The following is a 113,607-nucleotide window of genomic DNA, read 5'->3' on the forward strand; positions in this document are numbered from 1 at the left end:
TGCTCGGGCGAGATGAACCTCGCGCCGCGCATGTACCACTGCGGCGATGGCGCGGAGATCGCGTGGATTCTGGAACGCCTTTATCGGACGGTTTGCCAGCCGCAGGGCCGCAAGCTGCTGGTTGTCGGCATCTCGCTGGGCGGCAATGCGTTGCTGCGCTACCTGGGCGAACACGGCAGCGATGCCCGCTACGTGACCGCGGCTGCGACGGTCTCCGCACCGCTGGACATGCGCGCCGGCGGCGCAGCGCTGTCCAAAGGCTTCAACATGGTCTACACGCGCATGTTTCTGCGCACGCTCAAAGCCAAGGCCAACGCGAAGCTCGACCAGCACCCAGGGCTGTACGACCGCGACGCCATGATGGCCACGCGCACACTGGGCCAATTCGACAACCTCGTCACCGCGCCACTGCACGGTTTTCGCGACGTGCTCGACTACTGGACGCGCGCCTCGTCGAAGCCCGTGCTGCGTGACGTGCGTGTGCCGGCGCTGGTGCTGAACGCACGCAATGATCCGTTCCTGCCCGGACAGCATCTGCCCGGCGTGGCCGACGTGTCACCGGACATCACGCTGGACCAGCCGCTGCACGGCGGCCACGTCGGCTTCCTGCTGCGCCATGGCAAGGCAGGCCGGGTCGATTGGATGCCCGCACGCGTCCTGCGCTTTTTCGATGATGTGCTGGGCCGCCAATCCGACACGGACCACGCTCATGGATGACATCGTCCGCCAGGCCATGGCCAAGTGGCCGAACGTGCCGAATTGCTTTGGTTGGCTGGCGCTGGATCGGCGCGGCCAATGGCGCATGCGCAACGAATATGCGCAGGCCAACAAACTGTCCGGCGAGCCGATTCGCCACACGGCGCTCATCGACTTCATCGTGCGCAACTACGCGCATGACGATGCCGGACGCTGGTTCTTCCAGAACGGGCCACAGCGCGTGTTTGTCGAACTCGACTACACGCCCTGGGTGGCGCGGCTGTCGGCCGGTGGCACGCCGCCAGCCTTCACGACGACCACGGGCGCTGCGTTCTCGCCGACCGGCTGCTTTGTCGACGAACAAGGCAGCGTGCTGCTCTCGGGCCGCGTGGCAGGATTCGAAGCAGAGGAAACCATCGCCCTGCTGCACGATCATGACCTGGAGCCGTTTTCTTCGTTGGCCAACTGGCACGGAGAAGCGTGCGGAGCCGCGCTGGGAACGCTGACGTTGGGAGACCGGACATTCGACATTGAGCCGATTGCGCGCACGGAAGTCGCAAAGCGCTATGGCTTTGTGGCCCAGCCAGCGGAATAGGATCGACTGGGCGCCCTACTTCGGCAGCGCCTTGTCTTCCGCCTTCTCTTCGCGGTATTGCCGCTCCATCTGGTGCAAGCGCGCATCGACTTCGGATAGCGTGTAGAAATCCGCATCGCCTGCATCGCGGGCGAGCTTCAGCTGCTCCACGGCCGACCCCCACGCCCCATCCCGCGCGTATTTCTCTGCCAGCGCGCGATGCTGCTCAACGCGCTTACCCTTGTCGGCGTAGGCCCGCGCGAGCATGTCCCACCAGATCGGCTGGGCAGTATCTTCGCGAGTCTTGTCTTTCAGATACGGAATCGCGTCATCGGCCCGGCCGGCCGACAGCAGCGTTTGCGCATAGCTGATGCCCACCGCGCGCGACAGCGGATACGCAGCCAGCGCCGCACGTGCCAACGTCAGCGCCTCCGGCGCACGGTTACGCGCGCGTGCAAGTTCGATGGCCGTGACGTCAAGCTCGACGCTGCCCGACGTAATGCCGGGAATGTTGCCGTACAGGCGCCGCGCTTCCTGCAGCGCTTGTTCAGCGTCGTCCAGCCGCCCGGCCATCTGATTAGCAACCGCCACGCCGTACCACAAGGCCGCGCGCTTCTCGACCGGCGCATCCGGCGCTGACGACAGCTGCGAGCGCATCGCATTGCGCACGTCGATATAGGCACTCGTCGACGTTTCCTGCAGCACGCGCGCACGCACTTTCGCAAAACCAAATTCCGGGCGGCGCGGTTGGCGCGGATGCGGCAGGCCACGCGCGCGGTCTTCCATGTCGGCGATGCGCTCGCCGGTCAGCGGGTGGGTGCGCGCATAACCGGGAATCACGCCGGTATCTGCAATGTTCGTGACGCGCTGCAGGCGACGGAAGAAGTCCGGCATGCCGTCCGGGTTGTAGCCCGCGCCCGTGAGCAGCGTGAAACCGACGCGGTCGGCCTCGCGCTCCGCGCCACGCGAGAACGCGAGCTGGTTCGACACCGCCGCCGCCTGCCCGCCCATCGCCAGCGCCTGCGCGGCGTCCCCGCTCTTGGTGGCCGCCAGACCCGCCAGCAGGATCGACGCCAGCGCAATCCACATCGATTCGCCGGATTTATCGATGCCGCGCGCAATATGCCGCTGCAGCACGTGACCGATTTCGTGGCCGAGCACCGATGCCAGCTCCGATTCGCTCTCGGTCGCGACCAACGTGCCCGTGTTCACGCCGATGTAGCCACCCGGCAACGCAAACGCGTTGATGCCGGGATCCCGCACCGCAAACAGCTCGAAACTCGACGCCGACGTGCTGCCGGCCACGTGCTGACGGCGCGCCGCTTCGATCAGCTTGTAGCCGATGGTGTTGAGGTAGTCGGTGATCAGCGGGTCAGGCACGAAATCCGGATCACGGCGGATCTGGCGCATCACGCGGTCACCCAGGCGCCGCTCCATCTCGGGCGACAGCGAGGCCGTCGACGGATCGCCCATATCGGGCAACTCGTACGTCGGCGCGTCAATGACGGTCGGCTCCTTCGGCAAATACGGCGACTGCCGGCCGATCTGCACGCTGCGATTCAGGTTGCTCTGCACCTGATCGGCTGCCCCGGCAGAACCCAGGCCAGGGTTGACCGAAGCTGCCGGCGCGGACGCCGCCGCCTGCGCGAGCACGGGCAACGGCAACGGCGCCAGCCACGTCGACAACAACACAGCGGCCGTCAGCTTGCGGATGCGCGGCCGAAAAGGGGAAAACGTCATACGGAAAGCACGGGGAGCGGAATCAGCGCGGCAACATCGCCGCAAGCCGGGTGCTTGCTATCATAAAACGCTTCGTACCCTGCCCCGCAAAACGCTCTGTCACTCATGTCGCAACTCACCCACTTCGATTCCGCCGGACAAGCCCATATGGTCGACGTCGGCGACAAGGCCGTCACGCACCGCGTGGCCGTGGCCACCGGCACGATCCGCATGCTGCCCGAGACGTTTGCGCTGGTGCGCGATGGCAATGCTAAAAAGGGCGATGTGCTGGGGATTGCGCGCGTTGCTGCGATTCAAGGCTCCAAGCGGACGTCGGATTTGATTCCGTTGTGCCATCCGTTGGCGTTGACGAAGGTGGCGGTGGAGTTTGCGCTGGACGAGGCGGCGTGCACTGTCCGGTGTACGGTTCGTGCGGAGACGCGGGGGCAGACCGGCGTTGAAATGGAAGCGCTGACTGCGGTGCAAGTGGGGCTGCTGACGATCTACGACATGTGTAAGGCTGTGGATCGGGGGATGGTGATTGGGGATGTGCGGCTATTGGAAAAGCATGGGGGGAAGTCGGGGGATTGGGTGGCGGAATAATCCTGTCCCGACAAAAGAAAAGAGCGTCTTTCTGACGCTCTTTTTGCTTATGACGGGTGGAAATCAGCGGCACTCAGCTGGAGCATATTTAGCATCCAGCGTGGGAGTAGTACCCAGTTTCACGCCGTCCTCCGGCATGCTTTTTCCGCTTGCTGCGCAGACCCACTGAATTGCAGCCATAGGCACACTACCAGCTTGAAGATTGGCGCTATCTGAATACGGCATCAGAACCAATTTGCTCTTGTTGACCGGCACTATTTTCGAGTCGTACGTCACAACAATTTCACCGGTGTCTTTATCGACGGCCAGCTCTGAAACGTTCTTGGTCGCCGTAAATGTCGACATTCCTTTGGACAGGTCGCTCTGGCCCGCAATAGCGTTCTCAGCAACCAGAGTCTTGGTTTGTGCGGCGATTGTTAGACCTTCGGTAACCTTCGCGCGGATGGTGTAGTCCTGATAGGCTGGTACCGCAATCGCGGCCAGAATGCCGACGATCGCCACAACGATCATTAACTCGATGAGCGTGAAACCCTGCTGGCGTAGCATACTGATCTTTAGATTCAACCGCATTTTCTCCTCCAACTGGAATATGAATCCATTATCTCAATGAAGCCGGAGAAGACTAACCAACAAGCGGCTCGATACCATGAGTCGCAACTAATTTTTACATAGACATAGGAATATTCTTACTTAAATCCTGCAATAAAAAAGCGCCCCAACGAGGCGCTTAAATCGGAAGACTGAGTTTCCTATGAATCACTCTCCTCCAACGAGTAGATTCTCGGATTTCAAGCGACGGCAAAACACTTTGAGATCGTCTGCCTTCTTTGCGCAAGCTTGCGTGAGCACAGTGGATTGCGCCGCATAGCTCGTCCAGTATTGATTGCGAAGACGCCGTACTTGAATGAGCGCTTCGTCATTCTTTCCTTGCAATGCAAGCGTCAATGCATAGCGCTGAACCGTCGCAGGGCCAGGATAGAACTGTACGGCCTGCCGCTCCAGCGCCGCCATTACGGGGGCCATTTCCCGATCGACCGAAGCGTTCATCGCCATGACCAGCGTTGCATAGGGCACCAGCAACATTTGGCCGCTGGTTTGATATCTAGCCAACTCCTTGGCTACGCCGTCTTGGGTGAAATAAAGTCGTTCGACAATGCGGTAGTCAACCCACAAGCGCGCTACCAACGTTGCACCGCAGATCACAATCACTCCGGAGAGGACCCAGGCGACGCCTCCCGAAGGAAAGCGCAGCGTCTTGGTATCCAGATACCCCAACGCAAAGGCAAACGGAAACAGAAAATAGACGTAGTGCAGCGGGTATTCCAGCAAGGAATGCACAATCATGACTGCAACCGCGGCGCACAGAAACGTGGTATCTGGAGATCGCAACCGACCACGTAGGTGGAATGCCCACCATACGAGTGGGGCAAGTGCAGCCAACAACCCGAGTAGACCAACTTTCGCCAGCAGATCGAGCACGATGTTGTGTGCGTTCAACGACATCTCGACTGGGCCGAGCGTATCGGTTTGCACGTACTGATTCCAGGCGTAGTCGCCCCAGCCGCCGCCCAGCCACGGATGTGCCAGGAAGATATGCCAGGCATGATTCCACAGCAACGGACGCAGCCCTGCGCCTTCTTGGAGACGCTCACCCATGGACCCGGGCAAATCAAAGGTCCAGATTCCGTTGGCCAATGCAATCAACCAGTTCCAGCCCTGATACGCCACCATAAGCAGCACCAGCGGGGCTGCCAGAACGAACAACCTCGTTGTCCACGGACGCCCCCTACGTTCGGCCGCGAGCGGTATGCCTGCGAGCAGCCCGACAACCGCGACGTGTATCCACGTCATTCGAGAGAACGTGAGTGCCATGCCAAGCAACAGCAGCAGCGTCACGACAAGCAAGGGCAGAAGCCATTTCCGATATCGTTGTGCGAGAAAAAGGCACGCTGCCAACCCAAACGCCAAATAGCTTCCGACGTGATTGGGCTGATTCAAATTGCCCCACATGCGCCGAGCAATGCCCGTGGGCGCCATGGAGAAAAAGGCGCTAGGCAAATTCGAGACGCGGAATAGCTGCAGCAGCTCGATGACGACGGTCAACAAGCCTCCAACAATGATGGCGACCGCGATTGCAGTCAGCACGCCCGGCATTTCCCGGCACCGCAAGCCCAATCCGCAAATGACCGCAGCAGCCAGCAAGGTGACAATCGCCCCAAAGGAGAAGAAAGGATTCAGCGGTGGCGCAATCGTCAACTGTGCGATCAACACCACGACCAACGCTAATGGCGCCAAAGCAGCGCTTGGCAAACCGGCCGCTCGACTCCACGTAATACCCAGCACCACCGCGCCAAAAGCGATCCAGCAGACCGCAGCGGCCGATTCGGAATAAAACGTCGGAATAGGATAGGTATGCGGTGCAATCAGAAAAGGAATGAGCCAGCACACCCCTAAAGCAAGCCAGACCGGCACCAACAAGGCAGGAAATCGACGCATCTGTGAATACGGCCAAGAAATGCCGAAAATAAAAAGAGCGCCCGAAGGCGCTCTTGCTATGCAAGCCAGTTTAACTTAACGGCACTCTGCCGGAGCGTACTTAGCCAGCAACGTCCCGGGCGTAATGTTGACGCCCGACGGAGCCGAGGCGCCAGCGGCGGCACAACGCCATTGAATCGGGGCAGTAGGAACGACCCCCGTTGACAGATTCGACCCGGTCGCACCACTCGTGTAGTAAGGCGTAATCGTCAGGTCACCGCTACCAGCATTCGAATTATAGGTAACAGTAATCACACCGGTACTCGAAGCGACGTTGAGGCTCTGGACATTCTTGGTCGAGCCGGGAGGGGTAAAGCCCATCGCAGCGTCAATGCCATTAGCAGCATTCTCAGCCACCAGCACCTTGGTAGCAGCAGCCAACGACAGACCTTCCGTCACACGCGAACGGATCGTGTAATCCTGGTACGCCGGAATCGCGATAGCAGCCAGAATACCCACGATCGCAACCACGATCATCAGTTCGATCAGCGTGAAACCCTTCTGGACACGCTTGTTCAGACGACGCGTCGATTTCATTGAATTTTCCCCCGGAAAAATTTGGTTAAGGATGATGCACGGCTATTAGAGCAGGGACTGTGCCACCCCGATTCTGTGAACTTGTGTGTCAAAACTGTCGCTATTCGCTCTACTGCTTGGGCATGAAGTGACAGTTTTTGACATGCCATGACGGGGATCGTCAATTTCTGTGGGGCTAACGCTAAGTCATTAGCGGCCCCGGCTTACAGGAAAATGGCCCGTAGGCTCGTCGACCCACCGCAAGGCCCGCTATCTACACTCCGCCGGAGCATATCGAGCGTCCAGAGTTGGCATCCCGATGCGGTTGACGTTCGGTGGCATTTGTTTGCCATTCGCGGAACATGCCCACATCACGATTGCTGGGGGAGCCGATCCCGCACTGAGATTCGCGTAAGTAGACGACGCCGTGCCGGAGTAGGGCGTCAGGATCAGCGTGTTGTTGCCAGCGGCGGCCACGCTCGAGGTGAACCCGATCGAAATTTCGCCAGAGTTGCCATCAATATCCAACGAGGCCACATTGCGTGTGGCGGGCAGCGAAGCGGAGCCCAAAGACAGGCTGCTTTGTGCGTTTGCAGCGTTTTCGACTACCAACGCCTTCGCCTGCACAGCGATGATTAGCCCCTCCGTCACCCGAGACCGAATCGTATAGTCCTGATACGCCGGAATCGCCAACGCCGCCAGAATCCCAACAATCGCCACCACAATCATCAGCTCGATCAGCGTAAAACCGCCCGCCCGACGCCTTGTTCCCTTGCTGTGCTTGTAGCCCATGACCTCTCCCCAAAAGGCATTTTGTTGTTGAGAGGCCACCTTGCAGGGACTATGCCAAGGCACACATTGTCTATCCGCGCCAAAACTGGCGCACTTTGGCCGGAAGTCGAGGGCAAATCTGACCGTTCTTGACAGAATTCCGGACAGAACCCGTCATCACCTACTTTCGTGGGGAATCGTTTGAACTAGGCCTGGCGCAACGTCCGCCGGCTGAGCCACCAGCCTACGCAGACCACAAGCAACGCTCCAGCACACCCAACGACCACATCCGCATACGGCACGGCGCGCTCAAACCAAGCCGCATCAATCGGATCGGTGACGAGCATGTCACCGGCCAGATAGCCAAGCAGTGCCGCCCCGAGCGTGATGATGACCGGGAAGCGCGCCATGACCCCCACCAGCAGCGTGCTGCCGAATACGATCAGCGGTACCGACAATCCAAGCCCCAACACCAGCAGCAGGAACGTCGTGCCGGGCGGTCCTTTCTCCGCCGCGGCGGCCACAGCGACCACGTTATCGAGCGACATCACAAAGTCGGCGATCAGGATGGTCTGGATGGCGGGCCACAGGCCGGCACGCTGATGGCGATCGGCGGCCTCCTCGTCGGCTTCCGTCAGCAGCTTCACGCCGATGTAGACCAGCAGCAGTGCACCAATCGTTTTCAGGTACGGCAGCGCAAGCAGCTTGACGGCCAGCACGGTCAACACCACGCGCAGCACAATGGCGCCGGCGCTGCCCCAGAAAATGGCCCGCTTCTGCTGGCGCTTCGGCAGGTTGCGCGCGGCCAGCGCGATGACCACCGCGTTGTCGCCCGACAGCACGATGTTGGTCAGGATGATGGAGCCGAGTGCGAACCAGAATGCGCTTGAGGTGAGCGCCATAGTGTTCTCGAAGATGTCCTTGCGGGTTGGCGGGGAAATCGGTTTGCAGCGTCTTGGGTGCTTATACACATGTCGTGCCTGGATCGCATGCTGCATCGCGATCAAACAAAAACGGGAGCCGAAGCCCCCGTTCTCGCACAACCTCAAACCTTGCCGATTACAGCATCGCCTTGAGCAGACGTGCCATTTCCGACGGGTTCTTGGTGGTCTTGATGCCGCACTCTTCCATGATGTCGAGCTTGGCTTGTGCGGTGTCGGCACCGCCCGAGATCAGCGCGCCGGCGTGGCCCATGCGCTTGCCCGGAGGAGCCGTCACGCCAGCGATGAAGCCAACCACCGGCTTCTTCATGTTGTCCTTGATCCAGTAAGCCGCGTTGGCTTCGTCCGGACCGCCGATCTCACCGATCATGACCACGGCGTCCGTTTCCGGATCGTCGTTGAACATCTTCATCACGTCGATGTGCTTCAGGCCGTTGATCGGGTCGCCGCCGATACCGACTGCCGACGATTGGCCCAGGCCCAGCGCGGTGAGCTGGCCCACGGCTTCGTACGTCAGCGTGCCCGAACGCGAAACCACGCCGATGCGGCCCTTGCGGTGGATATGACCCGGCATGATGCCGATCTTGATTTCGTCCGGCGTGATCAGGCCCGGGCAGTTCGGACCCAGCAGCAGCGTCTTGCTGCCGGCCTTACGCATCTTGTCCTTGACCATCATCATGTCGCGCACGGGGATGCCTTCGGTGATGCAAACCACCAGATCCAGTTCAGCTTCAACAGCTTCCCAGATGGCATCAGCGGCGCCAGCGGGCGGCACATAGATCACCGACACGGTTGCGCCGGTCTGTGCCTTCGCGTCCTTGACGGTCGCGTAGATGGGAATGCCTTCGAAGTCTTCGCCGGCCTTCTTCGGGTTCACGCCGGCGACGAAGCAGTTCTTGCCGTTGGCGTAGTCGCGGCAGCCGCGGGTGTGGAACTGGCCGGTCTTGCCGGTGATCCCCTGGGTGATGACCTTGGTGTCTTTGTTGATCAGAATCGACATGCTGTAATCCTTTTATGCAGCGAGCCGCGCCGTCGTACGGTTGCGTACTTCGAGGCGCCGCCCGCGTTCGCGTATGGTTGGGTCAGCGGGCGGCTTACTTGCCGGCGGCTGCGGCCACGACCTTCTCGGCGGCCTCTGCCATCGTGTCTGCGGCGATGATGGGCAGGCCCGACTCGGCCAGCATCTTCTTGCCGAGGTCTTCGTTGGTACCCTTCATGCGCACAACCAGCGGCACCGACAGCGACACAGCCTTCGACGCAGCGATCACGCCTTCGGCGATCACGTCGCAACGCATGATGCCGCCGAAGATGTTGACCAGAATGGCCTGCACGTTCGGGTTCTTCAGCATCAGCTTGAAGGCTTCGGTCACCTTCTCGGTGGTGGCACCGCCGCCCACGTCGAGGAAGTTGGCCGGCTCGCCGCCGAACAGCTTGATGGTGTCCATCGTGGCCATGGCCAGACCGGCGCCGTTCACCAGGCAGCCGATGTTGCCGTCGAGCGAGATGTAGGCCAGGTCGAACTTCGAGGCTTCGATTTCGTTGGCGTCTTCTTCATCCAGATCGCGGTAGGCGACGATTTCCGGGTGACGGAACAGCGCGTTCGAGTCGAAGTTGAACTTGGCGTCCAGTGCGATGACCTTGCCGTCGCCGGTCAGGATCAGCGGGTTGATTTCAGCTTGCGAAGCGTCGGTTTCCCAGAACGCCTTGTACAGGCCTTGCAGGGCTTGGCGAGCTTGTGCGATCGAAGCATCCGGCACGCCGATCTTGCGGGCGATGTCGTCAGCCTGCGCGTCTTGCAGACCGGCTTGCGGATCGATCAGCAGCGTGTGGATCTTTTCCGGGTGCGATTCGGCGACTTCTTCGATGTCCATGCCGCCTTCGCTCGATGCCATCAGCGCCACTTGCTGCGACACACGGTCCACCACCAGCGACACGTACAGTTCCTTCTTGATGTCCGCGCCTTCTTCGATCAGCAGGCGGTTGACCTTCTTGCCTTCCGGACCGGTCTGGTGCGTCACCAGCGTCATGCCCAGGATGCTGCTGGCGTATTCCTTGACCTGCTCCATGCTCTTGGCAACCTTCACGCCGCCGCCCTTGCCACGGCCACCCGCATGAATCTGTGCCTTCACGACCCACACCGGGCCGCCCAGGGTTTCAGCAGCCTTGATGGCCTCGTCGACCGAGAAGGCCGGAATGCCGCGCGGAACCGGCACATTGTATTTGCGCAGGATTTCCTTGCCTTGGTACTCATGGATATTCATGCGTGTTTCCTTTGCTAGGCAGAGTGAGTGTGATGAGTATTGAAAACGCGAACAGCGCGGTGCCCTTCAGGACGAGGGCTCGGGCGCGAGTTCGGTCGGTGGCGGTTGGATCTTGGCTTCGGGCTGGTATGCAAACCAGCGCGGGTAATGCTTGCGGACCACCTCGCCTTCAAGATGCAGGGCGTGGCAGCCGTGGAGTTGGTAAGGCGGCTTTTCGCCGGGCTCGATTGGCCGCAGGTCGGTGGAGCTGTCGCGCACCGGGAAGACGTCGCCCGCGAAAGCCTGGATGGCGGCGGTCGGCAGCACGCCACACAGCTCAGTCAGATGCGTACAACCCGCCACGCCGCCGAGTCTCTCACGCGAGGCCTTTCGAAAACCCTTCATCAGGTTCAGGCCGATGAGTTTGCGGTAGGCCGGGCCAATCGTGTCGCAATGTGTGGGGTACGGCACCCAGTCGGAACACGCTTCGGCATCCACGACGTTCATGCGGGTATCGATGGTCACGCGCAGCCACAGGTCATGCAGCGGCTGGCCTTCGGGGCGCACGCCGCCGCTGGCCAGGGGGATATCGCGAGGCTTGGTGTCCGTCAGACGCGCTTCAATGTCCCACAGGCCGTCTTCCCGCAAATAGGCCTCCACCGTGATGGCACGGCGGTGGCGCATGACGCGCGGGACGGGGGCAGACAGAGGCATGGACCAGACAGACCGATAGGACCGATGGAGGCGGCGCACGCGGATCTCGCGCGCCGCCTACGGGACGTATGCAGCAGCGCATCAGCCGCCACACACGAACATACCGCCGTGCAACCGAAATTAAGGTTAGGGGCGGTATCAAAGACCGGCATTTTAACACGTCGTCACGACCAGACTGATCACGTGCTGCAATGCGGTGTGAAAGTGGTTGCAACAACAGCGTGAGGTGCAACCCACGGGATCTGCACACAAGAGATTGTCCGGACGAATTGTTGCGAGATGGCAGCATTCAGGCCGACTCGTCGCCATCTTCCAGCAGTTCATCGGCCCCCGCGATGATGCGGGACACGACGGAACGGGAGAATCCACGCGCCATCATGTACCGCACCTGCTTGGCACGTTCGGCCAAGTCGGCCGGTGGGCGGCCGAAGCGCTTTTCCCAGAGGGCTTTGGCCCGGGCGGCTTCCGTGCTTTGCAGTTGCGCCTTGACCTCGCCCAGCGTCTCTGCGCCAAGCTGATGTGTCTTCAACTCCTGCATCAGGCGCGCTGTACCGTAGCGACCCGCGCGGCGGTGGACCATGCTTTCAGCAAAACGCGTGTTGGAAAGCCAGTTTTCGCCTTCCAGCCAATCCAGCAGCGCGTCGACCTCTTCGACGGACTCGGCGTGCGGCACCAACTTACGGCGCAATTCGATACGGCTGTGCTCGCGCCGAGACAGATAGCCCAGCGCACGAGCCTTCAGCGATAAGGGTGGGCGCGGCAGCGGCATACAGTTTCAGGCTCAAAAAGAAAACGCCCGCCGTTGGGGGACGGCAGGCGTATGAAGCTCGATAGAGCCGTCGATCTGCGCCGACGGCCAACCCAATTACTCTTCTCCGATTTCCTCGGCCACTGCGACGGCGCCCATCGGCGTCACGCCCAGTGCTTCGCGGACCTTGTTCTCGATGTCACGGGCGAGGTCGGGGTTCTCGCGCAGGTATTCACGGCAGTTGTCGCGGCCTTGGCCGATGCGCTCGCCGCCGTAGCTGTACCAGGCGCCGGACTTTTCAACGATCTTGGCTTCCACACCGAGGTCGATGATTTCGCCCTCGCGCGACACACCTTGGCCGTAAAGGATGTCGAAAATGGCTTCGCGGAACGGCGGCGCCACCTTGTTCTTGACGACCTTGACCTTGGTTTCGTTGCCGACGACGTCGTCGCCCTTCTTGATCGAGCCGATACGGCGGATGTCCAGACGCACCGAAGCGTAGAACTTCAGTGCATTACCACCCGTGGTGGTTTCCGGCGAGCCGAACATCACACCGATCTTCATGCGGATCTGGTTGATGAAGATGACCATGCAATTGGTCTTCTTGATGGTGCCGGTCAGCTTGCGCAGCGCTTGGCTCATCAGACGGGCCTGCAGGCCGGGCAACGCATCGCCCATTTCGCCCTCAATTTCAGCCTTCGGCACCAGCGCGGCCACCGAGTCGATGACGATCAGGTCAACCGAGCCCGAGCGCACCAGCGCGTCGGCAATTTCCAGAGCCTGCTCACCCGTGTCCGGCTGAGAGATCAGCAGGTCCGGCACGCTGACGCCAATCTTGTCCGCATAAGTGACGTCAAGCGCATGTTCTGCGTCGATGAACGCGCAGGTGCCGCCCAGCTTCTGCATCTCGGCAACCACTTGCAGTGTCAGCGTGGTCTTACCCGACGACTCCGGACCGTAGATTTCAATGACACGGCCGCGCGGCAGGCCGCCAACGCCCAGCGCCACGTCCAACCCGAGCGACCCCGTGGACACGACCTGGACCGGCTCGACCTCGGCGTCGCCCATCTTCATGATGGAGCCCTTGCCGAACTGCTTTTCGATCTGCGCGAGCGCGGCAGCCAGCGCCTTCTGCTTTTCTGCGCTCATCGCAGCTGCCTTCTTACCGTCTTCCATGGTCGTCCTTCGTGCAAATTGGTGTATAAATGGGCCGCAAGGGCTTGCGATTCCAGCGGTTGCCTGCAACAACGGGCCGCTGGCTGATTGCCCCGACGCGACCCATTCCATGACTTTAGCGCCGCCAAGACTACAGCACCGCGAATTCGGAGTACTGTATAAAAAACCAGTGGTTTTGACAAGTCTCCAGAACAGATGTCGCGCGAAAACAATGTAGCGGGCGGGATGGGCAAGGTATCTTGCCCGGCATCGCGGGGAGACACGCATGCGCATCCTGATTGCCGAAGACGACGCCACGCTGGCTGACGGGCTTACACGCTCGCTGCGCCAGGCGGGTTATGCCGTCGACCAAGCCTCCGACGGGGCGACTGCCGACGCGGCGCTGTCCGCGCAGACGGCCCAGACCTATGACCTGCTGATTCTCGATGTGGGCCTGCCCCGTATGTCGGGGCTGGAGGTCCTCAAACGCCTGCGCTCGCGCGGGGCCATGCTGCCGGTGCTGATCCTGACCGCCGCCGACAGCGTGGAAGAACGCGTCAAGGGCCTGGACCTGGGCGCCGACGATTACATGGCCAAGCCTTTCGCGCTGTCCGAGCTGGAAGCACGCGTGCGTGCACTGGTGCGACGCGGCACGGGCGGCGGCGCCACACTCGTGCGCCACGGCCCGCTGGCATTCGACCAGGTCGGGCGCATTGCCTATATCCATGATCAGGTGGTGGAACTCTCGGCGCGCGAGATTGGGCTGCTGGAGATTCTGCTGGCGCGCGTCGGCCGCCTGGTGTCGAAAGAGCAGCTGGTCGACCACCTCTGCGGCTGGGGCGAAGAAGTCAGCAACAACGCCATCGAGGTCTACATCCACCGGCTGCGCAAGAAGATCGAAGTGGAAGGCATCCGCATCGCGACCGTGCGCGGGCTGGGCTATTGCCTGGAACGCATGGCCACCCCCACGACCACCACCGCGACTGCTGCCCATGGGTGATCGGCTGGCCTGGCCGTGGCGTCGGCATCGCGCATCGCTGCGCGAGCGCGGCGACACGGCGCCCGGGGCCAATGGCCGCGACGACGACAGCGACCTCGCCGATACCCTCCCCCACCTCGAAGACGACGCCACGCGGCCCGTCGCCCGGTCCCTCTTCGGCGAAATTCTCGACTGGATGCTCGCGCCGCTGCTGTTGCTGTGGCCAATGAGCATTGCGGTGACGTACCTGGTGGCCAAGTCGATTGCGAATGCGCCATACGACCGCGCGTTGGAATCGAGCGCGATCGTGCTCAGCCAGCAACTGCGCGAAGTCAACGGACGCGTGACGCTGCAGTTGCCGATCTCCGCGCGTGAGATTTTGCGTGCGGACGAAACCGACAACATTTACTACCAGGTGCTGGGCACCAACGGCGAGTTTGTCTCCGGGGACCGCGACCTGCCGCTGCCGCCCGAAGAAGACGCCAATGCGGGCGGCCTCGTGCAACTGCGCGACGACCACATCCACGGCACAGAGATCCGCGTTGCCTATACCTTTGTGCAGCGGCCGGGCTCGGACGGCAAACCCGCTCTGGTCCAGGTGGCGGAGACGCTCGACAAGCGCGCGCAACTGGCCAACGAAATCATCAAGGGCGTGATCCTGCCGCAGTTCGTGATCCTGCCGTTGGCGGTGATCCTGGTGTGGTTTGGGCTCACGCGCGGGCTGGCGCCGCTCAATGCGATCCAGGAGCGCATCCGCGCGCGCAACCCCGGCGACACCAGCCCCATCGACGAAGGTGCCGCGCCGCAGGAGCTGACGCCGCTGGTGGCATCGTTCAATGACTTGCTCGGGCGCCTTGAGCAATCGGTGCACACGCAGAAGCGCTTCATTGCGGATGCCGCGCATCAGATGAAGACGCCGCTGGCCGGTCTGCGCATGCAGGCTGAGTTGGCACAGCGCGAACAGTCGCCCGACGAACTGCGCCGCACGCTCGCACATATCGCCGACAGCTCGGATCGCACCGCGCACCTCGTCAAGCAGCTGCTTTCGCTCGCGCGCATGGAAAACATGGGGGCCACCGACGGCATGGTGCCGCTGGATATCTGCGCGCTGTCGCGCCAGGTGGTGGCCGACTGGCTGCCCAAGGCGTGGGCCAAGCAGATCGACCTCGGCTTCGAGGAGCCTGGGCCGCCCGTCACGATTTCGGGCAACGCGACGATGCTCGCCGAGATGCTCAACAACCTGCTCGACAACGCGATCCGCTACACGCCCGACGGCGGACATGTCACCGTGCGCGTGACCACCGCGCCGTTCGAGCCGTTCGTCTTCATCGACGTGGACGACACCGGCCCCGGCATCCCCGTGGCGGAGCGCGAACGCGTGATGCAGCGCTTCTACCGCATTCTCGGCACGCAGGCCGAGGGCAGCGGGCTGGGCCTGGCCATCGTGCGGGAAATCGTGCAGCAGCACGGCGGCGACATCGAGGTGCTCGACAACGTGTATCAGGCGTCGCCGCGGCTGGCGGGGGCGCGCTTTCGCATCACGTTGCATCGCGCCTCCCTCGGCGACGAGGCCACCGCATGAGCATCACGCCCGGAACCCCGGCGCGCCGCCGGTGGGTTGCCAACATGCGCTGGATCGCGGCGCTGCTCGCGATGTGGTTTGTGGTGACGTTCGTGGTCGCCTTCTTTGCGCGGGACCTGTCGATGCACGTCTTCAACTCGGACTGGACCTTCGCCTACTGGGTCGGCGCGCAGGGTGCGCCCATCGTCTATGTGCTGATTACCGTGCTGTATGCATGGCGCACCAACCGCGCTGCGGATGCAGCCACACAAGACGACGAAGCGGCGCAGGGCGACGGGTCGGAACCCACCCAGCCGCCGTCCATCTGACACCGCGCCGCGCGCGTTATGCCGCCCCCAAGTGGCGCAGCTTCACAAAGGCCAACGCGGCCATTACCGCGTCGTTGAGCGCCTCGTGCGCGTCCCACGTCGGCAAATCCAGTTCCTTCATGACGGTGGCGAAGCGCAGGTCCAGATCGGGATCGCCCTGCTGCCGATACGGCGGCAGCTGGCGAAACTGATGGTCGTAATACAAGGCGGAGACTTCAATCTTGGGCTGCGGCAGACCGATGCCAAGCATAGGCATCACCACCCGATTGAGCATCGCCACATCGAACTCAAGGTAGTAGCCCACCAAAGGCCTGCTGCCGATGAAATGCAGCAGTGTGTGGACGGCCTGCTCGATCGACACACCGCTGTCCAGGTCGCGATTGCGCAGACGATGCACGCAGATGCTTTCGGGGCGCATCTCGCCTTGCGGGCGGATCAGCAACTCCAGGCATTCGCTGGTCAGGATGCGATTGCCGACAATACGGACGGCGCCGATGGAGATGATTTCGTCGGTGCGCACGTTCAGGCCGGTGGTCTCGCAATCGAGCGCGATCCACTCGTCTAAGGGCGGAGCGTCGAACAGGAAGCGGAACGCCGGATCGCGCAACCTGCGCAGCAGGCGCCGCTTGCGCAGTGCCTGCAGCCAGGCAGAAAAACCGCCGCCGATGATCACATCCACTCCGTCCGCCAGCGTTGCCGCAGCAGCGCCTTGAACCGTTTGACCGCGCCCAGCGCGTCCTTGAGCAGGTCACGCTCCAGCGACGACAGGCGCGCCAGATGCACGTCGCACGACAGCGGTTGACGCGCCTCGAGCTCCGCGAGCCCGGCCTTGAGCCGCAGCGTCATCAGGAAGTGCAGGCTCTCGGCCAGCTCGCCAGCCATCTGCGCATCGAGGGCCTCGGCACGCACAAGCGCGTCCAGGCGCGGCACGGTGCCGGTCTCGTCGAGTATCTGGTGGGCGAGTGCAAGGCTGCGCACGCCGTGGACGATCGGGAAGATGCCCTCCTTCTTCACGTCGATGACCGGATCGGGATCGGCAAACCCCAGCAGGCGATCGCGCCAGCCCGGCGCGGAACTGAAGGCTTCAACAGCAGCGGCAAAGCGGCCCAGAACGGCGTCGTTGTCGATCGTCAGTTCCAGCAACGTCCGTCGCAGTTGTTTGAGCAACGCGGCATCGCCGCACACCGCATGGGCATCGAAGAAGATGGCCAGATGCATCAAGCCCTCGGGGCTTGGCAGGATCAGCCATTCGCGAATGCGCCGCGCAAAGTCGCTTGCGTTCATGCACCACTCAGGCCGGCTGAGCATGATGCCGCCGGGGCAAGGCGGGTAGCCGAACGCGGCCAGCGCGTCGGAGAAGCGCGTGACGATGTGCTGCAGATCACCCGGAGGCACATAGCCATCGCGCAGCACCAGCGCGTTGTCCTGATCGGTCTTGAGCAGTTGCTCGCCACGCCCCTCGCTGCCCATGACGAACAGGCAACTGTTTTCCACCAGTTCCGGTGGCGCGATCATCTGCCAGGCACGCTCAAACAGGCGCGCGTTGATTTCGCGTACGAGGCTGGCAACGTGGTCAATGCGTGAGCCGCCACGCGTGAGCAGCGCGACCATCCGCGTGATCTGCGCGGCCACCTGCGCGAGCGCGTCTAGATCCTGCGCCAGGTTGATCTGCACGGTCAGCAGATACGAATGATTGGCCAGGAAGCTGAACACATCCAGCGATTCAAGCAGACCCAGAATATCGTCCCCCTGCGTGACGACCAGGCGGTGAACGCGGTGGCGCAGCATCAGCGTCAGGGCGTCGCCGATCTGTGCGGAGGCGGGCACGGTGATGAGCGAGAACTGGCTCATCTGCCCCACCGGCAGACGATCCAGCGGTGTGCCCTGCAGGACGGCGCGCTGCAAGGAGCTGCGTGTGAAGATGCCCACGCGCGGTGGGCTGCTGGTGCCATCACGCACCAGCACGTTGGAAGTGTTATGTGCCTGGAACAGCTTGACCACGGACACCACGTCCGTGTCGGCGTCAACAAAATGGGTGGGCCGGATGAAGGCGTCGCTGACGTGCGAGACGGCCAGCGACTGCATCGTTTCCATGCTTTGCCGCTGCGCAATGGCGCTGAGCTTGCTGCCGAGGTCGGAAAAGAGCAGCGCACCAAAAGTGGCGTTGGCGGCAATGAGGTCACGCACCGCCTGCCGCGCAACCTGATAGACGACGACTTCTTCAGCAGCAACGAAGCGGCTGCTCGCCTTGCCGGCCACCAGCGCTCGGCCGTCAAAGCAATCGTCGGGACCATAGGTGGCGATGAGCTCGTCGCCGTCGTACTGGGCGACGTGGCCTTTGATGATCAGGAACAGGTGCAGCGGTGCAGCACCCGTATCGAGGATGTTCTGCCCTTCCGGGTAGTAGCCGATGTCGACGGCTTCGCGCACCAGGCGCTGCTCGTCCTGGTTGAGGCAGTCGAACGGCCAGACGTTGAAGTTGAAAGCGCTGGGCATGGTTGCCTTGGAGACGGGCGATGCATCGCGTCACCCGCCTCCGATCAGCGTGGCCAGTGGCCGATCAGTGGCCCGATGCGCCGGCCGCACCGAGGCCGGTTTCCGAACGAACCTGCTGCGCGGCAAACGACGCCTTCTCGTTCTTGGCGCGAACACTGCTGTCCAACACCGAGAACAGCCACACTCCCACGAAGCCGATCGTCATCGAGAACAGCGCCGGCGACGTGTACGGGAACCACGCCGAGCCCTTGGGATAACCCAGCGTGGCTTCCCACACCGAGGGCGACACGATCGTCAATGCCACCGACGAGATCAGGCCCAGGAACCCGCCAATGACGGCACCACGCGTGGTGCAGCCCTTCCACAGCATCGAGAGGAACAGCACCGGGAAGTTGGCCGACGCCGCCACCGCAAACGCCAGCGACACCATGAACGCGATGTTCTGCTTCTCGAACGCGATGCCCAGCAGCACGGCGATCACGCCCAGCACCAACGTGGTGATGCGCGACACCCTCAGCTCATCTGCGCTGTTGGCCTTGCCATGCTTGAAGACCGTGGCGTAGAGATCATGCGACACCGCCGACGCACCCGACAGCGTGAGCCCCGCCACCACCGCCAGAATCGTTGCAAAGGCCACGGCCGAGATGAAACCGTAGAACACATCGCCGCCCACCGTCTTGGCCACCAGCACCGCAGCCATGTTGGCCGTGCCCGCACCGCCCTTGATGACGCCCTTGGCCACGTCGGACAGTTCCGGGTTCGTCAGGACCAGCGTGATGGCGCCAAAGCCGATGATGAAGATCAGGATGTAGAAGTAGCCGATCCAGGTGGTCGCCCAGAAGACCGATTTGCGCGCTTCCTTGGCATCGGGCACCGTAAAGAAACGCATCAGGATGTGCGGCAGACCGGCGGTGCCGAACATCAGCGCCATGCCGAACGAGATGGCCGAGATCGGGTCCTTGATGAAGCCACCCGGGGCCATCACCGACAGACCAATCTTGGCGGCCTCGTCAGGCGATTTGCCGGCATTGGCTGCAATGGCAGTCTTGACTTGCACGGCCTTGGCGAACAGCGCCTCCAGGCTGAAACCGTACTGCGCCAGCACCATGATGGCCATGAACGTCACGCCGGCCAGCAGCAGGCACGCCTTGATGATCTGCACCCAGGTGGTTGCGGTCATGCCGCCGAAGAGCACGTAGACCATCATCAACGCGCCGACAATCACCACCGCAATCCAGTAATCCAACCCGAACAGCAATTTGATGAGCTGGCCTGCGCCCACCATCTGAGCGATCAGGTAGAACGCCACCACCACCAGCGTGCCCACGGCGGCAAAGCTGCGGATGGGCCCTTGCTCGAACCGGTAGCCGGCCACGTCTGCAAAGGTGAACTTGCCGAGGTTGCGCAGCCGCTCTGCCATCAGGAACGTGATGATCGGCCAGCCGACCAGGAAGCCGATGGAGTAGATCAGGCCGTCATACCCGGAAGTCATCACGGCGGCGGAAATGCCCAGGAAGGACGCTGCCGACATGTAATCGCCCGAGATGGCCAGGCCATTCTGGAAGCCGGTGATGCCGCCCCCGGCCGTGTAGAAATCTGCCGCAGAGCGCGTACGCTTGGCAGCCCACTTCGTGATCCAAAGCGTGCCGGCCACAAACAATGCGAACAGCACGATGGCAGTGGTGTTGGTTTCCTGCTTGGCGGTCTGTCCGACATCGCCGCCGGCAGCCAGAGCGGCTCCGCAGGCGCCAGCGGCCAGCAACGCCACCAGCAGGATCGAAAGCATCTTCTTCATTTGGCGACGTCCTTCAGGATGTCCTGCGTCAGTTGATCGTATTCGCTGTTGGCCCGGCGTACGTAGATGCCGGTAATGACGACGGTGAAGATGATCACCGCCATACCGACGGGCACGCCCACGCTCATCACGCCTGTGCCCACGGGCTTGGCGAGAAACGGCTTATCGAATGCGATCAGCGCGATGTAGCCGTAGTACACGGCCAGCATCAGCACTGTCAGAACGAGGCCTAGCTTGTTGCGCCGCTGTTTGAGCTGCGCATATTTCGGATGCGCCTCGATTTTTCCTACCAATCCATCCTGCATCGCCTGTCTCCTGGTTTGCTCTTGGAATGTGTGCGGCGATTCTGGATAGCGAAACTGACTGAACTCTTACTCACGCCGTCGGCGGCGGTTTACTGCGATAGTGGTTTTCCCTAGCGCTGCAAAACAACGTAAGAAACCGCAGACGACATCCAGTGGAAAACGGGCGGCGCGGCCGCTCGGATCGCCCGAAGCGAGGTTCGCGATCGCCCCCAATCTTGTGCGTTTGCACATTCGCAGTAGGTGCGCATGCCGTCTGGCGAAGCACCCGCCGGCCTGGTGTTCGATGATGCAGCGCACGCATTCCGGCAAGGGGGCAGATCGCAGCACCAGCAGTCCACGCCGCAAGCCCAAGTGCTTGATTTCTTTGAGATCGGAACCGCCCCTCGCGTGCATCGAAAGGCACATGCCTGTCAGAACGCCGTAAGTTTCGGCTCCCACAATCCTTGACACTTCCGCGGGCGAAAAGCGTTTGCGTTGTCATGTCAGTGCCCAGCGGGACGACCTACGACAAAAACAGGAGACAACATGGCAACCGTGCAAAGTGCACCGAACGCGCCCGCCGGGCGCGTGCAGCCCGCGCCCATGACGAAGGAGGAGAAGAAGGTCATCTTCGCCTCGTCGCTGGGGACGGTGTTCGAGTGGTACGACTTCTATCTCTACGGCTCGTTGGCGGCCATCATCGCCAAGCAGTTCTTCTCGGGCCTGGACCCCACGGCGGGCTTCATCTTTGCGTTGCTGGCGTTTGCCGCTGGCTTCCTGGTACGCCCGTTCGGCGCGCTGGTGTTCGGCCGTCTGGGCGACATGATCGGGCGCAAGTACACGTTCCTGGTCACCATCGTCATCATGGGTACGTCGACGTTCATCGTCGGCCTGCTTCCGTCATACGGCACGATTGGCGTCACCGCGCCGATCATCCTGATCGCGCTGCGCATGCTGCAAGGTCTGGCGCTGGGCGGCGAGTACGGCGGCGCTGCCACGTATGTCGCCGAGCATGCCCCGCACGGCCGCCGCGGCGCGTACACGTCATGGATCCAGACGACGGCCACGCTGGGCTTGTTCCTCTCGCTGGTCGTCATCCTGGCCGTGCGCGAACTGACCGGCAAGGCGTTCGACGACTGGGGCTGGCGCATCCCGTTCCTGGTGTCGATTCTGCTGCTCGCCACGTCGGTGTACATCCGCCTGTCGATGAGCGAATCGCCGGCATTCCAGAAGATGAAGGCCGAGGGCAAGACCTCCAAGGCCCCGCTGACGGAAGCGTTCGGCCAATGGCGCAACCTGAAGATCGTGATCCTGGCGCTGATCGGCCTGACCGCCGGCCAGGCTGTGGTCTGGTACACGGGCCAGTTCTACGCGCTGTTCTTCCTCACACAGGTGCTGAAGGTCGACGCCTTCACGGCCAACGTGCTGATTGCCGTGGCGCTCGCCATCGGCACGCCGTTCTTCGTGTTCTTCGGCTCGCTGTCGGACCGCATCGGCCGCAAGAAGATCATCATGGCCGGCTGCCTGCTGGCGGTGCTGACCTACTTCCCGCTGTTCAAGGCGCTCACGCACTACGCCAATCCGGCGCTGGAGCGTGCCCAGCAGACCGCGCAGATCACCATCACGGTCGATCCGAAGGAGTGCTCGTTCCAGGGCAGCCCGATCGCCCGCGAGGTGGACTTCCGCTCGTCGTGCGACATCGCCAAGCGTACGCTGGCGCAGGCATCGGCCAGCTACGAGACGGTGGAAGGCCCGGCCGGCACGGTGGCCTCGGTGTCGATCGCGGGTAAGCAGATCAGCTCGCTCAACGCCACCCGTACGCCGGACGGTCAGAGTTTCGACGCCGACAGCAAGACGAAGATCGCCGACTTCAAGAAGCAGGTGAGCGAGTCGCTCAAGGCGGCCAACTACCCCGCCAAGGCCGATCCCGCCCAGATGAACACGGTCATGGTGCTGGTGATCCTGGTGATCCTGGTGATCTACGTGACCATGGTCTACGGCCCGATCGCAGCGATGCTGGTGGAGATGTTCCCGACGCGCATCCGGTACTCGTCGATGTCGCTGCCGTATCACATCGGCAACGGCTGGTTCGGGGGCCTGCTGCCGACCATCTCGTTCGCCCTGGTGGCCCAGAACGGCAATATCTACCACGGTCTGTGGTACCCGATCTGGATCGCGGCCATCACCTTCGTGATCGGTGTGCTGTTCGTGCGCGAGACCAAGGATGTGGATATTTATCGCAACGACTGACGCAGGGGGTTGACATATTCGCCGAAGACGGTAGAATCCCGCTTCTTCGGCGAATTAGCTCAGTCGGTTAGAGCGACGGAATCATAATCCGCAGGTCCGGGGTTCGAGTCCCTGATTCGCCACCAAATACCAAAAAGCCCTGCTTCGGCAGGGCTTTTTGCTTTTCTGCTGCAGCCCTGGCCGCCGCCGGGGTCATCACATTACGCAAGCGCCCTGGCTTGCACAGGCGCCTCGGCGGCCACCGCCAACACCCAATCCGTCGTCAACGCCGGTTGCGTCACGGGCAGCATATGGCCGCCGTCGATGATGCGCAGGTTCACACGATCCAGCTTCTGCTTGAGCGCTTCGCCCTGGCGTTTGACGTTGAGGATGCGGTCTCCGCGGCCGTACAACACGTCGACAGGCACCGTCATCGAGGCATAACGGCGCTCCATGTCGGGCAGATCTTCCGGGGCAGCGACCAGATCCGACGATGCCGCATAGAACACGTGCGGACGCAGCCCCAGCAGACCGCCGCCCTTGAACGGGAAATCCTTCGGCATGGACTCGGGCGCGAACACTGCAGCGATGGCTTTGCGCGAGTTGATGATCGACAGCGGGATCGCCAGCGTCCATGACACCAGCCTGCGCACCAGCGGCGACGGCAACACGAGGCCGCCGAACGCACCGGGCGGCGCGCTCTCTGCATGCGTGAGCGGCGCGATCAACGCGAGCCGGCGAATGACTTGCGGATGGTTCAGCCCCACCGCCAGTGAAATGGCCCCGCCAAGCGAATGCCCCACCAGCACCGGCTTGTCGAGCCCAAGCTTCTCGATGCACTGCGCGACCATGCGCGCCTGCGCGTAGATATTGGCCGGCGAATCCGCACCGCGCACAGAGCGCCCTGCCCCCGGCCGGTCGATCACGATCACGCGGTGTGAGCGCGCCAGCCGTTCCATATCCAGGTAGGCAAAGTTGCGCAGATTCCCACACAGGCCGTGCACGAATACGATGGCCGGCCCTGCGCCCCGATCGGTGTAATGCACGCGATCCGCCCCTATGTCGAGGAACTTGCCTTCGGGCGGAAACCCCTTGGTGACGCGGCGGGCGATGAAAAACGTCAACGCAACAGGCGCAAGCACGGCAAGCGCGATGACGCCAAGAACGATGCTGGTCATAGTGTCCCCAAAGCGGGAGGCGGTTAAGCGGGCTGCGCCGCGCCGATCGGTTGCGCGCGGCGTTCAAACTGCATGGCGCTGTCGGCCAGTGTGCCGAACTTCAGCATCATCAGATCGCGCGCGTAGTTCTGATACGACTTCCACGGCTGCTTGTCACCCTGTTTGGGCAGGATGGCCGCCGCGCGCTGGATGTAGCCGGACGTCAGATCGACGGCGGGCTCGCGGCTCATGGCTTCGTCATCAAGACGGGGCACGCAGGTATCGAAACCGTTGGCCTGCATGTGGTTGTGCAGCCGGCAGACGTATTGCGCAATCAGCTCGGCCTTCAACGTCCACGAGGCATTCGTATAGCCGAACGACGACGCCAGGTTCGGCACGCCGCTGTACATCATGCCCTTGTACGACACCGTCTCGGCCAGATTCACGGCACGTCCGTCGACGGTGATGGCCGCCCCGCCCAGCACCTTCAGCTTGAGCCCCGTGGCCGTGACGATCACGTCGGCGTCGAGATGTTCACCGCTCTTGAGCTGCAGACCGGCCGGCGTGAAGCGTGCGATTTCGTCCGTCGCAATCGAGGCCTTGCCCGCGCGGATCGTCTTGAACAGATCGCCATCCGGCACGAGACACAGGCGCTGGTCCCAGGGGTTGTAGCGCGGGGTCAGATGTTTGCGCACGTCGAAGCCGGGGCCGATCTGCTTGCCGGCCATGCGGATGATGAAATCTTTGAATGCCTTCGGCTTGCGACGCGCGAGGCTGTAGAAGTACATCGTCAGCAGCACGTTCTTCGTGCGCACCAGCCGGTGAGCGAGGCCCGACGGCAACCAGCGGCGCAACGTGTTGGCCACGGCATCCTGCTCAGGCCGCGACACGATGTACGTGGGCGAGCGCTGCAGCATCGTCACGTGCTGCGCGGTGCCGGCCATCGCGGGCACCAGCGTGACGGCCGTGGCGCCGCTGCCGATCACCACCACGCGCTTGCCCGCGTACGACAGATCGTTCGGCCAGTGCTGCGGATGGACGATGCGGCCCTGGAACGTGTCCATCTCGGGCCACGTCGGCGCGTGGCCCTCTTCGTAGTCGTAGTAGCCGCTGCACATGTAGAGAAACTTGCAGGTGAACTGCACCGGCTCCTCGTGCGTGCCAGCGCTGCGCAGCGCCTGCACGGTCCAGCGCGCGGCGGTGGAATCCCAGCTCGCGGCCGTCACCTTGTGGCGGAAACGGATCGACTTGTCGATGCCGAACACGCGCGCGGTATCGCGGATGTAATCGAGAATCGTCTGGCCGTCAGAGATGGCCTTGCTGCTGTGCCACGGCCGGAAGCTGTAGCCGAGCGTGAACATGTCGGAGTCCGAGCGGATGCCCGGATAGCGGAACAAGTCCCACGTGCCGCCGATGGTTTCGCGCCCTTCGAGGATGGTGAAACGCGCCGACGGGCAGCGCTCGCGCAGGTGATACGCCGCGCCAATACCCGAAAGGCCCGCGCCGACGATGAGCACGTCAAGGTCGGTATCCGGCGCGGCTGCCCGGTTGCGGGGCGCGGCCCGGCTGGCGCTGTGCTCCATCGTCGTGTCCATGCGGTCTCCTGTTCGCGACCCGGCTGCGGGCGTGGCAAAGTTCGCCTTAAATGTGGTGTGATTCGTCACCACTTTAATTTTCGGGCGTCCTGACGTCAAATAGCGAAATGGAGAAAACACTTGAAACAGCCGACGCACCCGCCAGAAAAGGCCGCCCGTACGGCGGTGTGCCGCCGGAGGCACGCGCAGCAGAGCGCCGCGATGCGTTGATCCGCGCTGGCACCCGCGTGTTCGGCACGGTGGGCTTTCGCAAGGCCACCGTGCGCGCGATCTGCCAGGAAGCGAAGCTCAATGATCGGTATTTCTACGCCGCGTTCGACAGTACCGAAGCCCTGCTGCGTGCGACCTACCAGCAGCATGCCGAAGACTTGCGCGCACAGGTGTCGGACGCCACCGCCGCCGTCGGCAACACGCTGGAGGCACGTGTCGACGCCGGCCTGCACGCGTTTTTCGCGTTCTTGCGTGACCCCTGCGCGGCGCGCGTGCTGCTGCTCGAAGTGATGGGCGTGAGCCCCGAAACGGACGCGACCTACCAGCGCAACCTGCTGGAGTTTGGCAGGCAGATCATGGCGAATGCCCAACTGCCCGGCGCCCCGGATGACGACGACGCCGAGCTGCGCGCCGACCAACGCATCATCGGCCTGGCGCTGGTGGGCGCCTTGACCAACGTCGGTGCAGCGTGGCTTCTGACCGGCTATCGAGACCCCGAAGAGAAGATGGTGCGCAACTGCCGCCAGGTCGTGCTCGGCACGTTGCGCGCCATGCTCGGCGCTTAAGCCCCGCCTTCCGGTTTGCCGAGCCGGACCACGGTCACGCCGGGCGCCAGATGCCGCAGCGACGGCTGCAGCAGCACGCAGTTGTCGTATGGCGTGACGATGTTCGATTCGCCATCGGTGGCGATGACGGTGCCGGCGCGCGCGATGGTTTCCATGCCGCGATAGTCGTCCACAAAGCGGAACGCCGTGGAGTTGGCGACGACCGGATCCGTCACGCGAATGCAGCGCACGTCCAGCGCAGGCGCCATGCCCAGCCATTCCGATACCGTAGATGCATCGACGGTGCCCAGCGCCACCAGGAAGCGCGCGCACGCATCCAGCGCCACATCGCGGCTCACGCGCTCGAAGTGCTGACCGCATTCGATCAGCAGCGCGTTCTTCGTACTGGCGGCATCGCCAAAGCCGCCGTAGTCGCGCAGGCGGCGGCCGGCAGCATGGCCGGCATCGATCATCAGATGCGTAGGCGCACCGACCTGGCGGCCCAATGCGACGCCTTTGGCATGCGGACCGGTCAGCATCAGCGGCTCGGCCTTCTCATGCATCGAGTGGATATCGAGCAGGTAATCCACCGTGTCGATCACCGGGCGCAACTCGCGCGCGCGGCGCAGTTCCAGCGTGTTGCCCGGGCCATCCAGCTTGTCCGCAGACCACACGCGATTCAGGTCTTCGTCGATGAAGCGCGTGGCATCCGGGTCGTTGATATCGAAGCGCTCATACGCCTCGACGTTGGCGAATGACAGCGTAAGCCTGCCACGTGCCGGACGCACGCCGGCGCCCAGCAGCGCATCCACGGCAATCGCACCGCACAGCTCGTTGCCATGCGTGAGTGCATTGATCATGACGTGCGGGCCGGGCATTCCGCTGTCGAACGTATGAACGTAATCAATACCGTGCGTACCGGTTTTCCAACGGCGGATATCAGGTTTGTGCAACTCGATCGGGTAGACCGGGAGCGTGGCGCGCAGCGCCTCCAGGGTCATCATGCGAAATCCTTCGGTGTGACGATAAGTCTGTTCAGGTCCGGGCCGCACGAGCGCGCCCGCGCAGCATCCACAGCGAGGCCAGGCTGATCAGCGTGGTCGCAAACACATAAAAACTTGGCGACGTCTTGATGTGCGTGACACCGATCAGCCACGTGACGATCAGCGGCGAGAATCCGCCAAAGATCGTTACCGACAGGTTGTAGCTCAGCGCCAGGCCCGTGCCGCGTGTACGCGTCGGGAAAATGTCGGCGAGCAACGCTGGCAGCGGCGCCAGGATGGCTGCGAGCAATACACCAACGATGGCCTGCATGACCAGCAGCGTCCAGAACGTCGGCTGTGCGACCAGCGTGGCAAACATCGGATACGTCGACAGCGCAATCACCACCATCGCAATCGACACCACGCGGATGCTGCCGAAACGATCCGCCAGCAGGCCGAACGCCGGCGCCATGATCATCAGCATCGCGCCCGTGATCATCGTGCAGACCAGCGATGCACTGGTCGCGATGTGGAGTTGATTGATGGCATAGGTCGGCATGTAGACCTTCTGCACGTAGTTGAATGCGGTGACGGCCACGACCACCCCCGCGCCCAGCAGTAGCCCCGGCAAACCCTGCGTGAGCGTGTCGCGCAGCGGCGAGCGCTCCTGCAGCGCGGCCGGCGCTTCCGCCTGCATGGCCACGAACTCCGGCGTTTCCGGCGTATGGCGGCGGATGTAGACGCCAATCGGCCCGATCAGCAAGCCGAACAGGAACGCCACACGCCAGCCCCATGACTCCACCTGCGCGGGAGTCAGTGCGTAGGTGATCCACGCACTCAGTCCCGCTGCAAGCAATGTGGCGAGACCCTGCGTGGCGGCCTGCCAGCTCGCGTTGTAGCCCATGCGCTTGCCGTTGGCGTGCTCGATCATGAACGCCGTGGCAGATCCGAATTCTCCGCCGGCCGAAAAGCCCTGCAGCAGCCGCGCCACGATCACGATGGCCGGCGACCATAGACCGATCGATGCGTATGTCGGCGCGAACGCGATCATCGCCGTGCCCAGCATCATCAGCAGGATCGACCACGTCAGCGCGGCCTTGCGGCCCACGCGGTCTGCATAGCTGCCGAGCACCATCGAACCGAGCGGCCGCATGATGAACGACACGCCAAAGGTGCCGACGGAGAGCATCAGCGAACTCCACGCATCGCCCGTCGGGAAGAACAGCTTGCCGATGGTGATGGCGAAATAGCCGTAGATCAGCAGATCGTAGTATTCGAGCGCGTTGCCGACGCTGGCAGCCAGCACGGCGCGCCAGGGCGCGGGATGTCGATGGGTGTCGGCGGCGCGTGCTGCTGCGCCGCTCGCGTTGAGGGTGTGGGCTGGCATGGTTGTCTCCCCGTGGTCTGTGCCGATCCGCCTGTCTTGCCGAACAGCGCTGGCGGGCGAAGGTTGCGGAGGAGTCTAGGTGCCGCGCCGAGGCGGTTTGTGCCGTTTCGGCACAAGGTTGGGCTTTTTGCGATGCGCCTCAGGCGAGATCGGCGCGGACGTTGGCATTGGCGTTATCGACGGCCCGTTGCCACACCTCGTCGAGCAGCACGCTCTGGTTGCTGCGCACCCGCATCATGCGGATGTTGACGTGGATGTGCCAGGCGTCGTCGCCAGCGGGGCGCAGTTCACCCGCGTTCAGATGCGGCCTGGCCAGCCGATACGGCAGCCACGCCATGCCGAATCCACGCAAGGCCATCTCTTCCACCGCTTCGTAAAAATCCGCCTGGAACACAGGCTGCAGATGCGCCTTGCGATCAGCGGCGGCCAGATGGCTGTCCAGCATCTGCCGCAACGTCAGCCCCCGCGCAAAGGCCAGCCACGGCAGCGGCGCAGCGGCCGAACCGGGCAGCGTGAAGCGCGGGCGGCCGCGCTTGTCGGGGGCGCTCACCGGCACGAGCGTCTCGCTGCCCAGCAGGCAATGGTCGTACTTGCGCGGATCGAGCAACGCATCGGCCTGCGGGCTGGCGTAGGCGATCAGCAAATCGACGGTGCCATCGGCAAGTGCCAACACGCCTTCCTGCGTGCCGCCTGTCGTCACGCTGAGCGGAAACACGCCGCGCTGGCGTGCCAGCGTTTCATACCAGCCGGGCACGAACGTGCGCGCCAGCGTGCGCCCCGTGCCGATCTTGAGCGCCACGGGCAATTGCGCCTCTCGCAGCAGCAGGCGCGCATCGTTCAGGCCGTCGACGGCATTGGCCGCTGCATCCAGAAACAAGCGCCCCGCCGCCGTCAGCGTGACCGGATGCTCGCTGCGCTCGACCAGCGCGGTGCCCACCCATTCTTCCAGCGCCTTGATCCGGCGGCCGAATGCGGGGTGCGTGACGTTGCGGTTCTCGGCGGCGCGGCTGAAGCTGCGCGTCTTGGCCAGTTCCTTGAAGTCTTCCAGCCATTTGATCTGCATGGCGCGTCCGGTCTTGTGGGGTGGGCGGGAGGTCTGCGCATTATCTCCGCAGCCTGCACGAACAGCCTTAACGTGCGTGCCGTATCGTTATCATCTTGAGCAAACGATCCGCCACGCCTTCATGTCCGCACCCCGCCCGCTCTCCATCGGCATTGCCGGCGCCGGTAACGCCGGCCTCGCCGCCGCCCTCGCGTTTGCCCGCCAGGGGCACGACGTGCACGTCTTCGAAAAGCACCCGCAGCTGACCGCCATGGGCGCGGGCCTGCTGATCCAGCCGCAGGGCATCCGCGCGCTGGAGGCGCTCGGCGTGGGCCGTGAGCTCGAGGGCATCGGCGCGCCGATCGATCGACTGATCGGTCTGAGCCATCGCGGCTGGCGTCTGCTCGACATCGACTACGCCGAGACGCCCGGCCGCGCCGTCACGCGGCACGCGCTGTCGTCCATGCTGTACGACGCCGCCGTGCATGCCGGTGCAGCATTCCACTTTGGTTGCACGATCCAGCAATTGCTTGGTGATGGCCCGCGTGCGCGGGTCGGGCACACGCAGGGCGAATCCATCTTCGACCTGTTTGTGATTGCCGATGGCGCGGCCTCTGCGCTGCGTGAGCCCGCAGGCCTGGCCGGCCCGTCGAGCACCTACCGATGGGGCACGCTGTGGTTTCAAGGATGGGTGGATGGCTGGAACCCGCGCGTGCTGCAGCAGCGCTTTCGCGGCACGCGCGAGATGATGGGCCTGCTGCCCACCGAAGTGGATGGCAACCGCACACGTTTGTCGATGTTCTGGAGCCTCCCCGGCGATGCCGTCGACGCCTGGCGCCAGACCGACATCACACAGTGGAAGGCACACGTGCTGAGCCTGTGGCCGCAAGCCGCGCCCATGGTGGAGCAGATCGGCTCGCACGACGATATGCCTTTTGCCGTCTATCGCCACACGTGGCCGCGCGCGTTGGCCAAACCGCCCTACTGCGTCATCGGCGATGCCGCGCATGCCATGAGCCCGCAACTCGGCCTGGGGACCACGCTGGCCGCGCAGGATGCGCTCGCACTGGCGGCATGCGTGCAGGTCCATGGTGCCGCCGATGGCGCGCTCGCCTACCACGCCCGCCGTCTGCGGACCGTGCAGGCCTACCAGACGCTAAGCCGCGCGCTGACGCCATGCTTCCAGGCGCAATACGGCGGTTGGATCCGAGACGTGGTGTTTGCCACCGGCTTGCGCGTACCCGGTGTCGCATGGCTGATGAAACGCAGCCTGGCAGAACCGCCCGCACGCGATGCCGCATTTGCTCCGGCTGCGGCTTCCTCCGCTGCCAGCGAAAAGCCCCAGGCATAACACGACGCCATCCATCGCCATGAGCCTGTTGCAGACCTTCCTTCCCGAGCATCAATTCAGCGAGCAGCACCATATACGCGTCAACGCATGCCCGGCACGCGTGCTCGACATGGTCTCGCAACTCGATGTCACCGATTTCCCGGTGGCCAAGCTATTCCTGCATCTGCGCGCCATCCCGGCGCGCATCGCCGCCGCGCTGGGCAGGCCCAGTGCGCGCCGGATCGACGCCGGATTCGGCCTGCACGATTTCACGGTTCTCGGCCGCGATGGAAATCAGGAATTTGCCGTAGGCTTGGTGGGCCGTTTCTGGGAGGCCGCCGGCGGGCTCATTCGCGTGGAAGCCAGTGCATTTCGCGCGTTCTCCGACCCCGATGTCGCCAAGCTGGTCATGACGTTCGTCGCTCTGGCCGATGGCGCCGGCACGCTGCTGACCACGCGCACGTGCGTGCATTGCTGCAGCACCAAGGCGCGCCGCCGCTTCACGCCTTACTGGTTGCTGATCCGCATTCCGAGCGGGCTGATCCGCCGGATGATGCTGCAGCGAATCAAGCAGCTTGCGGAGGCAGACGACGCCCCGCTTACACGTCCAGAATGACCAGCGTGCCGGCGCTGCCGGCGTCCACGCTGTGCGGCACGCCGGCAGGCACCACGTACAGCTCACCGCGCGAGACCGTCACCGCTTGGTCGTGGATGCGCAGGCGCAACTCGCCATCGATCACCAGCAGGCCTTCGGCATAGTCGTGCACTTCGTCGGGATACGTCGTGCCATCCATGCGCAGCACCTTGAAGTTGGCACCGCCAAAACGCTCCAGCACGCGAGACGACCATGCGCGCGGCAGCGCTTCGGCCTCTGCATTGAGATTCACAAGCGGCACACCGGCCTCGCCCAAAGAATGAGAGGTGCCGAGCATACCAGCCAATGAACGAAAAAAAGGGCGCCCCGCATTCCTGCGGTGACGCCCCTCCCGCGCAGATCAATCCGCTCCCGCTCAGGCCCCGTACGATGCGACGTCCATGTCGGACAGCGCATTGATGTCGTCGGCCGGCTTCAAGTGATCCACCCGGTAACCGTGTTTGTACACCGCAACCAGTCGCACCTCGTTCTCGGGTTCGATATTCAGCTTCATGCGGATGCGGGAGACGTGGCTATCGATCGTGCGCGTGTACTCCGAGGAATTTCGGCCCCACACCTGCCCAAAGATGTGGTCGCGCGAAAGCGTGCGGCCCACGTTCGAGAACAGCAGCAATGCCAGTTGGAATTCGATCGCCGTCAGCGTCACCCGCTCGCCGTGCAACGTGACCTGCTGTCGCTGCGGGCTGAAATGGTACGGCCCCACCGCGAACGGCAGGCGGCCATATGGAATCGGATAGGAACGACGCAGCAGCGCATCGACACGCGCACGCAGTTCAGCGATGCGGAACGGTTTGGCGATGTAGTCATCGGCGCCTTGCGTGAGTGCGCGCACCAGGCTCTTCTCGCCTTCTTCAGCCGTGACGAACAGGATCGGCAGCACTTCCCGGTGGCGACTGCGCACCACGCTCAGCACGTCGATACCGAGCATCCCGGGCGTGTGCCAGTCGAGAATCAGCATGTCGTACGACGCGCGGCCGAGCATGCGCAGCAACGTTGCGCCATCGTTGTACGTCATCACGTCGTGCCCCGATTGGGACAGTATCTGGACGATGACTTCGCTTTGGAAGGGGTCGTCTTCGAGCAAGGCGATACGCATGTCGGGCTCCATGGAAATTGTGCACATGCGTGCCAGGAGGCTGGAGCTGGCGTTGATAGCGCCCAACCCATCGGCGATCCGTTGCATGTGTTACGTGCCGGCAATTTTCATGGCGGGGTTTGCTACGAACCATGAGAAGAGTCCTAATTTGTAAAGACCCTTGAGCCACCCGACGCCATATCCACGGAATCCGGACAAAAAAAAAGCCCGGACAACGAGGTCCGGGCGGCGGTGCTTCCCACAACGTGACGGGATCGGAAACACCCAAGGGTCGCATGTGCCGGACACATCGCAGTGCACCGGGGGGAAACACTGCGACGCTTACGGGGGATGACGTCAAGGAGGGTCCGACGTACTGGTCCGCACATGCGAAGCGCATGATGCCGTGGGATATGCGTGACCGGAGCACTCGTGACAACATTTGACGCGCCCGCGTTCCGGTCGCGACACTCAGGTGGGATCGGCGTTTTCGAGTTCTTGCCGAATCGACTCGGTCAGCATGTCGATCAGCAGGCGGACGCGTTTGGGAACGAACCGAGCGGACGGTGTGACGAGGTTGATCGGTTCTCCGCTGGTCGCATAGTCGGGCAGCACGCGCACCAAGCGCGGTAGCGGCGCGTTGGCGCGCGCCACGGCACTCGCGTACAGCGGTAGCGGACCGATCCCGGCGCCCGACGCGATCAACGTTTCCAGGTAGATCAGGCTGTCGGCATTCAGGCGGGCGCGCACGACCACGGTTTTCAGGCCATCGGGGCCGACGAGGCGCCATTGCGTTTCGCCGCGGCCGGTACCGCGAAAATCGAGGCAGCAATGGTCGGCCAGCGCTTGCACTGTGTCGGGCGCACCGCGGCGCTGCAGGTAATCGGGCGAGGCAAACAGGCCGATGCGCAACACGCCAAGCGACCGCGCCACCAGCGAACTGTCGGCCAAGCGCCCCACGCGGACAGCAAGGTCAAACCCTTCCTGCACGAGATCGACATTGCGCGGCGTCAGCACGACGTCCAGATCGATGTCCGGATACTGCTGCATGAAGCGCGCCGCCACGGGCGCCACCAGCAGGCGTCCGACGTCTTCGGAAGACGTAATCCGGACCTTGCCGCGCGGCAGGTCCTGCAACTCCCCAGCGCAGGTCGTGGCACGTTCGATGTCTTCCAGTGCGTGCGACGCTACCTGGTACAGGCTCTGGCCGGCGTCCGTCAGATGGAGCGTGCGCGTGGTGCGCTGTAACAGTCGCACGTTCAAATCCTGTTCAAGCGCGGCAATGCCGCGGCTGACGGACGATTTCGGCAAATCGAGCCGCGTTGCCGCTGCCGTGAAGCTCCCCGCTTCGACCACGCGCACGAACAGCGCCAATTGGTTCAGATCCATGGTTTCCTCCTCTTATCGTGATGCGCGCCGGCCGGAATGGTTATTGTCTCGTCTGGAGCAACATTTTTTCCCACAATAACCGACTAGTGCAGACGAGGCAACTACCCTACATTTGGCGTATGACAAATGCCGAATTTCAGGAGAACAACATGGAAACCCTCGTGCAACCGCAAGTGCAGCCCGTGCAACGTGGCCGCCGCGTGGAACGCATCATCACCGGCCGTCCCACCTCGGACGGTGCCGGCGTGAAGCTCACCCGCGTGCTGACGAACAACCTGCAACGCCGGCTCGATCCGTTCCTGATGCTGGACGCATTTCGCAGTGACGACCCGAACGACTATCTGGCCGGTTTTCCCGACCATCCGCACCGCGGCTTTGAAACGGTGACGTACATGATCGCGGGCCGCATGCGCCACCGCGACAGCGCCGGTCACGAAGGCCTCCTGCAACACGGCGGCGTGCAGTGGATGACGGCCGGCAGCGGCGTCGTCCACTCGGAAATGCCGGAACAGGAAGACGGCGTGATGGAAGGCTTCCAGCTGTGGCTGAACCTGCCTGCCCGCGACAAGATGACGACGCCGTGGTACCGCGACATCCCGTCGAACGAGATTCCCGAGTTCACGACGGAAGACGGCGTGGCCGTACGCGTGATCGCCGGTGAATCGCACGGTGTGCAAGGCGCGATGACGCGTGAAGCGACACAACCGCTGTACCTCGACGTCACGCTGCCGGCAGGGGCGTCGTTTGCGCAGGCGTTGCCGGCCGGACACAACGCATTCGTCTATGTGTTCCGTGGCAGTGCGCTGGTGGGCGACGCCGAAGCAGCCGGCAACGCCGGACTGCAGCGCGTGGAAGACAAGCAGATGGCCATCCTCGCCAACACGGAGGGCAGCGACGGTGTGGTCATCCGTGCAGGCGATGCCGAGGCGCGCGTGCTACTGGTGGCCGGCAAGCCGCTGAACGAGTCGATCGCGCAATACGGCCCGTTCGTGATGAACACGCAGGAAGAAATCTTCCAGGCCGTGCGTGACTTCCAGGCCGGCAAGTTCGCCTAAGCCCTAGCCTCAAAGAAAAACCGCCGCTCGGTGTCACCAGAGCGGCGGTTCATCCAACAGCGCGATCTGCTCGCGCAATTCCAATACCCGGTCCTGCCAATAGCGTTGCGTGTTGAACCACGGAAACGCAGCGGGAAACGCCGGATCATTCCACCGGCGCGCCAGCCACGCGCTGTAGTGCAGCAAGCGCAGCGTGCGTAGCGCTTCCACCAGATACAGCTCGCGCGTATCGAATTCGCAGAAGTCTTCGTAGCCGGCCAGCAGGCTGGCGAGCTGCGACTGCATCGATGCGCGATCGCCCGAGAGCAGCATCCACAAGTCCTGCACGGCGGGGCCGGTGCGGCTGTCGTCAAAATCGACGAAATGCGGGCCGGCGCTGCGCAGCGGATCACCCTGCTTGGCGTCGGCCTCTTCGATCCACAGCACGTTCGAGGCGTGGCAATCGCCGTGCAGGCGCAGCAGCGAAACGTCGCCTGCGCGGTCGTAGCAGCGGCGCACGCCGTCGAGGGCAGCGTCGGCGACGCTTCGCCACGCCGGCAACAAATCGGGCGGAATGAAATCGTGTTCGAGCAGCCAGTCGCGCGATTGCACGCCGAAGGTGTCGATGTCGAGCGCCGGACGGGCCATGAACGGCCGCTGCGCGCCGACGGCATGGATGCGGCCAAGGAAGCGGCCCATCCATTCGAGCGTGTCGTCCTGGTCAATGGCGGGCACGCGGCCCGCGCAGCGCGGGAAGACCGCGAAGTGCCAGCGTTCGAACGCGTGCAGCGTGCGGCCATCGATTTCCAGCGGCGCGATCACGGGGATTTCCGCCGCTGCCAGTTCCGCCGTAAAGGTGTGCTCTTCGACGATCTGCGTGTCGGTCCAGCGGCCGGGGCGGTAGAACTTGGCCACCACCGGCGCGCTGTCTTCCACGCCGACCTGGTACACGCGGTTTTCGTAGCTGTTGAGCGCGAACATGCGGCCGTCCGGCATCAGCCCGACCTCCGCCAGCGCATCCAGGATGCTGTCTGGCGTCAGGCCGTCGTAGGGCGCGTCAGCTGATGCGGGTGGGCCGTCGTCGTGCATGAACGTCAGGCTTTACGACCGCCGAGCAACGCAGCCGCCTTGGCGAACAAACCATTGAACGGCTGCTTGGCCGGCTGCCCCTTGTGGGCCGGCTGCGCGGCTTGCGTGTTCGATGCACGGCGTTGTTGACCGCCCTGCCCGCCTTGTCCATTGCCATTGCCTTGGCCCTGGCCTTGACCGTTGCCCTGACGCTGGCCGCGCGCTTGCGATTGGCCGTTGCCGGCACCGTGGCCATTGCGCGGCTTGGGCGCGGCTTGGCCGTCGCGTTGGCCTTGCGCCTGGCGCTGGCGGCTGCCGCCACCATTTCGACCCTGGCCTTGGCCTTGATTCTGTGCCTGCCCCTGGCCGTTGCCGCTCGACTCGCGACGCGGTTCGCGAGGCTCACGCGGAGCACGCGGCTCGCGCGGGGTAGCGTTGCCGCTGGCCTGGCGTGGCTGCTGGCTGCGGCCACCGCCCGGACGGCCACCGCGCGCGTTGCCGCCACGACCCGCCGAGTTGCGCCCGTTCGGAATCGGCTCCGCCGCGATGGTCGGGTCCGGCTCGAAACCTTCCAGCACGGTGCGCGGCAGTTCGCGCTTGATGAGGCGCTCAATGTCGCGCAGCAGGCCATGCTCGTCCACGCAGACGAGCGAAATCGCCTCGCCCTGCGCACCCGCGCGGCCCGTGCGGCCGATACGGTGCACGTAGTCTTCCGGCACGTTCGGCAGGTCGAAGTTGACGACGTGCGGCAGCTGGTCGATGTCGATGCCGCGCGCGGCGATGTCGGTCGCAACCAGCACGCGCAGCGTCCCGGCCTTGAACTCCGTCAGCGCGCGCGTGCGTGCCGATTGGCTCTTGTTACCGTGAATGGCCAGCGCGGGGATGCCGTCGCGCGTGAGCTGCTCGGCCAGGCGGTTCGCGCCGTGCTTGGTGCGCGTGAAGACCAGCACCTGATGCCAGTCGTTGTCGCGCACGAGCTTGGCGAGCAGTTCGCGCTTGCGCTCGCGGTCGACCGGATAGATGCGTTGCTCGACCGTCTCGGCCGTCGTGTTGCGGCGTGCGACTTCGATCAGCGCCGGCTTGTCGAGCAGACGGTCGGCCAGTTCGCGAATGTCGTCGGAGAACGTTGCCGAGAACAGCAGGTTCTGACGCTTCGGCGGCAGGATGTTGAGGATCTTGCGGATGTCGTGGATGAAGCCCATGTCGAGCATGCGATCGGCTTCGTCCAACACCAGCAGTTCAATGTGCGACAGATCGATGGTCCGCTGACCGACGTGGTCAAGCAGACGGCCCGGCGTGGCCACGACGATATCGACGCCGCGCTTGAGCGCATCGATCTGCGGGTTGATGCCGACGCCGCCAAACATCACCATCGACTTCAGCGGCAGGTATTTGCCATAGGCGCGCACGCTTTCTTCCACCTGCGCGGCCAGTTCCCGCGTGGGCGTCAGCACCAGCGCACGGATCGGAAAGCGCATGCCCTGCGGCGTTTGCACCTTGTTGGGCTGCGATGCAGACAGGCGATGCAGCAGCGGCAGCGTGAAACCGGCGGTCTTGCCGGTGCCGGTCTGTGCACCGGCGAGCAGGTCACCGCCCTTGAGGATGGCGGGGATGGCCTGGCGTTGAATCGGAGTGGGTTCTGCGTAGCCGAGTTCGGCCACGGCACGTACCAGCTTGTCTGACAAGCCTAGTTCGGAAAACGACATGGAAAAGCGATTGGACCGGCGTGTCCCGCGCATTCGTTCGTGCGCCAATCGTGGACAAAGCCTGGGTAGGTGACGGGGCGACTGGACCCCGGGGACTGCAAGAAGGGCGCTAGTTTAACAGGTGATGGTGTTTACCCCACCGGTGCCCGCAATGCCGCCAAGGGCGCATTCACCACATCGCCCAACCGTTCCGCCAGCGAATACCGCGCCATATACCGCCGGAAATGCGCCAGGAACGCTTCTTCGGCCGGCGCCAGACGGCGCTCCCTGTGCCACATCAGGTACAGGTCGATGTCGGCAACGCCCTCTTCTGGCGGCAGCCGCCACAAGCGCTGCTGCGCCAGATCGTCCGCCACGATGTGCTCCGGCAGGCAGCCGATCCCATAGCCCGCAAACACGAGCCGCTTGATCTCGTCCAGGCTCGGCGACGTGGCGACGATGCGGCCGGTGAATCCCTGCTGATCGCGGAACACCGCGAGCGGCGACAGCGCATCGCCCAATTGGTCGCTCATGAACGAGACAAAGTTTTCGCCGAGCAAGTCACTGATCGACAAGCCCGGCCGCCCGAACAACCGATGGTGCCGCCCGCAGAACACGGCGTAGCGCTGGCGCAGGAACAGTTGCCGCTCGAGCTTTTCGCTCGGCGTGCGGCACAGGCTGAGCCCAATGCCGGCGCGCTTTTGCGCGAGCGCATCGAGGATGTCCGTGCTGCGCATGACTTCCACCTGCAGATCCACGCGCGGGTGATGTCGGTGAAACGCCGCCAGGCATTCGTCGTACACGCCCGATTGGATGCGGCTGACGGTCAGCAGATGCAGCACGCCGCTCACATCGTCTTGCGGTTCGCCAAGCTCCGAGCCGAGCCGCGCGACATTGCCGTAGACGTCGGTGGCGATGCGCAATACGTCTTCGCCGACGCGCGTGAGGCGAAAGTGAGAGCCACGCCGCTCGATGAGCGTGTGGCCAAGCTGATCTTCGAGCCGCCGCAGCGCGAGGCTGACCGCCGGCTGCGTGATGTGCAGCCGCACCGCCGCACGGCTGATGCTGCGCTCGTGGACGATGGTGAGAAAGGTGCGCAGCAGGTTCCAGTCGAGCCGGTCGCTGACGAGGGCGGGATCAAGAGCGGACGGGTCCATGGCGGGGAATATGAGTCCAACTTATACAAACAATAAGTATTCAGAATTTGACTAATACCCGTCAACCGGCAATAAACACGCATCGTCGCCTTGAAGCGGCGGGCTAAAAAAACCAGTGAGGAGCTACACCATGCAACCGTCTCAACCCGGCGGGCGCCAGCCTGCGCGTGCGGCCACCGCCGCCTTTGTCGGCACCATGATCGAGTGGTACGACTTCTACATCTACGCCACCGCCGCTGCGCTCGTGTTCGGGCCGCTGTTCTTTCCGGGCGGCGATCCGTTCTTGAGCACGCTCGCTTCGTTCGGCACGTTTGCCGTCGGCTTCTTCGCGCGGCCGCTGGGCGGCATCGTGTTCGGCCACTGGGGCGACCGCATCGGCCGCAAGAAGGCGCTGATGATCACGCTCACGATGATGGGCCTGGCGACGATCGGCATCGGCCTGCTGCCGACGTATGCCACCGCCGGTGCGCTCGCGCCGGTGCTGCTGGTGCTGCTGCGTGTGGTGCAAGGCGTTGCCGTCGGCGGCGAATGGGGCGGCGCGGTGCTGATGGCAGGCGAACACGCGCCCAAGGGGCGTCGCACGTTCTTCGCGTCGTTCGCGCAGCTCGGCAGCCCGGCTGGGTTGATTCTCTCGCTACTGGCTTTCCGCCTCGTCACGTCGATGGAGAAAGACGTGTTCATGGACTGGGGCTGGCGTCTGCCGTTCCTTGCAAGCGCGGTGCTTCTGCTCGTGGGCGTGGCGATTCGCCTGGGTGTGAACGAGTCGCCCGAGTTTGCGCAAGTGCAGGCGCAGCGCAAGACGGCCAAGCTGCCGATCGCCGAAGTCTGGCGCACGGCGCGCGTGCCGGTGCTGCTGTGCATTGGCGCCAACACCATCGGCATTGCCGGCGTGTACTTCACCAACACGTTCATGATCGCGTACACGACGCAGTATCTGTCGCTGTCGAAAACGCTGATTCTCGATTGCCTCTTCGTGGTGGCGTTCATCCAGTTTCTCGCGCAGCCGCTGGCGGCATGGCTGGCGGAAAAGCTTGGCGGCGCACGCTTCCTCAAGCTGATGGCGTTGATGGCGATGGCATCGCCCTACCCGATGTTCCTGCTGGTGCAGACGCGCCAGGCTCCGCTGATGGTGCTGGGGATTGCGCTGGCCGTGGTGTGCATGGCGAGCTTCTATTCGGTGATCGCGGGCTTCGTGTCGGGTGTGTTCGAGACGCGCGTGCGGTACTCGGCGATCTCGCTGTCATACCAAGTCTGCGGCGCGGTGGCGGGCGGGCTGACGCCGCTGGTCGGCACCATCCTCGCGCAGCGCTTCCATGGCGAATGGTGGCCGCTGGCGGTGTTCTACACGCTGCTCGCCGGTATCTCGCTGCTGTGTATCGCGGCCATCGATGGGCGCCAACGCGGTCGCGCAACGGCCGGCGACACCGTCAGCGCATAACGGTTTTCCCCACCCTGTTTCACCCATGCTGACGTTCTTTCATCCTGAACAGCTTCTGCACCATCCGCAGAGCTACTACTCGCGCGGCAAGATGCGCACGCCGCAGGAAGTGCCCGAGCGCGCGCTGAATTTGCTGCAGACGGCGCGCGATCTCGGCTTCACCATTGCGCGGCCCGAAGACCACGGCATTGCGCCGCTCACCGCCGTGCACGGCGAGCCCTATCTGCGCTTTCTGCAGGACGCCCATGCCGAGTGGCAACGCCTGCCCGAAGACTGGGGCGATGAGGTCATGTCCAACATCTTCGTGCGCGAGCCGAATGCGCTGCGCGGCGTGCTGGCCCAGGCCGCGCGCTATCTGGCAGACGGCAGTTGCCCCGTCGGCGAGAACACGTGGCGATCGGCGTATTGGTCGGCGCAAAGCGCGGCGGCCGGCGCACAGGCCATCCTCAATGGCGAGCGCATGGCCTACGCACTCTGCCGCCCGCCGGGCCATCATGCGCGCCGCGAAGCAGCCGGCGGCTTCTGCTACCTGAACAACGCCGCCGTTGCCGCGCAGGCGCTGCGGCGCAAATTCAAGCGCGTCGCCATCCTCGACACCGACATGCATCACGGTCAGGGCATCCAGGAAATTTTCTACGACCGTGCCGACGTGCTGTACGTCTCCATTCATGGCGATCCAACCAACTTCTATCCGGTGGTTGCCGGCTTTGACGACGAGTGCGGCATGGGCGACGGCCTCGGGCTGAATGTGAACCTGCCGATGCCGCACCGCTCGCCCGAATCGGTGTTCTTCGACAAGCTCGGCGATGCGATTGCCGCACTGGAACGCTTTCAGCCCGACGCGCTGGTGCTGTCGCTCGGCTTCGACATCTATCGCGAAGATCCGCAATCGCAGGTGGACGTTTCGACACAGGGCTTCGGCCGACTTGGCCGGGCCGTCGGTGCGATCGGCCTGCCGACGCTGGTCGTCCAGGAAGGCGGCTATCACCTCTCCACCCTTGCACAAAACGCTGCCGCATTCTTCGGCGGCCTGAAGACGCCCCATCAGCCGGCAGGCTGATGCCGGTACCCGGCGCAAACCTCCCTTTAGGCTTTTGGATGTTTGCGCCCACTCACCTCTGAGCCCCGGCGTTTTATACGCTGCCGGGGCAACCTCCTCCTCTCTAGAGGCGTTGCTCGAATTGGGCACTTGGCGTTTTCAAACGTCTGTTCCTAACATGCCCGGGCAACCCCATACACACGTTTGAATCGTACGTTCGAGCGCTGCACCGCAGCAATCGAACCCGATATCAGGCCTAAAAAAACGAGGTAGGAGACATGGGACGTCCTGGAGCAGGAGACACCAAGGGCCGCATTCTGGAAGCCACCGAACTGCTGTTCATCGAGTTCGGCTACGAGGCGATGTCGTTGCGGCAGATCACGGCGCGCGCCAAGGTCAATCTGGCAGCGGTCAACTATCACTTCGGCAGCAAGGAAGCGTTGATGCAGTCGGTGCTGGGCCGGCGGCTCGACCCGCTCAACACGCGCCGGCTGGCGTTGCTGACCGCGTGCGAAGAACGCTGGACGAAGGAACAGCTCACTTGCGACCACGTGCTCGGCGCGCTGTTTGTGCCGGCGCTGCAGATGGCGCGCAACCCCGACACCGGAGGCCCCGCGTTCCTGCGGTTGATGGGGCGCGTGTATTCCGACACCTCGCCGTTCGTGCAGAACTATCTGCTCGGCCACTACGCGCTGGTGTTCGATCGCTTCTTCGAAGCCTTCTCGCGTGCGCTGCCGCACCTGCCGCGCGCTGAACTCGGCTGGCGCCTGCACTTTGCGCTCAAGGCGCTTGCCGGCGTGCTGGCCGGCGACGACCTCAACAACCTGCTGCCGCTGTTCACGCAGGGCAAGACGATGAACGATGCCTCGCTGCTGGCCCGCCTGACGGCGCTGGTGGTGGCCACGCTCAACGCCCCGCTGCCCGGCGAGGCCGGCGCGCTCGACCAGGTGGTCGAATTGGCCGAAGCGCAGGTACCCACGCCCGTAGCCCTGGCCGACGATGCGCCCAGCGGCAACGACAGCGGTAACGGCGGTTCCGGTCGCCACGCCGGGCACGGCAATGGCCGCAGCACCGAACGCAGCGCGACGCCCAGCGCCGCGTCGCCTTTTGCCGGCGACCTGTTCGGCCGCACACCCGCACGCGCCAGCGCCGACGATGCCGCAGACGAGCACGACGATCTGGGTGCCGACGAGCACGACGATTCTCATGGCGACGACGGCGACGGCCGAGCCCCCACCGCGCGCACCCGGGCATTGGCGATTCGCCGGAGCAACGCAGCACGCGCCATCTTCCCGGCCAACCCGATGCGCCCCTGGCGCAGCCCCAACGCCTGACAACGCAGGCGCCGCGCAGCGCTCCCGTGTGCAGGCACGGGAGTCGCTCCGGCATTCGGCAGGTGCCGCCGCATGTTCGAGACATCCGGCACATCAACGCATCGAATGGAGACCCTCATGACGACGATCTGGATCGTCCTGCTTTGCATCGGCGGGCTTGCCCTCGCCAGCACGGAAGCCTCGGCATTCGCCTGGCTGGTTGCAACGGCTGTTTGGCTCGTCGCGGGTGCCTGGCTGGGCCTCGTGGGGCCGGTAATGACCACGGTGCTCGCCATCGTCTTTGTGCTGCCCGCGCTGGTGCTGGCGCTCAAGCCGCTGCGCCGGGCGATCATCACGCGCCCCGTGCTGGCGATGTTCCGCAAGATCATGCCGGAGATGTCGCAAACGGAGCGCGACGCCATTGAAGCGGGCACGGTCTGGTGGGATGCGGAGCTGTTCTCGGGCCGGCCCAATTGGTCGCGGCTGCTGTCTTCGCCGCCGCCGCGGCTGTCGGCGGAAGAGCAATCCTTCCTCGACGTCGAAACCGAAAAACTCTGCGACCTTGCCAACGATTGGGAAAGCACGCAGATCTGGCAGGACCTGTCGCCCGAGGCTTGGGACTATGCGAAGCGCGCCGGCTTCCTGGGCATGATCATCCCGAAGGAATACGGCGGCAAAGGGTTCTCGGCATACGCGCATTCGCAGGTCATCATGAAGCTGTCGACGCGCTGCTCGGCTGCAGCCGTGTCGGTCATGGTGCCCAACTCGCTCGGGCCGGCCGAGCTGCTGCTGCACTACGGCACCGAAGCGCAGAAGAACCATTACCTGCCGCGCCTCGCACGCGGTGAAGAAATCCCCTGCTTTGCGCTGACCAACGCGTATGCCGGCTCCGACGCCGCCGCCATTCCCGATGTGGGCGTGGTCTGCCGCGGCATGCACGAAGGCCGCGAGACGCTCGGCTTTCGCGTGACATGGAGCAAGCGCTACATCACGCTCGGCCCCATCGCCACGGTGCTGGGGCTGGCGTTTCGCGCAGTCGATCCGGATGGCTTGCTCGGTGGCGACAAGGAGCCCGGCATTACCTGCGCGCTCATCCCGACGAAGCATCCGGGCGTGAACATCGGCCGCCGCCATTGGCCGCTCAATGCGGTGTTCCAGAACGGCCCGAACTCCGGCAAGGACGTGTTCATCCCCATCGACTGGGTGATCGGCGGCCAGGCGCAGGTCGGCCGCGGCTGGCGCATGCTGATGGAATGTCTGGCAGCGGGGCGGGCGATTTCGCTGCCCTCGTCCAACGTGGGCATGGCCAAGCTGGCCGTGCGCAGCACCGGCGCCTATGCCGCCGTGCGACGCCAGTTCCGTACGCCCATCGGCAAGTTCGAAGGGATCCAGGAAGCGCTGGGCCGCATGGGCGGCAACCTGTACATGATGGATGCGGCGCGGCGTTTGTCTGCGCTGGCCGTGGACCTGGGCGAGAAACCTTCGGTCATCTCCGCCATTGCCAAGTACCACGTCACCGAACGTGCGCGCGATGTGGTCACCGATGCGATGGACATCGTCGGCGGCAAGGGCATCTGCATGGGCCCGAACAACTTCCTGGCGCGCGCGTATCAGCAGGTGCCGATCGCCATCACGGTGGAAGGCGCGAACATCATGACGCGCTGCCTGATCATCTTCGGGCAGGGCGTGATCCGCTGCCATCCGTATGTGCTGCGCGAGATGACGGCCGCGCAAGGCACGGATTCACCCGAGACGCTGCGCGCGTTCGACACCGCGCTGTTCGGCCACGGCGCGTTCATCGCGGGCAACCTCGTGCGTGCCTTCCTGCATGCGGTCACCGGCGGGCGCATGGGAAGCGCGCCGGGCAACGCCGCACCCGAAATGCAGCGCTATTACCGCGCCGTGAACCGCTTCTCGACGGCGCTGGCACTGCTGTCGGATGTGTCGATGTTCACGCTGGGCGGCACGCTCAAGCGCCGCGAAAGCATCACCGGGCGGCTGGGCGACATCCTCTCGCAGATGTACCTGATTTCGTCCACGCTCAAACGCTTTGAAGATGAAGGCCGCCCTGCAGAGGACGCGCCGCTCGTGCATTGGTCCGTGCAGGACGCGCTGGTGAAGGCGCACGATGCGCTCGACGGCGTGCTGGCCAACTTCCCGAACGCGGGCATCGCGGCGCTGCTGCGCGCGCTGATCTTCCCGTTCGGTACGCCGTATCGCAAGCCGTCCGATGCGCTGGCCGCGCAGGTGGCCGAGCTGATGCAGACACCGGGCGCCGTGCGCGATCGCCTGCTGGCCGACTCGTACTGCCCGACGCCCGAGGTCGACCCGATCGCCTATGGCGAAGCGGCCTTCCGCCTGCAGCCGGCTGTGGATGCAATCGAGCAACGCTTGAAACCGGCCATCCGCGCAGGCAAGCTGCCGCCCGTGCCGCAAAGCTTGCCCGACTTCGAAGCCTGGACGGCGCAAGCGGTGGCACAACACCTCATCGACGAAACCGAACGCAAGCAGCTGTGCGACTACGCGCGCTACGGCGAACACGCGGTCGCCGTGGATGATTTCCCGCCCGACTTCAACCTGATGGCCGACCTGCAGCGCCGCAAGGATGCGCTCGATGCCCTGCAGGCCGCCGAGCGCCGCGCGGCCTGAAGGTCCGGGCCTGACCAACGACAACAACAACGATGCAAGACAAGTACCTCGATTTCGTCGGCTCCGGTTTCGGCAAGTGGCTGTCGGCCAACCTCGGCCTGCCGCAGCCCGTGCCGTTGCGCCGTTATGTGCCCGGCGAACCGGAATTTGTCGGGCCGTTCCTGGTGGGCGCGGCGCCGGGCGGCTCCATGCGCGAGACGCTCGCCGCGCTGTTTGCCGAGACGGGCGTCCCCACGCGCTTTCATGAAAGCGATCCGGAATGGCTTGGCGCCGCCAACCGGCACGGGCAGATCACGGGCCGGTTTGTCGCTCCCACCGGCAAAGAAGGCGAGGCGTTCGATCGCATTGGCGGCATCGTCTTCGATGCCACGGGCATTGCATCCGTCGACGGCCTCGACGCGCTGTATCACGTGTTCCACGATGGCGTCCGGGCCATCGGCCGTTGCGGGCGCGTGGTCGTGATCGGCCGTCCGCCGGAGGGCTGCAAGACGCCCGAGGCGGCGATCGCGCAGCGCGCGCTGGAAGGACTGACGCGGTCGCTCGGCAAGGAAGTCCGGCGCGGCTGCACGGCGCAACTCGTCTACGTGGCCGAGGGCGCGGAAAACGTCGCCGCATCGACGCTGCGCTTTCTGCTGTCGGCACGCTCGGCGTATGTCTCGGGGCAGGTGGTGCGCGTGCATCGGGCGCCAGCGGTTTCGGTGGACTGGCAGAAGCCGCTGGCCGGGCGCACCGCGCTGGTGACCGGCGCCTCGCGCGGCATCGGCGCGGCCATTGCGCATGTGCTGGCGCGTGACGGTGCCCGCGTGCTGTGCCTGGATGTGCCCGCCGCGCAGGAAGCACTGAACGCGGTCGCGCAGGAAATCGGCGGTGAGGCCATGGCCTACGACATTGCCGCGCCCGAGACGCCCGCTATGCTCGCGCAGCAACTTGCTGCCTTGGGCGGCATCGACATCCTCGTGCACAACGCCGGCATCACGCGCGACAAGACCATCGCCCGCATGACCGAACCCGCGTGGCGCAGCGTGCTCGATATCAACCTCGCCGCGCAGTTGCGCATCAACGACGCGCTGCTTGCCGCCCATGCGCTGCTTGCGGGGGGCGCCATCGTGTGCGTGTCGTCCATCAGTGGCATTGCGGGCAACCTCGGGCAGACCAACTACGCGACGTCCAAGGCCGGCGTGATCGGGCTCGTGCAAGCAGGCGCGCCGCTGCTGGCCGAGCGCGGCATCACCCTCAACGCCGTTGCGCCGGGCTTTATCGAGACGCAGATGACCGCGGCCGTGCCGTTTGCCATCCGCGAAGCCGGCCGCCGCATGAATGCGATGAGCCAGGGCGGCCAGCCCGTCGACGTGGCCGAGACGATCGCCTGGTTCGCCAACCCAGCATCGAATGGCGTGACGGGCAACATCGTTCGCGTGTGCGGGCAAAGCCTGCTCGGAGCCTGAGACGACCATGCGCACGTTGGCCCTGTCCTGTCCGATGACCGCGACCCAGACGCTGGTGACCGAGCCGCCCTCGCCAGGGGCGCTGGCTTGGCGCGCGCTGCTGTCGCAACGCAAAGGCAGGCGCGGCGGCCCGCTCCCGCGCCACACCCTGGTGCGGCAGGAAGTGCCGCTCGAAGCGGAACACATCGCCCAGTACGCGGCGGTGTGCGGGTTCTCGCCCGCGCATGGCGTACCGATGACGTATCCGCACCTGCTCGGCTTTCCGCTGCAGCTCATGCTGATGACGGAATCGGCGTTTCCCTATCCCGTGATCGGCCTGGTCCATCTGTGCAACACGATCCGCCAACATCAACGTTTGCAGGCCGGCGAGCGCGTGCGTGTGGAAGTGCGCCCGCGCCGGCTGTTCCAGCATGCGCGCGGGCAGGCGTTCGCCATCGAAACCGCGATCGTCAAGGCCGGCGCGGTGGTGTGGGAATCGCTGTCGACCTATCTGCGCGTGGGCGTGCCGTCTCCGCAGGGGGCGCCGTTGATCGCGCTGCCCGGTGCGCACAACCTGTCGCCCGATGGCCGCTGGGATGTGCCCGCCGATACCGGCCGACGCTACGCCGGCGTGTCGGGCGACTGGAACCCCATCCACGTGTCCGGCATCGGCGCGAAGCTGTTCGGCTTTGCGCATCCCATCGCCCACGGCATGTGGACGAAGGCGCGTGCGTTGGCCGCGCTGCTGCCCGCCGCACCGCTCACGCAAGGCGAAGTGGTGGCCGAATTCAAGACGCCGCTGTCGCTGCCCGGGGCGGCGACGCTGTGGCAGGCCCACGAGTCCTCACCCGGCCGCGCATTTGAAGTGCGCAACGCCGCGGGCGACAAACCCTATCTGCGCGGCATGCTGACGCTGCCGCAGGCACAACAAGAAAACACGGGAGACTGAATTCATGCTCGTCAACGCGCAGCTGCGCCGCGTCGCCATCCTCGGCGGTAACCGCATTCCGTTTGCCCGCTCGAACACGGCCTACGCCACGGCGTCGAACCAGCAGATGCTGACCGCCGCGCTGCAGGGCCTGATCGACCGCTTCAACCTGCACGGCCAGCGCCTGGACGAAGTCGTGGCCGGCGCCGTCATCAAGCATGCGCGCGATTTCAACCTGACGCGCGAAACGGTGCTCTCCACCACGCTCGCCAAGCAGACGCCCGCATACGACATCCAGCAGGCATGCGGCACGGGGCTGGAAGCCGCCATCCTCGTCGCCAACAAGATCGCGCTGGGGCAGATCGACGTGGGCATTGCCGGCGGCACGGATACCACCTCCGATGCGCCCGTCGGCCTGAACGAGAAGATGCGCAAGATCCTGCTGGAGGCCAACCGCGCCAAGTCCACCGGCGCGCGTGTCAAGGCGCTGGCCGGCCTGCGGCCGTCGATGTTCGTGCGCCCGCTGCTGCCGCGCAACAGCGAGCCGCGCACCGGCCTGTCGATGGGCGAACACTGCGAGCTGATGGCCAAGCGTTGGGGCATCCGTCGCGAAGATCAGGACGCGCTGGCCCTGCGCAGCCATCACAACCTCACGGCCGCCTACGAGCGCGGCTTCTTCACCGACCTGATGACCGCCCACCTGGGGCTCGATCGCGACAACAACCTGCGCAGCAACCTGACCCTCGAGCAACTGGCGAAGCTGCAGCCGGTCTTCGATCGCAGCGCAGCCGGCACCATGACGGCCGGCAACTCCACGCCGCTCACGGACGGCGCATCGTGCGTGCTGCTCGCCAGCGAAGACTGGGCCCGCGCGCACAACCTGCCCGTCCTCGCCTACATGACCTGCGCGGATACGGCTGCCGTCGATTTCTTCAGCGGCACGCCCGAGCAAAACGAAGGGCTGCTGATGGCGCCGGCCTATGCCGTCTCGCGCATGCTGCAACGCGCGGGGCTCACGCTGCAGGACTTCGACTACTACGAGATCCACGAAGCCTTTGCCGCACAAGTGCTGTGCACGCTGGCGGCGTGGGAATCGCCGGAATACTGCCGCGAGAAGCTCGGCCGCAGCGCCCCGATGGGCAGCATCGACCGCAGCAAGCTGAACGTGAATGGCAGCTCGCTTGGCACGGGCCATCCGTTTGCCGCCACCGGCGGACGCATTGTCGCGACGCTGGCCAAGATGCTGGCGCAGCGCGGCAGCGGGCGCGGTCTGGTGTCGATCTGCGCGGCAGGCGGCCAAGGTGTGGTCGCCATCCTGGAGCGCCCCGAAAACATGTCGCATTGAACCGACGGGCCTACGGGAACGGCCCGCTCATCCAACCCGCGCGGCACATAACAAAACCACGCCGCGTCTTTCATGGACGGAGACACCATGAACACCGTTGCCGACCGCAGCAATCTGACCGATCGCATCTGGCTGAAGTCATACCCCGAAGGCGTGCCCGCCGAAATCAACCCCGACCGCTATCACTCGCTGGTCGAGGTGTTTCGCGAATCGGTGGAGAAGTACCGCACCCGCGTCGCCTACGTGAGTGTCGGCACCGAAATGACGTACGGCGAGTGCGAGCGCCAAGCCAAGCAGTTTGCGGCGTGGCTGCAGTCGCGCGGCGTGAAGAAGGGCGACCGTGTGGCGATCATGCTGCCCAACAGCCTGCAGTACCCCGTGTGCCTGTTCGGCACGCTGCTGGCCGGTGCCATCGTCGTCAACGTCAACCCGCTGTATACGGTGCCGGAACTGGCGCACCAGCTGCGCGATTCCGGCGCACAAACGATCGTCGTGCTGGAAAACTTCGCGCGCACGCTGGAGCAGGCTTTGCCCGGCAGCCATGTGCGCAACATCGTCATCACCGGCATCGGCGACCTGATGGGCGGTGCGCTCAACCTCAAGGGCCGCGCGCTGAACTTCGTGATGCGCCACGTGCAGAAGCAGGTGCCGCCGTACAAGCTGCCCTCGCCGGTCTGGTTGCGCAATGCGCTGGCCGCGGGCGCCTCACGCGCGCTGCAGCCCGTGCAGCTGGCGCCGGAAGACATCGCCTTCCTCCAATACACCGGCGGCACCACGGGCGTGGCCAAGGGCGCGATGCTCACGCACCGCAACATCATCGCCAACCTGCTGCAGGCGGAGGAGTGGTCCAAGAGCATGCTCAACGGCGGCGTGGAAACCAACGTCACGCTGCTGCCGCTGTATCACATCTTCTCGCTTACAGTGAACCTGCTGATGTTCATGACGCTGGGCGGGCGCAATATCCTGATCGCCAATCCGCGCGACACCAAGCGCGTGATCTTCATCCTGCGCAACGAGCGTTTCTCGGGTATTGCCGGCGTCAACACGCTGTTCAATGCGCTGCTGGAAGATCCGGACTTCGCCAAGCGCGATTTCTCGGCCATGAAGATCACCATTGGTGGCGGCATGGCGGTGCAGCGGGCGATTGCGCAGCGCTGGAAAGACGTCACGGGCCACACCATCGTTGAAGGCTACGGGCTGACGGAATGCTCGCCTGTCGTGTCGATGAACCCGCCGCACGTGACCGAATTCAGCGGCACGATCGGGCTGCCCGCGCCTTCCACGGAAGTGCGCTTCAAGCGCGACGACGGCACCATCGCGCCGCTGGGCGAACCCGGCGAACTGCAGGTGCGTGGGCCGCAAGTCATGCGCGGCTACTGGCAGCGACCCGATGAAACCGCCAAATCCATCGACGCCGAAGGGTGGTTCTCCACCGGTGATATTGGCGTGATGGATGCCAACGGCTACATCCGCCTGATCGACCGCAAGAAAGACATGATCCTGGTCTCGGGTTTCAACGTGTACCCGAACGAGATCGAAGACGTGGTGGCGCTGCATCCTGAGGTGCTGGAGGTCGCAGCCATTGGCGTGCCCGATCCGGTGGCGGGCGAGCGCGTGAAGATCATCGTGGTGCCGCGCACCGGCGCGCTGACGGAGCCCGCGCTGCTCGAACACTGCCGCGCTCATCTGACCGGCTACAAGATGCCGCGCATCGTCGAGTTCCGCCACGAAGAACTGCCCAAGTCGACGGTGGGCAAGATCCTGCGCCGCGAGTTGCGCGACGCCGATCCGGACATCAAGCGCGCCCGCGCGCAAGCGCAGCAATAACGCCAACACCGGAGAACTGTATGCAGTTGCGTACCCTCGCCCTGGCCACGGTGCTGGCCGGCGCCGCACGCGCCTGGGCTCAGCCAGCCGCGCCGGATGCTTCTGCGTCTGCCGCGGCCGCACCGACCGCCGCATCGGCCACCGCATCGCAATCGGCAGCCATCGGCAGCTTTGCCGCCATGGACATCGCCAGGCAGACGGCTTGGCTCGCCAGCCAGGTCAACGCCAACGCGTTTGCGGCCTGGTCCGACGAAGACGTCCTGGCCATGGCGCAGGCCATGAAACCCGAAACGCTGGTGCGCTGGCTCAAGGCCGAAGTGGCCAAGCTGCCTGAGTATGAATACCGCATGCGCCGCCAGGAACGCGTGAAAGACCAGTGGCAAAGCCAGCCGGCGCTCATGCTGATCCGCTACCGCAACGCACCTCGCCAGGTCTACGCGCGCTGGCTCAAGGGCGGTGCGCACGCCGGCCAGGAGATCATCTACGACGAAACCGTACGCAAAGACGAGATGTACGGCCACCTTGGCGGGCTTGTCGGTTTCGTGGCGATCTGGAGTGCGCTGGATGGCTCGCTGGCCAAATCGCAGTCGAACCACACGGCGCGCGAGCTTGGGCTGCAGTTCATCGTCGACTCGGTCGAGCGCGACGGACGCGCCCACGTGGCAGCCGGCGGCAGCGGCAAGTTCAACGAAGCCAAGATGGTGACCGAAGACGGCGAGCGCATGCTGCGGCTAACCTGGGATGCGCCGAGCGGTCCGCCCACGTTCTACGCCAAGCGCGTACGCCTGTATTTCGACCTGAAAAACCCGTGGGTGCGCATTGAAGAAGCGTGGGACGAATCGGGCAATCAGCTCGAGAAAATCGTCATTGAAAGCGTGACGCGCAAGACCTGGAACGACCAGACTTTCAACCCTAAGAATCCGGAATACAAATTTTAGAGTGCCGCCCGTAGACCGTTGTGGGCCAAGGCTCCGCCGACCGGTGGAGAGTATGAAACGAGACTAGGGGAAACCCCTTGTTGCGTGCGTACACGCTAGAGGAAAACTTCGGTCATCGCAGCGCAACCGAACAAAAGCGCTGCGTTATGCTGCCGAAACACAAATCGCCACACCAAGGCGTGATAACAATCCAATCCAGAGAGACAACCACATGAACCGCACTGCCCGCCGCTTTGCTGCAGCCCTTGCCTGCGCTGCCGCCAGCACCCTTGCTGCCCCCCTCGCCCAAGCCCAATCCACCGCAGAGGCCAACGTGGCCGCAAGCGCCAGCAGCGGCAGTAGCACCGGCGGCGGTGGCGGCTTCAGCGGCTTCATGGACAACTACGTCTGGGGCCGCAACGTCATGGCAGTGGGCTGGTTCTACATCCGCCCGATGGATTCCGCCACGCCGCTGACGACCACCACCAGCGCGCTCGGCCTTGGCACCTATCAGTCGCCAGGAACTGACGTGAAAGTCAGTAACGCGAATACGCTGTCGCTCACGTTCACGCACTTCTTTAACGACAACATCGCCGGCACGTTCGTGGGTGGTGTTCCGCCCAAATTCAACCTGTATGGCAGCGGTAATGTGATCGCCCCAGTGCCGGTGGTCGGGCCGCTGACGCTCATCAACCTGGGCCTGCCGCAAAACAACCCGGTTGCCACCGTGCGTGAATGGAGCCCGGCGATCGTCGCGCAGTACTACTTCGGCACCAAGGAAAGCAAGCTGCGCCCGTTCCTCGGCGCTGGCGTCAGCTACAACTTCTTCACCAATCTGCGCCTAAACTCGAACTTCGTGAACGCGCTGCAAAACCTGGGGCAGGTGCTGCAGCTCGGCATGGGACAAGTGCCGACGGGCCCGGCCAAGGTGACGGCGGAGACCTCCAGCTCGTGGACGCCCGTCGCCAACGTGGGCGTGTCGTATGAGTTCGCCAAGAACTGGACCGCCATCGGCACGGTGTCGTACCTGCCGCTGAAGACGACCTCCACCATCACGATCCGCAGTCAGCAAGGCCAGGTGCTGGCAGTCAACAAGACCGACATCAAGGTCGACCCGATCGTGTTCGGGCTGGCTGTGGGTTACAAGTTCTAAGCCGCTGAATTGCTCCATCGCAAAACGCCACCTTCGGGTGGCGTTTTTCATTGGGGCGCGACCCGATATCATGGCGGACTGTTACGCGTCGATTTGCGCGCCGATTTCCCGACTCCTTGCCCCGCACCCACCTCACATCCATGAGCCAGCCTTCCATCGCCATCGTCGGAGCCGGCATTGCCGGCGTTGCCTGTGCCAACGCGCTTGCCGCTGAAGGCATTGCCACCACGGTCTACGAACGTGCCGGCGGTGTCGGGGGGCGGCTGGCCACCACGGTGCTGCCCGAGTCGGCGCCGGCATATGCGTTCGACCACGGTGCGCAGTCGTTCAACGTGCGCAGCGAGGCCTTCCGCCGCGCAGTGGATGCTGCTGGGCGCCAGGGCTCGGTGCTGCCCTGGCCGGCGCGCTGGGGCCATCGCACGGCCGACGCCCTGCAAGCTGATTCGCGTGACGAAGCCCGCTACGTCGGCCTGCCGGGTATGGGCGCGCTGGTGCGCAGCCTGGCGGCGCCGCTGGATGTGCGCTTCGGCCACGCCGTCACGCGTGTTGCGCACGATGGCCGGCGCTGGACGATCGAGCGCAACGGCACGGACACCGCGCACGCCGACATCATCGCCCTGGCCCTGCCCGCGCCCGAATTGCCGGCGCTGTTTCATGGCGCTACACCGATATCGCTGCAGGAGACCATCGCCCCGGTGCACTACGCCCCGTGCTGGGCGCTCATGATGGGCTTTGCGCAACCGCTCGGCTTGCCGTATGACGGCATCCGCATCGACGACGACATGCTGGCCTGGGCCGCCCGCGATAACACCAAGCCGGGCCGCGTCATGGTCGATGAATCCTGGGTGGTACATGCGTCACCGGGCTGGTCGGCTGCGCATGCCCACGACACGCCGGAACAGGTGCTGCATGCCATGCACGCCCGCTTTGCCGAAGCCTTCCCCGGTACGCCGGAGCCCGACCTGATGGCCGCGCACCTGTGGCCGCACGCGCTGGTCGAGCAGTCTGCCGGCATGCCCTGCCACTGGGACGCCGCCGCTCGCCTGGGCGCCTGCGGCGATTGGTGCGAAGGCCCCCGCGTGGAAGCCGCGTTCCTGAGCGGCGTCGCACTGGCCGCCAAGATTGCCGAAGCGCTATAAGAGTTCGGCCCGGAACGCTACAATATCGGGTTGTCTCGTGTTTCGTGTGCCGGGTCGCTCACCCGGCTGTGGCTTTCTCCTGACGACGCCATGCGCACCCGACGCCAAGTCCTCGCCCTCGCCTTTGCTGCCGTTGCTGCAGCGTCGGCGCCGTTGCTGTCTCATGCGCAGGTGCTGCGCAACATTCCGGCGACGGCCCCGGCGGCCCAATTGACCGTCAATTCGGCCAATACCGGCACGCTGAGTACCGGCAGCACCGGCATCGTCCGCATCCTGCTGCTGGGCTTCGGAAGCAGCAGCGCCGATATCCGCTTTGCTCCGGGCGTGCGGATCCTGTCACTGGATGGGCGGCTGCTGCCGCCGGGTTCGGTGGTCGGCCAGACGTTCAAGGTGCGCTATCAGCTCGACCTGTATCAGCAGTTGCTGACAGCCTGGGTTGTCAGCGATGACGACTACAAGGCTGCGGTGGCCGCACAAAGTCAGGCGCAAGCGCAGTCCCGGTAGTCAGAACGCCCCACGAAGCACGTGCCCCCAGGTCAACCACTGTGAACGGCACATGAAAAAAGTCTTCATCAAAACCTACGGCTGCCAGATGAACGAGTACGACTCGGACAAGATGTCCGACGTGCTCAACGCGGCCGAAGGTCTCGTCCCCACCGACACGCCCGAAGACGCGGACGTGATCCTCTTCAACACCTGCTCCGTGCGCGAGAAGGCGCAGGAGAAAGTGTTCTCCGAACTCGGCCGCGTGAAGGCACTCAAGGCGCTCAAGCCGGACCTCGTGGTCGGCGTGGGCGGCTGCGTGGCCAGTCAGGAAGGCGCGTCCATCGTGGCGCGCGCTCCTTACGTGGATGTGGTCTTCGGCCCGCAGACGCTGCACCGCCTGCCCGACCTCATCGCAGCGCGCCGCCGCACGGGCCGTTCGCAGGTCGACGTGTCGTTCCCCGAGATCGAGAAGTTCGACCACCTGCCGCCCGCGCGCGTGGACGGCGCCAGCGCCTTCGTATCGATCATGGAAGGCTGCTCGAAATACTGCAGCTACTGCGTGGTGCCCTACACCCGCGGCGAAGAAGTCTCGCGCCCGTTCGACGACGTGCTGGCCGAAGTGGCCGGCCTGGCCGAACAGGGCGTGCGCGAAGTCACGCTGCTGGGCCAGAACGTCAACGCGTACATCGGCAAGATGGGCGATACGAGCGAGCGTGCGGATTTCGCGCTCCTGCTCGAATACGTGGCCGAGATTCCGGGCATCGAGCGCATCCGCTACACGACCAGCCACCCGAAGGAATTCTCCTCGCGCCTGATCGAGGCCTATGCCACCAACCCGAAGCTCGTCGACCACCTGCACCTGCCCGTGCAGCACGGCTCCGACCGCATCCTGATGGCGATGAAGCGCGGCTACACGGTGCTCGAATACAAGAGCAGCATCCGCAAGCTGCGCGCGATCCGGCCGAACATCTCGATCGCCACCGACTTCATCGTCGGCTTTCCGGGCGAGACCGATGCCGACTTCGCCAAGACGATGGACCTGATCCACGAGATCGGCTACGACACCTCGTTCAGCTTCATCTACAGCCCGCGCCCCGGCACGCCGGCGGCCAACCTGCCCGACGATACGCCGCAGGCCGTCAAGCTCGAACGCCTGAAACATTTGCAGGCGACCATCGAAGAGAACGTGGCACGCATCAGCCAGGGCATGGTCGGCAGCGTGCAACGCATTCTGGTGGAAGGCCCGTCGCGCAAGGATCCGACCGAACTGCACGGCCGCACCGAGAACAACCGCGTCGTCAACTTCGCGCTGCCCGATCTGCCGCAGGCGCGCCGCGACCAGCTGATCGGCCAGATGCTGGACGTGCGCATCGTGCACGCCTTCCCGCATTCGCTGCGTGGCGAAGTGGCGGAACAGCGCACGGCCAGCACGACTCACTGATCATCGACACAACCCGATTTGATGAAACCAACCATCGCAGAATTCACGGCGCCCAAGAACGACAACACGCGCCTGCAGAACCTGTGCGGTCCGCTGGACGAAAACCTGCGCCAGATCGAACAGGCGCTGGACGTGACCATCAACCGGCGCGGCAGCAAGTTCACCGTGCGCGGCGCCAACGCGCAGGGCGCGGCCAACGCATTGGAAACGTTCTACAACGCCGCGCGTGAGTCGCTGTCGGTGGACGACATCCAGCTCGGCCTGGTGGAAACCCGCCAGGTGGCCGCACACGGGGCCTACCTGCCGGAATCGAGCGCCGACGAGCCGGACGGCAATGATCTGTCGCCCGTGCTGCATACGCGGCGCACCGATCTGCATGGCCGCACGCCGATGCAGCGCGCGTATCTGCGCAACATCCTCTCGCACGACCTGTCGTTCGGCATCGGCCCCGCCGGCACGGGCAAGACGTATCTGGCCGTGGCCTGCGCCGTGGACGCGCTGGAGCGCGACGCCATCAAGCGCATCGTGCTGACGCGCCCGGCCGTGGAAGCCGGCGAACGCCTGGGCTTCCTGCCCGGCGATCTTGCGCAAAAGGTCGACCCGTACCTGCGTCCGCTGTACGACGCGCTGTACGACCTGCTCGGCTTCGACAAGACGCAGAAGATGTTCGAGCGCCAGATGATCGAGATCGCGCCGCTGGCCTACATGCGCGGGCGCACGCTCAATCACGCCTTCATCATCCTGGACGAAGCCCAGAACACCACGCCGGAACAGATGAAGATGTTCCTCACGCGCATCGGCTTCGGCTCCAAGGCGGTGATCACCGGCGACACCACGCAGATCGATCTGCCGCGCGGCCAGAAGAGCGGCCTGATCGAAGCGCAGCACGTGCTGCGTGACGTGCGCGGCGTGGCGATGACGCGCTTCACCAGCGTCGACGTGGTGCGGCACCCGCTGGTGGCGCGCATCGTCGAGGCCTATGACGAATTCCATGCCCAGCATAAAGATGCATAAGGACGCCTGAACGTGGCTAAAGCAAAAACCGATACCAAAGCAAAAACCAAAAAAACCCAGGCCGCGGCCGCAGAGTCGTTCGGCCCGCGCGTCGACGTGTTCGACGCCCAAGGCAAACCCAAGACGGTGGATGCAAGCGCCGTGCGCATCGCCTTTGCCGATGGCCGCAGCCTGATCCTCGGTCTGCCGAATACCGTAGATGGGCCGATCACGCTGGTTGCCGAACACGCCGACGCCGACATGCACGCCATGCTCTCGCTGCGCCCCGAGCACCACGACAGCATCACGTTGCGCATCGAAACCCAGCCCGCCGAGTTCGCCGACTCCACGGAAGAAGCCTTCGATGACGACACCGCCGGCGCCGAGATGCTCACGCTCGACCTGACGGTGCAGTACGGCGATGAACTCAAGGCTGCCGCTCGCAAGGCGCTGCCCAAAGAACGCGACATCGAGGGGTGGATCGCTCCCGCGCTGTTTGCGGATGCGCAGCTCAATGTGCGCTTTGTCGGCGAAGAAGAAGGCCGCACGCTCAACCGCACCTATCGCGGCAAGGACTACGCCACCAACGTGCTGACCTTCTCTTACGCAGAGAATGCGGAAGACCCGGTCTCGGCCGACATCGTGCTGTGCTGCCCGGTGATCGAAAAAGAGGCGAAGGAACAGAAGAAGCCGCTGCTCGCGCATTACGCGCATCTGATCGTGCACGGCGCGCTGCATGCCCAGGGCTACGACCACGAAGACCCGGCCGATGCGAAGGAAATGGAAGGCATCGAAACGCAAATCCTCGGCGACCTCGGTTTTGCCGATCCGTACGCAGATCGTTGAAGCGCAACGCACTTGCTGCTCAAACGCCGGCCTCGCGCCGGCGTTTTGCTTTTGCATGTTCCATTCGTGCAGCATGCTGTTTCAACGATGAATCAACCCGCATTGACGCAAAACCAGTCCTGACAACGGTTTGCGGGTTTCCCTCCGCCATTTGGCGCAGGCTCGCGCCGTTCGAATCGCTCACACACATCGCACGGGCCGTCCGCCATCCGGCACCCTCGCCGCTCTCCGTATGGTGCATGGGTTTTGCCGTAGCGATTCCTATCCTCCACGCATAAGCCGCCGCTCGAGCGGGCTCCACGAATTCGGCGCAAACGAGCGCCATCGGCCAACCCGCGCACAGACGGGCAAGGCCACCGCGGGGAGGTCATCATGCGTCAACGCTTCATGGACAGCATTCCGTGGGCCACGCTGCTCTTTGGCGTGGGTGTCGGCACGGCGCTCGCGGTCACGCCGCGCATTGCGCACGCTGATCACAAGCAATCGTGCTATGCGGGCATCGTCGTCGTATTCGACGGTGCGTGGCATCCGGGCGCGGTGGTCGGCTGCCGGACCGTCAACATCTCTGACAGCAACAACGTGGTGGGCGCCGAGGTGAACCTGATGATCGCGCAAGGCACCATCCGGCCGCGCGTGCAGGCAGTCGTCGGCAGCACGAGCGTGCAGGCGCTCATTGGCGGCGGCTACGACTTTGCGAGCAGCAAGGCGCTGGTGGGCGTCGGGGCCACAGGCGACCACTGGCTCGCCGGTGTCGACATGGAAATCGCCGGACGTTGGACAGCCTACGGCGGCGCAAGCACGTTGGGCCGGTATCACAGCAATTCGCGTCCCGCAGACCCGGCACCGGCATCGGCGGCAACAACACCGACGAGCAACAACGAGGTGCCGCCACCGAGCGGGAACAACACGCAGCCGTCCAAGCCCAGCCCGACACCGGCACCCGCACCCGGCGCGTCGCCCAGCCCCAGCCCCACGCCAGCACCGACACCGAGCCCTGGGCCCAGCCCGTCGCCGGCTCCATCGCCCAGCCCGACTCCAAGTCCAACGCCGACCCCCGCCCCGACGCCAACGCCAACGCCGAGCCCATCGCCCGTTCCATCGCCGTGCGGAAGCTGCCACGGAGGCGGTCACCATCACGGGCACCACCATGATCACGACCACGATCATGACCACGGCGGACACCACGGCGGCGATCACGACCACGGCGGTGACGGACACCACGGCGGCGACCACGACCACGGCGGTGACCACGATCATGGCGGCAATCACGACCACCGCGGAAGCGGCAACCACCGAGGCGACCACGACCGCGGCGGTGAGGGCGACCACGGAGACAACCACGATCGCGGCGACGAGTCAGGCGGGCACAGCCGGCATCATCGTCACGACGACGGCGACTGGCGCCAGAACGGCAATCACCCAGGCAACGAAGGCAGCAACGCGCACGGCAACGGCCAGCAACGCGGCGGCGAAGGCGGACACGACTGACCGCCTCCCCCTCGGCAGATCGTCCTCCTCAACGCGCCCGAACCCGGCCTCCAGATGTGAAATAGAAGCCACTTCCGGAGGCCGGGCGGCCACCCCCCGTCATCGGGACGGCAGGGCTTTTGGTGTATGCTGGCCCGATGTTTAACGACGCGCGACCGCGCCATGAATGATCCGTATCCCAGTCCGAAGCCAGCCGACAAACCCCGCTCGCTGCTGGAACGCCTGACCGACCTCATCTCGCCCGAGCCCGAATCGCGGGCCGAGCTGCTCGAAATCCTCCAAGACGCCCATGCGCGCAGCCTGATCGATGCCGACTCCCTGTCGATGATCGAAGGCGTCTTCCAGGTCTCAGACCTGTGTGCGCGCGACATCATGATCCCGCGCGCGCAGATGGATGCGCTGAACATCGCCGACGCGCCGTCAGAATTCATCCCGTTTGTGCAGGAAGCCGCGCATTCGCGCTTCCCCGTCTACGAAGGCAGCCGCGACAACATCATCGGCATCCTGCTCGCCAAGGATCTGCTGCGCTTCTACACCGACGAAGGCTTCGACGTGCGCGACATGCTGCGCCCGGCCGTGTTCATCCCCGAATCCAAGCGACTGAACGTGCTGTTGCGCGACTTCCGCGTCAACCGCAACCACATCGCCATCGTCGTTGACGAATACGGCGGCGTGGCGGGCCTCATCACCATCGAAGACGTGCTGGAGCAGATCGTCGGTGACATCGAGGACGAATACGACTTCGACCAGGAAGAAGACAACATCCTGCCGACCGCCGATGGCCACATGCGCGTGCGCGGGCTGACCGAAATCAGCCAGTTCAACGAAGCCTTCGGCACGCATTTCTCCGACGAAGACGTCGATACCGTGGGCGGGCTGCTGTCCAACCACCTGGGCCGCGTGCCGCACCGCGGCGAGAAGATCGTCATGGGCACCCTGCAATTCGACGTGCTGCGCGCCGATGCGCGCCAGGTGCAGGTGCTGCTCGTGCGCCGCCTCACCGCGTCGGCTGGCGGCAATGCCACGGCCGACACCTCTGGTTCTCACCCCGCCTGATCCCTCCGTGCCCGCTCAGTTCTCTTCCCCTGCCGCACCGTCCCGTCGGCAGGATGCCCAAGCTGTGCCGCTCGCGCGGTTGCGTTTTGCGATGCCGCTGGCAGCGTTGCTCGGCGTCATGCATACGCTGTCGTTCGCGCCGAACCACTGGTGGTGGCTGCAGATCCTCTCGCTGACGGGGCTGGCTGCGCTCGGACAGCGGGCGCCGCGCCTGCGTGATGCGGCGTACGTTGGCTACGCCTTCGGGCTCGGCTGGTTCCTGTCGGGCGTCTGGTGGCTCTATATCAGCATGCACGTCTACGGCGACATGCCGGCATGGATGGCCGCGCTGGCGGTGCTGCTGTTTGCCGGGTACCTGGCGCTGCATCCGGCGCTGGCGGTGTGGGCATGGCAGTGGCTCACGAGACGCGGGCGGTGGTCCGGTACCGCATCCGCGCTGGTATTCGGCGCGGCATGGGCCGTCACGGAATGGCTGCGCGGCACGGTCTGGACGGGCTTCCCCTGGATCAACGGCGGCTACGCGCATACCGATGGCCCGCTGGCCGGCTACGCGCCGCTGGTGGGCGTCTACGGCATCGTGCTGATCGCCGCCGTGCTGGCCGGCCTGCTGTGCGTCGCAGCCGAGCGCCGACTGCATTGGCTGGCGGGCATCGCCGGTGCGCTTGTGCTGGTGGCCGGCTGGCCGCTGCACGGCATTGCGTGGACGCAGGCGGTGGGCAAGCCGATCTCCGTGCGCCTTCTGCAGGGCAATGTGCCGCAGGACGTGAAGTTTCAGCAGACCGGCATCGAGCGCTCGCTGGAGCTGTACACGAAGATGGTCACCGAGAAGCCCGCGCAACTCGTGGTCACGCCGGAGACGGCCTTCCCGATCATGATTCAGGAGATGCCGCAGGAGATCGCGCTGGCCATCCGCACCTATGTGGATACCACCGGCTCCAGCGTGCTGTTTGGCGCCGCCAGCGAGGACTCGCGCGTCGACTACACCAACAGCGTGTTCGGCGTGGGCCCGCAATTCCAGGGCGTATACCGCTACAACAAGCACCATCTCGTGCCCTTCGGCGAGTTCATCCCCTTCGGCTTCCACTGGTTCGTCAACATGATGAACATGCCGCTGGGCGACTTCCGGCGCGGCCTGCCCGTGCAGCCGCCCATGGCGGTGGCCGACCAGCGCGTCGCTCCCAACATCTGCTACGAGGATTTGTTTGGCGAGGAGATTGCCGCCTCGCTGCGGCATGCGGACCAGCCCGCCACGATGCTTGCCAACGTGACAAACCTGGCGTGGTTTGGCGACACGATCGCGCTGGACCAGCACCTGCAGATCTCACGCATGCGGGCGCTGGAAACGGGCCGGCCGATGCTGCGTGCCACCAACACCGGCGCGACCGCCGTGGTGCGGCCGGACGGCAGCGTTCAGGCGCGCTTGCCGGTCTTCACGCTCGGCACGCTGCAGGCTGACGTGCAAGGCACGCAAGGCCTGACGCCGTTCGTGCGGGCCGGCAACGCGCCCGCGCTGGGCCTGGGCGCGCTGGTTCTGCTGGTGGCATTTGTGCGCCGCCGCCGGGCTTCGGCGGATTGATCGCTCAGCGCCCGGAGGGCTTTCGAGCCACTTTCCGGAGTCGCTGACAAAAAACGCTAAAATTCAACGTTTTACGGCGGGCACGGAGCCAGGCGCTTCTCGTGCCCGCCGCTGCATTCCACCGTCGCGCGGTGCAACGCACGTTCCGTGCCGCCGCGGACCAACGGGTTCCACCATGCTCACCTTCCAGCAACTCATCCTCAAGCTGCAGTCGTACTGGGACGCCCAGGGCTGCGCCCTGCTGCAGCCGATCGACCTCGAAGTCGGCGCCGGTACGTCGCACGTGCACACCTTCCTGCGCGCGATCGGCCCGGAGCCTTGGCGTGCCGCCTACGTGCAACCGTCACGCCGCCCCAAGGACGGCCGCTACGGCGAGAACCCGAACCGCCTGCAGCATTACTACCAGTACCAGGTGGTGCTCAAGCCGGCGCCGGAAAACATCCTCGACCTGTACCTCGGTTCGCTGGAAGCGCTGGGCCTGGACCTGAAGCAGAACGACGTCCGCTTTGTGGAAGACGACTGGGAGAACCCCACGCTCGGCGCCTGGGGCCTGGGCTGGGAGGTCTGGCTCAACGGCATGGAAGTGACGCAATTCACGTACTTCCAGCAAGTCGGTGGCCTGGACTGCAAACCCGTGACCGGTGAGATCACCTACGGCATCGAGCGCCTGGCGATGTACCTGCAACAGGTCGAGAACATCTACGACCTGGTCTGGACGGAGTGGGAAGAGCCGGGCCCGAACGGCCCCGTGAAGCGCCGCCTGACCTATGGCGACGTCTATCACCAGAACGAAGTCGAGCAATCGACCTACAACTTCGAGCAGGCCGACACGACGGTGCTGTTCCGCCGCTTTGCCGAGCACGAAGCCGAAGCCAAGCGCCTGATGGGCGTGCGCGCAGAAGGCGAAGCCGCGGCTGAGGGCGACGCACCTGTCGTGCAACTGGCCCTGCCCGCCTACGAACAAGTGCTCAAGGCCGGCCACACCTTCAACCTGCTGGACGCGCGTGGTGCCATTTCGGTGACGGAGCGCGCAGCCTACATCGGCCGCATCCGCAACCTGTCCCGCCTCGTCGCGCAGGCTTACTACGATTCGCGCGAGCGCCTCGGTTTCCCAATGTGCGGCACAACCGCTACCGCAGCCAAGACCACGGAGGCCGCATGACGGCCAACCGGGCGCGACGTGGCCTGGCGCTGCTGACGGCAGCGTCCATCGCCGCGCTGGCGCTTCCGGCGAGCGTTGCGCAAGCGGCACGGCATCGCACGTCCAAGGCCGCATCGACGGAGAAGGTTTTTGTCGTGCCCAACACTTTGACGCAGCTTTGCGTGGCCGATTCCAAGCCGCTGCAGCAAGCGCTGAGCGCGGCGTGGACGCCGCCTCCGCCGTCGCTCGATCAATGGACGAGCCTGGTGCGCACGATGGCCTGCGACCTGTCCGGCGCGCGTGACCTCGGCTGGCATCGCGTGCCGCTGCGCACCTATGCGACGGCCCTGCGCTTCCCGCTCACGTGGGTGGAGTGGCAAGGCACGGGCGCCAAGGCACAGCGCCGTGCGCGCGTGTTCCGCTCCGCCGGGCAGTTGCCGAGCCGCTTGGAATTCAACGTGTCGGGCACGCTGCAAGAGGTGCGCTACGACGCGCGACGCGGCTTGTTGTCTGCGCGGTTCCTGCGCCGTGATGCCGCCGCGCCCGGAACCACGCCCGCCCCGATTGCACCGCCTCCGCCGCCGGGCCAGTGCGCCGGCACGCAATTGCAATTCCAGCAGCAGAACGGCGTGTGGCTGCTCTCGGGCGTGGAGCCCGTGCCCGGCTCGCCCTGCTGATCACTGAACCGAACCAAACAACGTATCGCCGCATCTGATCTGAACACCACGCGGCGCAGAACAACGACGTCACCGATTCAAACGCTATGTCCACCCTCCTGATCGAACTGCTGACCGAAGAACTGCCGCCCAAGGCGCTGGCCCGCCTGGGCGAGGCGTTTGCGCGCGGCCTGTTTGACGGTCTGTCGGCGCAAGGCCTGCTCGAAGAAGGCGCCGCCGTGGAAGGCTTCGCCACGCCGCGCCGCCTGGCTGCATCGATCACCGGCGTACGCCGCACCGCGCCCGACCGCGAATTGCGCGAGAAGGTCCTCCCCGTCACCATCGCCTTCGATGCTGAGGGCAAGCCCGCCGCGCCGCTCGTCAAGAAGCTGGCTGCGCTGGCCAAGACCGTGGGCGTGGAGGCCATCGCCCCCGAATCGCTCGAACGCGCGCCTGACGGCAAGGCTGAAGCGCTGTTCTATCGCTATACCGCGCGCGGCGCCGTGCTGGCCGACGGCCTGCAGACTGCACTGACGCAGACCATCGCCAATCTGCCGATTCCGAAGGTGATGACGTATCAGCGCCCGAACGGCGATAACGTGCAGTTCGTGCGCCCGGCGCACAAGCTGATCGCCCTGCTCGACAGCGAAGTCATCCCCGTCAGCGCATTCGGCCTGCAAGCCGGCAACGTGACGCTGGGCCACCGTTTCCTGTCGGCCGGCGAAATCGTCATCAAAGACGCTACCTCGTATGCCAGCACGCTGGAATCGCAGGGCAAGGTCATCGCCGGCTACGGCAAGCGCAAGGAAGCCATCCGCGCCGAGCTGCTCAAGACGGCCGGCGCCGATACGGTGGTCATGCCCGAAGCGCTGCTCGACGAGGTGAACGCGCTGGTGGAGTGGCCCGTGGTCTACCCCTGCCATTTCGAGGAAGCGTTCCTCGCAGTGCCGCAGGAGTGCCTGATCCTGACCATGCAGACCAATCAGAAGTACTTTGCGCTGACCGATGCACAGGGCCAACTGCGCAACCGCTTCCTGATCGTCTCGAACATCGCCACGAGCACACCCGAGGCCATCATTCAAGGCAATGAGCGCGTGGTGCGTCCGCGCCTGGCCGACGCCCGCTTCTTCTTCGAGCAGGATAAGAAAAAGCCGCTGGCCGACCGCGTGCCGCTGCTATCGCGTGTGGTCTATCACAACAAGATCGGCACGCAGCTTGAGCGTGTGTCGCGCCTGCAGGCCATCGCGGGGCAACTGGCGGAGAAGCTCGGTGCGGATGTTGCCCACGCCTCGCGCGGCGCGCTCCTGGCCAAGGCCGATCTGCTGACCGACATGGTGGGCGAGTTCCCCGAGCTGCAAGGCACGATGGGCACGTACTACGCCCGCCACGACGGCGAGCCCGACGACGTGGCGCTGGCCTGCTCCGAACACTACCAACCGCGCTTTGCCGGCGACGCGCTTCCCAGCACCGCCACCGGTACCGTGGTGGCGCTGGCCGACAAGCTGGAAACGCTGGTCGGTATCTGGGGCATCGGTCTGCAACCCACGGGCGAGAAAGATCCGTTCGCGCTGCGCCGCCACGCGCTGGGCATCCTGCGCATGCTGATCGAGAAGCCGCTCGCGCTCACGATTGACGATGCGCTGCAGATTGCCGCCGCCAGCTTCGATGGCATCGCCGCCGTCAAGCCGGACCTGGCTGCCATCACGGACTTCCTCTACGACCGCCTGCGCGGCTACCTGAAGGACAAGGGCTACAGCACCAACGAGGTGGAAGCCGTGGTCAGCCAGCGCCCGCAGCGCCTGGACGACATCGTCGCGCGCCTCGAAGCCGTGCGTGCCTTCGCGGCCCTGCCGCAAGCCGAAGCGTTGGCCGCCGCCAACAAGCGCATCACCAACATCCTGAAGAAGACGGACGTGGCCATTGGTGCCGTGCAGCCGCAACTGCTCAAGGAAGACGCCGAGCGCGCGCTGCATCAGGCCGTGGCGTCGTCCGAGCCGCAGGTGCACGATGCCTTCGCACGGGGCGATTTCACCACCGCGCTGAAGACGCTGGCCGGCCTGCGCGAAGCGGTCGACACCTTCTTCGACGGCGTGATGGTGATGGCCGACGACACCGCGCTGCGCGACAACCGCCTGGCACTGCTGGCTGAACTGCACGGACTGATGAACCGCGTGGCGGACATCTCCAAGCTGGCCGCCTGATCGGCACCCCAAGCACCGTCCGGAGCCCACCATGCCCCACGTTCCCAAACTGGTGATTCTCGACCGCGATGGCGTCATCAACCGCGACAGCGACCAGTTCATCAAGTCGCCTGACGAGTGGATCGCCCTGGACGGCAGCCTCGAAGCCATTGCCGAACTGAACCAGGCCGGCTACCAGGTGGTGGTGGCCACCAACCAGTCGGGCATCGGACGCGGCCTGTTCGAGGCTGCGGCGCTCAACGCCATGCACGAGAAGATGTACAAGGCGCTCGCCACCTACGGCGGCCGCGTCGATGCCGTCTTCTTCTGCCCGCACACCGCCGCCGATGCGTGCGACTGCCGCAAACCCAAGTCGGGCATGCTGCGCGAGATCGCCCGCCGCTTCGACATGGATCTGACGGGCGTGCCGGTGGTCGGTGACTCGCTGCGCGACCTGCAAGCCGGCGTGGAAGTCGGCGCTGTTCCTCACCTCGTATTGACCGGCAAGGGCGCCAAGACCCGCGATGCCGGCAACCTGCCCCCGGGCACCCAGATTCACGAGGACCTGCGCGCGTTTGCGCGTGCGCTGTTGTCCCCCGCGCCCCAGGGCATGCCCACGCGTGCTCCTTGAATTCGCCCCCAATGACTTTTATCCGTTCGCTGCTGTACCTGGTTTTCCTGATCGTCTGGACGCCGATCTACGCGGTGGCCTGCTTCATCGTGTTTCCGTTCATGAATCCGGCCCGCCGGTTCTGGATGGTGTCGGGCTGGACCAAATCCGCCATCTGGATGGCGCGCTGGCTGCTTGGCATTCGCTGGCAATACCAGGGCTGGGAACACATCGAAGAAGCCGTCGCGACCAACAAGCGCGTGGTGCTGCTCTCCAAGCATCAGTCGGCATGGGAAACCATGGCCTTTGTGGCGACCATGCCGAGGCCGCTGTGCTACGTATTCAAGCGTGAGCTGCTGTATGTGCCCTTCTTCGGCTGGGCGCTGGGCATGCTGAAAATGGTGCACATCAATCGCAAGGACGGCGCCAACGCGTTTGCCTCGGTCGCCCGCCAGGGCAAGGAACGCATGGCCGAGGGCGCATGGGTGATCATGTTCCCGGAAGGCACCCGCACGCGCTCGGGCGACCCGAAGCCGCGCTACAAGAGCGGCGGTGCGCGCTTCGCGGTGGACACCGGCGCATGGGTCATCCCCATCGCTCACAACTCCGGCCGCGTGTGGCCTCGCAACTCGTTCCTGAAGCATCCGGGCCTGATTACGCTGTCGGTCGGTCCGGCCATCTCCACGGACGGCAAGACCAGCGACGAACTCAATCGCGAAGTCGAAGCGTGGATCGAAGCAGAAATGCGTAGAATCGACGCCGATAGCTACCGCGAGCACGCATGAAACTGCTGCGCCCACCGACTTCGCCCACCACCGCCGACAGCGTCCAGCTCGAGCTGCCGCTGCTCGCGCCCGAAGCCCCGTCGCCATCGCAGCCGCCTGACGCGTCCCTCCTCGCTCCGCCCACAGTCGATTTTTCCACCGCACCGCTCGGCCCCAACCAGCGCCGCCTGACGCTGGGCGAGCGCGCGCTGATCTATAACCTCAAGCGTTCGTCGCGGCGCACCATCGGCTTTGTCATCGACGACCGCGGCCTGTCGATCACGGCACCGCGCTGGGTGACGCTTGCCGAGATCGAACACGCCATCGCCGAAAAGCAGAAGTGGATCTTCGCCAAGCTGGCCGAGTGGCGCACGAGCGCCGCACGCCGCATGCTGCCGCCGATGGAGTGGCAGGACGGCGCCGCGCTCCCCTTCCTCGGCAAGACGATCACGCTCAAGCTGGAATCGCCCATCGGCGCATTGATGTTCGATGCCGACACCAGCGTGCTGCACCTGGGCCTGCCGCCCACCACCACCGAGCAGCAGATCAAGGACCGCGTGCAAGGCTGGCTGCAGACGCAGGCTCGACGCCTCTTCGGCGAACGCCTTGAGGTGTATGCCGAGCGCCTGGGCGTGCGGCATAGCGCGTATGCGCTGTCCTCCGCCGCCACGCGCTGGGGAAGCTGCACCGCCGACGGCAAGATCCGTCTGAACTGGCGCCTCGTCCACTTCCCGCTGAGCTTGATCGACTACGTGGTCGCTCATGAACTGGCGCATCTCAAGGAGATGAACCACAGCCCGCGCTTCTGGGACACCGTGGAGTCGATCTTTCCCGAGTTTCGTGAGGCGCGGGAGCAACTGCGCTCGCATCCGCCGGAATACTTGCCGGCATTCTGATTCGCCCTGCCGACGCGGCGGCGGCGGCGGATGCGTCGGTGGCAGAAAACGCCTGTCCTGCACGCTCCGCCACACCCTCCTACAATATCGCCTTCCCCGCAGTTCTCCAGGAAGGAAACCCCATGCGAATGCTCCACACCATGCTGCGCGTTGGCGACTTGCAGCGCTCGATCGACTTCTACACCAAGGTGCTCGGCATGCAGCTGCTGCGCACCAGCGACAACCCCGAATACAAATATTCGCTGGCGTTCGTCGGCTACGGCCCGGAAGCCGGCAACACAGTCATCGAACTGACCTACAACTACGGCGTGAGCGAATACGAACTCGGCACGGCATTTGGGCACTTGGCCATCGAGGTCGACAATGCCGCGCAGGCCTGCGACCAGATCCGCAACGCCGGCGGCAAAGTCACGCGTGAGGCCGGCCCGGTCAAGGGCGGCAGCACCATCATCGCGTTTGTGGAAGATCCGGACGGCTACAAGATCGAGCTGATCCAGGCACGCTCGATGCCCGATGGCAACCGCCACTGACGCGATCCGCCGGCCGCTGGACGGCACCGCCATCGGCCTGATGGTTGTGCTGTGCATGTGCTGGGGCTTTCAGCAGGTCGCCATCAAGGTGGCCGCGCACGACGTGGGCCCCGTCATGCAGGCCGGTGTGCGCTCGGCCATCGCGTCGGTCCTGGTGTTCGCGTTTGCGCTCTGGCGCGGCACGTGTCTCTCCTTGCGCGACGGCACGCTGGCTGGCGGCCTCATGGCCGGCGTGCTGTTCGGCGTCGAGTTCCTGTGTATCTTCATCGGGCTGAGCTACACCACTGCGTCGCGCATGGCGGTGTTTCTCTACACCGCGCCGATCTTCACGGCACTCGGCCTGCACGTCTTCGTGCCCGGCGAGCACCTGCGCCCGCGCCAGTGGGCCGGAATCGGCATTGCGTTTGCGGGAATCGTGCTGGCGTTCGCCGACGGCGTCCTGCACCCGGCGGCCGGGCCGTCGACGTCACTGGGCGACGCGCTGGGCGTGGTGGCCGGCGCGCTGTGGGGCGCGACGACCATCGTCGTGCGGGCAAGCAAGCTTTCCGAAGCGCCCGCGGCCAAGACGCTGCTGTACCAACTGGCCGTTTCGGCCGTACTGCTGCTGTTGATGGCCGCCGGCACGGGTCAGGCCTTTACCGCGAACCTCACACCGACCGCGCTGGCCAGCCTCGCTTACCAATCCGTGCTGATTGCGTTCGCCAGTTACCTGACGTGGTTCTGGCTGCTGCGCCGTTACCTGGCGTCGCGGTTGTCGGTGTTCTCGTTCCTGACGCCGCTGTTTGGCGTGGCGTTTGGCGTGCTGCTGTTGCACGAGCCGGTGGGCCTGCGGTTTGCGCTGGCGGCGGCGCTCGTGCTGTCGGGCATCCTGCTCGTCAATCTTCGCTAAGGTCGGAAACGCTGCCGGCAATGCGGTTGGCCGGCAGCGCGTTCGCCACGGCCACGAAGTCTTCCACCGGCACTTCTTCTGCGCGGCGGCCAAGGTCAAAGCCAAGCGCTTCAAAATCGATCACATCGCGCAGTGCGCCCAGCGTGTTGCGCAGCACCTTGCGCCGCTGCGAAAACGCCATCGTCACCACCGTGCCCAGCGCGCGCATGTCGACCGGCGCATACGGCGACTTATCGGCCGGCCACGGAATCATCCGCACCACCGCCGAATCCACCTTGGGCGGCGGGTTGAACGAGCCCGGCGGCACGTCCAGCACCAGCTCCATGTAATAGCGCACCTGCAGCATCACCGAGAGCCGGCTGAACGCCTTGCTGCCCGGCGCGGCCACCATGCGGTCGACCACTTCTTTCTGCAGCATGAAATGCTGATCGCGCACGCGGTCGGCGAACGTGGCGAGGTGAAACAGCAGCGGGCTGGAGATGTTGTACGGCAGGTTGCCGACGATACGCAGCGGCCGGCCGGCCTCCAGCAGCGAACCGAAATCGAACGCCAGCGCATCGCCTGCATGCACGATGAGCCGATCGCCGAAACGCTTCTGCAAGCGTGCGACGAGGTCACGATCCAGCTCGACCACCTGTAGCGTGCGCACGCGCTCCATCAGCGGCACCGTGAGCGCGCCCAGGCCCGGGCCGATCTCGACGAGCACATCATCGGGCTTCGGATCGATGGCGGCGACGATGGCGTGGATCACGCCGTCATCGACCAGGAAGTTCTGGCCGAAGCGCTTGCGGGCCTGGTGCCCTTGGTGAACGCCGGTCGTGGATCGTGCCATTGCGAACTCGAAATCGAAAAGGTGAAGAAACTCAGGAACGCGCCGTGTGCCGCGCCATGGCGATGGCGGTATCGATCGCCTCGATCATGCTGCCGAACTCGGCGCGGCCCGTGCCCGCCAGGTCCAACGCCGTACCGTGATCCACCGACGTGCGCACGAACGGCAAGCCCAGCGTGATGTTGACGCCATGGCCGAACGTGCCGTACTTGAGCGGCGCCAAACCCTGATCGTGGTACATCGCCAGCACGCAATCGGCATCGGCCAACAGGCGCGGCTGGAACAGCGTATCGGCCGGATACGGACCGCGTGCATCGATCCCACGCGCACGCGCACGCGCGATGGCCGGCTCGATCACCTCGATCTCTTCGCGGCCCAGATGGCCGGATTCGCCCGCATGCGGATTCAACCCCGTCACGAGAATACGCGGTGCGGGCAAGCCAAACCGCATACGCAGATCGCGCTGCACGATGTCGAGCGTTTCGTCGAGCACCGTGGGCGTGATGGCGTCCGGCACCTCGCGCAGCGGCAAATGCGTCGTCGCCAGCGCAACGCGCAGCATGGCGTTGTCGTGCGCCGGCTGCGGACCAGCCAACATCATCACCACACGCGGCGTGTGGCTGCGCTCGGCCAGATACTCGGTGTGGCCGGTAAACGGCACACCGGCGTCGTTGATCGTGCTCTTCTGCACCGGCGCCGTGACCATCGCGTCGTAACGGATGCCGTTTGCCGCGCCGATCAGGCAGCCGTCGATGGCTGCATCGAGCAGGTCCAGCACATAGCGGCCGTTGGCGGCATCAAGCACGCCGGCGCGCACGGGCGCACCCAGCGGGCGCGCCACGACAGTCAGCGCCGTAGAGACAACGCGCCAGAAATCGCCCTGCCCGATCGCGTCTGCGCGCGCCTGCAGCAATGCCGCATCGCCCATCACATGCCACTGCACATCGGCGTAACGCGGCGACGCCTGCCGCGCCAGATGCAGCAGCGCAGCCACGGTGATGTCGGGGCCGATACCGGCAGGTTCGCCGGTGGTAATGGCAATGTTCAGCATGCAGCGCTTTCCTGCGATGATTTCCGGTCGGTCTAGAAATGCCACGGCCGCCCGCAGGCGGCCGTGAGCGATGCGGATGTCCCTAGCTTACTGCTGACGGTTCACGCGGTACTCCACGTGTGCCGAGTCGCGCAGCTCACGCAGCCAGTCTTCATAGGCGGCCTGCACCTTCTGCTCGCGAATCACCGAGCGTGCGTAATCGCGCTCGCGGTCTCCCGATACTTCTGCCTCGCGGCGGCCTTCCACCTGGATCAGATGCACGCCGAACTGGCTCTGCACCGGCTGCGACACATCGCCCGGCTTGAGCTGGTTCATCGCCTGCTCGAACTCCGGCACCAGTTGGCCCGGTGACACCCAGCCCAGCTCGCCGCCCGCACCGGCCGAACCGTCCTGCGAATACCGGCGTGCTGCATCGCCAAAGTCATAGCCGTGGACGATACGGTCACGCAGACCCGTCAACTGGCGGCGCGCGTCGTCCGCCGACATCGTCGGACCGGTCTTGATCAGGATGTGGCGCACTTGCGTCTGCTGCACCTTGGCGGCAATCGCGGTGCTCGGTGCGCGCTTTTCCAGCAGCTTGATCACGTGGAAACCCGCCGGGCTTTCGACCACTTGGCTCGCCACCTGGCCGGCCTTCAGGTCGACCACGGCGTTGGCGAATACAGCCGGCAGGCGACCGATCGGCCGCAGCCCAAGCTCACCGCCTTGCGATGCATCCTGCGCGCCGGAATTGTCGCGCGCGAGCTTGGCGAAATCGGCGCCGCCTTGCGCTTGCTTGAGCAGGCTTTCGGCCTTGCTGCGCGCGGCGGCCTTCTCGGCATCCGTGGCGCCTTCTGCAACCGGCACGAGAATCTGCGCGACGTTGTATTGCTGCTCGCCGGCCGGGGCCGTGCCGCCACCCTGCTGCGCCAGATAGTTGTCGATCTCACCGTCGTAGACCTGCACCTTCGAGTCGACCTCGCGCTCGCGCAGGCGCGCCAGCAGGATTTCCTGGCGCAGGTCGTCGCGGTACTTGTCGTACGTCATGCCGGCGTCCTTCAGCTTGCTCTTGAGCTGCGGCACGGACAGTTTGTTGCGCTGGGCCACGCTTTCCACGGCACGGTCCACATCGGCGTCGGACACGCGGATGCCGCTTTCCTTGGCGGTCTGCGCCTGCACACGCTCCAGGATCAGCTGCTCAAGCACTTCACCGAGCAGATCCGCACGCGGCGGCAGCGGACGGTTCTGCGCACGGAACGTGCGTTCGACCAGGTCGGCGCGGTTGAGCAGTTCGCGGCGCGTGATGACGTCGGTGTTGACCACAGCCACCACCTCGTCGACGAGTTGGCTGCGCGGCGCGCCCGGCGCCGTCGGCTCGGGCAGCGTGCCCTGCAGCAACGGCTGGCTCGGCGACGAACCTGGGTTGGCGAAGATGCCGCGCACCGGCGCGCTCTTCTTTGCCGATTGCGCCTGCTGCGCATGGACGGCTGTCGACAGCGTGCTCCCTGCCAACAGCGCAAACAGCACGCCGGTGGCAACACGCAAGCGGCCCAGAGGAGCCACACGCGTGGCGAAAGCGGTCGATTGGAAAGCCATGATGTCGTTATTCATATTGATCCAGCACGGACGGCGTAATCGGCTGTGCGGTCACCGGCTGGTAGCCGGGCACGTTCAGGCGAATCACGTCGATCGGATTGTTCCCCACCTTCGACAAACCCTTGAATTCGATCTGGGCAAAGATGTGCGTCGTATAGCCCGAAACTGCATTGCTGTAGCGCTGCACCGCCAGTCGACCGACCCAGCAGTCCGCCACATACTCGAGGCCAAGCAGCATATCCGACGGCTTGCGCGCATCCAGGTCGTAACCAATGCGACCCAGGCCGTAGAGGCGCCGGGTAATCGGCCACTGCGTTGAGATATCGGCCTGTTCCAGCGGCAGCTGACCGGTATTCGCGTCTTGCCGGTAATAGCGATAGCCGAGGTTGATCACCTTGTTGGCTTCCGGCTTCCAGCTGAACGCAACAGTCGAGCGCATGATGCGATCGATGTCCTGATTGTACTGAAGGTTCGTATCGAAAAAGATGCCGCGGAACATCTGGATCGTGGTCGCGCCCAGAAGGTCCGAATAGCGGCGCACCGACGTGGGGGCCGCGCCCGCCAGCGTCACGCGCTGGCCTTCGAGATCGATGCGCTGTGCGATCGTTGCGCGCAAGCGCTCGATGCCTGATTCGGCCTCGATAAAACGCGTCGTCACACCTGCCGTCACCTTGTTGTTGTCGGCAATGCGGTCGTAACCGGTGTACGGGTTCTCGGTAAAGATCTGGCCGAGGTTGTAGTCCGACTGGCCGGTATCGAACAGAGGAATCTGCGACTGGTCACGATACGGCGTGTACACGTAGAACACGCGCGGCTCCAGCGTCTGGATGTAGCTCACGCCAAACAGTTTGGAGACCAGCGGCGCATCGCGCTCGAACGTCATGCCCGAATCGAGCGAGAACGTGGGCAACGTGCGATTGATCTGCGTGTCCTGCGTATCGCCGGCCGGGCGGTCCAGACGGTATGCAGTGGTGTTGAGAATGAACTTTGGCGTGACGTACCAGCCGGGGCGGACGATCGGGTAGCTGATCGTCGGCTGCATGAACAGCCGCTCGCCCTGGACAGTATTGGCCGTCGGGATCGAGAACCGGGTGTAATCGGTCAGGAAATTGATGTCAAAGCCGCCAAGGTCGTACTTGTTATAGGTCAGGCTCAACTGCGGCAGGCGCTCATACGGTGCTGTCAGTGGCGTTGTGGCGGTCGACAACGTCTGGAATTTCTGCACACGCGCCAACGCCACCCAGTCGCCGAACGAGTAGGTGACACCGCCTTCCTGGGTGTACTGACGCTGCGTCGCCGTGACGATGCTGCGGCCCAGGTCATCGGGGTAGGTGTTGTCGGAAACCTTGTTGTAGTTAATGTAGCCGGTCAGGCCAGGTGCCAGGCGCTGCGTGTGTACCGCCGAAATCGACCAGCGGCTACGACCGGCGTCGCGGTCATCGGGCAGGAATTCGCCACGCAGGACGCCGCTGTATGACGTATCGAGATAGCGGTACTCGGCGCCGAGCTGCAGGCCACGCTGGGTCAGCAGACGGGGATACAACGTCAGATCGCGGTTCGGCGCGAGATTGAAGTAGTACGGCAGCGTGACGTCGGCCCCGCTGCGGCTGTTGTAGCCGAACACCGGAGCCAGGAAACCGCTGCGCCGATCGTCGTTGAGCGGAAAGTCCATGACCGGCGCAGCAAACACCGGCACGCCGAAGAAGTGCAGCACGCCGTTGCGGCCGGTGCCGACCTGGCGGTCGCTGTCGATATCGATGCGGCTCGCGCTGAAGTACCAGTCGACGTTGTCGGGCGAGCAGGTGGTGTAGGTGCCGCGCGTGATGCGGCTGTTGTCCTTGTCGATGAAATCGATCCGGTCTGCGGTGCCGCGGCCGCCGGTCGTGTGGAACTCGTACGTGGGCGTGCTAATGGTGCCTTCGTTGGCGGTGACCTTGAGCTTGGCGTCCGGGCCGGTGACGAGCGTACCGCCCTTGAACAGCCGCACGTTGCCGGTGGCCGTGGCCAGGTCGGTGTCCTGGTTGTAATCGAGCGTGTCGCCCTTCAGCACTGAACCGTTGCGGCGCAGTTCGCCATTTCCGCGCAGGTGGATGTCTTCGTTGGTGCGGCCGTCCATCTTGTCGGCCGCCGTGAAGGTGGGGACAGTGTTGTCGGGACGCTGGACGGGCTCGGCCATCTTGGGCACCAGCGGGCTGCCGCCGGGCGTGGTCGGGCCGGACGTCGCCAGCGCCGTCACCGAGGAGGCCGGCGTGGCAGCAGGCGCCGTCGCTTGCGTGGTGTCCGCGCTCTGCGCCGCGGACGTCGCCGTCCAGACACCGGCCACTGCGAACACCAGCGGGCGCAATGCCAGCGCGCCGCGCCGGTTGGCGGGCCGCTGATCGGGCGCGGCAACAGGGGCGCGCTGCCGGTTTTTCCTGGCTCGGTTCGGTTCGGTCATGCAGATCGGGAACGGGGCCGCGCGCGCAACGGCACGCACAGGCACAAAATCAGTCAGTAGTGCGGTCAATCCCGCCGCCGGACGCGGCCTGGACAGGGCCGGCGCTCGCTCGCGGCGAAACTCGGTCGGGTATTATACGGGGCTTCCTTCCAGCCTCATTCCAGCATTCTCTCAGCATGGCTTCGACCCCTGGCGCCGCAGCAGGCGCAACCGACGCACGCCTCAGCCAACTGCGCGACTGGCTCGGCACATTGCCCGCCGCCCACGGCCTGCGCATCGACACGCTGCAACCCGCCTCGGCCGATGCCAGCTTCCGCCGCTATTTCCGTCTGGACAGCTCCAACGGCACGCTGATCGTCATGGACGCCCCGCCGCCGCAGGAAGACTGCCGCCCGTTCGTCCATGTGGCCGGTCTGCTCAACGGTGCGGGCGTGCGTGCGCCGCAGGTGCTGGAGCAGGATCTCGCGCAGGGCTTCCTGCTGCTGACCGATCTGGGCCCGCAAACGTATCTGCAATCGCTGCGCGAGCGCAATTTCGACCTCGCCTACGCCAATACGCTGTTCCGCCCGGCCATCCATACCCTGGTGCGCTGGCAGTCGGCATCGCGCGAAGGTGAACTGCCGCCGTACGACGAAGCGCTGCTGCGCCGCGAGCTGTCGCTGTTTCCCGACTGGTATGTCGACCGCCACCTGCAACGCCCGTTGGACGCCACGCAGCGCGAATCGCTCGACAAGGTGTTCAAGCTGCTGGTCGACAGCGCCTTGGCCCAGCCGCGCGTGTATGTCCACCGTGACTACATGCCGCGCAACCTGATGGTGAACGCGGCCGACCCTTCGCAGCCGGGTGTGCTGGACTTCCAGGACGCCGTCTACGGGCCGATCACCTACGACGCGGCCTCACTGCTGCGCGACGCCTTCCTGTCGTGGGACGAAGAGCAGGAGCTGGATTGGGCCGTGCGCTACTGGGAAGCCGCCCGCGCCGCCAAGCTGCCGGTGGATGAAGACTTCGGCGAGTTCTACCGCGCGCTCGAATGGATGGGCGCGCAACGCCATCTGAAGGTGGCCGGCATCTTTGCGCGCCTGTGCTACCGCGACGGCAAGACCGGCTACGTGGAAGACACCCCCCGCTTCATCGCCTACCTGCGCCGTGTGTGCAGCCGCTACAACGCGCTGGCACCGCTGGCCCGCCTGCTCGATCAACTCGAAGATCGCGCGCAGCAGATCGGCTACACGTTCTGATGTCATCCCCGCGCGCCGTCGAGTTTCGCGCCGGCATGCTGGCGCTCGCGCCCATGCTGCTGGGCGTGGTGCCGTTCGGCATGATCTACGGCGTGCTGGCCACGTCCGCCGGCATGCCCGCGTGGCTTGCCGTGGCGATGAGCGCCATCGTTTTCGGTGGCGCCTCGCAGATGATCCTGGTGCAGCTGTGGGCCGGTGGCGCGCCAGCGCTGGTCATTGCGGCGACGGTATCGATGGTGAATCTGCGGCACGCGCTGTATTCGGCCAGCATTGCGCCCGCGCTGGCGCACCTGCCGCGCCGCTGGAAATGGCTGATCGCCTATCTGCTGACCGACGAAGCCTTCGCCGCCATGAACCGCCGCGTTGTCACCGCGCAGCCTGGCAGCGAGGAGGCAGCCTACCGCCATTGGTATTTCCTCGGCGCCGGCGTGGCGCTGTGGTCGAGCTGGCAGGCGTCGACGATCGTCGGCGTGGTGCTGGGCGCGCAGGTGCCGACCTCGTGGCCGCTCGATTTCTTCCTGCCGCTGACGTTCATCGCCATCGTGGTGCCGGCGCTGCGCACGCGCGCTCAACTGGCCGCAGCCCTGACGGGCGCCGCGCTGGCCGTGGCGTGGACGGGCTGGCCGCACAAGCTCGGGCTGATGAGCGCGGCGTGCGTGGGCATCGCCGTCGGTGCGCTGGTTGAGCGCTTGCTTGCCCGGCCGTCCGACAAGGGGGCTGCCGCATGAAAGCGCTCATCCTTTTCGGCGTGCTGCTGATTGCCGGCGCGGCGACCTACTTGATCCGCCTATCGTTCATCGCGCTCGAAGGGCGCATGAACCTGCCGATGTGGTTCCGCAACGCCCTGCCCTACGTGCCGGCCGCGATGCTGACCGCGCTCATCGCGCCCGACCTGCTGATGCGCGACGGTGCGCTCGCAGTGTCGGTCGACAACCCTCGCCTGCTTGCCGGCATCGTCGCCATCGTCATCGCACGGGTGACGAAGAGCGCGATGTGGACCATCGTCGGCGGCATGGCTGTGCTGCTGATTCTCATGAAGGTGATGGCTTGAATTCGACGACGCGCGCCATGATTTTTGCGGCGGGCCGCGGCGACCGCATGCGCCCGCTGACCGACCACACGCCCAAGCCCCTGCTCACCGTGGGCGGCAAACCGCTGATCGTCTGGCAAATCGAGCGCCTGGCTGCGGCTGGCGTGCGCGACATCGTCATCAACCATGCATGGCTCGGTGCGCAAATCGAAACCGCGCTGGGAGATGGCAGTGCGTGGGGCGTGCGCCTCGCGTATTCGCCGGAGGGGCAGGCGCTGGAAACGGCGGGCGGGGTCGCGCAGGCCATGTCGCTGCTGCATGCCGGCGAGGGCCACAGCGTATTCATCGCCGTCAGCGGCGATGTGTTCTGCGATTACGACTACGCCTTGCTGCGCGACCGGGCGCCCGCCATGGCCGCGCAAGCGGCACCCAGCATGCACTTGGTGATGGTGCCGAACCCGCCGTACCACGTGCGTGGTGATTTCGCGCTGGACGGCAAAGGAATGCTCCACGCCGACGGCACCGAGCGCCTCACGTTCGGCAACATCGGCTTGTACGACACGCGCCTGTTTGCCGGCATCACGCCCGGCACGCGGTTGGCGATGACGCCGCTGTACCACCAGGCCATCGCCGAAGGCCGGGCTACGGGCGAGCGCTTCGACGGTCGCTGGGAAAACGTCGGTACGCCAGCCCAGCTGGCCGCACTCGACGCAGAACTCGCGGCGCGCTAGGCGCTTACGCCATCGCGGCGCTCAATGATTCGGCCGTCATCGGGCGGCCCAGCAGGTAGCCCTGCAGCGAATGACAGCCAAGCCGCGTAAGAAACGCCTGCTGCTCGGCCGTCTCCACACCTTCTGCGACGATGCGCAGGTTCAGCGTCTGACCCAGCGCCACGATGGCCGAGACGATGGCTGCGTCTTCCGTGTCGTGCGCCAGGTCGCGCACAAAACCGCGGTCGATCTTCAGCTCGCTGGCTGGCAGTCGCTTGAGATACAGCAGACTCGAATAGCCGGTCCCGAAATCGTCGATGGAAATCCGCACGCCCATCGCGTCGAGTTGCTGCAGGATCTGCAGGCTCGCGTCGACGTCGCGCATGGCGGTCGATTCTGTGATCTCCAGCGTCAGGCTGCGCGGGTCCAGCGCGTGGCGCGCAAGCGTATCGCGCACGGTGTCGATGAGCGCGGCATGACTGAACTGCAGCGCCGAAAGATTCACGGCGACGGTCCAGCCGGTGCGCCCCTCGCGGTGCCATTGCGCCATCTGGCGGCAGGCTTCGTCCAGCACCCACGCGCCGAGCGGCACGATGAGGCCGGTCTTTTCGGCCAGCGGGATGAATTCATCGGCGGGCACCAAGCCGCGTTGCGGATGCTGCCAGCGCACCAGCGCCTCGACGCCCATGATCGGCCCGTTGGGCGCGTTGAATTTCGGCTGGTAATGCAGCACGAGTTCGTGCCGCTCGACCGCGCGGCGCAAGTCCTGCACGAGCTGCAACTGCTGATGCACATCGGCGTTCATCGAGGGCTCGAAGAAGCTGTAGGCATTCCGGCCCAGGCCCTTCGCATGGTACATCGCCGCATCGGCATTGGTCAGCAGATCGTGCTGGTTGCCGCCGTCGCCGGGGTAGATCGCAATGCCGATGCTCGTTGACACGCGCAGCTCGTGACCGCCTGCCATGAAAGGCTCACGTACCACTTGCAGCAACGCGTCGGCCAGGGTGCCGGCGTCTTCCGGATCGTCCACATAGGCGAGCACGACGAATTCATCGCCGCCGACACGCGCCACGGTGTCCTGCTGACGCACGCGCGCGCCGATGCGCTGCGCGACGTCGATCAGCAGCAGATCGCCCACGTGGTGGCCATAGACATCATTGACGGCCTTGAAGCCGTCGAGGTCCATGAACATGAGGGCGAAGCGGCGCTTCTCGCGGTCAGCGGTGCGGATCGCCTGCGTCAGGCGGTCTTCCAGCAGCACGCGGTTGGACAGCTTGGTCAGGTTGTCGTGCAGCGCCAGGTAAGCCAGTTCTTTGTTGGCCGCGGCCAGGGAGTTCGCCAGCAAGGCGGTGCGCGCTTCCATGCGCAGGTCCAGCACCGAGATGATGAGCGCGATGGCCAGCACCGCCAGCGTGACGATGATGATGACCAGCGCCAGCCAATCGGCACTCGCCCCGGTATGCGCAGCGCCGCACACGCTGCCGAATGGAAACGACGCGGCCGACATGCCCGTGTAGTGCATGCCGACAATGGCCACGCCCATCACCACCGCCGAACCGGCACGCAGCGCACGAACGCGTCGCGACTGCCGCCGCAGGCGGAATGCGATCCCCAGCGCCACGCCCGATGCCAGCACGGCAATCACGATCGACAACCCAAATCTTGCAGGGTCGTATTGAATGCCGGGGTTCATGCGCAGCGCGGCCATGCCGGTGTAATGCATGCCCGCCACGCCCGCGCCCATGAGAAGCGCGCCGCCCGCCAGGCGCGGCCACGGCAGTTCGCGCCGACTGACCAGCCACAATGCAAATGCCGAGGCGCCAATGCCGATGGAGAGTGACGCAAGCGTGATCCCAACGTCATATCCAACCGGGATCGGCAGATTCAGCGCCAGCATGCCGACAAAGTGCATCGACCAGATACCCAGCCCCATGGCCGATGCGCCGCCGACGAGCCACCACAACGCCGCGCGGCCTTGCGCCGTGACGACACGTCCTGCCATGTCCAGCGCCGTATACGACGCCAGGATGGCCACGAACAGGGACAGCAGGACGAGAAGCGGGTTGTAACTGGTGGCGAGCATCGGTTCTCCTGGGCAGGCCGATCCAATGCGGCCAGGCCGCTGCAGGCGGAGGTCGCAACCGGGATGCAAAACAGGTGAGTATTAACGGCGGTGGCCGCCCGAGACTTTAGGAGAGGCCGTGCGCAGCGCACAAGTCTCCTTTCGGGTGTGGCAAAGCCCCTCCTCCGAATGCCCGCCGGGCGCGGCGTTACAATCGACGCATCCTTTCTGCTGCTGGAAAACACGCCATGTCCGCCACCGAACTCGCTTTCCTCCAGACCTATCGCCAGCGCCGCGAGCGCGTCGCGCAGTGGCTGCGCGCGGCATCGGGTGGCAATGGCGGCGTCGCCATCGTGCCGACCGCGCCCGAAGCGATGCGCAACCGCGACAGCGACTACCCCTATCGGCACGACAGCTACTTCTATTACCTGACCGGTTTTACCGAGCCCGAAGCGGTGCTCGCCATCGTCGTACCCGCGGGCAACGCGCCCGCGCGCAGTGTGCTGTTCTGCCGCCCGAAGCATGAAGAGCGCGAAATCTGGGACGGCTTCCGCTTCGGCCCGGAAGCCGCGAAGGACGCCTTCGGGCTGGACGAGGGGCACTCCGTGGAAGACATCGACGCGACGCTGCCCAAGCTGCTCGCCAACGCCGGTGCTGTGGCGTATCCGCTGGCCGAGAGCAGCGCGTTCGACCGCCGCATGCGCCGCTGGCTCGACGCGGTACGCATGCAAGGCCGCGCGGGGGTGTCGTCGCCGCATCAGGCGCTGGACGTGCGCGCCATCCTCGATGAGATGCGGCTGTTCAAGGACCCGAGCGAACTCGACATCATGCGTCGCGCCGGCCGCATCTCCGCCGGAGCGCACGTGCGCGCCATGCAGGCCTCGCGTGCCGGCCTGCGTGAATACCATCTCGAAGCCGAGCTGCTGTACGAATTCCGCCGCCATGGCGCCCAAAGCGTTGCCTATAACTCCATTGTCGCCACGGGCCCGAACGCGTGCGTGCTGCACTACCGCGCCGGCAACGCCGAACTGCGCGATGGCGATCTCTGCCTGATCGATGCCGGCTGCGAGCTGGACGGCTACGCGTCGGACATCACGCGCACGTTCCCCGTCAATGGCCGCTTTACCGGCCCGCAACGCGAACTGTATGAGCTTGTGGTTGCGGCGCAGGAAGCGGCCCTTGCGGAAACGCGCCCGGGCGTGCCTTACAACGTGCCGCACGATGCCGCCACGCGCGTGCTGGCGCAAGGCATGCTCGACACCGGCCTGCTCGATGCAAACAAGGTCGGCACGCTCGATGACGTGATCGCCGGCGGCCAATACCGTCAGTTCTACATGCACCGCACCGGCCACTGGCTCGGCATGGACGTGCACGACGTGGGCGAATACCGCACGCCCGGCACCGCCGCACCGGCCGAAGGCGAACGCCCGTGGCGCCCGCTCGAAGGCGGCATGGTGCTGACCGTCGAACCGGGCATCTACGTGCGCCCCGCCCCCGGCGTGCCGGAACAGTATTGGCACATCGGCATCCGCATCGAAGACGACGCCATCGTCACGCCGCAAGGCTGCGAAATCATCACGCGCGACGTGCCCGTGGCCCCGGACGAAATCGAACTGGTGATGCGGAGCCAGGCATGACCGACAGCCTCACAGCGAACAGCGCGGCGCCGGACTTCGACGTCGCCATCGTCGGCGCGGGGCCTGTCGGGCTGGCGCTGGCGAACTGGCTGCTGCGCGACACCGACTGGCGCATCGCCCTGTTCGATGCGCGCGATGCCGACGCCGCCGCGCGAGACCCGCGCGCGCTGGCGCTGTCGCACGGCTCGCGCGTGCTGCTACAGGAGATTGGCGGCTGGCCCGTGCGCGCCACGCCTATCACGCACATCCACGTCTCGCAGCGCGGCCACTTCGGGCAGGCGCATATCCGCCGCGAAGACTACGACGTCCCCGCGCTCGGCCACGTCGTGCAATACGGCGACCTGAGCGCTGCGCTCAACGCCGCACTCGCCACGCAGATGGCGCGTCGCCCAAACCGCCTCACCCGCTACGACCACACGCCCGTCGAGCGCGTCGAGCAGCTGCCGCGCGCCGACGGTACGGTCGCCCCGGCACGCGTGCGCGCGCTACGCGAAGGTCGCCATCCGCTGGCCATCGAAACCGAAGTCGTCATCCAGGCCGAAGGCGGCTTGTTCGACGACGCGCGCAAGCAGCAAGGCGGCATTGCCCACGCGCGTCGCCGCGATTACGGCCAGACGGCCATCGTCGCGCACGTGCGCTGCAGCGCGCCGCTCGAAGGCTGGGCGTGGGAACGCTTCACACCCGAAGGCCCGCTCGCCTTGCTGCCGCAGGATGACGCGCAAGGTCCTGGCTACGCGCTCGTCTGGTGCTGCGCGCCCGACGAAGCGCGCCGACGCGCGGCGTTGCCAGACGACGCGTTCCTCGCCGAACTGGGCGCTGCCTTTGGCGAGCGCATGGGCCGCTTCACGCACGCCAGCCCGCGCCACACATTCGCGCTCGGGCTGCATGCGCTGCGCATTCCGGTCGACCGCCGCGTCGCCGCCATCGGCAATGCCGCGCAGACGATCCACCCCGTGGCAGGCCAGGGCTTCAACCTCGGCTTGCGCGACGCGTTCGAAATGGCACGCGCCCTTCGGGATGGGGCAACGGCGGCGACCCTCGCCCGTTTCGCCCGCGAACGCGCGTTTGACCGCGCCGTCACCATCGGCCTGACCGATTTGCTGCCGCGTGCGTTTGCCGTGCCCGGCCGGCCGTTTGGCCACCTGCGCGGCGCCGCGCTCACGCTGCTGGAATGCCTGCCGCCGCTCAAGCACGGGCTGGCCCGGCAGATGATGTTCGGGCAGCGAGGCTAACGGATGGCGTTCACCGAGGTCAGCGCTGCGGGCGATCGTCAGCAGATCACCGTGGTGGGTGCCGGCATTGTCGGCACGGCCTGTGCGCTGCAGCTGCAGCGGGAGGGCCACCAGGTCACACTGCTCGATCAGGCGGGCATTGGCGAAGGCTGCTCGTTCGGCAACGCCGGCTGCCTGAGCGTGGCGTCGGTCGTGCCGATGGCGCTGCCGGGCATGCTGAAGCAGGTGCCCAAATGGCTGGCCGATCCGATGGGTCCGCTGACGGTGCGCTGGCCCTATCTGCCGCGCGCGCTGCCGTGGCTGCTGCAATGGGTGCTTGCGGGCAACGAAGCGCAGGCCCGTGCGACGGCGCAGCCGCTGGCGAGTCTCTTCAGCGCGACCTTCCCCGGCTATCGCAACCTGCTCGACGCCGCGCAATATGACGACCTGATCCGCCAGACGGGCCACCTGTATGTGTGGCGCACGCTGGCGCGTTCGTCGGGCGATGTGCTGGCGCAATCCATTCGCGATGCGACGGGCGTGCGCTCGCAAGCCCTGAGCGCCGGTGAAGCGCGCGAACTGGAGCCTGCACTGGCCGCCGACATCCAATCCGGTCTGCTGCTGCCCGACAACGGCTTCACGATCAACCCGGAACGGCTCGTCAAAACGCTGGCAGCCAATTTCATGGCGGCGGGCGGCACCTTCCTGCGCCGCAAGGTTCTGGACGTGGAGTTCGGCCGAAGCGACTACGGCGGCCCGACGCGGCTGCACACCGATTGCGGCACGCTGCCCGTGTCGAAACTGGTGCTGTGCGCGGGCGCGTGGTCGATGCGGCTGGGCGCGAAGCTCACCAGCATCCGCATTCCGCTCGACACCGAACGCGGCTATCACGCCACGCTGCGCGCCCCCACCGTGCACCCCTCCCGGCCGATCATGGATTGCGAGCGCAAGTTCATCGCCACGCCCATGGAAGGCGGCTTGCGCATTGCCGGCACCGTGGAGATCGGCGGGCTGGACGCGCCGCCCGACTACCGCCGCGCGCGCATCCTCATGCAACAGGGCCAGCAGCTCTTTCCGGGCCTCAGATTCTCGGATGACAGCCAATGGATGGGCCATCGCCCCTCCTTGCCCGACAGCCTGCCCGTCATCGACCGCTCGGAGCGCCACCGCAACGTGTTCTTCGCGTTCGGGCACGGCCATCTGGGCATGACGGGCGCGCCGGGCACCGCCCGACTCATCGCCGATCTGGTCAGCGAACGCACGCCCTTCATCGACGCCCGCCCGTACGGCCTGCAACGGTTCAGCTAGCGCCAGCCAAGGCAAGCACCCGGCCGCCGACCGCACTGCCGCATAGTTTGTGCACAACATTTAGGCAATCCGGCGGTTTGGCGGTAAAATCCCGTCCTCGCATTTTTCACTCCCGTCGCTCCGCCCGATCGTCGTCCGACGCTGGGCGGAAGGGGTGATTTTTCGTTTCTTTCAGCCGCTTCTTCCTCGCCAGCCTTGCAGATCGGACCGCATACCCTTCGCAACAACCTGTTCGTCGCCCCCATGGCGGGTGTGACGGACCGCCCGTTCCGCCAGCTCTGCAAGCGGCTGGGCGCGGGCTATGCGGTGTCCGAGATGGTCGCGTCCAACGCGCAGCTCTGGAAGAGCGAGAAGACCATGCGGCGCGCCAACCACACGGGCGAGGTCGAGCCGATCGCCGTGCAGATTGCCGGCGCCGAGCCGATGATGATGGCCGAAGCGGCGCGCTACAACGTCGATCGCGGCGCGCAGATCATCGACATCAACATGGGCTGCCCGGCCAAGAAGGTGTGCAACGTGGCTGCCGGTTCTGCCCTGCTGCAGAACGAGCCGCTGGTCCAGCGCATTGTCGAGGCCGTGGTCGGTGCAGTCGGCGATCGCGTGCCAGTGACGCTGAAGATCCGCACCGGTTGGGACCGCGAACACCGCAACGCATTGAGCGTGGCCCGCATTGCGCAGGACGCCGGCATCAGCATGCTGACCGTGCACGGCCGCACGCGCGCCGATCTGTATCACGGTGAAGCGGAATACGACACCATCGCCGCGGTCAAGGCGTCGGTGCGCATTCCGGTGGTGGCCAACGGCGACATCACCACGCCGGCCAAGGCCAAGCACGTGCTGGCCGTAACGGGCGCGGACGCCATCATGATCGGCCGCGCGGCGCAGGGGCGCCCGTGGCTGTTCCGCGAGATTTCCCATTTCCTGCAGACCGGCACGCTGCTGCCCGCGCCGGAAGTGGAAGAGATTCGCGGCATCATGAACGCGCATCTGGAAGAGCACTACGCGTTCTATGGCGAATACACCGGCGTGCGCACCGCGCGCAAGCACATCGCCTGGTACACGCGCGGGTTGGCGGGGGCCAACCTGTTCCGCCACCGCATGAACACCATCGAAGACACCGCGGCCCAGCTGGCCGCCGTCAATGCGTTCTTCGACGAGCAGCGTGCGCTGTCCGACCGCCTGGTCTACGAAGACCAGGCCACCGGTGGCGACCACCCCACGACGGGCAACAACGACAACAACAAGGAACTGCTTGCCGCATGAGCCGCAACCCGATCGAACGTTGCATCCGCGACAGCTTGGATGCGTATTACCGTGACCTGGACGGCGAGAACCCGTCCAACGTCTACGACATGGTGCTGCAGGCCATCGAGCGGCCGCTGCTGGAAACCGTGATGGAATGGGCTTCCAACAACCAGTCGCAGGCGGCCGACTACCTCGGCATCAACCGCAACACGCTGCGCAAGAAGTTGCAGCAGCACGGCCTCATCTGAGGTTGCGGGCCGGCCTTTGAACCGATTTCCTTTCTGACGGCGCCTCCTGCCAGTTCGGCAAACCCAGCGCCACACCCGCCTACCGGCGTTTCCACCATGATCCAGCAAGCCCTGCTTTCCGTTTCCGACAAGACCGGCATCGTCGACTTTGCCCGTGCCCTGCACGAGCGCGGCGTCAAGCTCCTCTCCACCGGCGGCACCGCCAAGCTGCTCGCCGAGTCCGGCCTGCCCGTGACGGAAGTGGCGGACTACACCGGCTTTCCGGAAATGCTCGACGGCCGCGTCAAGACGCTGCATCCGAAAGTGCACGGCGGCATCCTGGCCCGCCGCGACCTACCGGAGCACATGGCCGCGCTGTCCGAACACAGCATCCCGACCATCGACCTGCTGGTGGTGAACCTGTACCCGTTCCAGCAGACGGTGGCCAAGGACGAATGCTCGCTAGCCGACGCCATCGAGAACATCGACATCGGTGGCCCGACCATGCTGCGCTCGGCGGCCAAGAACCACCGTGATGTGACGGTCATCGTTGACCCGGCCGACTACGCCACCGTGCTGGCCGAAATGCAGGCCAACAACAACACGGTCGGCTACGAAACCAACTTCATGCTGGCCAAGAAGGTGTTCGCGCACACCGCGCAGTACGACGGCGCCATCACGAACTACCTGACGAGCCTGGGCGCCGACAAGTCGCACAGCACGCGCAGCGCCTATCCGCAAACGCTGAACCTGGCCTTCGAGAAGGTGCAGGAGATGCGCTACGGCGAGAACCCGCACCAATCCGCCGCGTTCTACCGCGACCTGAAAGCCGTCGACGGCGCGCTCGCCAACTACACGCAACTGCAGGGCAAGGAGCTGTCGTACAACAACATCGCCGACGCCGATGCCGCGTGGGAATGCGTGAAGTCGTTCGACCCGGCCAAGGGCGCGGCGTGCGTGATCATCAAGCACGCCAACCCGTGCGGCGTGGCCATCGGCGGCACCGCGCAGGAAGCGTACGAGAAGGCCTTCAAGACCGATTCGACCTCGGCCTTCGGCGGCATCATCGCCTTCAACGTGCCGCTGGATGAAGCGGCCGCACAGGTGGTGGCCAAGCAGTTCGTGGAAGTGCTGATCGCCCCGGGGTTCTCGGAAGGCGCGCGTGCCGTGTTCGCGGGCAAGCAGAACGTTCGCGTGCTGGAAATTCCGCTGGCGAATGAGGCAAATGCGGGCGTGAACGCGTACGACTTCAAGCGCGTCGGCGGCGGCCTGCTGGTGCAAAGCCCGGATGCCAAGAACGTACAGCCGAGCGAACTGCGCGTGGTCACCAAGCGCCACCCGACGCCGAAGGAAATGGACGACCTGATGTTCGCCTGGCGCGTCACCAAGTTCGTCAAGTCGAACGCCATCGTCTTCTGCGGCGGCGGCATGACGCTGGGCGTGGGCGCCGGCCAGATGAGCCGCGTCGATTCCGCCCGCATCGCGAGCATCAAGGCCCAGAACGCGGGCCTGACGCTGGCCGGTTCGGCTGTGGCGTCGGATGCGTTCTTCCCGTTCCGCGATGGCCTGGACGTGGTGGTCGACGCTGGCGCCTCGTGCGTGATCCAGCCGGGCGGCTCGGTGCGCGACGATGAAGTGATCGCCGCCGCCGACGAGCGCAACGTGGCGATGATCTTCACGGGCACCCGCCACTTCCGCCACTAAACGGCACGGTCGTTCGACCGATCAGCGGGGCAAGGCGTAGACTGGCGCCTGCCCCGTTTTTCTTTTCTGCTCCGCTCCATTTCATGCGCATCCTCGGCATCGACCCCGGCCTTCGCACCACGGGTTTCGGCGTGCTTGAACGGCACGGCCACAAGCTCGTCTACGTGGCCTCGGGCACGATCAAGAGCAACGGCAATGCCGACCTGCCCAGCCGCCTGAAAACGCTGTATGACGGTGTTTCCGAACTGGTGAGCACCTACCGGCCGGACTGCGCTTCCATCGAAAAGGTGTTCGTCAACGTCAACCCGCAATCGACGCTACTGCTGGGTCAGGCCCGTGGCGCGGTGATCTGCGGCCTGATGAGCGGCGACCTGCCCGTGTTCGAATACACCGCGCTGCAACTGAAGCAGGCCGTGGTCGGCTACGGCCGCGCCAACAAGGATCAGGTGCAGGAAATGGTCGTACGCTTGCTCAACCTCGAGGGCAAACCCGGCGCGGATGCATCCGACGCGCTGGGCGTGGCGATCTGCCATGCGCACGGCGGCGAAACGCTGGCCGCCATGGCCGGGCTGGCGCCGCAGCTTGCGCAAAAGGGCCTGCGCGTGCGGCGCGGGCGCCTCGTCGGCTGACAGGATTCTTAACGCCGGCAGGTAGCTGCACCCACACGCGGCGACTACCATGCGGGGTACCCGTCTTCAGGATTCAGGAGCCCCCCGATGCTGCGCCGTCTCATCCTGCTGAGCCCGTTCGTCTTGAGTGCCTCGCTGGTGTTGTCCGCCTGCCGCCTGGAATACAACCACGGTGGCGGCAACGGCGGTGGCAACACCACGCCTATCGCCACGGTGCAGGTGATCGGCCATCGTGGTGCCTCCGCATTGCGGCCGGAGCACACGCTGGCCTCCTACCAGAAAGCCATCGACGACGGCGCCGACATCATCGAGCCGGATCTCGTCTCCACCAAAGATGGCGTGCTGGTTGCGCGCCACGAGAACGAAATCTCCGGCACGACGAACGTGGCCGACGTGGCCGCGTTTGCCGGCCGCAAGACCACCAAGACGATCGACGGCCAGAGCGTCACCGGCTGGTTCACCGAAGACTTCACGCTCGGTGAATTGAAAACGCTGCGTGCACGCGAGCGCATCCCCAGCATCCGCCCCGACAACGTCGCCTACAACGACCAGTTCGACATCCCAACGCTCGACGAGATCATCGCGCTCGCGCGGGACCAATCCGCCAGGCTCGGCCGCAACATCGGCATCTATCCCGAGACGAAACATCCGACGTACTTCCAGTCGATCGGTCTGCCGCTCGAAGACAGGCTGATCGACGGTCTGCGCCGCGACGCCTTCACGGCCAGCCGCACGACGGTCTACATCCAGTCGTTCGAGGTCGCCAACCTCAAGGCGATCCGCAACAAGATCGGCGGCAGCCAGCCGAACTGGAAGCTCGTGCAGCTGATGGGCACATCCGGACGACAGCCCTACGACTTTGTGGTCGCCAAAGACAGCCGCACCTTCGGCGACATGATGACGAGCCAGGGCATGCGCGACATCGCCGCGTACGCCAACGGCGTCGGCCCGGACAAGAGCAGCATCATGGGCCTCGACGCGAACGGCAAGCTGACCGATCCGACCGACTTGATCCGCAACGCGCACAACGCTGGGCTGGTCGTTCATCCGTACACCTTCCGCCCGGAGAACACCTTCCTGCCGCCGTCGCTGCGCAGCGGTGCGGATAACACGCGCAACGTCAACGGCTCGATCAGGGAGATCCAGACGTTCCTGCGTGCGGGCGTCGATGGCTTCTTTACCGATGATCCGGCGGTGGGTCGGCAAGCCGTGTCGACCTTCAAGCGCTAGTGTTGCGCATCGGAACCGTAGCGCGCGCGGCTGACCCTGGATCGGCCGTGCGGTAGGTTTCGGCTACACTGCGTCCCGTTTTGGAGGAGGAACCCCACCCATGATCGGACGCATCGCCGGGACGCTGATCGAAAAGAACCCGCCGCACCTGCTGGTCGATTGCCACGGCGTCGGCTACGAGATCGACGTGCCGATGAGCACGTTCTACAACCTGCCCGCCACCGGCGAAAAGGTCGTGCTGCTGACCCAGCAGATCGTGCGTGAGGACGCCCATCTGCTCTACGGATTCGGCACCGCCGCCGAGCGTGAAACCTTCCGCCAGCTCATCAAGATTTCCGGCATCGGCGCGCGCATTGCGCTGGCGGTGCTGTCGGGTATGTCGGTAGCCGAACTCGCGCAGGCCGTCACGCTGCAGGAAGCCGGGCGGCTGACGCGCATCCCGGGGATCGGCAAGAAGACGGCCGAGCGCCTGCTGCTGGAGCTTAAAGGCAAGCTGGGCGCCGACCTCGGTGCCGTGCCCGGCGGCCCGGCCGTCTCGGACGACGCGGTCGACGTGCTCAACGCCTTGCTGGCGCTGGGGTATTCCGACAAGGAAGCGGCGCTCGCCATCAAGCAGGTGCCAGCCGGCACGGGCGTATCCGAGGGGATCAAGCTGGCGCTCAAGGCGCTGTCCAAGGGCTGACGCCCGGGCGCGGCAAGACGGTAGAATGGCCTGCTCGCGCCGTCCCGGCGCCGTCTGCCCGTCATGATCGAAACCGACAAGCTCGCCGCCAAGGCTGTCTCCGCTGAGCGCATCATCTCAGCCTCCCCCGCCTCCCCCAACGAGGAGGCGTTCGAGCGCGCGTTGCGCCCCAAGCTGCTCGACGAATACGTCGGCCAGGAGAAGGTGCGCGGCCAGCTCGACATCTTCATGACCGCGGCCAAGAACCGCAGCGAAGCGCTGGACCATGTGCTGCTGTTCGGCCCGCCGGGTCTCGGCAAGACGACGCTGGCGCACATCATCGCGCGCGAAATGGGCGTCAACCTGCGCCAGACTTCCGGCCCCGTGCTGGAGCGCCCGGGCGACCTGGCCGCGCTGCTCACGAACCTCGAAGCCAACGACGTCCTCTTCATCGACGAGATTCATCGGCTCTCGCCGGTGGTGGAAGAAATCCTGTACCCGGCGCTTGAGGACTACCAGATCGACATCATGATCGGCGAGGGCCCGGCGGCGCGCTCGGTCAAGCTCGATCTGCAGCCGTTCACGCTGGTGGGGGCCACCACGCGGGCCGGCATGCTGACCAACCCGTTGCGCGACCGCTTCGGGATCGTGGCGCGGCTGGAGTTCTATACGCCGGCCGAACTGGCGAAGATCGTCACGCGCTCGTCGGGCCTGCTGAACGCCCATATCGTCGACGAAGGTGCGCTGGAAATCGCCAAGCGCTCGCGCGGCACGCCGCGTATCGCCAACCGCCTGCTGCGCCGCGTGCGCGACTACGCCGAGGTCAAGGCCGACGGCGTCATCACGCGCGAAGTCGCCGATGCCGCATTGGCCATGCTTGATGTGGATGCCGTCGGCTTCGACCTGATGGACCGCAAGCTGCTCGAAGCGATCCTGCACAAGTTCAACGGCGGGCCGGTCGGCATCGACAACCTGGCCGCCGCCATCGGCGAAGAGCGCGACACGATTGAAGACGTGCTTGAGCCCTACCTGATCCAGCAGGGCTACCTGCAGCGCACGCCGCGCGGGCGGGTGGCCACGGCATCGGCGTACCAGCATTTCGGGCTGGGCGCACCCAAGAGCGGTCCGGTGCCGGACCTCTGGGACGACAACCAATAAGCGTCCGCCCTCCCCGACATGTCCGCCGCCCCGCACCACCCAAACCGCACGTTCCGCTACTACGACTTCATCATGGCGGCCTTCGTCACGGTGCTGCTGTGTTCGAACCTGATCGGTGCGGCCAAGGCGGCGCAGGTCACGTTGCCGATCATTGGGCCGGTGACGTTTGGCGCCGGCGTGCTGTTCTTCCCGATCTCGTACATCTTTGGCGACATCCTCACCGAGGTGTACGGCTACGGACGTGATCGGCGCGTGGTCTGGGCAGGCTTTGCGGCACTGATCTTCGCGTCGTTCATGTCGCTGGTGGTGCTGGCGCTGCCGGTGGCGCCCTTCATGGCGGACTACCAGAAGAGCCTGAACGACGTGTTCGGCAACACGCCGCGCATCGTGGCCGGCTCGCTCATCGCATTCTGGTGCGGCAGCTTCGCCAACAGCTACACGCTGGCGAAGATGAAGATCGCGACGGAGGGGAAATGGCTGTGGACGCGCATTGTCGGGTCCACGGTGGTGGGCGAGGCAGTCGATTCGTCGCTGTTCTACGTGATCGCCTTCTATGGCATCTGGCCGCACGGGCAGGTGCTGCGCGTGGCCATCGCGCAATACATCCTCAAGACCGCCTGGGAAATCGTCGCAACGCCGCTCACCTACCGCGTCGTCGCCTTCCTCAAGCGCGCCGAGAACGAGGATTACTACGACCGCGATACCGACTTCACGCCGTTCCGGCTGAAGGTGTAGCGCGTTCAGGGAACGCGGCGGTCCACCTCGTCGAGCACCAGCAAATCGAGGTGCGCGACATCGCCCCACTGCAGCACGGTCAACTGATGACCGTCGGATGAAAGCCGGTTGATGCTCGCGTTGCGCAGCTCATGCCGGCGCGGCTCCGTGAGCGTCATGGCGTTGGCGTGGCGATACAGGCAATCCAGCACGCCGCCGTGGCTGACCAGCGCGATGCGCTCGCCGGGATGACGGCGAATCAGGCGCAACGCAGTCTCGACCGCACGCTCGTGGAATTCCGTGAGCGTCTCTCCGCCGGGCGGGGCGAATTCGGGTACGCGGTTTTGCCAGGCATCAAACTCCGCCGGATGCTGGGCGGCAACTTCGGCGTATGTCAGGCCTTCGAACTGGCCGTAGCAGCGCTCGCGCAAGCCCGCGTCATCACGCACCGTCGCCCCCACTTCATCTGCCAGCGCCTGCGCCGTCTGCTTCGCTCGCGACAGATCGCTCGCATAGACCGCATCGAACTGCTCACGCGCGAGTGCCTTGCCCAACTGCGCCGCTTGCTCGAGCCCTTGCATGTTCAGCGGCACGTCCAGCTGGCCTTGCAGGCGGCGCTCACGGTTCCAGTCGGTCTCGCCGTGGCGGATGAGCACGATGTGCGTGATCTGCGGCATCGGCAGGGGGATGGCGGCGGCGCGTGGCATCTCAGGGTTCCTGGACGGATCAGACAGATTTGGCCGCTTCCGGCGTGACGGTCTTGGCAACAGATGCAGCGGCTTGCGGCGCAATCTGCAGCCAGAACGTGACCGGACCATCGTTGACGAGCGACACCTTCATGTCGGCGCCAAATTCGCCGGTCGCCACGATGGGATGCTGGGCACGCGCGCGCGCCACGAAGTGTTCGTACAGGCGGCGGCCATCTTCCGGCGCGGCGGCGGGCGTGAAACTCGGCCGCGTGCCGGACTTGGTATCGGCCGCCAGCGTGAACTGCGATACGACCAGCAAGCCGCCCGCCTGCCCGTTGCCGTCGATGTTGCGCACGGGCAGGTTCATCTTGCCTTGCCCGTCGGAGAACACGCGATAGTTCAACAGCTTCTCAAGCAGACGATCGGCCTCGGCGGCGGTGTCCCCGCGTTCGGCGCAGACCAGTGCGAGCAAACCCGGGCCGATCTCGCCGACGACGCGGCCGTCCACACGGACAGCCGCCTCGGACACCCGCTGGATCAGTCCAATCACTTCAGCACCACGCGCGCAAAACGACGCTTGCCGACCTGCATCACGAACGTGCCGGCCTCGATCTTCAGGGCCTTGTCGCTGATGACAGTGCCGTCGATCTTCACGCCGCCCTGCTCAATGTTGCGGTTGGCGTCCGACGTGGACGGGCACAGCCCAGCCTGCTTGAGCAGTTGCGCAATACCCAGCGGCGCGCCCGACAGTTCGATCTGCGGAATGTCGTCCGGCACACCGCCGCGTGCTCGGTGGTTGAAATCTTCCAGCGCGCGCTCGGCATCGGCCTGGCTGTGGAAACGGGCAACGATCTCCTGCGCCAGCAGCACTTTGCAATCGCGGGGGTTGCGGCCCAGCGCGATTTCTTGCTTCATTAGATCGATCTCGGCGAGCGGGCGGAACGACAGCAGCGTGTAGTACGTCCACATCAGGTCGTCGGAAATGCTCATCAGCTTGCCGAACATGTCGTTCGGCGCCTCGCTGATACCGACGTAGTTGCCCTTGGACTTGGACATCTTCTCGACGCCGTCCAGGCCCACCAGCAGTGGCATCGTCAGGATGCACTGCGGCTCCTGGCCGTATTCCTTCTGCAGTTCGCGGCCGACCAGCAGATTGAACTTCTGGTCGGTGCCGCCCAGCTCCAGATCCGATTTGAGCGCGACCGAGTCGTAACCCTGCATCAGCGGATAGAGGAATTCGTGCACCGAGATCGGCACGCCGGCCTTGTAGCGCTTGGTGAAGTCGTCGCGCTCCATCATGCGGGCGACGGTGTACTTGGCGGCAAGCTGGATGATGCCGCGCGCGCCCAGCGGGTCGCACCATTCGCTGTTGTAGCGGATCTCGGTCTTGCTCGGGTCCAGCACCATGCTGGCCTGGCGGTAGTACGTCTGCGCGTTGGCTTCGATCTGCTCGCGCGTCAGCGGCGGGCGCGTGGCGTTGCGGCCGGACGGGTCGCCAATCGTCGAGGTGAAATCGCCGATCAGGAAGATCACCTGATGCCCCAGGTCCTGCAGCTGGCGCATCTTGTTGAGCACCACGGTGTGGCCGATGTGGATGTCGGGCGCCGTCGGATCCAGGCCCAGCTTGATGCGCAGGGGCACGCCGGTCGCGGCGCTCTTGGCCAGCTTCTGCTCCCACTCGGCGGCGATCAGCAGTTCGTCGCAGCCGCGCAGCGACACTTCCATCGCGTGCGCCACCTCCGGGGTGACCGGATACTTGGGTTTGCCCGGCGTGGCGTTGTCGGAAGCGGCGGAAGTGGCAGATGCGGTCATGGCAAAAGGAAAAGTCACCGCGCCGCACATGGAAAACGGCGCGAACGGATCAACAATCGGGGAAACGGTGCGTGCGCGATGGCCGACATCGATTCGAACGTGCCGGCCGCGCAATCCCGCGATTTTACCGTGATGTGTCCATTTGGCCCGCCATTGCGCTGGTAAGCTGTCGCGCATGAGCCATTCCAACCACACCGCACTCCCCGCCGATCGCTACATCGGCCTGATGTCGGGCACCAGCCTGGACGGCGTCGACGGCGTGCTGGCGGACTTTTCCGGCGAACACCCGACCGTCCTGGCAGACGCCTACGTGCCTTTCTCGCCCGAACTGCGCCAGCGCTTTCTGGACCTGCAACACGCCGGCCACGACGAAATCCATCGTGAAGCGCTGGCCGCCAACGCGCTGGCCGCGGTCTACGCCGAATGCGTTGCCAAGCTGCTTGCGGTTGCCGCCCTCGTCGCGCGCGACGTGCGGGCCATCGGCGCGCACGGACAGACGATCCGTCATCAGCCCGGCGCGCATGACGGCATCGGCTACACCCGCCAGAGCCAGCACCCTGCGGTGTTGGCCGAGCGCACCGGCATCGACGTCGTTGCCGATTTCCGCAGCCGCGACATCGCCGCCGGGGGCCAAGGGGCACCGCTCGTACCGGCGGTGCATCGCGCGCTGTTCGGTCTGCCGGATGCATGGCGCGTGGTGTGCAACATTGGCGGCATCGCCAATCTCACGGTCTTGCCGCCGCAGGCTTCGGACGCGCGCGACGCCGTGCTCGGCTTCGATTGCGGCCCGGGTAACGCGCTGATGGACTATTGGGTCCATACGCACCGCGACACCCGCTACGACGCCGACGGCACCTGGGCCCGCACCGGACGCATCGACGAAACCCTGCTCGCGCGTCTGAAGGCCGAGCCGTTTTTTGCGGCGCCACCGCCCAAAAGCACCGGCCGCGACCTGTTCAACCCGGCGTGGCTGCAACAAACCCTCGGCGATGCGTTGAACGCCGCCCGCCCCGAAGATGTTCAAGCCACGCTGCTCGCGCTCACCGCCGACACCATCACCGATGCCGTACGTGCCCACGCGCCACAGGCGGAATCGCTGTTGATCTGCGGCGGCGGTGCTCGCAATGGCGCGCTGACGGCACGTATCGCGCAGCAATTGCCGGGCGTGCGCGTCGCGCCGACCGATGATTTCGGCGTGCCCGCGCATCAGGTCGAGGCATTGGCCTTCGCGTGGCTCGCGCGACAGTGCGTGCTACGCGCCCACGGCAATCTGCACACCGCAACCGGCGCATCGGGCGGCCGCATCCTGGGCGCAATCTACGCGGCTTGAGCATTGGTCAATCTGCAGGCAACAAAAAAGCGCACCGGAGTGCGCTTTTTCTTTACAGCGATGCGGCGTCAGACCGAGAACGACGAGCCGCAACCACACGTGGTCGAAGCATTCGGGTTCTTGATGACGAACTGGGCGCCGTTGATGTCTTCCTTGTAGTCGATCTCGGCGCCCACCAGATACTGGTAGCTCATCGAGTCGATCAAGAGCGACACGCCATTCTTGGTCATGGTCGTATCGTCTTCGTTGGTCTCTTCGTCAAAGGTGAAGCCGTACTGGAAGCCCGAGCACCCGCCGCCTTGCACGAACACGCGCAGCTTCAACTCCGGGTTGCCTTCTTCTTCAATCAGTTGCTTGACCTTGTCCGCAGCGCTGTCCGTAAAGACCAGCGGAGCCGGAACCTCGTTCACATCGGGCGTGGCTGCCTGCGCGACTGCGTTCATGAAAATCTCCTGTGGGAACGTCTGAAACTTGCCTGTATTTTAAGCGCAAGCTGCAAATCGTGCCGAAGCCCCGCGTTTCAAGTGGGCATTGTGCGGTGCGCCAGCAACGGCCGGCGCGGGATGTGATCAATCCTGGTTGGATGCCAGCTTGAGATTTGGCAGCAACTTCACATCGCCGGGCGCTGCGTGCGTCAGCGTGCCCATGACGACGGCACCCTGGTGCATTTCCAGCGCCGCATATTGGACGTTGCCCTCGATGCGCGCCTTCGGCTGCAGCTCCAGCAACTCCGCCACATGCACGGGACCGACCACCGTGCCGTTCAGGATCAGGTGCCCGACGTGGACTTCACCTTCCACGCGGGCGCTGTCGGTAATCACCAACATGCTGGGCTTGTCCGGATCGCCGTAGATGTTGCCTTTAATCTCCCCGTCGATCCGCAAACCGCCAGAGAAGCGCAAATCCCCCTCCAGCTTGGTGCGGGCGCCAAGTAGCGTTTCAATCGCCAGCCCTTTCTTTTTGCCAAACAGCATCGTCGACTCCTCTGTGTACGGATCCTCGACAGGACAGCGCCCGTCAGATGGAAAAACTCTGGCTCGCTTTGATCTTGCCGTTCTGCAGCACTTTCACCATCACCGATTGCACCGTGGTGCCGGGAGGCACGTCGACCCAACCCTCGAGCCGCTGGTAGTGCGTGAGCTTGACGCGGGCGCTGGCGGCGGGCGATCCGCTGACCACCGAACCCGGGAAATCGATCGTAGCAGGTTTGCCACCTTGCACCACGTTCAGCGTGAGCGCCAATTGCCCCTCGAATTCTGAGACCGGTGCGAAGGCCTTGCCGCCGCCTTGCATCAGCAGAACCCGGAAGCGCATGCGCGTCGGTAGGGCCTCGTCCGGTGCGATGCGGAAGCTGCGCACGTAAATCCCGGCGGAATTGGTTGGTGCAGGCAAGAGGCTGTCGAAGAAGGCCAGATCCTCCTTCAACTGTGCGTTTTCAGTTTCCAGCGCCTTGAGTTGCTCGGCCATTTGCGCCTGGGCGCCTTCTGCGATACCCAGACGGGCATCCACCGTGCCGGCGGACGCAGCGAGCTTGTCTCGCTCGGCCTGCACGGCGGACAACTTGGCGGTCAGTTCGCGGTTCATTGCCCGCAAATCGGCGTCGTGCGGCCCCGTCAGGCGGCGCCCTTCCTCGAAGGCCCACAGCGCCGCTGCCGCCGCAAGCCCAAATACCACCGCAATCAGCAGAACCGTTACCGGCCAGGGCAAGCGCGAACGTACGGTGACGTTCGGAGCAAGCACGGAGGCGCGACGCAACAAGCGACGCGCCTTCATGCGCACGCCTCCTGACCCGCGTTGCGAATCAGAATCGGATTAGGAGAAACAGCGGATTGCATCATACGGACCGAACGCTAACGAAATGTGAATTGTAGTCTCGCCGACATGTCGGAGCTGTTGCAAAGGGTAAGCAAGGCGCTGAAAACATCACACCGTTTGGTTCGAACGCTCCAAAACAAAAAACCACACCCGAGGGTGTGGTTTTTTGCTGAAGCAGCAGGAAGCGGATTAACGCTTCGAGAACTGCTTGGCGCGGCGGGCCTTGCGCAGACCGACCTTCTTACGCTCGACTTCACGTGCATCGCGCGTCACCAGACCGGCCTTCGACAGGGCGGGCTTGAGCGTTGCGTCGTAGTCGATCAGGGCGCGGGTGATGCCGTGACGCACCGCACCTGCTTGGCCGGTTTCACCGCCGCCAACCACGTTCACCTTGATGTCGAACGTAGCTGCGTGGTTGGTCAGTTCCAGCGGCTGACGCACGATCATCAGCGAGGTTTCACGAGCAAAGTACTCGTTGATGGCCTTGCCGTTGACAATGATGTCGCCCTTGCCGGACTTGATGAAGACACGTGCCACAGCGCTCTTGCGGCGGCCGGTGCCATAGTTCCAGTTTCCGATCATGGATTAGGCCCCTTAGATTTCCAGCGCTTTCGGCTGCTGAGCTTCGTGCGGATGCGAGCCTTCGGCGTAAACCTTCAGCTTCTTGATCATCGCGTAGCCCAGCGGACCCTTCGGCAGCATGCCCTTCACAGCCTTCTCCAGGGCGCGGCCCGGGAAACGCTGCTGCATCTTGCCAAACGTCGTTTCGTAGATACCGCCCGGGTAACCCGAGTGGCGATAGTACTTCTTGTCGGTCGTCTTGGCGCCCGTCACACGCAGCTTGGCTGCGTTGATAACGATGATGAAATCGCCGGTATCGACGTGCGGAGTGAATTCGGGCTTGTGCTTGCCGCGCAGTCGGTGTGCCACTTCGCTGGCGACACGCCCGAGGACCTTGTCCGTCGCGTCAATCACGTACCAATCGCGCTTCACCTCATGGGGCTTTGCGGAAAAGGTCTTCATGATTTTTCCAAATATTGAGTCAGTGCCCGAGTGGACCCGTATCGCGCTGAGAACTTGCGTTCAGACTGCTCACGAACGGATCGTCTTGCGGACGCCTGCGCAACCCCATGCGAGGTCATCGCCGGCCCGCCTTCCCGCTTGTTGGTGCGGGCTCTCTGGATTTCTTTTCCGCGGGCAATCCGGAAAAGATTTCGATTGTACCCCGCAGAGACCCCTTGACACAAGAAAAAAGGCACGCCCGAGGCCAATGGGCGAAAAAAAACCCAAGCCATGAAGCTTGGGTTTGAATCCACCAAAGGAGGAGGGTGGAGGAGACACCTGCTGATCGTTGACTTGGTGGGTTGCACCGCATCAGCCGATCCAATGGTGCAAATTATACCCAGTTCTGGGGCATGCGCAAGGAAATTTGCACTACGAAATTGCATTTCGTAATGCGGAACGCGAATCGCATGATCGATAGGCCATCATTTCCTTTTAAAATCAATTGCTTGTGAAAAATACCGATCCATCGATCGGGTGCGCACTAGAGATATCCCTCCAATTCTGGCGCGATTTGGGTGCAGAAGAGACGGGTTGCACCTTTTCACGCGGGTATCACTGTCAAGCCGCGTTCACCCTAGGCCGGCAACGCGGGCGCGGGCCGGTGGCTACAATGTGGCTTTTCGTCGGCGCTGGCCGACCTTCTGCACAAGGATTGGACATGGATTGCACAGTGAGCTGGACCGGCCCGGATGGCATGGCCTTTTTGGCGGAAACTGGCAGCGGCCATCTCGTCACGATGGATGGCGCGCCGGACGGCGGCGGCCGCAATCTGGCACCGCGCCCGATGGAAATGGTCTTGCTCGGCACCGGCGGCTGCACCGCTTATGACGTGGTACTGATTCTCAAACGCGGTCGCCAGGACGTGCAGGGCTGCAGCGTCAAGCTGCACGCCGACCGGGCTGACACCGACCCGAAGGTCTTTACTCGCATCCACTTCACCTTCACGGTGACGGGGCGCAACCTGAAGCGGGAAACGGTGGAGCGTGCCGTGCAGCTCTCGCACGAGAAGTATTGCTCGGCGTCGATCATGCTGGCCAAGACGGCCGAGATCACACACTCATTGGAACTGGTGGACCTGGCCAGCCAGCCGACGGCATCGGAATAAGAAGCGAAGCGGACCGATAAGCCGGATTCTGTGCGCCGCGTGGCCGAAACCAGCGGCGTGACAACCATTCCTCTAGACCGGCTGTTGCCAGCCGGCTCAAGCTCCCTACCCGCAGACTCAGCGAGCCGCTTCATCGCCTGCTTACTTGGGATTGCTCCGGGTGGAGGTTACCGCGTTTCACCCTTCGCCCTGGCCGAAGCCCGGGCGAAGACTCGTCTCTGTGGCCCTATTCCGCACGTCACCGTGGATGGTCGTTAGCCATCACCCTGCTCTATGGAGTCCGGACTTTCCTCCCCTTCCGCTCGCACGAGGCGGCGGAAGCAGCGGTTGTCTGGTCCGCTTCGCGAGGCGCGAGTCTAGCACTGTTCAGGTAAGAATCGCCGCCGGCCCGGGCGAAAGACTGTCGTGTCCAGATAGAAGCCGGCGTCTTCATTGCCATCGCACCAGCCGGGGATCCCCATGACGGGCAACGGGCGGAAATGGCGGGGCGCGAGATCGGCAAGCAGCAGCGTCTCGGCCAGCGCAGCGTCGAGCGAGGGCCGGTCCGCCGGCAACGCAGCGACCTGCACCGGCCACGCATGCGCGGTAATCGACTTGTAAGGCGCGACCAGCTTTTCCAAGACTGCGTGACCGAACGGCAGAACCGCGCACGTGGCGCCCCAGGCCGCCCTGCCGTCGACGAACAAACCGCGCCAGTCGAACGCGGTCAGGCAGCGCTCCGGCGCGTCTTCGGTGTGCACGAAGATCAGGGCGTTTTCGTCGAACAGCGTGGCGGCATCGCGAACGGTGCCGCGCGCCGCGCCAATCCCGTCCTGCGTAATCGCCCGCGCCTGACGTGCGTTGAGCGCTACCTTCGCACGCGGCCAATGCAGCCAGATCAGGGCGTTGAAAAAGTCGTGGAGATTGTCCCGCGTCGGCACTTCGCCGGTGGCGGCGATGTGTGCTTCGTAAGCTGTGCCGGCCGGCAGTGCATCTTGCGGGACAAAACGCACGGCATGGCCGCCGCACGTGCGGATCGCTTGCGCGACCGGATGCGCATTCAGTGCGTCTCGAAGATCGGCGCCGCGCGCGATTGCGTCTGCAAGCGGCGCGCCGACTGCAGCGAGCGGCGCGAACGCCGGATGGCCCCAGTCGATCGCACCGAGATCAGCGGCCAGCAACTCAGACAGACTTCCAGCGCAGCATCTCGCCGCCGCGCAATGGCACCAGCGTCTGCTCGCCGAACGGCACTTCGGCGGGAAGCTGCCATTGCGAGCGCGTGAGCGTGAGCGTGCCGGCGTTGCGCGGCAGGCCGTAGAAATCCGGCCCGTGGAGGCTCGCGAAACCTTCGAGCTTGTCGAGTGCGTTGGCGTCTTCAAAGGCCTCGGCGTACAGCTCCATGGCGTGCAGCGCGGTGTAGCAGCCGGCACAGCCGCAAGCGTGTTCCTTCACGCCTTTGGCGTGCGGCGCGCTGTCGGTACCGAGGAAGAAGCGCGGGTGGCCCGAGGTGGCCGCGGCCACGAGCGCCAGGCGGTGTGTTTCGCGCTTGAGCACCGGCAGGCAGTAGTAATGCGGGCGGATGCCGCCGACAAACAGGGCGTTGCGGTTGTACAGCAGATGATGGGCGGTGATGGTCGCGCCGACCGGGCCTTCCGCATCGCGCACGTATTCGGCGGCGTGCCTGGTGGTGATGTGTTCGAACACGACCTTCAGCGCGGGGAAATCGCGGCGCAGCGGCAGCATCACGGTGTCGATGAAGACGGCCTCGCGATCGAAGATGTCGACGGTCGGGTCGGTCACCTCGCCGTGCACGAGCAGCGGCATGCCGACTTCCTGCATGGCTTCGAGCGTCTTGGCGCAGCGGCGCAGGTCGGTCACGCCGGCATCGCTGTTGGTGGTGGCGCCGGCGGGATACAGCTTCACGCCGTGGATGAAACCGCTGGCGCGGGCCTCGCGGATGACGTCCGGCGACGTGTTGTCGGTCAGGTACAGCGTCATCAACGGCTCAAACTGCGTGCCGGCGGGCAGCGCAGCGAGGATGCGCTCGCGGTAGGCGCGCGCCTGGGCGGTGGTCGTCACCGGCGGCTTGAGGTTGGGCATGATGATCGCCCGGCCGAACTGGCGTGCGGTGTCGCCCACCACATCGGCGAGCGCATCGCCGTCGCGCAGGTGCAGGTGCCAGTCATCGGGGCGGACGATCGTAAGAGTGTCGGTCATGGTGCGTGCGGAAGCGGTCAGCAAAAACGTGAATCAGAGAATGAGGATGACGCGGTAGTCGTTGACATTGGTGCGCGTCGGGCCGGTGACGACCAGGTCATCGGCGGCGGCAAAGAAACCGTAGGCGTCGTGTGCGTCGAGCGCGGCGCGGGCGCTGACACCCTTGGCGGCAGCGCGGGCGATGGATTCCGGGTCGAGCAGCGCCCCCGCATTGTCCTCCGATCCGTCGATGCCGTCTGTATCGGCGGCGAGCGCGTAGACGTCGTCCACGTCTTCGAGCGTGACGCCGAGCGAGAGCAGGAACTCCGCGCAGCGCCCGCCACGGCCGCCGGTCAAGCCTGGCGGAATCGTCACCGTGCATTCGCCGCCGGAGATGAGCGCCACCGGCGCCACAAACGGCGTGCCGTGCTGGCGCACCTGCCGAGCCAGCGCGCCGTAGACCTGGGCGACCTCGCGCGCCTCGCCGGTCACGGTGTCCCCGAGAATGGCCGTGTGGATGCCGCGCGTGGCAAATACCTGCGCGCCAGCCTGGAGGCTTTGTTGGGCAGTCGCGATGACGTGATTGGCCACACGCGCAAAACAGGCGTCGCCAGGTTTGGGCGTTTCGGCCATCTCGCCGCGTGCGCCGCGTTCCAGATGCGCGCGCACGGTATCGGGTATCTGGGCGCCCCAGCGCTTGAGGATGGCCAGCGCATCGGCGTAGGTGCTTGCATCCGGCACGGTCGGGCCGCTCGCAATGGCGCTTGGGTCGTCGCCCGCCACGTCCGAGACGATCAGCGTCGTGACCGGCGCGCGCGATGCGGCGGCAAGCCGCCCGCCCTGAATGCGCGACAGATGCTTACGCACGATGTTCATGTCGGTGATCGGCGCACCGCAGCGCAGCAACTCGCGCGTCACGGCTTTCAGATCGGCCATCGGGATGCCCTCGGCGGGCAGCGACAGCAGGCTGGAGCCGCCACCTGAAACGAGTACGATCAGGCGGTCACTCTCCGTCAGCGCACAGACGCGATCCAGGATTTCCTGCGCGGCCTGTTCACCCGCCTCGTCCGGCACCGGATGCCCGGCTTCGATAACCCGGATGTGCTCGGTCGGCAAGCCATGCGCATAGCGCGTGACGACCAGGCCTTCGATCTGTGCGCGGCCGGCATAGGCCTGTTCGACCGCCAGCGCCATCGACGCAGCCGCCTTGCCGGCGCCCACCACCAGCGTCTTGCCACCGGCATGCGGTGGGGGGAGGAAGTCAGCGACGATCTTCAGCGGATCGGCGGCGCCCACGGCAGCAGCGTAGCTCTCCAGCAGGAGGGCGCGGGCGGCGGTACGATCGAGCTTCATGGGAATGGCTTCCGGTAAGGGCAGACTGGACGCGGTGGCGTGCAGCATGTGAGCAACGCCCGGCAGCCGGCGCGGCGCCGTGAAGACGAAGGCGCTTGGCACCCCCGGCGGCCGGCAGGATAATGACTATTTTATTGCATCCGACTTTTCCCCCACCATGTGCCAGCTGCTGGGCATGAACTGCGCTGAACCGACCGATGTGACGTTCTCGTTCACCGGTTTCGCTGCGCGCGGTGGCGTGACCGACCACCATGCCGACGGCTTTGGCGTCGCTTTCTTCGAAGACAAGGCCTGCCGCCTGTTCATCGACAACCAGTCTGCCGGCACCTCGCCGGTGGCGGAGCTGGTCAAGCGCTACCCGATCAAGTCCAAGAACGTCATCTCGCACATCCGCAAGGCGACGCAGGGCACGGTACGGCTGGAAAACTGCCACCCCTTCATGCGCGAGCTCTGGGGCCGGCACTGGATCTTTGCCCACAACGGCGATTTGAAGAACTTCTCGCCGTTCCTCTCGGGCGTCTACCAGCCCGTGGGCGATACGGACAGCGAACTCGCCTTCTGCTTCATCATGCAGGCGCTGCGCAAGCGCTTTCCCGGTTCGCAGCCGCCGCTCAACGAGTTGTTCTACGCGCTGTCCGACATCACGAAGGAAATCACCCGCTACGGCGTGTTCAATTTCCTGCTGTGCAACGGTCAGGCGCAGTTTGCGCATTGCTCCACGCGGCTGTATTACATCGTGCGGCAATGGCCGTTCTCGACGGCCCATTTGATCGACGCCGACATGACGATCGACTTCGCGAAATACACCACGCCTGCCGATCGCGTGGCCGTCATCGCCACCGCGCCGCTCACCGACAACGAAGTCTGGACGCAATTCGTGCCGGGCGAACTGCTGATGTTCGAATCGGGCCAGGCGACGATGGCGACCAAGGTGCCGATTCCCGAGTCGGTGCAGATTGCCAATGCGGCCAATACGGCTTGCACCTGACACGATCGTCACCCAACAAAAAGCCGCTCCTGAGAGAGCGGCTTTTTGTTGCCTCCAACCCGGCACTTAAATCGGTTCACGATCCGTAGCGAGCGGCCCGAGGTTGGTCCGAGAAGCGCAGCCGTACATGGGTACGGTGAGCATCGCAGGGGCAAGATCGGGTCGCGCAGTAGGATCGTGAAGCGATTTTCAGTGCGACAGGATCTTCGACAGGAACTGCTTGGCGCGGTCCGAACGAGCGTCGATGTTGCCGAAGAACTCTTCCTTCTCGCAGTCTTCAACGATGCGGCCCTGGTCCATGAAGATCACGCGGTTGGCGACCTTCCGGGCGAAGCCCATTTCGTGGGTCACGCACATCATGGTCATGCCTTCCTTGGCCAGCTCAACCATCACGTCGAGCACTTCGTTGACCATTTCCGGATCCAGCGCGGAGGTCGGCTCGTCGAACAACATGCAGATCGGGTCCATCGACAGCGCACGGGCGATTGCCACGCGTTGCTGCTGACCGCCCGACAGCTGGCCCGGGTACTTGGCGGCGTGCGCCTTCAGGCCCACACGCTCCAGGTACTTCAAGCCCTTGGCGGTTGCCTCTTCCTTCGACCGGCCCAGCACCTTCTGCTGTGCGATCGTCAGGTTCTCGGTGATCGACAGGTGCGGAAAGAGCTCGAAGTTCTGAAACACCATGCCCACGCGCGAACGCAGCTTCGGCAGATTAGTGCCCTTGGCACCCACCGAGGTGCCGTCAACGAGAATCTCGCCCTTCTGGAACGGCTCCAGCGCGTTGACGGTCTTGATGAGCGTGGACTTGCCCGAACCCGACGGGCCGCACACCACCACCACCTCGCTCTTCTTCACGCTGGTGGTGCAGTCGGTCAGCACTTGGAAGCTGCCGTACCACTTGGAAACGTTCTTGATCTCGATCATTGGGTCACCTTCTTCTGAAGTCGCTTCACCAGCACGGAGGCGCCGAAGCAGATCACGAAATAGCACAAGCCGGCAAACAGCAGCAGCTCGACGATACGGCCGTCGCGCTCACCAATGTTGTACGCCTGCGTAAAGAAGTCCGACAGCGCGCTCACATACACCAGCGACGTATCCTGGAACAGGACGATGGCCTGCGTGAGCAGCAGCGGAATCATGTTGCGGAATGCCTGCGGCAGGATCACCAGACGCATCGCCTGGCCGTACGTCATGCCCATCGCGTAGGCCGCGAACATCTGCCCGCGCGACACGCTCTGGATACCGGCGCGGATGATCTCCGAGTAATACGCCGCCTCAAACAGCGCGAAGGCGACCAGCGCAGACGTCATGCGCATGTCGGTGGCCGGCGACAGATCGAAGATCCGCTGCAGCACCTGCGGCACGATCAGGAAGAACCACAGCAGCACCATCACCAGCGGGATGGATCGGAAGAGGTTCACATACGCCTGCCCGAACAACTGCAGCGGCTTGATGCCTGAGAGGCGCATCATCGCGAGCAGCGTGCCCCAGACGATGCCGACCAGGATGGCCGTGCCGGTGATCTCGAGCGAGAGCAGCATCCCCTCGCCGAGCACGCGCATGTTGTCGGCGTTGATGGACGAGAAATCGAATTGATAAGCCATGAAGAGTCCTCGCCCGATTACTTGCCACCGATGAAGCCAGGCAGCCGGGAACGTGCTTCCACCCAGCGCATGAGGCCCATTACGGTCAGGTTGATCAGCATGTACATCAGCGTCACGGCGATGAACGATTCGTACGGCTGCGCGGTGTAGTCGACCAACTGGCGACCTTGGGCGGCAAGCTCAAGCAAACCGATGGTCGACGCCACGGCCGAGTTCTTGAAGATGTTCAGAAACTCCGACGTGAGCGGCGGCACGATGATGCGGAACGACATCGGCAGCATCACGTAGCGATACGTCTGCGCCAGCGTGAAGCCCATCGCGAGGCCGGCGTTGCGCTGGCCGCGCGGCAGCGAATTGATACCCGAGCGCACCTGCTCGCAGACGCGCGCCGCGGTAAAGGTACCGAGACACAGCATCGCGCACAGGAACATCGCCGTGGCAGGGTTCATCTGCTTGATGTAGTCGCCGCCCGGCACGAGTTCAGGCACGACGAAATACCAGATGAACAGCTGCACGATCAGCGGAATGTTGCGGAACAGTTCCACATACGCTGCGGCAAGGCCCGACAGCCACTTGTTCGGCACCGTACGCAGCACGCCGAGCACGGAGCCGATGATGAGCGCGATGATCCAGGAAGACAGGCCGAGCACGACGGTGGTCTTCAACCCCGCCAGCAGCCAGTCCAGATAGGTCTGATTCTGGGCGGCTTCCGTAAAGAAGACGCCCCAGTTCCAGTGGTAATTCATGATGGTTCCCTCAAAAAGAAACGGAAGGGAGAAGACCTGTTGACCGGCCTTTGCCTTCCGTTTCGGTGACGCTTATATCAGGCCCGTTGAGGGAGCCGATCAGTCAAGAGCCTTGTCGTTCGGGTTCTTGATCAGCGCCTTCATGTCGTCCGACAGCGGGAACTCCATGTTCACGCCCTTGGGCGGAACCGGCTGCTCGAACCACTTCTTGTACTCGGCGGCGATCGACCCGTCCTTCATCATGCCGGCGATCGTCTTGTCGGCCAGGGCCTTGAACGGCTTGTCGTCCTTGCGAACCATGCAGCCGTAGGCTTCGCGCGATTGCGGCTTGGCCACGACCACCCAGTCAGCCGGGTTCTTGGCCTTGGCGCGCTCGCCGTACAGCAGGGCGTCGTCCATCATGAACGCAACAGCGCGACCCGATTCCAGCGTCAGGAACGACTGGCCGTGGTCTTTCGTGCTGATGATGTTCATGCCCATCTGCTTGTCATCGTTCATCTTGCGCAGCAGGCGTTCCGACGTCGTGCCGGCGGTGGTGACGACGTTCTTGCCCTTGAGCTGTGCCCAGTCGGTGATGCCCGAATCCTTCTTCACCATGATGCGCGTACCGATGATGAAGATGGTGTTCGTGAACGATGCCTGCTTCTGGCGCTCGAGGTTGTTCGTGGTCGAGCCGCACTCCAGATCGATGGTGCCGTTCTGCAGCAGCGTGATGCGGTTCTGCGAAGTGACCGGGATCTCGTTGATCTTCAGGTCCTTCAGGCCGAGTTGCTTCTTCACGTCCTCGGCAATCTTGGTGGCAACGTCGTACGAATAGCCGATCGTGCGGACACCGCCGACGTTGTAGCTGAACGGAATCGACGAATCGCGCACGCCCAGCGTGATGGTGCCGGTGTCTTTGATCTTCTTGAGCGTACCAGTCAGCTCTTCTGCGTGGGCAGCGCTGCCGAACGTACCAACGGCGACACCAACGGCTGCAACCACGGTTGCCAGCTTGGCGAGGTTCATGAAAGTCTCCTTTTGACCATGAAAGAGAAAGACGGGACTGTACCAAAAAACGTTTGGCGACAGTATTGGTGTTGCCACTAAATCGTTGAATCCAACGGAGTTTTTCCCTCTGGCGCGGCCCCTGCCGCAACCGCGTTTTCCGAGCAACCGGATACCTTACGTTGTGCTTTTCCGAAAAACCGGAAAAGACGCGCAGCGCCAGACACGGCAACGCTCTGCAACATCGGCATGCGCGCCGATTGCTTGAGCGGATGACCGCCAGTTGCTAAGGAAAAACAAGGGGAATAAAGCCCGCCCGATGTGCGCTCTCTGTCGCTTAACGAACCCGACTTGAGGATGGGAAGGACGACGATGCTGCCATCGCCCTTCTCATGGTGCGACGCTCCGGAACGTTATGGTTCGTCCCATGAGCACCGGCTTTCTTCAACCGTCGCGCATGGCCGCCTGATCGGCAGCAACGCGATAGACCGGCGCAGCGCCCTGTTGGAGCACCGCGCCGGTATTGACCAGCGCGTTGCCGATCAGGGGTACAGACCACGCTCTTGGCGGGCCTGCAGAATCCGCGTACAGGCGATGATGAACGCCGCCGTACGCAGCGTAACCTTGTTGTCCTGCGCCACTTGCCAGACGCCACGGAAGGCATCTTGCATGATCCGTACCAGGCGCTGGTTGATCTCGTCTTCGGTCCAGAAGAAGCTCGAGAAATCCTGCACCCATTCGAAATAGCTGACCGTCACGCCGCCGGCGTTGGCGATCACGTCGGGGCAGACCAGGATGCCGCGGTCGCGCAGGATGTCGTCTGCCTCGGGCGTCGTGGGGCCGTTTGCACCTTCCACGACAATCTTTGCCTTGATATGGGGCGCGTTCTTGACGGTGATCTGGCCTTCCAGCGCGGCCGGGATCAGGAATTCGCAGTCCAGCGCCCAGAAATCGTCTTGCGAGACGGTCTCTGCGGCAAAGCCGGCCACGCTGCCGTTGTGGTCAACGTGCTTGATCAGCGCGTCGACATCCAGGCCGTTGCCGTTGAACACGATGCCCTTGTGGTCTTGCACGGCAATGACCTTGGCGCCAGCGTCATGGAACAGCTTGGCGGCCACGCTGCCGACGTTGCCGAAGCCCTGCACGACCACGCGCGCGCCCTTGACGTCGATGCCGAGATTGCGGGCGGCTTCGCTGCCGACCACGAACACGCCGCGGCCCGTGGCCTCGCGACGGCCGAGGCTGCCGCCCAGTGCGATCGGCTTGCCGGTCACCACGCCGGTGGCGGTGGAGCCTTCGTTCATGGAGTACGTGTCCATCATCCACGCCATGATCTGCGCGTTGGTGTTCACGTCCGGAGCCGGAATGTCCTTGTTCGGGCCGATGATGATGCCGATCTCGCTGGTGTAGCGGCGGGTCAGGCGTTCAAGCTCGCCGGAAGAGAGCTTGCGCGGGTCGACGCGGATACCGCCCTTGGCACCGCCGTACGGCACGTTCACGGCCGCGTTCTTCACCGACATCCACGCCGACAGCGCCATCACTTCCGACAGCGTCACGTCCTGGTGGAAACGCACGCCGCCCTTGCCCGGGCCGCGCGACGTGTTGTGCTGCACGCGATAGCCCTCGAAGTGGGCGATGCGGCCGTCGTCCATCTGGATGGGCACGTCGACGATCAGCGCGCGCTTCGGGCGCTTGAGCGTTTCAACCCAACGTGCGAGCGAGCCGAGATAGGGGGTGACCCGATCGACCTGCTGCAGGTAGATGCCCCAGGGGCCGAGATTGTCTGCCGGCAGATAGGACGGGATGGCGTGCTGAAGTGTCGACGGAGATGCGACATTGGACATGGCTGTCTTCCTTTTTTGGACCTCGGTAAGATCCTTCAAGTCCCACAAAATGCCCGCCAGCTTAGGGATCGGCCAGAACGAAATCCAATGCCGTTTTTACATCGGGTTATGCATCTGGCGCATAACCCTCTACTCGACTCCGGTAGTCCGTTCAGTCCGCCAGCGCGCTCCATAACGTGTCGATCAGCTCGCGCTTGCGCTTGGATTGGGGGTGCCGACGGTCGTGAGCGCCGCTCTGCGGGTGCTCACGGTAAAGCCGGATTTCCATCTCGATCGACAACGTGCCGCCGCCCTTGCCTTCCGCGCGCACGAGGCGACCCGCCGCCACGTCCTCGCGCACCGCACTCTCCGGCAGGAAAGCCACGCCGTGGCCCGCCAGCGCCATCACCTTGAGCGCTTCCGCCATGTCGGTTTCGTAGCACTTGTCGAGCAGCGGCGCCACCGGCGAGTTTTCCAGCAGCACATCAACCATGCGCCCCAGAAAGGCGTTGGGCGTATAGCTCAGGTAGGCGATGGGCTTGCGTGCGGTGGGAACGAGCCGATAAATCGGCCGCCCGCTCGCGTCGGGCTTGGAAAACGGCGAGAGCCGCTCGGTGCCGAGCACCAGCATGTCGTAGCGCGTGGGGTCCAGCTGAATCATCTGCCGCGCGTGGTGATACACCATCACGAGATCGCAGCCGCCCTCCACCAGCGTCATCACCGCATCGTGCACGTTGAGCGCGCGCAGCCGGCATTGCAGCTTGCCGATCTTTTCTTCCACCTGCGCGAGCCACCCCGGGAAGAACGTCAGGGATAGCGTATGCGGCACGGCAAAGTCGATCGTCGATGCGCTGGCAGGACGCTGGCCGCGCATCAGCGCGCGCGTCTCACTGACCTGGGCGAGCATCGCCAGCGCCTGTTCGTAGAACACTTCGCCGGCGGGCGTGAGGCGTGTTGGGTAGCTTGATCGGTCGATCAGCTCATTGCCGAGCCACGCCTCAAGGGATTGAATGCGCCGCGAAAACGCCGGCTGCGTCACGTGCCGCAATTCGGCCGAGCGCGAAAAGCTGCGCGTTTCGGCCAGGCTGATGAAGTCTTCCAGCCATTTGAGTTCCATCGCGTTGTCTCCCCCTCAGCCGGCTCGGGCGTCTTCTTCTGTTTCTTCGGCCACGCGCTCCGGCTCGCGCGCCTGCATGCGCCACATCTGCGCGTAACGGCCTTCCGCGCGCAACAGCGATTCATGCGTGCCGCGCTCGATGATGCGACCGTGCTCCATCACCAGAATCTGGTGCGCACGCACGATGGTGGACAAGCGGTGCGCGATGACCAGCGTGGTGTGGTTCTGCGCCAGGCGCATCAACTCTTCCTGGATGGCGTGCTCGGTGCGCGAGTCCAGCGCAGATGTCGCTTCATCGAAGACGAGAATCGGCGGACGCTTGAGCAGCGTGCGCGCAATTGCCACGCGCTGCTTTTCGCCGCCGGAGAGTTTGAGGCCGCGCTCGCCGACTTGCGTCTCGTAGCCGTCGGGCAGCGACTCGACAAAATGGTGGATCTGCGCTGCGCGAGCGGCTTCGATCACCTCTTCGCGGCTTGCATCGGGGCGGCCGTAGGCGATGTTGTAGTAGATGCTGTCGTTGAAGAGCACCGTGTCTTGCGGAACGATGCCGATGGCGGCGCGCACGCTGGATTGCGTGACATCGCGCAAGTCCTGACCGTCGATCTGGATGGCGCCGGACTTCACGTCATAGAAGCGGAACAGCAGGCGCGCCAGCGTCGACTTGCCCGAGCCGCTCTGTCCCACCACCGCCGTGGTCGTGCCGGCCGGAATCGTGAAATCCACATCGAACAGGATCTGGCGATTGGCCTCGTAGCTGAAGTCGACATGCGCGAAGCGCACCTCACCCGCATGCACCGCCAGCGGTTTGGCGTCGGGCTTGTCGGCCACTTCGCGGTTGGTCTGCAACAGGTTGAACATGCGGTCCATGTCGGTCACCGCCTGCTTCAGCTCACGGTAGATCACGCCCAGGAAGTTGAGCGGAATGTAGATTTGCAGCATCAGCGTGTTGACGAGCACGAGGTCGCCCAGCGTCATGTGCCCCGCCGCGACGCCTTGCGTGGCGCGATACAGGATCAGGATGAGCGCCGTGGCGACAATGAACTGCTGGCCGAAGTTCAGCACCGACAACGAGTTCTGCGAACGGATGGCCGCGGCGCGGTAGTGCTTCAGGTTCTCGTCGTAGCGACGCGCCTCGTAGTCTTCGTTGCCGAAGTACTTGACTGTTTCGAAGTTGAGCAGCGAATCGATCGCCTTCTGGTTCGCGCGCGAATCCAGCTCGTTCATCTTGCGGCGGAAGTGCGTGCGCCAGTTCGTCACCGTCACCGTAAAGACGATGTAGCTGACCAGCGCGCAGAACGTGATGAGCGCAAACCACACGTCGTACTTCACGAAGAAATACGTGATGACGAGGCCAACCTCCACCAGCGTCGGCAGGATGCTGTACAGCGAATACGAGATGAGCGACTGGATGCCGCGTGTGCCGCGTTCGATATCGCGGCTCATGCCGCCGGTCTGGCGCTCAAGGTGAAAGCGCAGCGACAGCGCATGCAGATGGCGAAACACCTGCAGGGCGAGCGTGCGCACCGAACTCTCCGTGACCTTCGCGAACAGGATTTCGCGCAGCTCCGAAAACAGCGACGTCGACAGCCGCAGCAGCCCGTAACCGATGATGATGCCCACCGGCACAACCAGCAGCGCGCGGGGGTCGGACGGCGACACGTTCATGGAATCGATCAGCCGCTTCATGACCATCGGCACACCAAGATTTGCCACCTTGGCCGCGATCAGAAACGACAGCGCCAGCGCCACACGCCATTTGTAGGCCAGCAGATACGGCAGCAGGCTCTTGATGGTGCGCCAGTCACCGCGGGCAGCCCCGGGCGGAGGCGGTTCGGAAGAAGCGGGAAAACGGCGCATGTGCGGTGCAATAAAATGGCGGATTGTGTATTCTCCCACCGATCACCTGCGCGCGCCCCAGGGCCGCTGGTGGGCCCTCCTTCCGCTTCAATGCCGCCCTGCATCATCATGTCCGATACCCAAGCCGCCACTGAAACCGTCACGCTGCCCGCCGACAAACAGCCCGCCGTGCGTGTGATGCCCATGCCGTCCGACGCCAACGTCCACGGCGATGTGTTTGGCGGCTGGATCATGTCGCAGGTGGACATTGCCGGGTCGATCCCAGCCGTGGTGCGTGCCAACGGCCGCGTGGCCACGATCGCCGTCAACTCGTTCGTCTTCAAGCAACCGGTGTACGTGGGCGATCTGGTGAGTTTCTACGCCAACGTGGTCAAGACGGGCCGCACGTCGATCACCGTGGACGTGGAGGTCTATGCGCAACGCATGCACGCCAACGGCCGGCACGCCACCGTCAAGGTGACGGAAGCCACCCTCACCTACGTGGCGACCGACGAGACCCGCAAGCCGCGCGTGCTGCCGCCGCTCTAAACGGCCACGCCCAACAAAAAACCCGGCTTCGCGCCG

105 protein-coding genes, 1 tRNA gene and 1 other RNA gene (1 of these 107 cut by a window edge) are annotated in these 113,607 nt (G+C 64.7%); 57 read left to right on the top strand and 50 right to left on the bottom strand.

The annotated features are described in order from the left end of the window. Together R2669_RS10930 and R2669_RS10935 are read left to right on the top strand one after the other, a co-directional pair. Window positions 1-717: the 3' portion of a YheT family hydrolase gene (locus R2669_RS10930; protein WP_316900079.1), read on the top strand. Its footprint begins 360 nt before the window's first position; the window shows 717 of its 1,077 coding nt (coding positions 361-1,077); its start codon lies off the left edge, out of view; its stop codon occupies window positions 715-717. Next, on the top strand, window positions 710-1,291 hold the full coding sequence (locus R2669_RS10935) for a DUF2946 family protein (RefSeq protein ID WP_147214423.1): 582 nt from the start codon (window positions 710-712) through the stop codon (window positions 1,289-1,291). The genes R2669_RS10930 and R2669_RS10935 overlap by 8 nt, the downstream gene beginning before the upstream one ends. Before the next feature lie 15 nt (window positions 1,292-1,306). On the opposite strand, the gene R2669_RS10940 is transcribed toward R2669_RS10935, so the two are convergent. Next, the gene (locus R2669_RS10940) at window positions 1,307-3,010 is read right to left on the bottom strand and encodes a beta-barrel assembly-enhancing protease (protein ID WP_316900081.1); all 1,704 of its coding nucleotides are present in this window, start codon (window positions 3,008-3,010) and stop codon (window positions 1,307-1,309) included. A gap of 105 nt (window positions 3,011-3,115) precedes the next feature. Between R2669_RS10940 and moaC the strand changes: the two genes are divergently transcribed. Further along, window positions 3,116-3,592, top strand: a complete 477-nt coding sequence (moaC, locus tag R2669_RS10945) for a cyclic pyranopterin monophosphate synthase MoaC (protein WP_316900083.1) — start codon at window positions 3,116-3,118, stop codon at window positions 3,590-3,592. Between the two features lie 63 nt (window positions 3,593-3,655). Here moaC and R2669_RS10950 read toward each other — a convergent pair whose 3' ends face one another. The 10 genes from R2669_RS10950 to recA all read right to left on the bottom strand — a co-directional run bounded on the left by R2669_RS10950 (window position 3,656) and on the right by recA (window position 13,233). Next, window positions 3,656-4,162 carry a pilin gene (locus R2669_RS10950; RefSeq protein WP_316900085.1) on the bottom strand — a complete coding sequence of 169 codons (507 nt, stop codon included), beginning with the start codon at window positions 4,160-4,162 and terminating at the stop codon, window positions 3,656-3,658. 186 nt (window positions 4,163-4,348) lie between these two features. After that, entirely contained in the window at window positions 4,349-6,088 is a 1,740-nt protein-coding gene (locus R2669_RS10955; RefSeq protein ID WP_316900088.1) for a PglL family O-oligosaccharyltransferase, read from the bottom strand. A gap of 75 nt (window positions 6,089-6,163) precedes the next feature. Further along, the gene (locus R2669_RS10960; RefSeq protein WP_316900089.1) at window positions 6,164-6,664 is read right to left on the bottom strand and encodes a pilin; all 501 of its coding nucleotides are present in this window, start codon (window positions 6,662-6,664) and stop codon (window positions 6,164-6,166) included. Window positions 6,665-6,913: 249 nt separating this feature from the next. Continuing rightward, window positions 6,914-7,435: a pilin gene (locus R2669_RS10965; RefSeq protein WP_316900091.1), complete on the bottom strand. Its 522-nt coding sequence runs from the start codon at window positions 7,433-7,435 to the stop codon at window positions 6,914-6,916. 185 nt (window positions 7,436-7,620) lie between these two features. Then, window positions 7,621-8,316 (bottom strand): TerC family protein, encoded by a 696-nt coding sequence (locus R2669_RS10970; RefSeq protein ID WP_316900093.1) that lies wholly within the window; start codon window positions 8,314-8,316, stop codon window positions 7,621-7,623. Window positions 8,317-8,473: 157 nt separating this feature from the next. Further along, a complete protein-coding gene (gene sucD, locus R2669_RS10975; protein ID WP_009239052.1) occupies window positions 8,474-9,355 on the bottom strand; it encodes a succinate--CoA ligase subunit alpha in 882 nt (293 codons plus the stop codon). Window positions 9,356-9,449: 94 nt separating this feature from the next. Next, complete coding sequence (gene sucC, locus R2669_RS10980; RefSeq protein WP_027678134.1) at window positions 9,450-10,616, bottom strand: ADP-forming succinate--CoA ligase subunit beta; 1,167 nt, start codon at window positions 10,614-10,616, stop codon at window positions 9,450-9,452. 66 nt (window positions 10,617-10,682) lie between these two features. Continuing rightward, complete coding sequence (locus R2669_RS10985; RefSeq protein ID WP_316900095.1) at window positions 10,683-11,309, bottom strand: DUF2889 domain-containing protein; 627 nt, start codon at window positions 11,307-11,309, stop codon at window positions 10,683-10,685. A 289-nt stretch (window positions 11,310-11,598) separates the two neighbouring features. Further along, window positions 11,599-12,078 (bottom strand): recombination regulator RecX, encoded by a 480-nt coding sequence (gene recX / locus R2669_RS10990; RefSeq protein WP_316900097.1) that lies wholly within the window; start codon window positions 12,076-12,078, stop codon window positions 11,599-11,601. Between the two features lie 96 nt (window positions 12,079-12,174). After that, window positions 12,175-13,233: a recombinase RecA gene (gene recA, locus R2669_RS10995; protein ID WP_027678137.1), complete on the bottom strand. Its 1,059-nt coding sequence runs from the start codon at window positions 13,231-13,233 to the stop codon at window positions 12,175-12,177. A gap of 265 nt (window positions 13,234-13,498) precedes the next feature. Between recA and R2669_RS11000 the strand changes: the two genes are divergently transcribed. The 3 genes from R2669_RS11000 to R2669_RS11010 are packed head-to-tail and all read left to right on the top strand — an operon-like array spanning window position 13,499 to window position 16,081. After that, a complete protein-coding gene (locus R2669_RS11000) occupies window positions 13,499-14,212 on the top strand; it encodes a response regulator (RefSeq protein WP_232042045.1) in 714 nt (237 codons plus the stop codon). Further along, window positions 14,205-15,773: a sensor histidine kinase gene (locus R2669_RS11005; RefSeq protein WP_147214412.1), complete on the top strand. Its 1,569-nt coding sequence runs from the start codon at window positions 14,205-14,207 to the stop codon at window positions 15,771-15,773. Before R2669_RS11000 ends, R2669_RS11005 begins: the two co-directional genes overlap by 8 nt. After that, window positions 15,770-16,081 carry a sodium/substrate symporter small subunit gene (locus R2669_RS11010; protein WP_147214411.1) on the top strand — a complete coding sequence of 104 codons (312 nt, stop codon included), beginning with the start codon at window positions 15,770-15,772 and terminating at the stop codon, window positions 16,079-16,081. Before R2669_RS11005 ends, R2669_RS11010 begins: the two co-directional genes overlap by 4 nt. 16 nt (window positions 16,082-16,097) lie before the next feature. On the opposite strand, the gene R2669_RS11015 is transcribed toward R2669_RS11010, so the two are convergent. From R2669_RS11015 to R2669_RS11030, 4 genes are all read right to left on the bottom strand, one after another. Further along, window positions 16,098-16,751: a 3'-5' exonuclease gene (locus R2669_RS11015; RefSeq protein ID WP_410003872.1), complete on the bottom strand. Its 654-nt coding sequence runs from the start codon at window positions 16,749-16,751 to the stop codon at window positions 16,098-16,100. Beyond that, entirely contained in the window at window positions 16,751-18,577 is a 1,827-nt protein-coding gene (locus tag R2669_RS11020) for a DUF294 nucleotidyltransferase-like domain-containing protein (protein ID WP_316900100.1), read from the bottom strand. Before R2669_RS11020 ends, R2669_RS11015 begins: the two co-directional genes overlap by 1 nt. Before the next feature lie 64 nt (window positions 18,578-18,641). Next, complete coding sequence (locus R2669_RS11025) at window positions 18,642-20,372, bottom strand: cation acetate symporter (protein WP_316873842.1); 1,731 nt, start codon at window positions 20,370-20,372, stop codon at window positions 18,642-18,644. Continuing rightward, window positions 20,369-20,677 carry a DUF485 domain-containing protein gene (locus R2669_RS11030; protein ID WP_147214408.1) on the bottom strand — a complete coding sequence of 103 codons (309 nt, stop codon included), beginning with the start codon at window positions 20,675-20,677 and terminating at the stop codon, window positions 20,369-20,371. The genes R2669_RS11025 and R2669_RS11030 overlap by 4 nt, the downstream gene beginning before the upstream one ends. Before the next feature lie 525 nt (window positions 20,678-21,202). Here R2669_RS11030 and R2669_RS11035 point away from each other — a divergent pair. Together R2669_RS11035 and R2669_RS11040 are read left to right on the top strand one after the other, a co-directional pair. After that, entirely contained in the window at window positions 21,203-22,906 is a 1,704-nt protein-coding gene (locus R2669_RS11035; RefSeq protein ID WP_147214407.1) for an MFS transporter, read from the top strand. 48 nt (window positions 22,907-22,954) lie between these two features. Continuing rightward, window positions 22,955-23,031 (top strand) — tRNA-Met (locus tag R2669_RS11040). Window positions 23,032-23,106: 75 nt separating this feature from the next. On the opposite strand, the gene R2669_RS11045 is transcribed toward R2669_RS11040, so the two are convergent. Continuing rightward, the gene (locus R2669_RS11045) at window positions 23,107-24,063 is read right to left on the bottom strand and encodes an alpha/beta fold hydrolase (RefSeq protein WP_316900102.1); all 957 of its coding nucleotides are present in this window, start codon (window positions 24,061-24,063) and stop codon (window positions 23,107-23,109) included. 23 nt (window positions 24,064-24,086) lie between these two features. After that, window positions 24,087-25,637, bottom strand: coding sequence for a flavin-containing monooxygenase (locus R2669_RS11050; RefSeq protein WP_316900104.1), 1,551 nt, complete (start codon window positions 25,635-25,637; stop codon window positions 24,087-24,089). Between the two features lie 107 nt (window positions 25,638-25,744). Between R2669_RS11050 and R2669_RS11055 the strand changes: the two genes are divergently transcribed. After that, window positions 25,745-26,413: a TetR/AcrR family transcriptional regulator gene (locus R2669_RS11055; RefSeq protein ID WP_316900107.1), complete on the top strand. Its 669-nt coding sequence runs from the start codon at window positions 25,745-25,747 to the stop codon at window positions 26,411-26,413. On the opposite strand, the gene R2669_RS11060 is transcribed toward R2669_RS11055, so the two are convergent. From R2669_RS11060 to R2669_RS11070, 3 genes are all read right to left on the bottom strand, one after another. After that, window positions 26,410-27,396, bottom strand: a complete 987-nt coding sequence (locus R2669_RS11060; protein WP_316900109.1) for a M14 family metallopeptidase — start codon at window positions 27,394-27,396, stop codon at window positions 26,410-26,412. The genes R2669_RS11055 and R2669_RS11060 overlap by 4 nt on opposite strands. Before the next feature lie 31 nt (window positions 27,397-27,427). Then, entirely contained in the window at window positions 27,428-28,762 is a 1,335-nt protein-coding gene (locus R2669_RS11065) for an MFS transporter (RefSeq protein WP_316900110.1), read from the bottom strand. A 139-nt stretch (window positions 28,763-28,901) separates the two neighbouring features. Next, window positions 28,902-29,825, bottom strand: coding sequence for a LysR family transcriptional regulator (locus R2669_RS11070; RefSeq protein ID WP_316900111.1), 924 nt, complete (start codon window positions 29,823-29,825; stop codon window positions 28,902-28,904). A gap of 121 nt (window positions 29,826-29,946) precedes the next feature. Between R2669_RS11070 and R2669_RS11075 the strand changes: the two genes are divergently transcribed. Next, window positions 29,947-31,155: an FAD-dependent oxidoreductase gene (locus R2669_RS11075; RefSeq protein WP_316900113.1), complete on the top strand. Its 1,209-nt coding sequence runs from the start codon at window positions 29,947-29,949 to the stop codon at window positions 31,153-31,155. Between the two features lie 19 nt (window positions 31,156-31,174). After that, window positions 31,175-31,750, top strand: coding sequence for a hypothetical protein (locus tag R2669_RS11080; RefSeq protein WP_316900114.1), 576 nt, complete (start codon window positions 31,175-31,177; stop codon window positions 31,748-31,750). Here R2669_RS11080 and R2669_RS11085 read toward each other — a convergent pair. The 3 genes from R2669_RS11085 to R2669_RS11095 form a co-directional block, all read right to left on the bottom strand. Continuing rightward, the gene (locus R2669_RS11085; protein WP_316900116.1) at window positions 31,734-32,066 is read right to left on the bottom strand and encodes a cupin domain-containing protein; all 333 of its coding nucleotides are present in this window, start codon (window positions 32,064-32,066) and stop codon (window positions 31,734-31,736) included. The two genes, R2669_RS11080 and R2669_RS11085, sit on opposite strands and share 17 nt — an antisense overlap. Window positions 32,067-32,144: 78 nt before the next feature. Continuing rightward, window positions 32,145-32,885: a response regulator transcription factor gene (locus tag R2669_RS11090; protein WP_147214398.1), complete on the bottom strand. Its 741-nt coding sequence runs from the start codon at window positions 32,883-32,885 to the stop codon at window positions 32,145-32,147. Between the two features lie 450 nt (window positions 32,886-33,335). After that, window positions 33,336-34,253, bottom strand: a complete 918-nt coding sequence (locus R2669_RS11095) for a LysR family transcriptional regulator (protein ID WP_316900118.1) — start codon at window positions 34,251-34,253, stop codon at window positions 33,336-33,338. Window positions 34,254-34,402: 149 nt separating this feature from the next. Between R2669_RS11095 and R2669_RS11100 the strand changes: the two genes are divergently transcribed. Further along, the gene (locus tag R2669_RS11100; protein WP_316900120.1) at window positions 34,403-35,308 is read left to right on the top strand and encodes a pirin family protein; all 906 of its coding nucleotides are present in this window, start codon (window positions 34,403-34,405) and stop codon (window positions 35,306-35,308) included. Between the two features lie 33 nt (window positions 35,309-35,341). On the opposite strand, the gene R2669_RS11105 is transcribed toward R2669_RS11100, so the two are convergent. The 3 genes from R2669_RS11105 to R2669_RS11115 all read right to left on the bottom strand — a co-directional run bounded on the left by R2669_RS11105 (window position 35,342) and on the right by R2669_RS11115 (window position 39,197). After that, entirely contained in the window at window positions 35,342-36,376 is a 1,035-nt protein-coding gene (locus R2669_RS11105) for a serine/threonine protein kinase (protein WP_316900122.1), read from the bottom strand. Window positions 36,377-36,381: 5 nt separating this feature from the next. Further along, window positions 36,382-38,061, bottom strand: a complete 1,680-nt coding sequence (locus tag R2669_RS11110) for a DEAD/DEAH box helicase (RefSeq protein ID WP_316900124.1) — start codon at window positions 38,059-38,061, stop codon at window positions 36,382-36,384. Between the two features lie 131 nt (window positions 38,062-38,192). Beyond that, window positions 38,193-39,197 carry a LysR family transcriptional regulator gene (locus R2669_RS11115; protein ID WP_316888522.1) on the bottom strand — a complete coding sequence of 335 codons (1,005 nt, stop codon included), beginning with the start codon at window positions 39,195-39,197 and terminating at the stop codon, window positions 38,193-38,195. A 130-nt stretch (window positions 39,198-39,327) separates the two neighbouring features. Between R2669_RS11115 and R2669_RS11120 the strand changes: the two genes are divergently transcribed. From R2669_RS11120 to R2669_RS11245, 26 genes are all read left to right on the top strand, one after another. After that, window positions 39,328-40,635 carry an MFS transporter gene (locus R2669_RS11120; RefSeq protein ID WP_316900127.1) on the top strand — a complete coding sequence of 436 codons (1,308 nt, stop codon included), beginning with the start codon at window positions 39,328-39,330 and terminating at the stop codon, window positions 40,633-40,635. 25 nt (window positions 40,636-40,660) lie between these two features. Continuing rightward, on the top strand, window positions 40,661-41,695 hold the full coding sequence (locus tag R2669_RS11125) for a histone deacetylase family protein (protein WP_316900129.1): 1,035 nt from the start codon (window positions 40,661-40,663) through the stop codon (window positions 41,693-41,695). A gap of 257 nt (window positions 41,696-41,952) precedes the next feature. Beyond that, a complete protein-coding gene (locus R2669_RS11130) occupies window positions 41,953-43,008 on the top strand; it encodes a TetR/AcrR family transcriptional regulator (protein ID WP_316900131.1) in 1,056 nt (351 codons plus the stop codon). A gap of 117 nt (window positions 43,009-43,125) precedes the next feature. Next, window positions 43,126-45,636 (top strand): acyl-CoA dehydrogenase, encoded by a 2,511-nt coding sequence (locus R2669_RS11135; protein ID WP_316900133.1) that lies wholly within the window; start codon window positions 43,126-43,128, stop codon window positions 45,634-45,636. Between the two features lie 32 nt (window positions 45,637-45,668). Beyond that, on the top strand, window positions 45,669-47,081 hold the full coding sequence (locus R2669_RS11140; RefSeq protein WP_316900135.1) for a 3-oxoacyl-ACP reductase: 1,413 nt from the start codon (window positions 45,669-45,671) through the stop codon (window positions 47,079-47,081). Between the two features lie 7 nt (window positions 47,082-47,088). Further along, the gene (locus tag R2669_RS11145; RefSeq protein WP_316900137.1) at window positions 47,089-48,009 is read left to right on the top strand and encodes a MaoC/PaaZ C-terminal domain-containing protein; all 921 of its coding nucleotides are present in this window, start codon (window positions 47,089-47,091) and stop codon (window positions 48,007-48,009) included. Window positions 48,010-48,013: 4 nt separating this feature from the next. After that, window positions 48,014-49,333, top strand: coding sequence for an acetyl-CoA C-acetyltransferase (locus tag R2669_RS11150; RefSeq protein WP_102064544.1), 1,320 nt, complete (start codon window positions 48,014-48,016; stop codon window positions 49,331-49,333). A gap of 87 nt (window positions 49,334-49,420) precedes the next feature. Next, window positions 49,421-51,160 (top strand): AMP-binding protein, encoded by a 1,740-nt coding sequence (locus R2669_RS11155; RefSeq protein WP_316900140.1) that lies wholly within the window; start codon window positions 49,421-49,423, stop codon window positions 51,158-51,160. A gap of 20 nt (window positions 51,161-51,180) precedes the next feature. Continuing rightward, the gene (locus R2669_RS11160) at window positions 51,181-52,098 is read left to right on the top strand and encodes a DUF1571 domain-containing protein (RefSeq protein WP_316900142.1); all 918 of its coding nucleotides are present in this window, start codon (window positions 51,181-51,183) and stop codon (window positions 52,096-52,098) included. Window positions 52,099-52,309: 211 nt separating this feature from the next. After that, window positions 52,310-53,230, top strand: a complete 921-nt coding sequence (locus R2669_RS11165) for an OmpW/AlkL family protein (protein WP_316883708.1) — start codon at window positions 52,310-52,312, stop codon at window positions 53,228-53,230. Window positions 53,231-53,370: 140 nt separating this feature from the next. Further along, complete coding sequence (locus R2669_RS11170; protein ID WP_316888535.1) at window positions 53,371-54,369, top strand: NAD(P)/FAD-dependent oxidoreductase; 999 nt, start codon at window positions 53,371-53,373, stop codon at window positions 54,367-54,369. Window positions 54,370-54,459: 90 nt separating this feature from the next. Then, window positions 54,460-54,873 (top strand): hypothetical protein, encoded by a 414-nt coding sequence (locus R2669_RS11175; RefSeq protein WP_316900144.1) that lies wholly within the window; start codon window positions 54,460-54,462, stop codon window positions 54,871-54,873. 52 nt (window positions 54,874-54,925) lie between these two features. After that, entirely contained in the window at window positions 54,926-56,296 is a 1,371-nt protein-coding gene (gene miaB, locus R2669_RS11180; protein WP_027678172.1) for a tRNA (N6-isopentenyl adenosine(37)-C2)-methylthiotransferase MiaB, read from the top strand. 21 nt (window positions 56,297-56,317) lie between these two features. Continuing rightward, entirely contained in the window at window positions 56,318-57,310 is a 993-nt protein-coding gene (locus R2669_RS11185) for a PhoH family protein (RefSeq protein WP_147214605.1), read from the top strand. Between the two features lie 12 nt (window positions 57,311-57,322). After that, window positions 57,323-58,135, top strand: a complete 813-nt coding sequence (gene ybeY, locus R2669_RS11190) for an rRNA maturation RNase YbeY (protein WP_316900147.1) — start codon at window positions 57,323-57,325, stop codon at window positions 58,133-58,135. 372 nt (window positions 58,136-58,507) lie between these two features. Continuing rightward, the gene (locus R2669_RS11195; RefSeq protein WP_316900149.1) at window positions 58,508-59,623 is read left to right on the top strand and encodes a hypothetical protein; all 1,116 of its coding nucleotides are present in this window, start codon (window positions 58,508-58,510) and stop codon (window positions 59,621-59,623) included. Window positions 59,624-59,785: 162 nt separating this feature from the next. After that, window positions 59,786-60,679, top strand: a complete 894-nt coding sequence (locus R2669_RS11200) for a CorC family transporter (RefSeq protein ID WP_147214602.1) — start codon at window positions 59,786-59,788, stop codon at window positions 60,677-60,679. Window positions 60,680-60,743: 64 nt separating this feature from the next. Then, on the top strand, window positions 60,744-62,255 hold the full coding sequence (gene lnt, locus R2669_RS11205) for an apolipoprotein N-acyltransferase (RefSeq protein WP_316900849.1): 1,512 nt from the start codon (window positions 60,744-60,746) through the stop codon (window positions 62,253-62,255). 175 nt (window positions 62,256-62,430) lie between these two features. Continuing rightward, window positions 62,431-63,417, top strand: a complete 987-nt coding sequence (gene glyQ, locus R2669_RS11210) for a glycine--tRNA ligase subunit alpha (protein ID WP_316888540.1) — start codon at window positions 62,431-62,433, stop codon at window positions 63,415-63,417. Beyond that, complete coding sequence (locus tag R2669_RS11215; RefSeq protein ID WP_147214600.1) at window positions 63,414-64,073, top strand: hypothetical protein; 660 nt, start codon at window positions 63,414-63,416, stop codon at window positions 64,071-64,073. Before glyQ ends, R2669_RS11215 begins: the two co-directional genes overlap by 4 nt. Window positions 64,074-64,159: 86 nt before the next feature. Next, the gene (gene glyS, locus R2669_RS11220; protein WP_316900152.1) at window positions 64,160-66,253 is read left to right on the top strand and encodes a glycine--tRNA ligase subunit beta; all 2,094 of its coding nucleotides are present in this window, start codon (window positions 64,160-64,162) and stop codon (window positions 66,251-66,253) included. A gap of 31 nt (window positions 66,254-66,284) precedes the next feature. Further along, a complete protein-coding gene (gmhB, locus tag R2669_RS11225; RefSeq protein WP_147214598.1) occupies window positions 66,285-66,863 on the top strand; it encodes a D-glycero-beta-D-manno-heptose 1,7-bisphosphate 7-phosphatase in 579 nt (192 codons plus the stop codon). 11 nt (window positions 66,864-66,874) lie between these two features. Further along, entirely contained in the window at window positions 66,875-67,627 is a 753-nt protein-coding gene (locus R2669_RS11230; protein ID WP_147214597.1) for a lysophospholipid acyltransferase family protein, read from the top strand. Continuing rightward, entirely contained in the window at window positions 67,624-68,502 is an 879-nt protein-coding gene (locus R2669_RS11235; protein ID WP_147214596.1) for a M48 family metallopeptidase, read from the top strand. The genes R2669_RS11230 and R2669_RS11235 overlap by 4 nt, the downstream gene beginning before the upstream one ends. A gap of 122 nt (window positions 68,503-68,624) precedes the next feature. Beyond that, window positions 68,625-69,032, top strand: a complete 408-nt coding sequence (gloA, locus tag R2669_RS11240; RefSeq protein ID WP_012761203.1) for a lactoylglutathione lyase — start codon at window positions 68,625-68,627, stop codon at window positions 69,030-69,032. After that, complete coding sequence (locus tag R2669_RS11245) at window positions 69,016-69,921, top strand: DMT family transporter (RefSeq protein ID WP_316888547.1); 906 nt, start codon at window positions 69,016-69,018, stop codon at window positions 69,919-69,921. The genes gloA and R2669_RS11245 overlap by 17 nt, the downstream gene beginning before the upstream one ends. On the opposite strand, the gene rsmA is transcribed toward R2669_RS11245, so the two are convergent. From rsmA to R2669_RS11265, 4 genes are all read right to left on the bottom strand, one after another. Then, window positions 69,908-70,753, bottom strand: a complete 846-nt coding sequence (gene rsmA, locus R2669_RS11250) for a 16S rRNA (adenine(1518)-N(6)/adenine(1519)-N(6))-dimethyltransferase RsmA (protein WP_316888548.1) — start codon at window positions 70,751-70,753, stop codon at window positions 69,908-69,910. The genes R2669_RS11245 and rsmA overlap by 14 nt on opposite strands. Window positions 70,754-70,784: 31 nt before the next feature. After that, the gene (pdxA, locus tag R2669_RS11255; protein ID WP_316888550.1) at window positions 70,785-71,801 is read right to left on the bottom strand and encodes a 4-hydroxythreonine-4-phosphate dehydrogenase PdxA; all 1,017 of its coding nucleotides are present in this window, start codon (window positions 71,799-71,801) and stop codon (window positions 70,785-70,787) included. Between the two features lie 87 nt (window positions 71,802-71,888). Then, on the bottom strand, window positions 71,889-73,376 hold the full coding sequence (locus R2669_RS11260; protein ID WP_316900154.1) for a peptidylprolyl isomerase: 1,488 nt from the start codon (window positions 73,374-73,376) through the stop codon (window positions 71,889-71,891). A 7-nt stretch (window positions 73,377-73,383) separates the two neighbouring features. Next, window positions 73,384-75,813: an LPS-assembly protein LptD gene (locus R2669_RS11265; protein ID WP_316888551.1), complete on the bottom strand. Its 2,430-nt coding sequence runs from the start codon at window positions 75,811-75,813 to the stop codon at window positions 73,384-73,386. Window positions 75,814-75,989: 176 nt separating this feature from the next. Here R2669_RS11265 and R2669_RS11270 point away from each other — a divergent pair, with 176 nt between their 5' ends. Genes R2669_RS11270 through murU form a run of 4 tightly spaced genes read left to right on the top strand, consistent with a single transcriptional unit; the run spans window position 75,990 to window position 78,812 of the window. Beyond that, window positions 75,990-77,051, top strand: a complete 1,062-nt coding sequence (locus tag R2669_RS11270) for an aminoglycoside phosphotransferase family protein (RefSeq protein ID WP_147217318.1) — start codon at window positions 75,990-75,992, stop codon at window positions 77,049-77,051. Next, window positions 77,051-77,779 (top strand): AzlC family ABC transporter permease, encoded by a 729-nt coding sequence (locus R2669_RS11275; RefSeq protein ID WP_316900157.1) that lies wholly within the window; start codon window positions 77,051-77,053, stop codon window positions 77,777-77,779. Before R2669_RS11270 ends, R2669_RS11275 begins: the two co-directional genes overlap by 1 nt. Beyond that, window positions 77,776-78,102 (top strand): AzlD domain-containing protein, encoded by a 327-nt coding sequence (locus R2669_RS11280; protein WP_147217315.1) that lies wholly within the window; start codon window positions 77,776-77,778, stop codon window positions 78,100-78,102. The genes R2669_RS11275 and R2669_RS11280 overlap by 4 nt, the downstream gene beginning before the upstream one ends. A gap of 17 nt (window positions 78,103-78,119) precedes the next feature. Continuing rightward, on the top strand, window positions 78,120-78,812 hold the full coding sequence (gene murU, locus R2669_RS11285; RefSeq protein WP_316900851.1) for an N-acetylmuramate alpha-1-phosphate uridylyltransferase MurU: 693 nt from the start codon (window positions 78,120-78,122) through the stop codon (window positions 78,810-78,812). 4 nt (window positions 78,813-78,816) lie between these two features. Here the strand turns inward: murU and R2669_RS11290 are convergent, their stop codons facing one another. Next, window positions 78,817-80,874, bottom strand: a complete 2,058-nt coding sequence (locus R2669_RS11290) for a putative bifunctional diguanylate cyclase/phosphodiesterase (RefSeq protein ID WP_316900159.1) — start codon at window positions 80,872-80,874, stop codon at window positions 78,817-78,819. A 227-nt stretch (window positions 80,875-81,101) separates the two neighbouring features. On the opposite strand from R2669_RS11290, the gene R2669_RS11295 reads away from it, so the two are divergent. The 11 genes from R2669_RS11295 (at window position 81,102) to R2669_RS11345 (ending at window position 92,598) form a co-directional block, all read left to right on the top strand. Beyond that, window positions 81,102-82,490, top strand: coding sequence for an aminopeptidase P N-terminal domain-containing protein (locus tag R2669_RS11295; RefSeq protein WP_316900161.1), 1,389 nt, complete (start codon window positions 81,102-81,104; stop codon window positions 82,488-82,490). Further along, a complete protein-coding gene (locus tag R2669_RS11300) occupies window positions 82,487-83,722 on the top strand; it encodes a UbiH/UbiF/VisC/COQ6 family ubiquinone biosynthesis hydroxylase (RefSeq protein WP_316900163.1) in 1,236 nt (411 codons plus the stop codon). The genes R2669_RS11295 and R2669_RS11300 overlap by 4 nt, the downstream gene beginning before the upstream one ends. Before the next feature lie 3 nt (window positions 83,723-83,725). Continuing rightward, window positions 83,726-85,009: an NAD(P)/FAD-dependent oxidoreductase gene (locus R2669_RS11305; protein WP_316900165.1), complete on the top strand. Its 1,284-nt coding sequence runs from the start codon at window positions 83,726-83,728 to the stop codon at window positions 85,007-85,009. 195 nt (window positions 85,010-85,204) lie between these two features. Continuing rightward, window positions 85,205-86,272, top strand: coding sequence for a tRNA dihydrouridine synthase DusB (gene dusB / locus R2669_RS11310; protein WP_027678199.1), 1,068 nt, complete (start codon window positions 85,205-85,207; stop codon window positions 86,270-86,272). Then, entirely contained in the window at window positions 86,269-86,502 is a 234-nt protein-coding gene (locus R2669_RS11315) for a Fis family transcriptional regulator (RefSeq protein WP_004635563.1), read from the top strand. Before dusB ends, R2669_RS11315 begins: the two co-directional genes overlap by 4 nt. Before the next feature lie 96 nt (window positions 86,503-86,598). Continuing rightward, window positions 86,599-88,185 (top strand): bifunctional phosphoribosylaminoimidazolecarboxamide formyltransferase/IMP cyclohydrolase, encoded by a 1,587-nt coding sequence (gene purH, locus R2669_RS11320; protein ID WP_316900168.1) that lies wholly within the window; start codon window positions 86,599-86,601, stop codon window positions 88,183-88,185. Between the two features lie 83 nt (window positions 88,186-88,268). Beyond that, complete coding sequence (gene ruvC, locus R2669_RS11325) at window positions 88,269-88,814, top strand: crossover junction endodeoxyribonuclease RuvC (protein WP_092973250.1); 546 nt, start codon at window positions 88,269-88,271, stop codon at window positions 88,812-88,814. Window positions 88,815-88,901: 87 nt separating this feature from the next. Further along, window positions 88,902-90,044, top strand: coding sequence for a glycerophosphodiester phosphodiesterase (locus tag R2669_RS11330; RefSeq protein WP_316900169.1), 1,143 nt, complete (start codon window positions 88,902-88,904; stop codon window positions 90,042-90,044). A 100-nt stretch (window positions 90,045-90,144) separates the two neighbouring features. Continuing rightward, entirely contained in the window at window positions 90,145-90,726 is a 582-nt protein-coding gene (gene ruvA / locus R2669_RS11335) for a Holliday junction branch migration protein RuvA (RefSeq protein ID WP_012761185.1), read from the top strand. Between the two features lie 63 nt (window positions 90,727-90,789). After that, on the top strand, window positions 90,790-91,863 hold the full coding sequence (ruvB, locus tag R2669_RS11340; RefSeq protein ID WP_316888566.1) for a Holliday junction branch migration DNA helicase RuvB: 1,074 nt from the start codon (window positions 90,790-90,792) through the stop codon (window positions 91,861-91,863). Window positions 91,864-91,881: 18 nt separating this feature from the next. Further along, window positions 91,882-92,598, top strand: coding sequence for a queuosine precursor transporter (locus tag R2669_RS11345; RefSeq protein ID WP_316900171.1), 717 nt, complete (start codon window positions 91,882-91,884; stop codon window positions 92,596-92,598). A 5-nt stretch (window positions 92,599-92,603) separates the two neighbouring features. On the opposite strand, the gene R2669_RS11350 is transcribed toward R2669_RS11345, so the two are convergent. The 3 genes from R2669_RS11350 to tyrS are packed head-to-tail and all read right to left on the bottom strand — an operon-like array spanning window position 92,604 to window position 95,078. Further along, window positions 92,604-93,284 (bottom strand): histidine phosphatase family protein, encoded by a 681-nt coding sequence (locus R2669_RS11350; RefSeq protein WP_316888567.1) that lies wholly within the window; start codon window positions 93,282-93,284, stop codon window positions 92,604-92,606. 19 nt (window positions 93,285-93,303) lie between these two features. Next, window positions 93,304-93,816, bottom strand: coding sequence for a D-aminoacyl-tRNA deacylase (gene dtd, locus R2669_RS11355; protein WP_316900173.1), 513 nt, complete (start codon window positions 93,814-93,816; stop codon window positions 93,304-93,306). Next, the gene (gene tyrS, locus R2669_RS11360) at window positions 93,813-95,078 is read right to left on the bottom strand and encodes a tyrosine--tRNA ligase (protein WP_316900175.1); all 1,266 of its coding nucleotides are present in this window, start codon (window positions 95,076-95,078) and stop codon (window positions 93,813-93,815) included. Before tyrS ends, dtd begins: the two co-directional genes overlap by 4 nt. A gap of 175 nt (window positions 95,079-95,253) precedes the next feature. Here tyrS and R2669_RS11365 point away from each other — a divergent pair, with 175 nt between their 5' ends. Beyond that, window positions 95,254-96,408, top strand: a complete 1,155-nt coding sequence (locus R2669_RS11365) for an anhydro-N-acetylmuramic acid kinase (protein ID WP_316900176.1) — start codon at window positions 95,254-95,256, stop codon at window positions 96,406-96,408. A 68-nt stretch (window positions 96,409-96,476) separates the two neighbouring features. On the opposite strand, the gene erpA is transcribed toward R2669_RS11365, so the two are convergent. The 5 genes from erpA to rplM form a co-directional block, all read right to left on the bottom strand. Further along, window positions 96,477-96,851 (bottom strand): iron-sulfur cluster insertion protein ErpA, encoded by a 375-nt coding sequence (gene erpA / locus R2669_RS11370; protein ID WP_004633183.1) that lies wholly within the window; start codon window positions 96,849-96,851, stop codon window positions 96,477-96,479. Between the two features lie 126 nt (window positions 96,852-96,977). Next, complete coding sequence (locus R2669_RS11375; protein WP_012761179.1) at window positions 96,978-97,382, bottom strand: bactofilin family protein; 405 nt, start codon at window positions 97,380-97,382, stop codon at window positions 96,978-96,980. Between the two features lie 43 nt (window positions 97,383-97,425). Further along, window positions 97,426-98,181 carry a DUF6776 family protein gene (locus R2669_RS11380; RefSeq protein WP_147217290.1) on the bottom strand — a complete coding sequence of 252 codons (756 nt, stop codon included), beginning with the start codon at window positions 98,179-98,181 and terminating at the stop codon, window positions 97,426-97,428. A gap of 231 nt (window positions 98,182-98,412) precedes the next feature. Beyond that, window positions 98,413-98,805, bottom strand: coding sequence for a 30S ribosomal protein S9 (rpsI, locus tag R2669_RS11385; protein ID WP_004633190.1), 393 nt, complete (start codon window positions 98,803-98,805; stop codon window positions 98,413-98,415). A gap of 12 nt (window positions 98,806-98,817) precedes the next feature. Continuing rightward, window positions 98,818-99,246, bottom strand: a complete 429-nt coding sequence (gene rplM, locus R2669_RS11390) for a 50S ribosomal protein L13 (RefSeq protein WP_009239122.1) — start codon at window positions 99,244-99,246, stop codon at window positions 98,818-98,820. A gap of 700 nt (window positions 99,247-99,946) precedes the next feature. Here rplM and R2669_RS11395 point away from each other — a divergent pair. Then, a complete protein-coding gene (locus R2669_RS11395; protein ID WP_102064514.1) occupies window positions 99,947-100,393 on the top strand; it encodes an OsmC family protein in 447 nt (148 codons plus the stop codon). Window position 100,394: 1 nt separating this feature from the next. On the opposite strand, the gene rnpB is transcribed toward R2669_RS11395, so the two are convergent. From rnpB to R2669_RS11415, 4 genes are all read right to left on the bottom strand, one after another. Further along, window positions 100,395-100,736, bottom strand: an RNA gene (rnpB, locus tag R2669_RS11400) — RNase P RNA component class A. Between the two features lie 13 nt (window positions 100,737-100,749). Then, the gene (locus R2669_RS11405) at window positions 100,750-101,550 is read right to left on the bottom strand and encodes a DUF3025 domain-containing protein (protein WP_316900853.1); all 801 of its coding nucleotides are present in this window, start codon (window positions 101,548-101,550) and stop codon (window positions 100,750-100,752) included. Between the two features lie 4 nt (window positions 101,551-101,554). Next, window positions 101,555-102,589, bottom strand: coding sequence for a dihydroorotase (pyrC, locus tag R2669_RS11410; protein ID WP_147217288.1), 1,035 nt, complete (start codon window positions 102,587-102,589; stop codon window positions 101,555-101,557). Between the two features lie 33 nt (window positions 102,590-102,622). Further along, entirely contained in the window at window positions 102,623-103,921 is a 1,299-nt protein-coding gene (locus tag R2669_RS11415) for a glycerate kinase type-2 family protein (protein WP_316900178.1), read from the bottom strand. Between the two features lie 157 nt (window positions 103,922-104,078). On the opposite strand from R2669_RS11415, the gene R2669_RS11420 reads away from it, so the two are divergent. Continuing rightward, window positions 104,079-104,909, top strand: a complete 831-nt coding sequence (locus R2669_RS11420) for a class II glutamine amidotransferase (RefSeq protein ID WP_102065126.1) — start codon at window positions 104,079-104,081, stop codon at window positions 104,907-104,909. Between the two features lie 189 nt (window positions 104,910-105,098). Here the strand turns inward: R2669_RS11420 and R2669_RS11425 are convergent, their stop codons facing one another. The 7 genes from R2669_RS11425 to R2669_RS11455 all read right to left on the bottom strand — a co-directional run bounded on the left by R2669_RS11425 (window position 105,099) and on the right by R2669_RS11455 (window position 113,043). Further along, a complete protein-coding gene (locus R2669_RS11425; protein WP_147217284.1) occupies window positions 105,099-105,833 on the bottom strand; it encodes an amino acid ABC transporter ATP-binding protein in 735 nt (244 codons plus the stop codon). Continuing rightward, window positions 105,830-106,513 carry a glutamate/aspartate ABC transporter permease GltK gene (gltK, locus tag R2669_RS11430; RefSeq protein WP_147217282.1) on the bottom strand — a complete coding sequence of 228 codons (684 nt, stop codon included), beginning with the start codon at window positions 106,511-106,513 and terminating at the stop codon, window positions 105,830-105,832. The genes R2669_RS11425 and gltK overlap by 4 nt, the downstream gene beginning before the upstream one ends. A gap of 17 nt (window positions 106,514-106,530) precedes the next feature. After that, window positions 106,531-107,259, bottom strand: a complete 729-nt coding sequence (locus R2669_RS11435) for an amino acid ABC transporter permease (RefSeq protein WP_316900180.1) — start codon at window positions 107,257-107,259, stop codon at window positions 106,531-106,533. Window positions 107,260-107,358: 99 nt separating this feature from the next. Then, window positions 107,359-108,267, bottom strand: coding sequence for a glutamate/aspartate ABC transporter substrate-binding protein (locus R2669_RS11440; protein WP_147217277.1), 909 nt, complete (start codon window positions 108,265-108,267; stop codon window positions 107,359-107,361). Window positions 108,268-108,788: 521 nt separating this feature from the next. After that, complete coding sequence (locus tag R2669_RS11445) at window positions 108,789-110,090, bottom strand: Glu/Leu/Phe/Val family dehydrogenase (protein ID WP_147217275.1); 1,302 nt, start codon at window positions 110,088-110,090, stop codon at window positions 108,789-108,791. A 151-nt stretch (window positions 110,091-110,241) separates the two neighbouring features. Next, window positions 110,242-111,186 (bottom strand): LysR substrate-binding domain-containing protein, encoded by a 945-nt coding sequence (locus tag R2669_RS11450; protein ID WP_027678219.1) that lies wholly within the window; start codon window positions 111,184-111,186, stop codon window positions 110,242-110,244. Between the two features lie 15 nt (window positions 111,187-111,201). After that, on the bottom strand, window positions 111,202-113,043 hold the full coding sequence (locus R2669_RS11455; RefSeq protein WP_316900182.1) for an ABCB family ABC transporter ATP-binding protein/permease: 1,842 nt from the start codon (window positions 113,041-113,043) through the stop codon (window positions 111,202-111,204). A 90-nt stretch (window positions 113,044-113,133) separates the two neighbouring features. On the opposite strand from R2669_RS11455, the gene R2669_RS11460 reads away from it, so the two are divergent. Beyond that, on the top strand, window positions 113,134-113,571 hold the full coding sequence (locus R2669_RS11460) for an acyl-CoA thioesterase (protein WP_316900184.1): 438 nt from the start codon (window positions 113,134-113,136) through the stop codon (window positions 113,569-113,571). Window positions 113,572-113,607 lie beyond the last annotated feature (36 nt).

Source organism: Ralstonia edaphi, from assembly GCF_958350185.1.
Lineage (GTDB): Bacteria > Pseudomonadota > Gammaproteobacteria > Burkholderiales > Burkholderiaceae > Ralstonia > Ralstonia edaphi.

What these genes read in the sequence shown, in the direction of transcription:
- R2669_RS10935 (WP_147214423.1), top strand. Translation starts at nt 710, where the DNA reads ATGGATGACATCGTCCGCCAGGCCATGGCCAAGTGGCCGAACGTGCCG.
- R2669_RS10940 (WP_316900081.1), bottom strand. Translation starts at nt 3,010, where the DNA reads ATGACGTTTTCCCCTTTTCGGCCGCGCATCCGCAAGCTGACGGCCGCT.
- moaC (WP_316900083.1), top strand. Translation starts at nt 3,116, where the DNA reads ATGTCGCAACTCACCCACTTCGATTCCGCCGGACAAGCCCATATGGTC.
- R2669_RS10950 (WP_316900085.1), bottom strand. Translation starts at nt 4,162, where the DNA reads ATGCGGTTGAATCTAAAGATCAGTATGCTACGCCAGCAGGGTTTCACG.
- R2669_RS10955 (WP_316900088.1), bottom strand. Translation starts at nt 6,088, where the DNA reads ATGCGTCGATTTCCTGCCTTGTTGGTGCCGGTCTGGCTTGCTTTAGGG.
- R2669_RS10960 (WP_316900089.1), bottom strand. Translation starts at nt 6,664, where the DNA reads ATGAAATCGACGCGTCGTCTGAACAAGCGTGTCCAGAAGGGTTTCACG.
- R2669_RS10965 (WP_316900091.1), bottom strand. Translation starts at nt 7,435, where the DNA reads ATGGGCTACAAGCACAGCAAGGGAACAAGGCGTCGGGCGGGCGGTTTT.
- R2669_RS10970 (WP_316900093.1), bottom strand. Translation starts at nt 8,316, where the DNA reads ATGGCGCTCACCTCAAGCGCATTCTGGTTCGCACTCGGCTCCATCATC.
- sucD (WP_009239052.1), bottom strand. Translation starts at nt 9,355, where the DNA reads ATGTCGATTCTGATCAACAAAGACACCAAGGTCATCACCCAGGGGATC.
- sucC (WP_027678134.1), bottom strand. Translation starts at nt 10,616, where the DNA reads ATGAATATCCATGAGTACCAAGGCAAGGAAATCCTGCGCAAATACAAT.
- R2669_RS10985 (WP_316900095.1), bottom strand. Translation starts at nt 11,309, where the DNA reads ATGCCTCTGTCTGCCCCCGTCCCGCGCGTCATGCGCCACCGCCGTGCC.
- recX (WP_316900097.1), bottom strand. Translation starts at nt 12,078, where the DNA reads ATGCCGCTGCCGCGCCCACCCTTATCGCTGAAGGCTCGTGCGCTGGGC.
- recA (WP_027678137.1), bottom strand. Translation starts at nt 13,233, where the DNA reads ATGGAAGACGGTAAGAAGGCAGCTGCGATGAGCGCAGAAAAGCAGAAG.
- R2669_RS11000 (WP_232042045.1), top strand. Translation starts at nt 13,499, where the DNA reads ATGCGCATCCTGATTGCCGAAGACGACGCCACGCTGGCTGACGGGCTT.
- R2669_RS11005 (WP_147214412.1), top strand. Translation starts at nt 14,205, where the DNA reads ATGGGTGATCGGCTGGCCTGGCCGTGGCGTCGGCATCGCGCATCGCTG.
- R2669_RS11010 (WP_147214411.1), top strand. Translation starts at nt 15,770, where the DNA reads ATGAGCATCACGCCCGGAACCCCGGCGCGCCGCCGGTGGGTTGCCAAC.
- R2669_RS11020 (WP_316900100.1), bottom strand. Translation starts at nt 18,577, where the DNA reads ATGCCCAGCGCTTTCAACTTCAACGTCTGGCCGTTCGACTGCCTCAAC.
- R2669_RS11025 (WP_316873842.1), bottom strand. Translation starts at nt 20,372, where the DNA reads ATGAAGAAGATGCTTTCGATCCTGCTGGTGGCGTTGCTGGCCGCTGGC.
- R2669_RS11030 (WP_147214408.1), bottom strand. Translation starts at nt 20,677, where the DNA reads ATGCAGGATGGATTGGTAGGAAAAATCGAGGCGCATCCGAAATATGCG.
- R2669_RS11035 (WP_147214407.1), top strand. Translation starts at nt 21,203, where the DNA reads ATGGCAACCGTGCAAAGTGCACCGAACGCGCCCGCCGGGCGCGTGCAG.
- R2669_RS11045 (WP_316900102.1), bottom strand. Translation starts at nt 24,063, where the DNA reads ATGACCAGCATCGTTCTTGGCGTCATCGCGCTTGCCGTGCTTGCGCCT.
- R2669_RS11050 (WP_316900104.1), bottom strand. Translation starts at nt 25,637, where the DNA reads ATGGACACGACGATGGAGCACAGCGCCAGCCGGGCCGCGCCCCGCAAC.
- R2669_RS11055 (WP_316900107.1), top strand. Translation starts at nt 25,745, where the DNA reads ATGGAGAAAACACTTGAAACAGCCGACGCACCCGCCAGAAAAGGCCGC.
- R2669_RS11060 (WP_316900109.1), bottom strand. Translation starts at nt 27,396, where the DNA reads ATGATGACCCTGGAGGCGCTGCGCGCCACGCTCCCGGTCTACCCGATC.
- R2669_RS11065 (WP_316900110.1), bottom strand. Translation starts at nt 28,762, where the DNA reads ATGCCAGCCCACACCCTCAACGCGAGCGGCGCAGCAGCACGCGCCGCC.
- R2669_RS11070 (WP_316900111.1), bottom strand. Translation starts at nt 29,825, where the DNA reads ATGCAGATCAAATGGCTGGAAGACTTCAAGGAACTGGCCAAGACGCGC.
- R2669_RS11075 (WP_316900113.1), top strand. Translation starts at nt 29,947, where the DNA reads ATGTCCGCACCCCGCCCGCTCTCCATCGGCATTGCCGGCGCCGGTAAC.
- R2669_RS11080 (WP_316900114.1), top strand. Translation starts at nt 31,175, where the DNA reads ATGAGCCTGTTGCAGACCTTCCTTCCCGAGCATCAATTCAGCGAGCAG.
- R2669_RS11085 (WP_316900116.1), bottom strand. Translation starts at nt 32,066, where the DNA reads ATGCTCGGCACCTCTCATTCTTTGGGCGAGGCCGGTGTGCCGCTTGTG.
- R2669_RS11090 (WP_147214398.1), bottom strand. Translation starts at nt 32,885, where the DNA reads ATGCGTATCGCCTTGCTCGAAGACGACCCCTTCCAAAGCGAAGTCATC.
- R2669_RS11095 (WP_316900118.1), bottom strand. Translation starts at nt 34,253, where the DNA reads ATGGATCTGAACCAATTGGCGCTGTTCGTGCGCGTGGTCGAAGCGGGG.
- R2669_RS11100 (WP_316900120.1), top strand. Translation starts at nt 34,403, where the DNA reads ATGGAAACCCTCGTGCAACCGCAAGTGCAGCCCGTGCAACGTGGCCGC.
- R2669_RS11105 (WP_316900122.1), bottom strand. Translation starts at nt 36,376, where the DNA reads ATGCACGACGACGGCCCACCCGCATCAGCTGACGCGCCCTACGACGGC.
- R2669_RS11110 (WP_316900124.1), bottom strand. Translation starts at nt 38,061, where the DNA reads ATGTCGTTTTCCGAACTAGGCTTGTCAGACAAGCTGGTACGTGCCGTG.
- R2669_RS11115 (WP_316888522.1), bottom strand. Translation starts at nt 39,197, where the DNA reads ATGGACCCGTCCGCTCTTGATCCCGCCCTCGTCAGCGACCGGCTCGAC.
- R2669_RS11120 (WP_316900127.1), top strand. Translation starts at nt 39,328, where the DNA reads ATGCAACCGTCTCAACCCGGCGGGCGCCAGCCTGCGCGTGCGGCCACC.
- R2669_RS11125 (WP_316900129.1), top strand. Translation starts at nt 40,661, where the DNA reads ATGCTGACGTTCTTTCATCCTGAACAGCTTCTGCACCATCCGCAGAGC.
- R2669_RS11130 (WP_316900131.1), top strand. Translation starts at nt 41,953, where the DNA reads ATGGGACGTCCTGGAGCAGGAGACACCAAGGGCCGCATTCTGGAAGCC.
- R2669_RS11135 (WP_316900133.1), top strand. Translation starts at nt 43,126, where the DNA reads ATGACGACGATCTGGATCGTCCTGCTTTGCATCGGCGGGCTTGCCCTC.
- R2669_RS11140 (WP_316900135.1), top strand. Translation starts at nt 45,669, where the DNA reads ATGCAAGACAAGTACCTCGATTTCGTCGGCTCCGGTTTCGGCAAGTGG.
- R2669_RS11145 (WP_316900137.1), top strand. Translation starts at nt 47,089, where the DNA reads ATGCGCACGTTGGCCCTGTCCTGTCCGATGACCGCGACCCAGACGCTG.
- R2669_RS11150 (WP_102064544.1), top strand. Translation starts at nt 48,014, where the DNA reads ATGCTCGTCAACGCGCAGCTGCGCCGCGTCGCCATCCTCGGCGGTAAC.
- R2669_RS11155 (WP_316900140.1), top strand. Translation starts at nt 49,421, where the DNA reads ATGAACACCGTTGCCGACCGCAGCAATCTGACCGATCGCATCTGGCTG.
- R2669_RS11160 (WP_316900142.1), top strand. Translation starts at nt 51,181, where the DNA reads ATGCAGTTGCGTACCCTCGCCCTGGCCACGGTGCTGGCCGGCGCCGCA.
- R2669_RS11165 (WP_316883708.1), top strand. Translation starts at nt 52,310, where the DNA reads ATGAACCGCACTGCCCGCCGCTTTGCTGCAGCCCTTGCCTGCGCTGCC.
- R2669_RS11170 (WP_316888535.1), top strand. Translation starts at nt 53,371, where the DNA reads ATGAGCCAGCCTTCCATCGCCATCGTCGGAGCCGGCATTGCCGGCGTT.
- R2669_RS11175 (WP_316900144.1), top strand. Translation starts at nt 54,460, where the DNA reads ATGCGCACCCGACGCCAAGTCCTCGCCCTCGCCTTTGCTGCCGTTGCT.
- miaB (WP_027678172.1), top strand. Translation starts at nt 54,926, where the DNA reads ATGAAAAAAGTCTTCATCAAAACCTACGGCTGCCAGATGAACGAGTAC.
- R2669_RS11185 (WP_147214605.1), top strand. Translation starts at nt 56,318, where the DNA reads ATGAAACCAACCATCGCAGAATTCACGGCGCCCAAGAACGACAACACG.
- R2669_RS11195 (WP_316900149.1), top strand. Translation starts at nt 58,508, where the DNA reads ATGCGTCAACGCTTCATGGACAGCATTCCGTGGGCCACGCTGCTCTTT.
- R2669_RS11200 (WP_147214602.1), top strand. Translation starts at nt 59,786, where the DNA reads ATGAATGATCCGTATCCCAGTCCGAAGCCAGCCGACAAACCCCGCTCG.
- glyQ (WP_316888540.1), top strand. Translation starts at nt 62,431, where the DNA reads ATGCTCACCTTCCAGCAACTCATCCTCAAGCTGCAGTCGTACTGGGAC.
- R2669_RS11215 (WP_147214600.1), top strand. Translation starts at nt 63,414, where the DNA reads ATGACGGCCAACCGGGCGCGACGTGGCCTGGCGCTGCTGACGGCAGCG.
- glyS (WP_316900152.1), top strand. Translation starts at nt 64,160, where the DNA reads ATGTCCACCCTCCTGATCGAACTGCTGACCGAAGAACTGCCGCCCAAG.
- gmhB (WP_147214598.1), top strand. Translation starts at nt 66,285, where the DNA reads ATGCCCCACGTTCCCAAACTGGTGATTCTCGACCGCGATGGCGTCATC.
- R2669_RS11230 (WP_147214597.1), top strand. Translation starts at nt 66,875, where the DNA reads ATGACTTTTATCCGTTCGCTGCTGTACCTGGTTTTCCTGATCGTCTGG.
- R2669_RS11235 (WP_147214596.1), top strand. Translation starts at nt 67,624, where the DNA reads ATGAAACTGCTGCGCCCACCGACTTCGCCCACCACCGCCGACAGCGTC.
- gloA (WP_012761203.1), top strand. Translation starts at nt 68,625, where the DNA reads ATGCGAATGCTCCACACCATGCTGCGCGTTGGCGACTTGCAGCGCTCG.
- R2669_RS11245 (WP_316888547.1), top strand. Translation starts at nt 69,016, where the DNA reads ATGGCAACCGCCACTGACGCGATCCGCCGGCCGCTGGACGGCACCGCC.
- rsmA (WP_316888548.1), bottom strand. Translation starts at nt 70,753, where the DNA reads ATGGCACGATCCACGACCGGCGTTCACCAAGGGCACCAGGCCCGCAAG.
- pdxA (WP_316888550.1), bottom strand. Translation starts at nt 71,801, where the DNA reads ATGCTGAACATTGCCATTACCACCGGCGAACCTGCCGGTATCGGCCCC.
- R2669_RS11260 (WP_316900154.1), bottom strand. Translation starts at nt 73,376, where the DNA reads ATGGCTTTCCAATCGACCGCTTTCGCCACGCGTGTGGCTCCTCTGGGC.
- R2669_RS11265 (WP_316888551.1), bottom strand. Translation starts at nt 75,813, where the DNA reads ATGACCGAACCGAACCGAGCCAGGAAAAACCGGCAGCGCGCCCCTGTT.
- R2669_RS11270 (WP_147217318.1), top strand. Translation starts at nt 75,990, where the DNA reads ATGGCTTCGACCCCTGGCGCCGCAGCAGGCGCAACCGACGCACGCCTC.
- R2669_RS11275 (WP_316900157.1), top strand. Translation starts at nt 77,051, where the DNA reads ATGTCATCCCCGCGCGCCGTCGAGTTTCGCGCCGGCATGCTGGCGCTC.
- R2669_RS11280 (WP_147217315.1), top strand. Translation starts at nt 77,776, where the DNA reads ATGAAAGCGCTCATCCTTTTCGGCGTGCTGCTGATTGCCGGCGCGGCG.
- murU (WP_316900851.1), top strand. Translation starts at nt 78,120, where the DNA reads ATGATTTTTGCGGCGGGCCGCGGCGACCGCATGCGCCCGCTGACCGAC.
- R2669_RS11290 (WP_316900159.1), bottom strand. Translation starts at nt 80,874, where the DNA reads ATGCTCGCCACCAGTTACAACCCGCTTCTCGTCCTGCTGTCCCTGTTC.
- R2669_RS11295 (WP_316900161.1), top strand. Translation starts at nt 81,102, where the DNA reads ATGTCCGCCACCGAACTCGCTTTCCTCCAGACCTATCGCCAGCGCCGC.
- R2669_RS11300 (WP_316900163.1), top strand. Translation starts at nt 82,487, where the DNA reads ATGACCGACAGCCTCACAGCGAACAGCGCGGCGCCGGACTTCGACGTC.
- R2669_RS11305 (WP_316900165.1), top strand. Translation starts at nt 83,726, where the DNA reads ATGGCGTTCACCGAGGTCAGCGCTGCGGGCGATCGTCAGCAGATCACC.
- R2669_RS11315 (WP_004635563.1), top strand. Translation starts at nt 86,269, where the DNA reads ATGAGCCGCAACCCGATCGAACGTTGCATCCGCGACAGCTTGGATGCG.
- purH (WP_316900168.1), top strand. Translation starts at nt 86,599, where the DNA reads ATGATCCAGCAAGCCCTGCTTTCCGTTTCCGACAAGACCGGCATCGTC.
- ruvC (WP_092973250.1), top strand. Translation starts at nt 88,269, where the DNA reads ATGCGCATCCTCGGCATCGACCCCGGCCTTCGCACCACGGGTTTCGGC.
- R2669_RS11330 (WP_316900169.1), top strand. Translation starts at nt 88,902, where the DNA reads ATGCTGCGCCGTCTCATCCTGCTGAGCCCGTTCGTCTTGAGTGCCTCG.
- ruvA (WP_012761185.1), top strand. Translation starts at nt 90,145, where the DNA reads ATGATCGGACGCATCGCCGGGACGCTGATCGAAAAGAACCCGCCGCAC.
- ruvB (WP_316888566.1), top strand. Translation starts at nt 90,790, where the DNA reads ATGATCGAAACCGACAAGCTCGCCGCCAAGGCTGTCTCCGCTGAGCGC.
- R2669_RS11345 (WP_316900171.1), top strand. Translation starts at nt 91,882, where the DNA reads ATGTCCGCCGCCCCGCACCACCCAAACCGCACGTTCCGCTACTACGAC.
- R2669_RS11350 (WP_316888567.1), bottom strand. Translation starts at nt 93,284, where the DNA reads ATGCCACGCGCCGCCGCCATCCCCCTGCCGATGCCGCAGATCACGCAC.
- tyrS (WP_316900175.1), bottom strand. Translation starts at nt 95,078, where the DNA reads ATGACCGCATCTGCCACTTCCGCCGCTTCCGACAACGCCACGCCGGGC.
- R2669_RS11365 (WP_316900176.1), top strand. Translation starts at nt 95,254, where the DNA reads ATGAGCCATTCCAACCACACCGCACTCCCCGCCGATCGCTACATCGGC.
- erpA (WP_004633183.1), bottom strand. Translation starts at nt 96,851, where the DNA reads ATGAACGCAGTCGCGCAGGCAGCCACGCCCGATGTGAACGAGGTTCCG.
- R2669_RS11375 (WP_012761179.1), bottom strand. Translation starts at nt 97,382, where the DNA reads ATGCTGTTTGGCAAAAAGAAAGGGCTGGCGATTGAAACGCTACTTGGC.
- R2669_RS11380 (WP_147217290.1), bottom strand. Translation starts at nt 98,181, where the DNA reads ATGAAGGCGCGTCGCTTGTTGCGTCGCGCCTCCGTGCTTGCTCCGAAC.
- rpsI (WP_004633190.1), bottom strand. Translation starts at nt 98,805, where the DNA reads ATGATCGGAAACTGGAACTATGGCACCGGCCGCCGCAAGAGCGCTGTG.
- rplM (WP_009239122.1), bottom strand. Translation starts at nt 99,246, where the DNA reads ATGAAGACCTTTTCCGCAAAGCCCCATGAGGTGAAGCGCGATTGGTAC.
- R2669_RS11395 (WP_102064514.1), top strand. Translation starts at nt 99,947, where the DNA reads ATGGATTGCACAGTGAGCTGGACCGGCCCGGATGGCATGGCCTTTTTG.
- pyrC (WP_147217288.1), bottom strand. Translation starts at nt 102,589, where the DNA reads ATGACCGACACTCTTACGATCGTCCGCCCCGATGACTGGCACCTGCAC.
- R2669_RS11415 (WP_316900178.1), bottom strand. Translation starts at nt 103,921, where the DNA reads ATGAAGCTCGATCGTACCGCCGCCCGCGCCCTCCTGCTGGAGAGCTAC.
- R2669_RS11420 (WP_102065126.1), top strand. Translation starts at nt 104,079, where the DNA reads ATGTGCCAGCTGCTGGGCATGAACTGCGCTGAACCGACCGATGTGACG.
- R2669_RS11425 (WP_147217284.1), bottom strand. Translation starts at nt 105,833, where the DNA reads ATGATCGAGATCAAGAACGTTTCCAAGTGGTACGGCAGCTTCCAAGTG.
- gltK (WP_147217282.1), bottom strand. Translation starts at nt 106,513, where the DNA reads ATGGCTTATCAATTCGATTTCTCGTCCATCAACGCCGACAACATGCGC.
- R2669_RS11435 (WP_316900180.1), bottom strand. Translation starts at nt 107,259, where the DNA reads ATGAATTACCACTGGAACTGGGGCGTCTTCTTTACGGAAGCCGCCCAG.
- R2669_RS11440 (WP_147217277.1), bottom strand. Translation starts at nt 108,267, where the DNA reads ATGAACCTCGCCAAGCTGGCAACCGTGGTTGCAGCCGTTGGTGTCGCC.
- R2669_RS11445 (WP_147217275.1), bottom strand. Translation starts at nt 110,090, where the DNA reads ATGTCCAATGTCGCATCTCCGTCGACACTTCAGCACGCCATCCCGTCC.
- R2669_RS11450 (WP_027678219.1), bottom strand. Translation starts at nt 111,186, where the DNA reads ATGGAACTCAAATGGCTGGAAGACTTCATCAGCCTGGCCGAAACGCGC.
- R2669_RS11455 (WP_316900182.1), bottom strand. Translation starts at nt 113,043, where the DNA reads ATGCGCCGTTTTCCCGCTTCTTCCGAACCGCCTCCGCCCGGGGCTGCC.
- R2669_RS11460 (WP_316900184.1), top strand. Translation starts at nt 113,134, where the DNA reads ATGCCGCCCTGCATCATCATGTCCGATACCCAAGCCGCCACTGAAACC.